Annotated in this window: 108 protein-coding genes, 2 tRNA genes, 1 other RNA gene and 2 pseudogenes (2 of these 113 cut by a window edge); 71 read left to right on the top strand and 42 right to left on the bottom strand. The window is 66.2% G+C overall.

Annotation, left to right across the window (positions count from 1 at the left end; translation table 11 throughout):
• Positions 1-99: the final stretch of a hypothetical protein gene (locus tag CQW49_RS06415; RefSeq protein ID WP_003614510.1), read on the top strand. Its footprint begins 444 nt before the window's first position; the window shows 99 of its 543 coding nt (coding positions 445-543); the start codon falls outside the window, past its left edge; the stop codon is at positions 97-99.
• Between the two features lie 24 nt (positions 100-123).
• Here CQW49_RS06415 and CQW49_RS06410 read toward each other — a convergent pair whose 3' ends face one another.
• Positions 124-546, bottom strand: a complete 423-nt coding sequence (locus tag CQW49_RS06410; RefSeq protein ID WP_003614511.1) for a CHRD domain-containing protein — start codon at positions 544-546, stop codon at positions 124-126.
• Between the two features lie 142 nt (positions 547-688).
• On the opposite strand from CQW49_RS06410, the gene CQW49_RS06405 reads away from it, so the two are divergent.
• A complete protein-coding gene (locus CQW49_RS06405; RefSeq protein ID WP_003614512.1) occupies positions 689-1,021 on the top strand; it encodes a rhodanese-like domain-containing protein in 333 nt (110 codons plus the stop codon).
• Positions 1,022-1,058: 37 nt separating this feature from the next.
• Positions 1,059-1,784, top strand: coding sequence for a response regulator transcription factor (locus tag CQW49_RS06400; protein ID WP_003614513.1), 726 nt, complete (start codon positions 1,059-1,061; stop codon positions 1,782-1,784).
• 7 nt (positions 1,785-1,791) lie between these two features.
• Here CQW49_RS06400 and CQW49_RS06395 read toward each other — a convergent pair whose 3' ends face one another.
• A complete protein-coding gene (locus CQW49_RS06395) occupies positions 1,792-2,058 on the bottom strand; it encodes a hypothetical protein (protein WP_244441333.1) in 267 nt (88 codons plus the stop codon).
• Positions 2,059-2,237: 179 nt separating this feature from the next.
• Here CQW49_RS06395 and CQW49_RS06390 point away from each other — a divergent pair, with 179 nt between their 5' ends.
• Positions 2,238-2,672 (top strand): Rieske (2Fe-2S) protein, encoded by a 435-nt coding sequence (locus tag CQW49_RS06390; protein WP_003614515.1) that lies wholly within the window; start codon positions 2,238-2,240, stop codon positions 2,670-2,672.
• 262 nt (positions 2,673-2,934) lie between these two features.
• Positions 2,935-3,816: a hypothetical protein gene (locus tag CQW49_RS06385; protein WP_003614516.1), complete on the top strand. Its 882-nt coding sequence runs from the start codon at positions 2,935-2,937 to the stop codon at positions 3,814-3,816.
• Positions 3,817-3,861: 45 nt separating this feature from the next.
• On the opposite strand, the gene CQW49_RS06380 is transcribed toward CQW49_RS06385, so the two are convergent.
• From CQW49_RS06380 to CQW49_RS06370, 3 genes are all read right to left on the bottom strand, one after another.
• Complete coding sequence (locus tag CQW49_RS06380; protein WP_003614518.1) at positions 3,862-4,320, bottom strand: hypothetical protein; 459 nt, start codon at positions 4,318-4,320, stop codon at positions 3,862-3,864.
• 411 nt (positions 4,321-4,731) lie between these two features.
• On the bottom strand, positions 4,732-6,006 hold the full coding sequence (gene glyA / locus CQW49_RS06375) for a serine hydroxymethyltransferase (RefSeq protein ID WP_003614520.1): 1,275 nt from the start codon (positions 6,004-6,006) through the stop codon (positions 4,732-4,734).
• Between the two features lie 283 nt (positions 6,007-6,289).
• Positions 6,290-6,595, bottom strand: coding sequence for a hypothetical protein (locus CQW49_RS06370; RefSeq protein ID WP_003614522.1), 306 nt, complete (start codon positions 6,593-6,595; stop codon positions 6,290-6,292).
• Between the two features lie 309 nt (positions 6,596-6,904).
• On the opposite strand from CQW49_RS06370, the gene CQW49_RS06365 reads away from it, so the two are divergent.
• The 9 genes from CQW49_RS06365 (at position 6,905) to ykgO (ending at position 17,956) form a co-directional block, all read left to right on the top strand.
• Complete coding sequence (locus CQW49_RS06365; RefSeq protein ID WP_003614524.1) at positions 6,905-7,438, top strand: SixA phosphatase family protein; 534 nt, start codon at positions 6,905-6,907, stop codon at positions 7,436-7,438.
• Positions 7,439-7,690: 252 nt separating this feature from the next.
• Positions 7,691-8,881, top strand: a complete 1,191-nt coding sequence (locus tag CQW49_RS06360; protein WP_003614525.1) for a sulfotransferase — start codon at positions 7,691-7,693, stop codon at positions 8,879-8,881.
• A 286-nt stretch (positions 8,882-9,167) separates the two neighbouring features.
• Positions 9,168-10,673: a YcjX family GTP-binding protein gene (locus tag CQW49_RS06355; protein WP_024749939.1), complete on the top strand. Its 1,506-nt coding sequence runs from the start codon at positions 9,168-9,170 to the stop codon at positions 10,671-10,673.
• A 137-nt stretch (positions 10,674-10,810) separates the two neighbouring features.
• Positions 10,811-11,230 carry a rubrerythrin family protein gene (locus CQW49_RS06350; protein ID WP_003614530.1) on the top strand — a complete coding sequence of 140 codons (420 nt, stop codon included), beginning with the start codon at positions 10,811-10,813 and terminating at the stop codon, positions 11,228-11,230.
• A gap of 173 nt (positions 11,231-11,403) precedes the next feature.
• Positions 11,404-12,744, top strand: a complete 1,341-nt coding sequence (locus tag CQW49_RS06345; RefSeq protein WP_003614533.1) for a heterodisulfide reductase-related iron-sulfur binding cluster — start codon at positions 11,404-11,406, stop codon at positions 12,742-12,744.
• 109 nt (positions 12,745-12,853) lie between these two features.
• Positions 12,854-13,444, top strand: coding sequence for a DUF3501 family protein (locus CQW49_RS06340; RefSeq protein ID WP_003614535.1), 591 nt, complete (start codon positions 12,854-12,856; stop codon positions 13,442-13,444).
• A gap of 188 nt (positions 13,445-13,632) precedes the next feature.
• On the top strand, positions 13,633-14,808 hold the full coding sequence (locus tag CQW49_RS06335; RefSeq protein WP_024749364.1) for an IS4 family transposase: 1,176 nt from the start codon (positions 13,633-13,635) through the stop codon (positions 14,806-14,808).
• Between the two features lie 695 nt (positions 14,809-15,503).
• Positions 15,504-17,690 (top strand): TonB-dependent receptor, encoded by a 2,187-nt coding sequence (locus CQW49_RS06330; RefSeq protein ID WP_003614128.1) that lies wholly within the window; start codon positions 15,504-15,506, stop codon positions 17,688-17,690.
• A 140-nt stretch (positions 17,691-17,830) separates the two neighbouring features.
• Positions 17,831-17,956 (top strand): type B 50S ribosomal protein L36, encoded by a 126-nt coding sequence (gene ykgO / locus CQW49_RS06325; protein ID WP_003614129.1) that lies wholly within the window; start codon positions 17,831-17,833, stop codon positions 17,954-17,956.
• A 34-nt stretch (positions 17,957-17,990) separates the two neighbouring features.
• Here the strand turns inward: ykgO and CQW49_RS06320 are convergent, their stop codons facing one another.
• On the bottom strand, positions 17,991-18,923 hold the full coding sequence (locus CQW49_RS06320; protein ID WP_003614130.1) for a histone deacetylase family protein: 933 nt from the start codon (positions 18,921-18,923) through the stop codon (positions 17,991-17,993).
• Between the two features lie 234 nt (positions 18,924-19,157).
• Here CQW49_RS06320 and CQW49_RS06315 point away from each other — a divergent pair, with 234 nt between their 5' ends.
• Complete coding sequence (locus CQW49_RS06315) at positions 19,158-19,769, top strand: L,D-transpeptidase (RefSeq protein WP_024749940.1); 612 nt, start codon at positions 19,158-19,160, stop codon at positions 19,767-19,769.
• A gap of 364 nt (positions 19,770-20,133) precedes the next feature.
• Here the strand turns inward: CQW49_RS06315 and CQW49_RS06310 are convergent, their stop codons facing one another.
• Positions 20,134-20,526 carry an AprI/Inh family metalloprotease inhibitor gene (locus CQW49_RS06310; RefSeq protein WP_003614133.1) on the bottom strand — a complete coding sequence of 131 codons (393 nt, stop codon included), beginning with the start codon at positions 20,524-20,526 and terminating at the stop codon, positions 20,134-20,136.
• A gap of 89 nt (positions 20,527-20,615) precedes the next feature.
• Complete coding sequence (locus CQW49_RS06305) at positions 20,616-22,409, bottom strand: methyl-accepting chemotaxis protein (protein WP_003614134.1); 1,794 nt, start codon at positions 22,407-22,409, stop codon at positions 20,616-20,618.
• A 214-nt stretch (positions 22,410-22,623) separates the two neighbouring features.
• Here CQW49_RS06305 and hemN point away from each other — a divergent pair, with 214 nt between their 5' ends.
• From hemN to CQW49_RS06290, 3 genes are all read left to right on the top strand, one after another.
• Positions 22,624-23,970 (top strand): oxygen-independent coproporphyrinogen III oxidase, encoded by a 1,347-nt coding sequence (hemN, locus tag CQW49_RS06300; protein WP_003614135.1) that lies wholly within the window; start codon positions 22,624-22,626, stop codon positions 23,968-23,970.
• 330 nt (positions 23,971-24,300) lie between these two features.
• Positions 24,301-25,089 carry a nucleotide-binding protein gene (locus CQW49_RS06295; RefSeq protein WP_003614136.1) on the top strand — a complete coding sequence of 263 codons (789 nt, stop codon included), beginning with the start codon at positions 24,301-24,303 and terminating at the stop codon, positions 25,087-25,089.
• Positions 25,090-25,116: 27 nt separating this feature from the next.
• Positions 25,117-25,605, top strand: a complete 489-nt coding sequence (locus CQW49_RS06290) for a bactofilin family protein (protein WP_003614137.1) — start codon at positions 25,117-25,119, stop codon at positions 25,603-25,605.
• 154 nt (positions 25,606-25,759) lie between these two features.
• On the opposite strand, the gene CQW49_RS06285 is transcribed toward CQW49_RS06290, so the two are convergent.
• The 3 genes from CQW49_RS06285 to CQW49_RS06275 all read right to left on the bottom strand — a co-directional run bounded on the left by CQW49_RS06285 (position 25,760) and on the right by CQW49_RS06275 (position 29,358).
• Positions 25,760-27,262, bottom strand: a complete 1,503-nt coding sequence (locus CQW49_RS06285) for an acetate--CoA ligase (RefSeq protein WP_003614138.1) — start codon at positions 27,260-27,262, stop codon at positions 25,760-25,762.
• A gap of 63 nt (positions 27,263-27,325) precedes the next feature.
• Complete coding sequence (locus CQW49_RS06280; protein WP_003614139.1) at positions 27,326-28,732, bottom strand: sensor histidine kinase; 1,407 nt, start codon at positions 28,730-28,732, stop codon at positions 27,326-27,328.
• Positions 28,729-29,358 carry a response regulator transcription factor gene (locus CQW49_RS06275; RefSeq protein WP_003614141.1) on the bottom strand — a complete coding sequence of 210 codons (630 nt, stop codon included), beginning with the start codon at positions 29,356-29,358 and terminating at the stop codon, positions 28,729-28,731. Before CQW49_RS06275 ends, CQW49_RS06280 begins: the two co-directional genes overlap by 4 nt.
• Before the next feature lie 363 nt (positions 29,359-29,721).
• Here CQW49_RS06275 and CQW49_RS06270 point away from each other — a divergent pair, with 363 nt between their 5' ends.
• The 8 genes from CQW49_RS06270 (at position 29,722) to CQW49_RS06235 (ending at position 37,831) form a co-directional block, all read left to right on the top strand.
• Entirely contained in the window at positions 29,722-30,147 is a 426-nt protein-coding gene (locus tag CQW49_RS06270; RefSeq protein WP_024749941.1) for a hypothetical protein, read from the top strand.
• Between the two features lie 71 nt (positions 30,148-30,218).
• A complete protein-coding gene (locus CQW49_RS06265) occupies positions 30,219-32,438 on the top strand; it encodes a TonB-dependent siderophore receptor (protein ID WP_003614142.1) in 2,220 nt (739 codons plus the stop codon).
• Positions 32,439-32,440: 2 nt separating this feature from the next.
• Positions 32,441-33,718 (top strand): PepSY-associated TM helix domain-containing protein, encoded by a 1,278-nt coding sequence (locus tag CQW49_RS06260; RefSeq protein ID WP_003614143.1) that lies wholly within the window; start codon positions 32,441-32,443, stop codon positions 33,716-33,718.
• 199 nt (positions 33,719-33,917) lie between these two features.
• Positions 33,918-35,015 carry a dTDP-glucose 4,6-dehydratase gene (rfbB, locus tag CQW49_RS06255; protein ID WP_003614144.1) on the top strand — a complete coding sequence of 366 codons (1,098 nt, stop codon included), beginning with the start codon at positions 33,918-33,920 and terminating at the stop codon, positions 35,013-35,015.
• A 4-nt stretch (positions 35,016-35,019) separates the two neighbouring features.
• Positions 35,020-35,574, top strand: a complete 555-nt coding sequence (rfbC, locus tag CQW49_RS06250) for a dTDP-4-dehydrorhamnose 3,5-epimerase (RefSeq protein ID WP_003614145.1) — start codon at positions 35,020-35,022, stop codon at positions 35,572-35,574.
• A complete protein-coding gene (gene rfbD / locus CQW49_RS06245) occupies positions 35,574-36,476 on the top strand; it encodes a dTDP-4-dehydrorhamnose reductase (RefSeq protein WP_003614146.1) in 903 nt (300 codons plus the stop codon). The genes rfbC and rfbD overlap by 1 nt, the downstream gene beginning before the upstream one ends.
• Position 36,477: 1 nt before the next feature.
• Complete coding sequence (gene rfbA / locus CQW49_RS06240; RefSeq protein ID WP_003614147.1) at positions 36,478-37,362, top strand: glucose-1-phosphate thymidylyltransferase RfbA; 885 nt, start codon at positions 36,478-36,480, stop codon at positions 37,360-37,362.
• Positions 37,363-37,369: 7 nt separating this feature from the next.
• Entirely contained in the window at positions 37,370-37,831 is a 462-nt protein-coding gene (locus CQW49_RS06235) for a DUF3617 domain-containing protein (protein ID WP_003614148.1), read from the top strand.
• 65 nt (positions 37,832-37,896) lie between these two features.
• On the opposite strand, the gene CQW49_RS06230 is transcribed toward CQW49_RS06235, so the two are convergent.
• Together CQW49_RS06230 and CQW49_RS06225 are read right to left on the bottom strand one after the other, a co-directional pair.
• Entirely contained in the window at positions 37,897-38,865 is a 969-nt protein-coding gene (locus tag CQW49_RS06230) for an extracellular catalytic domain type 1 short-chain-length polyhydroxyalkanoate depolymerase (protein ID WP_338065211.1), read from the bottom strand.
• A 383-nt stretch (positions 38,866-39,248) separates the two neighbouring features.
• Positions 39,249-39,668: a hypothetical protein gene (locus CQW49_RS06225; protein WP_003614151.1), complete on the bottom strand. Its 420-nt coding sequence runs from the start codon at positions 39,666-39,668 to the stop codon at positions 39,249-39,251.
• Between the two features lie 405 nt (positions 39,669-40,073).
• On the opposite strand from CQW49_RS06225, the gene argS reads away from it, so the two are divergent.
• The 8 genes from argS to CQW49_RS06185 all read left to right on the top strand — a co-directional run bounded on the left by argS (position 40,074) and on the right by CQW49_RS06185 (position 49,563).
• The gene (argS, locus tag CQW49_RS06220) at positions 40,074-41,852 is read left to right on the top strand and encodes an arginine--tRNA ligase (RefSeq protein ID WP_003614152.1); all 1,779 of its coding nucleotides are present in this window, start codon (positions 40,074-40,076) and stop codon (positions 41,850-41,852) included.
• Positions 41,853-41,934: 82 nt separating this feature from the next.
• Positions 41,935-43,248, top strand: coding sequence for an SPOR domain-containing protein (locus tag CQW49_RS06215; RefSeq protein ID WP_024749943.1), 1,314 nt, complete (start codon positions 41,935-41,937; stop codon positions 43,246-43,248).
• Positions 43,249-43,254: 6 nt separating this feature from the next.
• Complete coding sequence (nagZ, locus tag CQW49_RS06210) at positions 43,255-44,262, top strand: beta-N-acetylhexosaminidase (protein WP_003615718.1); 1,008 nt, start codon at positions 43,255-43,257, stop codon at positions 44,260-44,262.
• A gap of 42 nt (positions 44,263-44,304) precedes the next feature.
• Positions 44,305-45,135 (top strand): segregation and condensation protein A, encoded by an 831-nt coding sequence (locus CQW49_RS06205; protein WP_003615720.1) that lies wholly within the window; start codon positions 44,305-44,307, stop codon positions 45,133-45,135.
• An 8-nt stretch (positions 45,136-45,143) separates the two neighbouring features.
• The gene (scpB, locus tag CQW49_RS06200; RefSeq protein ID WP_003615722.1) at positions 45,144-45,866 is read left to right on the top strand and encodes an SMC-Scp complex subunit ScpB; all 723 of its coding nucleotides are present in this window, start codon (positions 45,144-45,146) and stop codon (positions 45,864-45,866) included.
• Positions 45,867-46,075: 209 nt separating this feature from the next.
• Positions 46,076-48,616 carry a carboxypeptidase-like regulatory domain-containing protein gene (locus CQW49_RS06195; protein WP_003615723.1) on the top strand — a complete coding sequence of 847 codons (2,541 nt, stop codon included), beginning with the start codon at positions 46,076-46,078 and terminating at the stop codon, positions 48,614-48,616.
• Positions 48,617-48,801: 185 nt separating this feature from the next.
• Positions 48,802-48,957, top strand: a non-coding RNA gene (gene ssrS, locus CQW49_RS06190) — 6S RNA.
• A gap of 27 nt (positions 48,958-48,984) precedes the next feature.
• Positions 48,985-49,563 carry a 5-formyltetrahydrofolate cyclo-ligase gene (locus CQW49_RS06185; protein ID WP_003615725.1) on the top strand — a complete coding sequence of 193 codons (579 nt, stop codon included), beginning with the start codon at positions 48,985-48,987 and terminating at the stop codon, positions 49,561-49,563.
• Positions 49,564-49,613: 50 nt separating this feature from the next.
• Here CQW49_RS06185 and CQW49_RS24410 read toward each other — a convergent pair whose 3' ends face one another.
• Positions 49,614-50,468 (bottom strand): hypothetical protein, encoded by an 855-nt coding sequence (locus CQW49_RS24410; protein WP_051418767.1) that lies wholly within the window; start codon positions 50,466-50,468, stop codon positions 49,614-49,616.
• Positions 50,469-50,984: 516 nt separating this feature from the next.
• Between CQW49_RS24410 and CQW49_RS06170 the strand changes: the two genes are divergently transcribed.
• Complete coding sequence (locus CQW49_RS06170) at positions 50,985-51,800, top strand: MipA/OmpV family protein (RefSeq protein WP_003613390.1); 816 nt, start codon at positions 50,985-50,987, stop codon at positions 51,798-51,800.
• A 15-nt stretch (positions 51,801-51,815) separates the two neighbouring features.
• On the opposite strand, the pseudogene CQW49_RS06165 reads toward CQW49_RS06170, so the two are convergent.
• A pseudogene (locus CQW49_RS06165) lies at positions 51,816-53,503 on the bottom strand (lysine--tRNA ligase).
• A 199-nt stretch (positions 53,504-53,702) separates the two neighbouring features.
• On the opposite strand from CQW49_RS06165, the gene CQW49_RS06160 reads away from it, so the two are divergent.
• The 3 genes from CQW49_RS06160 to CQW49_RS06150 all read left to right on the top strand — a co-directional run bounded on the left by CQW49_RS06160 (position 53,703) and on the right by CQW49_RS06150 (position 55,649).
• Positions 53,703-53,927: an MbtH family protein gene (locus CQW49_RS06160; protein WP_003613392.1), complete on the top strand. Its 225-nt coding sequence runs from the start codon at positions 53,703-53,705 to the stop codon at positions 53,925-53,927.
• A 61-nt stretch (positions 53,928-53,988) separates the two neighbouring features.
• On the top strand, positions 53,989-54,891 hold the full coding sequence (locus tag CQW49_RS06155) for a cupin-like domain-containing protein (protein ID WP_040566540.1): 903 nt from the start codon (positions 53,989-53,991) through the stop codon (positions 54,889-54,891).
• Between the two features lie 233 nt (positions 54,892-55,124).
• The gene (locus tag CQW49_RS06150) at positions 55,125-55,649 is read left to right on the top strand and encodes a CAP domain-containing protein (RefSeq protein WP_003613394.1); all 525 of its coding nucleotides are present in this window, start codon (positions 55,125-55,127) and stop codon (positions 55,647-55,649) included.
• Positions 55,650-55,659: 10 nt separating this feature from the next.
• Here CQW49_RS06150 and CQW49_RS25055 read toward each other — a convergent pair whose 3' ends face one another.
• Entirely contained in the window at positions 55,660-55,824 is a 165-nt protein-coding gene (locus CQW49_RS25055) for a hypothetical protein (RefSeq protein WP_003613395.1), read from the bottom strand.
• A gap of 133 nt (positions 55,825-55,957) precedes the next feature.
• On the opposite strand from CQW49_RS25055, the gene CQW49_RS06145 reads away from it, so the two are divergent.
• The gene (locus CQW49_RS06145) at positions 55,958-57,013 is read left to right on the top strand and encodes a DUF2336 domain-containing protein (RefSeq protein ID WP_003613396.1); all 1,056 of its coding nucleotides are present in this window, start codon (positions 55,958-55,960) and stop codon (positions 57,011-57,013) included.
• 103 nt (positions 57,014-57,116) lie between these two features.
• On the opposite strand, the gene CQW49_RS06140 is transcribed toward CQW49_RS06145, so the two are convergent.
• From CQW49_RS06140 to CQW49_RS06130, 3 genes are read right to left on the bottom strand one after another with little or no spacing between them, the layout of a single operon-like run.
• A complete protein-coding gene (locus CQW49_RS06140; RefSeq protein WP_003613397.1) occupies positions 57,117-57,467 on the bottom strand; it encodes a DUF1491 family protein in 351 nt (116 codons plus the stop codon).
• Positions 57,468-58,163, bottom strand: coding sequence for a peptidoglycan-binding domain-containing protein (locus CQW49_RS06135; RefSeq protein ID WP_024749946.1), 696 nt, complete (start codon positions 58,161-58,163; stop codon positions 57,468-57,470).
• Entirely contained in the window at positions 58,156-59,949 is a 1,794-nt protein-coding gene (locus CQW49_RS06130; protein WP_003613401.1) for a sensor histidine kinase, read from the bottom strand. The genes CQW49_RS06135 and CQW49_RS06130 overlap by 8 nt, the downstream gene beginning before the upstream one ends.
• A 224-nt stretch (positions 59,950-60,173) precedes the next feature.
• On the opposite strand from CQW49_RS06130, the gene CQW49_RS06125 reads away from it, so the two are divergent.
• Both CQW49_RS06125 and CQW49_RS06120 read left to right on the top strand, forming a co-directional pair.
• Entirely contained in the window at positions 60,174-60,479 is a 306-nt protein-coding gene (locus CQW49_RS06125; protein WP_003613403.1) for a hypothetical protein, read from the top strand.
• A gap of 116 nt (positions 60,480-60,595) precedes the next feature.
• A complete protein-coding gene (locus tag CQW49_RS06120; protein ID WP_003613405.1) occupies positions 60,596-61,015 on the top strand; it encodes a SufE family protein in 420 nt (139 codons plus the stop codon).
• Positions 61,016-61,226: 211 nt separating this feature from the next.
• Here the strand turns inward: CQW49_RS06120 and CQW49_RS06115 are convergent, their stop codons facing one another.
• Positions 61,227-62,681, bottom strand: coding sequence for an NAD-dependent succinate-semialdehyde dehydrogenase (locus CQW49_RS06115; protein ID WP_003613406.1), 1,455 nt, complete (start codon positions 62,679-62,681; stop codon positions 61,227-61,229).
• Positions 62,682-63,016: 335 nt separating this feature from the next.
• Here CQW49_RS06115 and CQW49_RS06110 point away from each other — a divergent pair, with 335 nt between their 5' ends.
• The 10 genes from CQW49_RS06110 (at position 63,017) to CQW49_RS06065 (ending at position 72,852) form a co-directional block, all read left to right on the top strand.
• Complete coding sequence (locus CQW49_RS06110; RefSeq protein WP_099831865.1) at positions 63,017-64,879, top strand: extracellular solute-binding protein; 1,863 nt, start codon at positions 63,017-63,019, stop codon at positions 64,877-64,879.
• Between the two features lie 3 nt (positions 64,880-64,882).
• Positions 64,883-65,986: a microcin C ABC transporter permease YejB gene (locus tag CQW49_RS06105; protein ID WP_003613408.1), complete on the top strand. Its 1,104-nt coding sequence runs from the start codon at positions 64,883-64,885 to the stop codon at positions 65,984-65,986.
• Between the two features lie 3 nt (positions 65,987-65,989).
• On the top strand, positions 65,990-67,168 hold the full coding sequence (locus CQW49_RS06100; RefSeq protein ID WP_003613409.1) for an ABC transporter permease: 1,179 nt from the start codon (positions 65,990-65,992) through the stop codon (positions 67,166-67,168).
• 134 nt (positions 67,169-67,302) lie between these two features.
• Complete coding sequence (locus CQW49_RS06095; protein ID WP_003613410.1) at positions 67,303-67,761, top strand: cupin domain-containing protein; 459 nt, start codon at positions 67,303-67,305, stop codon at positions 67,759-67,761.
• A gap of 88 nt (positions 67,762-67,849) precedes the next feature.
• Entirely contained in the window at positions 67,850-68,080 is a 231-nt protein-coding gene (locus CQW49_RS06090) for a hypothetical protein (RefSeq protein ID WP_003613411.1), read from the top strand.
• Between the two features lie 126 nt (positions 68,081-68,206).
• Complete coding sequence (locus CQW49_RS26290) at positions 68,207-68,545, top strand: type II toxin-antitoxin system VapC family toxin (RefSeq protein WP_003613412.1); 339 nt, start codon at positions 68,207-68,209, stop codon at positions 68,543-68,545.
• A 95-nt stretch (positions 68,546-68,640) separates the two neighbouring features.
• Positions 68,641-68,874, top strand: a complete 234-nt coding sequence (locus CQW49_RS06080) for a hypothetical protein (protein WP_003613414.1) — start codon at positions 68,641-68,643, stop codon at positions 68,872-68,874.
• 25 nt (positions 68,875-68,899) lie between these two features.
• Positions 68,900-70,531 carry an ABC transporter ATP-binding protein gene (locus CQW49_RS06075; protein ID WP_024749949.1) on the top strand — a complete coding sequence of 544 codons (1,632 nt, stop codon included), beginning with the start codon at positions 68,900-68,902 and terminating at the stop codon, positions 70,529-70,531.
• 81 nt (positions 70,532-70,612) lie between these two features.
• Complete coding sequence (locus CQW49_RS06070; protein WP_003613418.1) at positions 70,613-72,010, top strand: leucyl aminopeptidase family protein; 1,398 nt, start codon at positions 70,613-70,615, stop codon at positions 72,008-72,010.
• Positions 72,007-72,852 carry a C40 family peptidase gene (locus CQW49_RS06065; RefSeq protein WP_003613419.1) on the top strand — a complete coding sequence of 282 codons (846 nt, stop codon included), beginning with the start codon at positions 72,007-72,009 and terminating at the stop codon, positions 72,850-72,852. The genes CQW49_RS06070 and CQW49_RS06065 overlap by 4 nt, the downstream gene beginning before the upstream one ends.
• Before the next feature lie 139 nt (positions 72,853-72,991).
• Here the strand turns inward: CQW49_RS06065 and CQW49_RS06060 are convergent, their stop codons facing one another.
• Positions 72,992-73,681, bottom strand: coding sequence for a DUF4336 domain-containing protein (locus CQW49_RS06060; RefSeq protein WP_003613421.1), 690 nt, complete (start codon positions 73,679-73,681; stop codon positions 72,992-72,994).
• A 79-nt stretch (positions 73,682-73,760) separates the two neighbouring features.
• A complete protein-coding gene (locus CQW49_RS06055) occupies positions 73,761-74,330 on the bottom strand; it encodes a YciE/YciF ferroxidase family protein (RefSeq protein WP_003613423.1) in 570 nt (189 codons plus the stop codon).
• Between the two features lie 173 nt (positions 74,331-74,503).
• Here CQW49_RS06055 and CQW49_RS25050 point away from each other — a divergent pair, with 173 nt between their 5' ends.
• Complete coding sequence (locus CQW49_RS25050) at positions 74,504-74,800, top strand: hypothetical protein (RefSeq protein WP_003613425.1); 297 nt, start codon at positions 74,504-74,506, stop codon at positions 74,798-74,800.
• 10 nt (positions 74,801-74,810) lie between these two features.
• Here CQW49_RS25050 and CQW49_RS06045 read toward each other — a convergent pair whose 3' ends face one another.
• Entirely contained in the window at positions 74,811-75,668 is an 858-nt protein-coding gene (locus tag CQW49_RS06045; RefSeq protein WP_003613426.1) for a manganese catalase family protein, read from the bottom strand.
• A gap of 473 nt (positions 75,669-76,141) precedes the next feature.
• Here CQW49_RS06045 and CQW49_RS06040 point away from each other — a divergent pair, with 473 nt between their 5' ends.
• Complete coding sequence (locus CQW49_RS06040) at positions 76,142-76,867, top strand: hypothetical protein (RefSeq protein ID WP_155931307.1); 726 nt, start codon at positions 76,142-76,144, stop codon at positions 76,865-76,867.
• A 98-nt stretch (positions 76,868-76,965) separates the two neighbouring features.
• On the opposite strand, the gene CQW49_RS06035 is transcribed toward CQW49_RS06040, so the two are convergent.
• Positions 76,966-78,819 carry a M3 family oligoendopeptidase gene (locus CQW49_RS06035; protein WP_003613428.1) on the bottom strand — a complete coding sequence of 618 codons (1,854 nt, stop codon included), beginning with the start codon at positions 78,817-78,819 and terminating at the stop codon, positions 76,966-76,968.
• A 289-nt stretch (positions 78,820-79,108) separates the two neighbouring features.
• Between CQW49_RS06035 and CQW49_RS06030 the strand changes: the two genes are divergently transcribed.
• The 4 genes from CQW49_RS06030 (at position 79,109) to CQW49_RS06015 (ending at position 82,068) form a co-directional block, all read left to right on the top strand.
• Positions 79,109-80,593, top strand: a complete 1,485-nt coding sequence (locus CQW49_RS06030; protein ID WP_003613429.1) for a sigma-54-dependent transcriptional regulator — start codon at positions 79,109-79,111, stop codon at positions 80,591-80,593.
• A 116-nt stretch (positions 80,594-80,709) separates the two neighbouring features.
• Entirely contained in the window at positions 80,710-81,189 is a 480-nt protein-coding gene (locus CQW49_RS06025; protein WP_003613430.1) for a glutathione peroxidase, read from the top strand.
• A gap of 79 nt (positions 81,190-81,268) precedes the next feature.
• Positions 81,269-81,760 carry a glutathione peroxidase gene (locus tag CQW49_RS06020; protein WP_003613431.1) on the top strand — a complete coding sequence of 164 codons (492 nt, stop codon included), beginning with the start codon at positions 81,269-81,271 and terminating at the stop codon, positions 81,758-81,760.
• Entirely contained in the window at positions 81,757-82,068 is a 312-nt protein-coding gene (locus CQW49_RS06015; RefSeq protein ID WP_003613432.1) for a hypothetical protein, read from the top strand. Before CQW49_RS06020 ends, CQW49_RS06015 begins: the two co-directional genes overlap by 4 nt.
• 164 nt (positions 82,069-82,232) lie before the next feature.
• On the opposite strand, the gene CQW49_RS06010 is transcribed toward CQW49_RS06015, so the two are convergent.
• Positions 82,233-83,666 carry a homospermidine synthase gene (locus CQW49_RS06010; protein ID WP_003613434.1) on the bottom strand — a complete coding sequence of 478 codons (1,434 nt, stop codon included), beginning with the start codon at positions 83,664-83,666 and terminating at the stop codon, positions 82,233-82,235.
• A gap of 115 nt (positions 83,667-83,781) precedes the next feature.
• Here CQW49_RS06010 and CQW49_RS26035 point away from each other — a divergent pair, with 115 nt between their 5' ends.
• A complete protein-coding gene (locus tag CQW49_RS26035; RefSeq protein ID WP_003613435.1) occupies positions 83,782-84,372 on the top strand; it encodes a methylated-DNA--[protein]-cysteine S-methyltransferase in 591 nt (196 codons plus the stop codon).
• Here CQW49_RS26035 and CQW49_RS06000 read toward each other — a convergent pair.
• Together CQW49_RS06000 and CQW49_RS05995 are read right to left on the bottom strand one after the other, a co-directional pair.
• Positions 84,369-84,956, bottom strand: a complete 588-nt coding sequence (locus CQW49_RS06000; RefSeq protein WP_003613436.1) for a DedA family protein — start codon at positions 84,954-84,956, stop codon at positions 84,369-84,371. The genes CQW49_RS26035 and CQW49_RS06000 overlap by 4 nt on opposite strands.
• Positions 84,957-85,092: 136 nt before the next feature.
• Positions 85,093-85,473 carry a hypothetical protein gene (locus tag CQW49_RS05995; RefSeq protein ID WP_003613437.1) on the bottom strand — a complete coding sequence of 127 codons (381 nt, stop codon included), beginning with the start codon at positions 85,471-85,473 and terminating at the stop codon, positions 85,093-85,095.
• Between the two features lie 380 nt (positions 85,474-85,853).
• On the opposite strand from CQW49_RS05995, the gene CQW49_RS05990 reads away from it, so the two are divergent.
• Positions 85,854-86,150 (top strand): hypothetical protein, encoded by a 297-nt coding sequence (locus CQW49_RS05990; RefSeq protein WP_003613438.1) that lies wholly within the window; start codon positions 85,854-85,856, stop codon positions 86,148-86,150.
• Positions 86,151-86,189: 39 nt separating this feature from the next.
• Here CQW49_RS05990 and CQW49_RS05985 read toward each other — a convergent pair whose 3' ends face one another.
• Positions 86,190-87,866, bottom strand: a complete 1,677-nt coding sequence (locus CQW49_RS05985) for an electron transfer flavoprotein-ubiquinone oxidoreductase (RefSeq protein WP_003613439.1) — start codon at positions 87,864-87,866, stop codon at positions 86,190-86,192.
• Between the two features lie 386 nt (positions 87,867-88,252).
• Between CQW49_RS05985 and CQW49_RS05980 the strand changes: the two genes are divergently transcribed.
• Genes CQW49_RS05980 through CQW49_RS05970 form a run of 3 tightly spaced genes read left to right on the top strand, consistent with a single transcriptional unit; the run spans position 88,253 to position 91,322 of the window.
• Positions 88,253-89,251: an HlyD family secretion protein gene (locus tag CQW49_RS05980; protein ID WP_003614585.1), complete on the top strand. Its 999-nt coding sequence runs from the start codon at positions 88,253-88,255 to the stop codon at positions 89,249-89,251.
• Entirely contained in the window at positions 89,248-90,174 is a 927-nt protein-coding gene (locus tag CQW49_RS05975) for an ABC transporter ATP-binding protein (RefSeq protein WP_003614587.1), read from the top strand. Before CQW49_RS05980 ends, CQW49_RS05975 begins: the two co-directional genes overlap by 4 nt.
• Positions 90,171-91,322 (top strand): ABC transporter permease, encoded by a 1,152-nt coding sequence (locus CQW49_RS05970; protein WP_003614589.1) that lies wholly within the window; start codon positions 90,171-90,173, stop codon positions 91,320-91,322. Before CQW49_RS05975 ends, CQW49_RS05970 begins: the two co-directional genes overlap by 4 nt.
• 26 nt (positions 91,323-91,348) lie before the next feature.
• On the opposite strand, the gene CQW49_RS05965 is transcribed toward CQW49_RS05970, so the two are convergent.
• The gene (locus CQW49_RS05965) at positions 91,349-91,684 is read right to left on the bottom strand and encodes a con-10 family general stress protein (protein WP_003614591.1); all 336 of its coding nucleotides are present in this window, start codon (positions 91,682-91,684) and stop codon (positions 91,349-91,351) included.
• 202 nt (positions 91,685-91,886) lie between these two features.
• Here CQW49_RS05965 and CQW49_RS05960 point away from each other — a divergent pair.
• Positions 91,887-91,971: transfer RNA gene (locus CQW49_RS05960), tRNA-Leu, on the top strand.
• A 141-nt stretch (positions 91,972-92,112) separates the two neighbouring features.
• On the opposite strand, the gene CQW49_RS05955 is transcribed toward CQW49_RS05960, so the two are convergent.
• The 4 genes and pseudogenes from CQW49_RS05955 to CQW49_RS25455 form a co-directional block, all read right to left on the bottom strand.
• Entirely contained in the window at positions 92,113-93,723 is a 1,611-nt protein-coding gene (locus tag CQW49_RS05955) for a hybrid sensor histidine kinase/response regulator (protein ID WP_003614593.1), read from the bottom strand.
• Positions 93,720-94,547, bottom strand: a complete 828-nt coding sequence (locus CQW49_RS05950; RefSeq protein WP_003614600.1) for a CheR family methyltransferase — start codon at positions 94,545-94,547, stop codon at positions 93,720-93,722. The genes CQW49_RS05955 and CQW49_RS05950 overlap by 4 nt, the downstream gene beginning before the upstream one ends.
• Positions 94,547-95,701, bottom strand: a complete 1,155-nt coding sequence (locus tag CQW49_RS25460) for a response regulator (RefSeq protein ID WP_244593400.1) — start codon at positions 95,699-95,701, stop codon at positions 94,547-94,549. Before CQW49_RS25460 ends, CQW49_RS05950 begins: the two co-directional genes overlap by 1 nt.
• A 194-nt stretch (positions 95,702-95,895) precedes the next feature.
• A pseudogene (locus CQW49_RS25455) lies at positions 95,896-97,965 on the bottom strand (protoglobin domain-containing protein); the annotation flags it as partial.
• A gap of 397 nt (positions 97,966-98,362) precedes the next feature.
• Between CQW49_RS25455 and CQW49_RS05940 the strand changes: the two are divergent.
• The gene (locus CQW49_RS05940; protein WP_003614603.1) at positions 98,363-99,175 is read left to right on the top strand and encodes an amino acid kinase family protein; all 813 of its coding nucleotides are present in this window, start codon (positions 98,363-98,365) and stop codon (positions 99,173-99,175) included.
• A gap of 6 nt (positions 99,176-99,181) precedes the next feature.
• The gene (locus CQW49_RS05935) at positions 99,182-100,012 is read left to right on the top strand and encodes an amino acid kinase family protein (RefSeq protein ID WP_003614604.1); all 831 of its coding nucleotides are present in this window, start codon (positions 99,182-99,184) and stop codon (positions 100,010-100,012) included.
• Between the two features lie 149 nt (positions 100,013-100,161).
• On the opposite strand, the gene CQW49_RS05930 is transcribed toward CQW49_RS05935, so the two are convergent.
• Entirely contained in the window at positions 100,162-100,383 is a 222-nt protein-coding gene (locus CQW49_RS05930; protein ID WP_003614605.1) for a hypothetical protein, read from the bottom strand.
• Between the two features lie 170 nt (positions 100,384-100,553).
• Between CQW49_RS05930 and CQW49_RS05925 the strand changes: the two genes are divergently transcribed.
• The 5 genes from CQW49_RS05925 to CQW49_RS05905 all read left to right on the top strand — a co-directional run bounded on the left by CQW49_RS05925 (position 100,554) and on the right by CQW49_RS05905 (position 104,035).
• A complete protein-coding gene (locus CQW49_RS05925) occupies positions 100,554-100,973 on the top strand; it encodes a GFA family protein (protein ID WP_003614606.1) in 420 nt (139 codons plus the stop codon).
• A gap of 158 nt (positions 100,974-101,131) precedes the next feature.
• Positions 101,132-101,842: a L,D-transpeptidase gene (locus CQW49_RS05920; protein WP_003614609.1), complete on the top strand. Its 711-nt coding sequence runs from the start codon at positions 101,132-101,134 to the stop codon at positions 101,840-101,842.
• Positions 101,843-102,248: 406 nt separating this feature from the next.
• On the top strand, positions 102,249-102,800 hold the full coding sequence (locus CQW49_RS05915) for a NifU family protein (RefSeq protein WP_003614610.1): 552 nt from the start codon (positions 102,249-102,251) through the stop codon (positions 102,798-102,800).
• A 44-nt stretch (positions 102,801-102,844) separates the two neighbouring features.
• Positions 102,845-103,534 carry a tRNA (adenosine(37)-N6)-threonylcarbamoyltransferase complex dimerization subunit type 1 TsaB gene (gene tsaB, locus CQW49_RS05910; RefSeq protein WP_003614611.1) on the top strand — a complete coding sequence of 230 codons (690 nt, stop codon included), beginning with the start codon at positions 102,845-102,847 and terminating at the stop codon, positions 103,532-103,534.
• Positions 103,535-103,543: 9 nt separating this feature from the next.
• Positions 103,544-104,035 (top strand): GNAT family N-acetyltransferase, encoded by a 492-nt coding sequence (locus tag CQW49_RS05905; protein WP_003614612.1) that lies wholly within the window; start codon positions 103,544-103,546, stop codon positions 104,033-104,035.
• Between the two features lie 18 nt (positions 104,036-104,053).
• On the opposite strand, the gene CQW49_RS05900 is transcribed toward CQW49_RS05905, so the two are convergent.
• The 5 genes from CQW49_RS05900 to CQW49_RS05880 form a co-directional block, all read right to left on the bottom strand.
• The gene (locus CQW49_RS05900; RefSeq protein ID WP_003614613.1) at positions 104,054-106,525 is read right to left on the bottom strand and encodes a TonB-dependent siderophore receptor; all 2,472 of its coding nucleotides are present in this window, start codon (positions 106,523-106,525) and stop codon (positions 104,054-104,056) included.
• Between the two features lie 108 nt (positions 106,526-106,633).
• Positions 106,634-107,620, bottom strand: a complete 987-nt coding sequence (locus CQW49_RS05895; protein WP_003614614.1) for a FecR family protein — start codon at positions 107,618-107,620, stop codon at positions 106,634-106,636.
• A gap of 150 nt (positions 107,621-107,770) precedes the next feature.
• Positions 107,771-108,289 carry an RNA polymerase sigma factor gene (locus CQW49_RS05890; protein WP_003614615.1) on the bottom strand — a complete coding sequence of 173 codons (519 nt, stop codon included), beginning with the start codon at positions 108,287-108,289 and terminating at the stop codon, positions 107,771-107,773.
• A 144-nt stretch (positions 108,290-108,433) separates the two neighbouring features.
• Entirely contained in the window at positions 108,434-109,405 is a 972-nt protein-coding gene (locus CQW49_RS05885; RefSeq protein ID WP_003614616.1) for an L-threonylcarbamoyladenylate synthase, read from the bottom strand.
• The gene (locus tag CQW49_RS05880) at positions 109,402-110,151 is read right to left on the bottom strand and encodes a proteasome-type protease (RefSeq protein ID WP_003614617.1); all 750 of its coding nucleotides are present in this window, start codon (positions 110,149-110,151) and stop codon (positions 109,402-109,404) included. Before CQW49_RS05880 ends, CQW49_RS05885 begins: the two co-directional genes overlap by 4 nt.
• Positions 110,152-110,325: 174 nt before the next feature.
• On the opposite strand from CQW49_RS05880, the gene CQW49_RS05875 reads away from it, so the two are divergent.
• Positions 110,326-110,401 (top strand) — tRNA-Ile (locus CQW49_RS05875).
• Between the two features lie 73 nt (positions 110,402-110,474).
• Here CQW49_RS05875 and CQW49_RS05870 read toward each other — a convergent pair.
• The 3 genes from CQW49_RS05870 to tnpC all read right to left on the bottom strand — a co-directional run.
• Entirely contained in the window at positions 110,475-110,753 is a 279-nt protein-coding gene (locus CQW49_RS05870) for a tyrosine-type recombinase/integrase (RefSeq protein WP_024749952.1), read from the bottom strand.
• A 126-nt stretch (positions 110,754-110,879) separates the two neighbouring features.
• Positions 110,880-111,113 (bottom strand): hypothetical protein, encoded by a 234-nt coding sequence (locus tag CQW49_RS05865; protein ID WP_003616132.1) that lies wholly within the window; start codon positions 111,111-111,113, stop codon positions 110,880-110,882.
• 2 nt (positions 111,114-111,115) lie between these two features.
• Positions 111,116-111,188 carry the end of an IS66 family transposase gene (tnpC, locus tag CQW49_RS05860; protein ID WP_003616133.1) on the bottom strand. 1,538 nt of this gene lie beyond the right edge of the window, so only the last 73 of its 1,611 coding nucleotides appear in the window; its start codon lies off the right edge, out of view; it ends in the stop codon at positions 111,116-111,118.

Here is a 111,188-nt window from a genome sequence, read left to right as displayed (position 1 = left end):
ACGGCCGCGCCGAAGACCGCCGAACGCAAGGAGCCGCCCCCGCGTCTCGCGCCGGAGCGGCCCAGATCCCTCGGCCGGGCCGGCAAGGACGGCGCCTGAGCCGCCTCTCGCCGACGCGCGACATCATCGCACGCGCATCAATTGTCCGCGCAGCGCGCCGTCGGGATGCTTGTCCGTGTGCAGGTTGAAATACCATCGCCCGTTCTCGAGCTGCTCGACCTGCTTCGCATCGAGCGTGGCCTCGCCCTCGAATTTGCCGTTCGCGGCGTCGACCGGCAGCACCGGGGCGGCGTTCTGGCCGGGCCCGGCGGGGCCGTGGAAATGGGCCGCGGTCTCCTCGCTGCGGAGGCCCTGGTAGTGGCCCTTCCAGGTGATCTTCTTGGTGTCGGGATCGAGCTTGACCTCGATCTCGCCCGACGCTTTGCTCCCGCTCGGCGGATTGACGGCGCCGCCGGTGAGGTCGCCCCTCAACATGACGGTTTTGGCCATGGCCGGAGCGGCCGAGAGGACGAGCGCGAGGGCTGCCGCCGAGCATATGCTCGCCATTGATGCGTTCCTGGACATTCCACCGGCTCCTGTGTCACATGGTGGGAACTGCGCCCCCGAGGCGCTGCCACCTAACGCGCCCGCGCCCCGCATCAAGCCGGCATCGCTCGGCGGCGGGAGCGCCCATTTCAGGACCCCGACCATGGCCGACCCGTTCACCGACATCAGCCTCGACGATTTGAAGACCGGCCTCGCCGACGGCTCGATCATTCTCATCGATGTGCGCGAGGCCGATGAATACGCCTCCGGCCATATCGAAGGCGCGCTGTTCAATCCGCTCTCCCGCTTCGACCCGACGCAGATTCCGCGGCCTGCGGAGAACCAGACGATCGTCGTCTATTGCCGCTCCGGCAAGCGCTCGGTGAATGCGATGGAGCAGGCGCGCCTGCTCGGCCGGCGCGACGTCCGCACGCATTTCGGCGGCGGCATTCTCGGTTGGCAGAAGGCGGGCGAGCCGGTCGTGCCCGGCATGTGACGCGGGCGCCGCGATCTCGCCGAATGGGGACGCCGGAATGGCCGAGCAGCACAAGGCCGAGGCCCCGCCGCTCGCCAACGCGCCGCGGGTCCTCATCGTCGACGACGAGCCGCAGCTGCTGCGCGTGCTGAAGCCGGCGCTCGCCGCCGGCGGCTATCGGACGATCGAAGCGGCGAGCGGGCGCGAAGCCTTGAGGGCGATCGCCGCCCTTTCGCCCGACGCGGTGTTGCTCGACCTCGGCCTCCCCGATATGGACGGCAAGGAGGTGCTGGCGCAGGCGCGGGCCTTCTCCCAGGTTCCGATTCTCATCGTCTCTGCGCGCGACCGCGAGCAGGAGAAGATCGAGGCGCTCGACGCCGGCGCCGACGACTATGTCGAAAAGCCGTTCTCCATCGGCGAGCTGCTCGCGCGGCTGCGCGCGGCGCTGCGCCATGGCGCGCGCGACGCCGGTCCCGCCGCCGCCGAGGTCGAGAGCCTCGGCCTGCGCATCGATCTCGCCAATCGCGCCGTGACCCGCGACGGCGCGCCGGTCAAGCTCACCCCGAAGGAATACGACCTCCTCGCGACGCTCGCCCGCCATCCGGGCAAGCTGCTGACGCATAAGCAGATCCTCACCGCCGTCTGGGGGCCGGCGCATGGCGGCGACACGCAATATCTGCGCGTCTTCATCGGCCAGTTGCGGGCCAAGATCGAGGAGGATCCCTCCGCGCCGCGCCTCATCGTCACCGATCCCGGCGTCGGCTATCGTTTCGTCAAAGCGTAAAGGCGTCTCAGCCCGCCTTGCGGCAGACCCAGCGGGTGACATGCCCGCGCACGCCATAGCCTTCGTCGATCTCCACCTCGACCGCGCGGCAGACATCCTTGGCCGGCGCCGCGCGCAGCGTCGCCACCGCCGGGGCGGGCTCGGCCAAGGCCGGCGTCGCGACGCGGGCGATGAGCGCCTTGCCCGCTGCAAGACCAGCCACCATTGCGAGCAGCGCCAGCGAGATGCGCACAGCCGAGCCGGTCTGAACAGGCCGGGACGCGAATTCGGTCATTGCAAAGCTCATGATGTTCCCCCGGTCCCGCGCGGGCCTGGCCCGTCGTCATTTCGTCTCTGACCAGAGTTCTACGGATCGGGCGGGCCGGCCGCTGTGCGCCGGCGCACAGCGCGCGCGGCGCCGAGATTGCTTGCACCTAGGCAGTCTTTGGAACGGCTGTAAGCAGAGGAAGCGAGATGGAGGTCAGCGAAATCTTCGCCGTTTGCCACGTCAATGACGTCGCCAAGCGCAGGGCGGTCGGCTATGTGCTCGCCCGCATCAATGAGGAAGGGAAGACAGTCCCCTTTCCGATCATCATCGTACGTCATCAGGGCAAATATTACGCCTATGTGAATCGCTGCCCGCATCAGAATAGCCGGCTCGACTTCGAGCCGAAATCCTTCTTCGATCCCACGCAGCGATTCCTGCTCTGTGGCAAGCATGGCGCGCAGTTCGACATTCCGACCGGCGTCTGCAACGACGGCCCCTGCGTCGGCGCGGAGCTCGAGAAGGTCGCGCTGGTGATAGATCAAGAGGAGGTGTGCATCGCCGGCGTGCAGATCGCCGAGGAAGACGGCCTCGATCGCGAGGAGAAGGATCTCTATCCGGAGGTGGTGATCACTTCCGATTGAGCCCCCAGCACGCCTGATCGTCGCAGGTTCGGGGAGACCCGAGCCTGCGACTTCATGCGGCCGCAGCCGTTGCCGCCGCGTTCATGTTGCCAGCAATGTATAATCCAGAAATGTTTCGGTATTATTGGATATGCTATAGATAAATACGACGGCGATTGTAATCGAACGGTGTATCCGCCTGCCGAGGATCTGCATTTGTAAGGTTTGCATAAGGATACTATACGAAATTCCTGCGTCGTCCCCCTCGGGAAGGATACGCAGAATGACAATATCTAGCCTCAACTCCGCGAGCGCGCTAACCTCGCTCTATCAGCAGCAAAAAACCGACAAGGATGTCGAAAAAGCCATCGCCGATTCGGCGGCCCAGGCCGCTCAGACGGCCGGCGCAGCCGGCGCCACGCAGCCGGCGGGGCCTCCGCCCGATGCGGCGGGCATGGCCTCCTTTCGCAATTCCGCCTCCGATGGGCTGGCGGGCGTCCTGGCGCAGCTCGATTCTTCCTCGACGTCGAGCAGTCAAACGACGGACAGCAGCGATTCGTCCTTCGCTTCGACGGTCGCGACATTGCTGAAATCGGTCCAGTCCGGCGATACGGAAGCGGCGTCCGCCGCGGCGACGAGCTTGAAGACGCAATTGCAGGATCTGACCAGCGCGAGCGACTCCGACACGGCCGGGCAATCCGGCTTCCTGACCGATCTTCAGTCGCTCGTCTCGTCCGTGCAATCCGGCGACATGACCGGCGCTCAGACGACAGCGACCGAAATCGAGAGCCGGTTGAGCGCACCGCCGCCGCCGCCCACTGATGGCGGTTCCGGCTCGTCGAGCGGAACATCCGATTCGTCGTCCACGGAATCGTCTTTCGTCTCCGACCTCGCGACGCTTCTCGAGGCCGCTCAGTCGGGCGACTCTTCCGCCGCGAAGACGGCTGCGACGAGCCTCGACGGCGAACTCTCGACGCTTCTGGGAACGTCCACGGACGCGGAGACCAGCGACGCCTCGTCCTCGTCCTCATCGTCTTCTTCGACGATCATCGACGATCTGAAAGCGCTGATCGCGCAAGCTCAGAACGGAGACGCCAGCGCTACGCAAACGAGCGCCGACACGCTGCTGAAGGATTTGATGGGGCAGGGCTCTCGGCCCGCCTGAGGCCGTCGATCCGGCGGCGTCGTCGACGCCGCCGGACCAGCGCGATCAGCCGCGCACCGAAACCTTGCGGAACGGATTGTCGTGATTGGTCTGGAACACGTGACCGAATTCCGTCTTCGCCCATTCGACCGTCTCGGCCGGGCCGAATGTGACCGAGGTCACTGTGACAGGGAAGTCCTTGGTCGCCGAAACGCTGGCGAGCTTGATCTCCGTCGCGCCCGGGCCGGCCGAAAGATCGGCCACCGGCGTGCCGTCCGCCTTCGACAGGCGCGCCCAGCCGGGCGTGCCGATCGCCGTCGCGATCACCGTCGCTTCGGCGAACGACGGCGCGTCGCCGTTGAAGGCCGGAGAAGCGAAAGTGAAAGTCGCGAGCGCCTCGCTGCGGGTAATCACGTGATCCGGCCCCACCGGACGACCGGTCGAATACAGGACCAGTTTGCCGCCGTCGAGCGCCGCCTTGATATCGTCGAGCGTCGCCGACGCGAAAGCCTCCGCCAATCTCATATCGCCTACTCCTCCTTTGCTAGGCATGCCGGCTTTGCGACAAAAGCGACATGCGGAAAGGACTTTTGAACAAGCGATCGCAATTGTCGTGCCGAAAATCTCATGTTTAGGCGCGATGCGGGCGGGATAAAAAGCGAGCCTCGGGCGCGCGCGCTCTGGGCGCCGGATTCGGAAGGCAGGCCACCGCAGGACGAGTGGCGTGATTCAGCCGATTCGACAGGGCTGAAAGAGCGAGCCTGAAGGCTCGCGGTCCAAGCGCGGCCCCTGGACCGCGAGCCTTCAGGCTCGCTCTCGAGGCCCGTCAGTTTCGAACGGCAGCGTTCGATCGATCAGAATTCGCTCAAACGAAAGAATTCTAGAAAGCGCTCTGGCGCCCCTCCCTCGATCGAGAGGGAGGGGCGTCGGCGCCAATCAATAGATCGGGAATTTCGCCGTCAGCGCGTGGACCTTCTCCTTCACCGCGGCTTCCGTCGCGGCGTTGTCCGCCTCGCCCTTGGCGGCGAGCCCGTCCAGCACCTCGACGATATAGCCGCCAACCGTCTTGAACTCCGCCGTGCCGAAGCCGCGCGAGGTGGCGGCCGGCGAGCCGAGGCGAATGCCGGAGGTGACGAAGGGCTTCTCCGGATCGAAGGGAATGCCGTTCTTGTTGCAGGTGATATGGGCGCGGCCGAGCGCCGCTTCCGCCGCCTTGCCGGTCAGCTTCTTCGGACGCAGATCGACCAGCATCAGATGATTGTCGGTGCCGCCGGAGACGATGGCGAGGCCGGCGTCGACCAGCGTCTGCGCCAGCGTCTGGGCGTTGTCCTTCACCTGTTGCTGATAGGCCTTGAACTCCGGCTTCAGCGCCTCGCCGAAGGCGGCGGCCTTGCCGGCGATCACATGCATCAACGGGCCGCCCTGCAGGCCGGGGAACACCGCCGAATTGATCTTCTTGGCGATCTCTTCGTCATTGGTGAGCACCATGCCGCCGCGCGGGCCGCGCAGCGTCTTATGTGTCGTGGTGGTGACGATATGCGCATGCGGGAACGGCGAGGGGTGCAGGCCGGCGGCCACGAGGCCGGCGAAATGCGCCATGTCGACCATGAAATAAGCGCCGACGCTGTCGGCGATCTTGCGGAAGGCCTCGAAGTCCCAGATGCGCGAATAGCCCGAGCCGCCGGCGATGATCAGCTTCGGCTTGTGCTCGGCGGCGAGCGCCGCGACCTGTTCCATGTCGATGCGCTGGTCGTCCTTGCGCACCGTATAGGGGACCGGCTTGAACCATTTGCCGGAGAGGTTGACCGGCGAGCCATGCGTCAAATGGCCGCCCGCAGCGAGGTCGAGGCCGAGAAACGTGTCGCCCGGCGTCGCCAGAGCGAGGAACACCGACTGATTGGCCTGGCTGCCGGAATTCGGCTGCACATTGGCGAAGCCGCAGCCGAACAGCTGCTTGGCGCGCTCGATCGCCAGATTCTCGGCGATGTCGACGAACTGGCAGCCGCCATAATAGCGCTTGCCCGGATAGCCTTCGGCGTATTTGTTGGTCAGAACCGAGCCCTGCGCCTCGAGCACCGCCTTGGAGACGATGTTCTCGGAGGCGATCAGCTCGATCTCGTCGCGCTGCCGGCCGAGCTCGAGACCGATGGCCTTGGCGAGCTCGGGATCGGATTCGGCGAGCGGAGTAGAGAAAAAGCTGGTCTGGCTCATGTTTACCTCTGATGGCGAGCAAAGCGCCGGCGCTCCCGCGTCCCCGACGGGAAAGCCGATCGATCACATTCGGCATGGCGGTTTCGGGGGCGATAAGGCGCGCGCCCGGCCCATGCGGGACGAAACGAAATGTGAAGCCTGCCGCTTATCACGCCGAGCCCGGGGTGAAAAGAGCGGTCTTCGCGCTCGCTCTTCAGCTCTTATCGAATCGGGATGACGCGAGCCGCCGGCCACGGGCGGCTTCGGCTTCGGCGGCGCGCGCGTCGCCGAAGCCGTCCGAGGATCAATGCGCCGCCTTGTCGCTGCGGGTCGGGAGCACTTCGCGAAGGGCCTCGACCTCGACCCAGGCGAAGGCGCCGTTCGGGTCGGCGACGTCGATGCTGTTCTCGATGATCAGCTTGTCGCACAGCATCTGGCAGATGGCGGAGATCGGCGCGCTGGTGTCGTTTTCTTCCGTCATGCGATCGATGGAGATCTCGCCCTCTTCCTCGCCATCGACGAGATGCATGATGAACACTTCCTCGTGGCCATCGATGCCGTGCGCGTTCACTCTGAAAGTCTCGCCACGGTATTTGAATTCGCGGATCATGCGTGCCTTCCCTCTGCTTCCTGCCCTTAGGTTCCGTTTACGGCCCTGTCGCGTCGCTCGAGCGCCCATCGGTCCGTCGGCGCTCGCTCTCGCAATCGGCGAAGGTCCTATAGCGCAACCGCGACGCTTCGAAAACCTGCAGAAACGACCTTCCTCCGCCCTGCCGCCCCGTGGCGCGGATATGGGCGCGCCGAGACGCGAAAGTTTCGCTATGATCGGGGCCGAGACCGATCGAATTTTTAAAAAAGCTCGGCGGCGGCCGGCCGCGCCGCTTGTGAGCGAAGCTCCCGGGAGACGGATGATTTGACGATGCGACGCCTCATTCTCCTGCGCCACGCCAAGGCCGACGCCCATTCGGCGGGCGGCGACCGCCAGCGGCCGCTGACCAAGCGCGGGGAGGAGGACGCCCGCCGCGTCGGACGTTATCTCGCGGAGGAAGGCCTCGTGCCCGATTTCGCCGTCTCCTCCGACGCGCGCCGCGCCAAGCGCACGCTCGATCTCGCCCTCGCCGCCTTTCCGCGCGAGGTGGGGCGCAAGCTCGACGACGCGATCTATCTCGCCGATCCCGACCGTCTGCTCGACGTGCTGCGCGAGACGCCGCCCGAGACCGCGACGCTGCTCGCCATCGGCCACAACCCGGGCTTCGCCGATCTCGCCTGCGCCCTCGCCACCGACGGCGCGCCCGGCGATTTGTCGCGCCTGCGCTCGAAATATCCGACGGCGGCCTTCGCGGTGCTGGATTTTTCCGGCGACGACTGGACCGAGGTCGGCAACGCCGGCGCGCGTCTCGAGCGCTTCGTCACGCCCGCGGATTTGCGGGGCGGCGGCGACGAGCCGGATTGAGCGGCAAAGCCGCGCGAGGCTCTTGTTTTGCGCGTCGCTAGAGCGCTGAGCGAGCCTTAAGGCTCGCTGTTTCAGCCCGGTCGGATCTGAATCACGCTCGTGGGCGCTCTGCCTCGACAAGCCGGCCTCGGAGCGGCTTCGAGCAACGCCGATTCGGCTCATTGCACTTTAAGAGTGTAATCTTGACCATAGACACGTGAAAATCTATTGTTTGAAAGTGCGGTGGTTCATTTTCGAGGAGGCCCGGTTCTCATGATCGATCCGTCCAGCGGCGCGGCGCCGGTTTTCATCCTGTCATGTGAAAGATCAGGATCGACATTGCTGCGTATGATCATCGACACGCATTCGCAGATCGCCTGCCCGGCGCAAGCCTATCTCGGCCCAACCTGCCGAAGTCTGATCGACACGATCCGTTTTTCGGTCGGACAGCGTTTCGATGGTTCGGAAAGAGACCGTGATACGCAAATCCTGCAGGAGGTGCGCGCGATCGTCGATGGATTGATGCAACGCTACGCCGCGATGCGAGGCAAGCGCCTGTGGTGCGAGAAAACGACGCTGAATGTCGATTTCCTCGATATTCTGTCGAAAGTCTTCCCCGATGCGAGATATTTGTGTCTCTACCGCAATTGCATGGATGTCGTTCAGTCTTGTCTGAAGTTCAGCTCGCTCGGCTTCATGCCCGAGCTCGCTTCCTATGTCGCCGCCCAGCCGGACAATCTCGTGGCCGCCATGGCAGAGAGCTGGCTGGACAAGAATACGAAAATCCTGGATTTCGAAAGCGCGCATCCAGATCGATGCTTTCGTGTCGTCTATGAGGAAATGACCCGCGACCCCCGCGCCACACTGCCGCATATCTTCGCTTTTCTCGGCCTAGCTTGGGAGCCGAGCATAGTGGACAAGGTCTTTACCTCCGATCACGATCGTGGCGACGGCGACGTCAAAGTTCACTTCTCGGAGAAGATCAATCAGGACTCCGTCGGAAGAGGCCGCGCTATTCCGCTCGCCTCCGTCCCCGAGGCCTTGCGATCGCGCATCGACGGCTTGAGTGAAAAACTGGGCCAGGACACGCTCGCGCGCTTCTATGGCGGAGGAGAGCCGGGCGAGGCGGCGACGAAGGCCAGACCCGTCGACTTTCATGCGCTCGTTCGCGCGCGTCTGCCGATGAGCGATTCGGAACGGCGCGCCGGCCTGCGAGGCGTTTGTCGATTCGTCGTGGAAGGGGAGGGCGGCGACGCTTGGATCCTCGATCTGTCCGGACCGGAGGTCCTCGTGCGCGAGGACGCGGGCGACTCCGCCGATTGCACCATCGCCGTCACGCATCCGGCGTTTTGCGAATTGGTCGACGGGACGGCCACGGTCGGAGAGGTCTATGAACGTGGAGCGGTCAGCATTCAGGGCTCCACGCATCTGGCGCTGCAAGTGGGATTGTTGATGTTCGGTTGAGGACTGCGGGCGCGCGGTCGGTGTCGCCGTGCGCGCCACGTTCCGCAGGCTTTGTTCGACGTGAATCATGGCCGGCGACGGAGTTTCGCCGATGTGCGGAGCTCGGCGACGAAGCGCAAGCAGGTCCCGCTCTTCGTCGAATTGATCGACGCTTCGACGAGCCCGTTGTAAGGATTTGCGCGGTCTGACCGATCGCGTGATCCCGAGCCGCGACCGCGTCGCCCTACCCAAAACCGCGCCCGCAGGCTACATGAGGCGTCCCGCTCCTCTCAGCCCGAAACCGCCCGTGTCGCAGCTCTCCGACCTCCTCTTCGAGACCAGCGTCGCCGCCTCCAGCCTGAAGGATTATCTTTCGGGCGCGCGGCTGCGGCTCGGCGTCACCGGCCTGTCGCGCTCGGGCAAAACGGTGTTCATCACCGCGCTCGTGCATCAGCTCACCCGCGCCGTCGCCGCCAAGACGGCCGGGCCGGGACGCAAGTCGCTGCTGCCGGTGTTCCGCGTCGCCGCCGAGAACCGGCTCGTCTCCGCCCATCTCGATCCGCAGCCCGACGACGCCGTTCCCCGCTTCGCTTATGAGGAGCATCTCTCCGCGCTCACCGGCGCCGACCGCCACTGGCCGCAATCGACGCGGCGCATCTCCGAGCTGCGCGTCACGCTGCAATATGACCGCAAGGCCGCCGGCCTGATGTCGAGCCTGCGGCCGGGCCCGGCGCGGCTCGACATCGACATCGTCGATTATCCGGGCGAATGGCTGCTCGATCTGCCGCTGCTCGGCAAGACTTACGCGCAATGGTCGCGCGAGACGCTGGAGGCGGCTTCCGCCGCCGCCCGCGCCACCATCGCCGCCGATTGGCGCGGCGCCACCGCGCTGACCGATCCGCTCGGCAATGCGAATGAGGAGACGGCGCGCCGTCTCGCCGCGCTGTTCACCAATTATCTGCGCGCGGCCAAGACCGACCGCTACGCCCTCTCCACTTTGCCGCCCGGGCGCTTCCTGATGCCCGGCGATCTCGAGGGCTCGCCGGCGCTGACCTTCGCGCCGCTGCCCGTGCAGGAGGAGAGCGCGCCGCCCGCGGGCAGCCTCGCGGCGATGATGGAGCGGCGATACGAGGCCTATCGGACGCATGTGGTCCGCCCCTTCTTCCGCGACCATTTCGCTCGGCTCGACCGGCAGATCGTGCTCGTCGACGCGCTCGCCGCGCTGAACTCCGGACCGGCCGCGGTGCGCGACCTCGAGACCGCGCTCGCCGATGTGCTGACCGCCTTCCGCACCGGCCGCTCCAGCCTCGTGTCGACGATCTTCCGCCCCAAGATCGACCGCATTCTGTTCGCCGCCACCAAGGCCGATCATCTGCATCACACCAGCCACGACCGGCTCGAGGGCGTGCTGCGCCATCTCACCTCGCGCGCCATAGAGCGGGCCGAGGGCGTCGGCGCGACCATAGACGTCATCGCGCTCGCCGCGGTGCGCGCGACGCGCGAGGCCATCGTCAAGCATGATGGCGAATCGCTCGCCGCCATCGTCGGCACGCCGATCGAGGGCGAGCGCATCGGCGACGACGTCTTCGACGGCGTGGCGGAAGGCGCGATCTTCCCCGGCGAGCTGCCCGCCGATCCGCGCAATGTGTTCCGCGGCGACGCGCTCGCTCTGCCGGAGGACGACGCCGATTTCCGCTTCCTGAAGTTCCGCCCCCCGGTCGCCGCGCTCGGCCGCGACATGGAACCCATGCCGTTGCCGCACATAAGGCTCGACCGGGCGATGGAGTTCCTGTTCGGCGACCGCCTCGGCTGAGGCGTGGCCCTGTTTCAAATCATTCCAATTCTCGCTTGGCATTCTCGAATTTCAAATTATTCTAAACAAGGGCGCTGCGGCCGGCCCAGCGGCGCCGGCGCGGACGCCCCAATGCGATTCATCCAGGGAGATGAGTTATGGCTACGCTCAAGGGCACCAAGACCGAGCAGAATTTGAAGGACGCCTTCGCCGGCGAGAGCCAGGCGAATCGTCGCTATCTGTATTTCGCCCAAAAGGCGGATGTCGAAGGCCACAACGACGTTGCGGTCGTGTTCCGCTCCACGGCGGAAGGCGAGACCGGCCATGCGCATGGCCATCTCGAATTTCTCGAGGTCGTCGGCGATCCGGCCACCGGCCTGCCGATCGGCAAGACCGAGGATAATCTGAAGGCCGCCGTCGCCGGCGAGACGCACGAATATACGGATATGTATCCGGGCTTCGCGCGCTCGGCCCGCGAGGAGGGTTTCGAGGAGATCGCCGATTGGTTCGAGACGCTGGCCAAGGCCGAGCGCAGCCACGCCGGCCGTTTCCAGAAGGCTCTCGACGAGCTGAAATAAGACGCGACGCTCCGGCGGCCGCAAAGGCCGCCGGACTCTCCGCCGTCAGAACCGCCTTGCGCGCAAGAGCGAGCCTGAAGGCTCGCGGTCCGAGCCCGCCCCTGGACCGCGAGCCTTCAGGCTCGCTCCACCGCAGGCTTCGAAGCGAGAACATCCGACAAGGCAGGAGCGACATGAGGGAAGGCGGTCTCGAGGCGCCCTTCAGGCGTCCGCTGGATTGGGAAAATCCGGATTTCACCGACGAGGCGATGCTCGACGCCGAGATGCGCCGCGTGCTCGACATCTGCCACGGCTGCCGGCGCTGCTTCAATCTGTGCGATTCCTTCCCGCGCTTGTTCGATCTCGTCGACGAGTCGCCCAAGGGCGAGCTCGAGACCGTCGCCAGCAAGGATTTCAAGCAAATCGTCGACGCCTGCACGCTCTGCGACATGTGCTTCCTGACGAAGTGTCCCTATGTGCCGCCGCATGAGTTCGATCTCGACTTTCCGCATCTGATGCTGCGCTATCGCGCCGTCGAGGCGAAGAAGAACGGCGTCGCGCGCGCCGATCGTGAACTGGCCGAGACGGATCGCAATGGCGCGCTCGCGACGAAGCTCGCGCCCCTCGCCAATTGGACGACCGATCGCGCCCATAAAACCGCGCGCAATGTGCTGGAGAAGGTCGCCGGCCTGCATCACGAGGCCGTGCTGCCGAAATATTCGGGAAAGACGCTCGAGGCGCTGGCGAAAGAGACGCCGGTCGAGGTGAATCGCGCGGCGCCGGGCTTCGGCCGCAAGGCGGTGATCTACGCCACCTGCTTCGGCGAATATAACAACCCCGCCGTCGGCCTCGCCGCGCGCGCGGTGCTGGCGAAGAACGGCGTCGAGACGAAGATCGTGCATCCGCATTGCTGCGGCATGCCGCTCTTGGAGCAGGGGCTGATCGGCGAGGTCGCGGCCTCGGCGAAAAAAGTCGCCGCCGCCTTCGAGCCCTTCATCGACGAGGGCTATGACGTGATCGCGCTGGTTCCCTCTTGCGCCTTGATGCTGAAATTCGAATGGCCGCTGATCGTCACCGACGACGCGAAGGTGAAGAAGCTCGCGCAATCGACCTTCGATCTCAGCGAATATGTGGTGGGCGTCGCCCGCAAGGAGGGGATGGCCGAAGGGCTCGCGCCGATCGAGGGCGGCGTCGCCTTCCATGTCTCCTGCCATTCGCGCGCGCAGAACATCGGCCAGAAGGGCGCCGAGCTGCTGCGTCTCGTGCCGCAGGCCGATGTGCAGGTGATCGAGCGCTGCTCCGGCCATGGCGGCGCCTGGGGCTATAAGACGCAGAATTTCACGACGGCGCTGAAGGTCGGCAAGCCGGTTGCGCGTTCGGCGGCGGGCGCGGGCAAACGCTATCTCGTCTCCGAATGTCCGCTGTCGGGCCCGCATATCGAGCAGGGCGTGGAGCGGCTCGGCGGCGAGGAGCCAAAGCCCGAGCTGCTGACGCATCCGATCGAGCTGCTCGCCCGCGCCTATGGGCTCGTGTAAGCTCGCGGCGCATTAGCCGTCATTGCGAGCGAAGCGAAGCAATCCAGAGCCGCAGGGCGAGTCCTTTGTCGCTTCGCCCACGCGACGTCGAAGAAGGGGAGCGATCGACATGGCGCCAAAGCACGACATCTCCGTCGCCGATCTGCTGCCGCCCGAAGACTATGCGAAGATTCGTGTGGAGAGCCGCAAGCGCATCGCCGCGCGAAAGCGCAACCGCCGCGTCGAGGTCGGGCCGTTCGTCACCTTTCACTTCGAGGATTTCGAGACGATCTGGCTGCAGATTCAGGAGATGATTCATATAGAGAAGGGCGGGCTCGAGCAGGCGCCGAGCGAGATCGCCGCCTATAATCCGCTCATTCCGAAGGGCCGCGAGCTGGTGGCGACCTTCATGATCGAGATCGACGAGCCGCAGCGCCGCAAGCGCGTGCTCGCGACGCTCGGCGCGATCGAGGAGACCGCCTTCATCGAGGTGAACGGCGAGCGCATCTTCGGCGCCGCCGAGACCGATCAGGACCGCACCAGCGCCGAGGGCAAGGCGAGCGCGGTTCAATTCGTGCATTTCCCCTTCACCGACGCGCAGGCCGCGGCCTTCCGCGAGCCCGGCGCGCGCGCGCTGATCGGCTTCACCCACGCGAATTACGGGCATATCGCCGTGATGCCCGAAGCGGTGCGCGCGGAATTGGCGCAGGATTTCGCCTGACGGAGCGTGCGGCTCCTTCGAGCGCCGCGACGCTCGGCTAATCCCCGAATCGTGACGCGCGACTCCTTCTCCCGCAGGGCGCACGGCTGTCCGGGGAATGAGTCGATAAGTCGCGGGCGCATGCCTGGTACTTCCGAAGGTTTCGGGGTATTTTCCGGTTGTCGAGACTGGAAAATAAAGAACCAGACATGCGCTTCCAGAATAGCGTTTTTGTCGACTTGCTCAAGCCGATCGATCGTCGCGCGTTCGGCCAAATCGTCGCGCGCCACAAGGGCGACGCCTACGACAAATCCTTCAAGAGCTGGGATCATCTCGTCGTCCTGATCGCCGCTCAGCTCGGCGGCGAAACGAGCCTGCGCAGCCTCGAGGCCGCCTTCAACGCCAACAGCGGCTCCCATTATCACCTCGGCGTCCGCAGGATCGCCCGCTCCACCCTCGCCGAAGCCAACGCACGCCGGCCCGTCGGCGTCTTCGCCGATCTGTTCGCGCGCCTCTCCTGCGAACTCGACCGCAGAACCCGGCGCGACGGCGCAGAACTCCTGCGCCTCATCGATTCGACGCCTATCCCGTTGAGCAAATTCCACGACTTCGCCCGCTCGAACGGCCGCATCCACGGCATGAAGATGCACGTCGTCTACGATCCCGGGGTCGACCGCCCCTTCTGCGTCGAGGTCACGCCCGCCAATGTCAACGATGTCGAGATCGGCAAGAAGACGCCGATCGAGGCCGGCGCGACCTATGTCTTCGACAAGGGCTATTATGATTTCAAATGGTGGAGGGACATTCACGAGGCCCGAGCCTTGTTCGTCACGCGCCCCAAGAGCAACACCCGCCTCGCCGACCTCGCGGATCGGGAGATGCCGCAGACGCGCGGCGAAGGCTACACCGTGCTCAGGGATTGCGAGGTCGAGCTCGCCAGCAAGGGCGACTCGAAACTGCCCATGCCGCTGCGTCGCCTTCATATTCAACGCGATGCGCTGAAGGACGGCAAGCCGCAGCTGATCGTCGTGATCACCAACGACATGACGCGTTCGGCGGTCGAGATCGCCGCGCTCTACAAGGCGCGCTGGGCCATAGAGCTGCTGTTCCGCTGGATCAAGCAGCATCTCAACATCCGCAAGTTTCTCGGCGAAAACGAGAACGCCGTGCGGCTGCAGCTGATCGCGGCGATGATCGCTTTCGTGCTGCTGCGCATCGCCGCCCACCGCCACGATATCGAACTCGCGCATCTGCGGTTCTCGGAGCTCGCCGGCAGGTTTCTGTTCGAGCGGCGACCGATCGACAGACTCGAACGGCCGCCGCCCAAATATCAGGCCGCGCGGCGGCGCATATCGCCGAGGCAGCTGGAGCTCGCCTATGCCTGATTTTCCCCGGACAGCCGTGCGCAGGGCGGGAGAAGGTGGCCTCGCGAAGCGAGGTCGGTTGAGGGAGCCTCAGAATGCGCGCCGACGAGGGGGCCGCCGAGGACTCGCGCAGCGCCGAAGGACCCTCATCCGACCCGGCTCCGCCGGGCCACCTTCTCCCACAAGTGGGAGAAGGGCGCGCTCCGCTTGACAAGTGCGGATTTAATTCCTATTCTCTCCCTCGCTTCCGCCGCATGGGACGCCTCCGATGGGTCGGAGGCGTCGGCGGGGCGCGGTTCGCGGGGACGGGAGGCGACCCTCTCTCGAAACCTCGCGACGCCACGTCGCCGGCGCTGGTCTTCCTTCGTGCGGAAGCCTTTGAAAAAAGGCGCGGACCGGGCCGAATATCCGAGGGTGGCGCGGGGACCTACGACCCGAAAGGGGGAGGCTCCCTGGCCCCGGAGGCGGCGAACAGCAGAAAAGGCGACCGTGGTCCGGAACGCTACCGGCTCCGACGCTCTATTCTTTACTCGCGGCCGAAAACGGCGCCGCGGCGTTCCGGACCTCCCATCCCCCGCGCCGGAAACGGCGGCGGCGACGATCATGCACGTCCGCGCCGCGGCGTCCTCCATCCATGCGCTCGAGGTCGCGTTGACAAGCCGTGTCGCCGGCGCCTAGATATGGTTATGTTATAACATATGTCGGTTGGGGGCACGATGACGAGACATTCCTTCCGCAGCAGGCTGCTGGGCTGCTGCGCAGCGGCGCTGCCGCTCGCGGCCGAGAGCGCGCTCGCGCAAGAGACGCTTCCCGAGATCGAGATCGCCGCGGCCAGCCCGATCGCGCGGCGCGCGCCGGCGCAGAAAAACAAGGACGCCGGGCCGGGCGTGCTGAAAATCGTCACCGATCAATTCGCGACGACGACAGTGGTCGGGATCGACGAGATCCGCCGCTCTCCGGGCGCGACGCTCGGCGACGTGCTGAACGGAAAGCCCGGAATTTCCAGCTCCAGCTTCGCGCCAGGCGCCAATCGGCCCATCCTGCGCGGTCTCGATAATTATCGCGTGCGCGTGCAGGAGAACGGGATCGGCGCCAGCGGCGTATCCGAGCTCGGCGAGGACCATGGCGTGCCGCTCGATCCGCTGGCGATCGGCCGTGTGGAAGTGGTGCGCGGCCCGGCCACTCTGCGCTGGGGCTCGCAGGCGATCGGCGGCGTCATCGACGCCAGCAACGACCGCATCCCCACGGCGCTCCCCTGCCGCGAGGGCCAGACCTCGCTGCTCGCGCCCTGCATGCGGGCGGAGACGCGCAGCGCCGTCTCGACCGTCGACGCCGGTCTCGAGCAGGCGGCGCTCGTCGATGTGGGGCAGGGCAATTTCGCCTTTCACGCCGATGCGCATGGACGGCGCACGAGCAATTACGCCATTCCCGCCTATCCCTATCTCTCGCCGCCCGAGACCGGCGCGCCCGGCGTCGGTGGGCGCCAGCCCAATTCCTGGCTGCGCTCGAGCGGCTGGTCGGCCGGCGGCTCCTATATTTTCGATCGCGGATTCTTCGGCGTCGCGGTGACGCGATTCGAGAGCGTCTATCGCATTCCCGGGGTGGAGGCCTCCGACACGCGCACGCGCATAGACATGCGCCAGACCAAGGTCACGGGCCGGGGCGAATATCGGCCGCTGTCCTCTTTCGTCGATGCGATCCGGCTCTATGCCGGCGTCACCGATTACCAGCATCACGAGCTCGGCGACGAGGGCGGCTTCGACGGCATTCAGCAGACCTTCGCCAATCAGGAGCAGGAGGGGCGGATCGAGGCGCAGCTCAAGCCCTTCGAGCTGGGCTTCGGGCGCCTCGTGAACGCCGTCGGCGTTCAAGGGTCGCATCAGCGGCTCATCGCGCCCGGCGTCGACGGCGCGCTGTTCGATCCGACCGAGTCGCGCAGCATCGCCTTTTATTCCTTCAACGAGCTCGCTCTCTCGACGGCGACGCGCCTGCAGCTCGCCGGCCGCATCGAGCAGGTGGAGACGAGCGGCAAGACGCCGAATCTCTTCGTCGACCCCTCGCTCTCCATAGGCTATCAGCGCAATTTCGCGCCCAAGAGCCTGTCGTTCGGTCTGCTGCACGACCTCCCTTTTGCGCTGACCGCGAGCCTCACCGCGAGCCATGTCGAGCGCGCGCCGCGCGGGCCGGAGCTGTTCTCGCATGGCGTGCATGACGCGACCGGCACCTTCGACATCGGCAATCCGAATCTTTCGATCGAATCGGCGCAGACGGTGGAGGCCGGGCTGCGGCGGGCCGAGGGGCCTCTGCGTTTCGAAGCGACCGTCTTCTACACGCATTTCAATGGCTTCATCTATCGGCGCCTGACCGGCGAGAGCTGCGACGGCGATATCGAGAGCTGCACGCCTTCGGGGGCGGGCGGCGACGTCCATCAGGCCGTCTATTCGCAGCGCGACGCGAATTTCGTCGGCGGCGAGTTCCAGAGTCAATGGGATGCCGCGGCGCTGATGGGGGGCGTCTTCGGCGTCGAGAATCAGCTCGACGTCGTGCGCGCGACTTTCACGGATGGAACCAATGTGCCGCGCATCCCGCCGGTGCGCGTCGGCGGCGGAATATTCTGGCGCGACTCCAGCTGGCTCGCGCGCATAAATGTGCTGCACGCCTTCGCGCAGAATCACGTCGCGCCGATCGCCGAGACGCCGACGAAGGATTATAATCGCCTGCGCGCGGAGATCAGCTATCGGGCGGAGCTGCCCGCGAGCGGCTTTCCGGCGCGCGAAATTCGCGTCGGCGTGATCGGCGACAATCTGCTGAACGCCGATATTCGCAACAGCGTGTCCTATAAGAAGGACGAGGTCCCGATGGCGGGCGCCAATGCGCGTCTGTTCGTGGATTTCGTGTTCTGAACCAAGAGCAAATCCGCTGTGGCCGAGCTCGCGCGAGGCGACGGCGGACTTGATCGACGACTGGAAATGAGGCATAGGCTTCGGCCACGAGGAGCTGGGCGTTCATCCCGGCCTTGAAACATTCTGCCGGGAACAGACCGATGAAAGTCCGTAATTCGCTCAAGTCGCTGCGCGCTCGTCACCGCGGCAATCAGATCGTGCGCCGCAAAGGCCGCGTCTATGTCATCAACAAGCAGCAGAAGCGCTACAAGGCCCGCCAGGGCTGAGGGCCTCGCCAAGGCCGAGAGGGCGAAAGGGGGCTCACGCCCCCATCAGCGCCAGCACATGGGCCGCCGCCGAGCGGCCCAGCGCTTCGAGATCATAGCCGCCTTCGAGCAGAGAGACGACACGCCCGCCGGCGCTACGGTCCGCGAGGTCCATGAGCCGCTTCGTCGCCTCGGCATAGTCCTGCTCCGTGAAGCGCAGCCCGCCCAGCGGATCGTCGCGATGCGCGTCGAAGCCCGCCGAGATCAGCAGCAGGTCGGGCGAGAAATTTTTCACGCGCGGCAGGATGCGCGTCTTCAGCGCCTCCAGGAAATCATCGCCGGTCGAGCCCGCCCATAGCGGCGCATTGACGATATTGTCATGCTCTCCCGTCTCGCTCATCGCGCCGGTCCCCGGATAATAGGGAGCCTGATGCGTCGAGCAGAACAGCACTCGCGAATCCGACCAGAAAATATCCTGCGTGCCATTGCCGTGGTGGACGTCGAAATCGACGATCGCCACCCGCTCCGCCGCATGAGCGGCCAGCGCATGGCGCGCCGCCGCCGCGACATTGTTGAAGAAGCAGAAGCCCATGGGCGTCGATGGTCCGGCGTGATGGCCGGGCGGGCGCACGCCGACGAAGGCGGTGTCGGCCGTCCCGCGCATCACCTCGTCGACCGCGGCGACGGCGCCGCCGACGGCGTGGAGCGCCGCGTCGAGCGTCTGCGGGCACATGATCGTGTCGACGTCGAGCGCGACCAGCCCCTCATGCGGCGCGGCGGCCTCGATCCTGCGGATATAGCTCTCCGGATGGACCCGTAGCAGCGCCTCGCGCGTCGCCGCAGGGGCCGTGACGCGCGCCAGCGTCTGGAAGCGCTCTTGCTCGAGGCTCCGCTCGATCGCGCGCAGCCGGTCCGGCTGTTCGGGATGGCCGGCGCCCATCTGATGCGCGAGGCCGCTCTCATGTGTGACGAATAGGGTTCTCACCACGCCGCGCCGTCGTCTCGAAATCAGGGAGTGACAGCGCCTATAGCACGATCCGGCGACACAACGGCGAAGCCTCTCGGGAAAATTTCTCGAGTGGCGTCCCCGAGTGATTCTCCCTGGTGTCTCCCGCGCGCAACACCGCCGTGGATTCTCGCAATCCGAATATTTCTGCGGAGTAAGTTTATGGTAAGCAAACTCCTAATAGGATTGCTCGGGCGTTGGAAAGAGGGCGCGTTCATGAATGCGAGGCTGGTCGTCGTAGCGGTAGGGGTTGGTTTGTCTGTCGCCGGCTGCAACGTCGCCGGCTCGCGTTTGCCGGACCCGCATCTCAGCGGGAGGGACGCGCAATATATGGCTCTGGTGCCGACGGCGGACGTCGGCGCGGCCTATGAGCGCTATCTCGTCGATTTCAAAACGAGCGAGCCGCCGGGATCGATCGTCGTCGACACCAAGAATAAGTTCCTGTATTTCGTCGAGGGCGGCGGCAAGGCGATCCGCTATGGCGTCGCCACCGGTCAGGAGGCCTATGGCTGGACCGGCCGCGCCACCATCGGCGGCATGCAGGAGTGGCCGCGCTGGATTCCGCCCAAGGACATGCTTGAGCGCTGGCCGCATCTGCAGCCGACGGCCGACGCCGGCGGCCTGCCCGGCGGCCCGGACAATCCGCTCGGCTCGCGCGCGCTCTATCTCCATGAGGGCGGCAAGGACACGCTCTATCGCATCCACGGCACCAATGAGCCGGACAAGATCGGCCAGAGCGTTTCGTCCGGCTGCATCCGCATGCGCGACATCGACGCGATCGACCTCTACAATCGGGTCAAGCTCGGCGCCAATGTGGTGGTGATCTGAGGCGGTACGGCGAAACAGCTGCTTCATTCGCCGACTCTCGACGCGCATCCCTTCTCCCACTTGTGGGAGAAGGTCGCCCTCGCTTTTGCGAGGGTCGGAAGAGGGCGCCTCCGGCTCGCCCGATTCATGCATCGCTTCGCTTTTGAATTCGAAGCAATTTATCCGGGAAGGCACTTCGCCGCGTCGGCTAAGTCCTCCGTCGCCGATCGGCGCGTCGCCAATAGATCGGCGCGTCGTCAGGGCGAGGAGCCAAACCACGAAAGCGATAAAGGGGCCGCCCCGCGGCTCTCGCTTGCTTCGTTCCGCTCGCAATGACACAGCAGGCCCGGCTCGCGTGGGCTCGCATCGAGAGCGGCTGGCCCTCTCACAGGCGTTTCAACGCGAGCGCCTTGCCCTCCTTGGCGTCGCGGCGCCAGACGCCGTCCGCCTGCTGCTCGAAATGCGCCTGATGACCCTTGCGGGCCGTCAGCGCGAGGCGGCCGCGCTCCAGCGACCAACCGACCGGATCGAAGATGACGACGCCCTGATCGCGGCAGGCCGGCGCGAGCTGAGCGCGGAACTCGCCCGCCCCGCGGGCGCGCTCATAGAGCGTCAGCATGCAGCCGGTGTCCTTGTCGTCGGCGCGCAATATCGCATAGCGGCCGGCGACCGCCCCCGAACGCCCGGCGCCGGCGGCGAAGGCGGGCGCGGAGGAAAAGCCCGCGACCGCGAGCCATAGGCCTGCGGCGAGAACGGCCGCTTCCGAAAATTTCGACATGGCTCACTCCGAGATATCGTCCGGTAGAATCATTGAGAGAGATATTGCCCTGTCGCCGTGCGTCGACCAAGCGCGCCGGTTCCCCGCGTTCAGAAATCCTGCCAGGAGTCGGCCGCCTCGGCCTCGACCTTTCGCGCCGCGGAGCGGCCGCGGCCGCCCATCGCCTTCAAGGCCGGCTGCGGCGCCCGCGGCGTCGGCGCGGAGCGGGACGGCGCCGTCGCCTCCTGTCGTCCGCTCACGCGGAACATGAGGACGGTCTCGGCCAGCCCCTCGGCCTCCTTGCGCAGGCTGTGGCTGGCGGCGGTCGTCTCCTCCACCATCGCCGCATTCTTCTGCGTATCCTGGTCCATCTGGCTCACGGCGACATTGACCTGCTGCAGGGACGAGGACTGCTCGGTCGCCGCATTGGAAATGGCGATGATGACGTCATTGATCTCATTGACCCGCGCGACGATCTGCTCGAGCGTCTCGCCCGCCCGCGTCACGAGGCCGACGCCGGCGACGACCTCCGTCGTGGATCTCGAGATCAAATGCTTGATCTCTTTCGCCGCCTCGGCGGAGCGCTGGGCCAGCGCGCGCACCTCGGAGGCGACGACCGCGAATCCGCGCCCCGCTTCGCCGGCGCGCGCCGCCTCGACGCCGGCGTTCAGCGCCAGCAGATTGGTCTGAAAGGCGATCTCGTCGATTGTTCCAGTGATCTGCTCGATATTCGAGGAGGATTTCTCGATGCGGTTCATCGCCGCGACGGCGTTGCGGACCACTTCGCCGCTGTTCTGGGCGTCGGCCTTGGCGCGAGCCGCCACATCCTGGGCCTGCCTGCTGCCGTCGGCTGTCTTCCTCACCGTGTGGGTGATCTCGGAAACGGCGGCGGAGGTCTCCTCGAGGCTCGCCGCCTGCTGCTCGCTGCGGCGGGCGAGATCGTCGGAGGCGATGGCGATCTCTTGCGCCGCGGAGCGAATGACCTCCGCGCCGGTCACGACCACGCCGATCGCCGACTCGAGGCGCTCGACCGCCGAATTGAAGTCGGTGCGCAGCTTGTCGAGCTCGGGGATGAAGGGCTGGTCCAGGCGTTGGACGAGATTGCCGGCCGCGAGCTGTCCCAGCCCGTCGCCGATTTCCTTCACCGCACGCACGCGCTGCGTGATGTCGATCGCGAATTTGACGACCTTGATGACGCGCCCGCTCGGATCGAAGATCGGATTATAGGAGGCCTGGAGCCAGATCTCCTTGTCGCCCTTGCCGACGCGCCGAAATTCGCGCGCCAGGCATTCGCCGCGATTGAGCGCATTCCAGAACTCGCGGTAATCGGCGGACTCGGCATAGGACGGATCGACGAACATGCGGTGGCGTCGGCCGACGACCTCGTCGAGGCGATAGCCGACCACCTGCAGGAAATTCTCATTGGCGGTGAGAATCACGCCATCGGTGGTGAATTCGATGACGCCTTGGACGCGCGAGATGGCGTCGAGCTTGCCGCTGTTCTCGGCGGATCGCAGCTTGTCCGCCGTCACATCGCTCGCGACCTTGACGACCTTGATCACCTTGCCGCGGCTGTTGGTGACGGGATTGTAGGAGGCCTGAAGCCAGACCTCCTTCCCACCCTTGCCGATCCGCTTGTATTCGCGCGCGTCGAATTCGCCGCGGCCGAGCTTGGTCCAGAACGTCTCATATTCGGCGCTGCGCGCGTGATCGGGCTCGATGAACATGCGATGGTGGCGACCGACGATCTCCGCCGGCTCATAGCCGAGAAGCTCGCAGAAGTTCCGGTTCGCCGAGAGCACATTGCCGAGCGGATCGAACTCGATGATGGCGAGCGAGCGATCGAGAGCCGCGAGGATCGCATCGCCGTTCGAGCCGCTGGTCAGCTTGTCGAGGAGTCCCATCTCGGCGCTTCCTTGTACCATGGATTTTCTACTAGCCTAATCATGGGCTTGACAGGTTAATGAAATGCTGTGGCCGCAAGCCTGCGCGCGGCTCTGCGACATGAAGGGGCGGAGAGGCGCCGCGATTGGTCGCGCTGAAGGCGGGTTTTGCGCCGCGGCGCGCGACAGTCTAAATAGACGGATACGATCGACCGCGTCCCCAGGAGCCGGCGGAATGTCCAGCGCCTCTCTCGCCCTCGCCGAACGTTCGGCGCCGCGTTACACGAGCTATCCGACCGCGCCGCATTTCTCGGGCGAGGTCGGGCCGGAGACGGCCGCGCGCTGGCTCGCCGAGCTCTCGCCGCAGGCCAATCTCTCGCTCTATCTGCACGTTCCCTTCTGCCCCGCGATCTGCACTTATTGCGGCTGCCACACCAAGGCGTTGCGGCAGGACGCGCCGCTCACCTCCTACAAGGAGACGCTGCTGCGCGAGATCGAGCTTCTCGCCGCCACGACGCCCGCGCGCCGCGTGCGCTCGATCCATTGGGGCGGCGGCACGCCGAGCATGTTGGGGCCGTCGCGCTTGCGCGAGGTGGCGCGCGTCCTCGGCGAGCATTTCCGAATGGACGACGCGCTCGAGCATGCGATCGAGCTCGACCCGCGGCTCGTCGATCCCGCTCTCGCGGAAGCTCTGGCCGAAGCGGGGGTGAACCGTGTCTCGCTCGGCGTGCAGGATTTCAATCCGCATGTGCAGAAGGCGGCTGGTCGCGAGCAGCCCTATGAGGTCGTCGAGCGCTGCGTCGCCATTCTGCGCGCCGCCGGGCTCACGGCGATCAATTTCGATCTGATGTACGGCCTGCCGGAGCAGAGCGTCGAGGATGTGATCCGCACGGCGAAGCTCGCCGTCGCGCTCGCGCCGAGCCGTTTCGCCGTGTTCGGCTACGCCCATGTGCCCTGGTTCGCCGTGCATCAGCGTCTCATCGACGAGGCCGCGCTCGCCGGCGCCAATGAGCGTCTCGCCCAGGCCGAGGCGGTGCGCGAGACGCTGGAGGCGGCCGGCTATGAGGCGATCGGCCTCGACCATTTCGCGCGGCCCGACGACGCCATGGCCGTCGCGGCGCGGAGCGGGACGCTCCACCGCAACTTCCAGGGCTACACCACCGACGCCGCCGACGCGCTGCTCGGTCTCGGCGTCTCGTCCATCGCCAAGCTGCCGCAGGGCTATCTCGGCAATATCGGCGACACCGGCAATTGGCGCCGCGCGGTCGAGGCGGAGCGACTGCCGGTCTCGCGCGGCCTCGCCTTCTCGGGAGAGGATCGCGCGCGCGGCGCCGTCATCGAGCGGCTGATGTGCGACTTCTCGGTCGATTTCGGCCGCGTCGCCGCCGCGCATGGATTTGCCGAGGACGCTTTCGACGACGCCGTTCCGCGTCTCGAAACGCTGCTCGATGAAGGGCTGGCGGAACTCTCCGGCCGCCGTCTTGCGGTCACGCGGCGCGGTCGGCCTTTCGCGCGGCTCGCGGCTTCGGCCTTCGACTCCTATCTCGAGGCGCGCGCGGCGCGCCACTCGGTGGCGGTCTAGCAATCTTTCATTTGAGCGACTTCCGATCGATCGACCGTTTCCGTTCCATCGGAAATCGCTCTAATCGAATATTGCCGGGTCGCGCGCGGCGGAGCGATACGGGGACGCGTGGCGCGACTGTTTCTGAATCATTGCCCCTGGAAGTTGTCCCCTTCTTACTGGGCCGTTCCGATGAATCCGCGTTGACAAGCGGGCGTCGGATTCCAATTGTCTCATTATGAGCTACGTAATAACGCGTAGTCGATTCGAGCCGGCAAACATTGCGCGCCGCGAACCAAATGTTGGCGCTTATCAGAACCATGCGCGCAAATAATTAGAGGACAAAAGCAAATGCTCGCATCGCCGCTTGTTCTCGTCGGAGCCGACAAGGGGGGAGTCGGCAAAACGACGGTGACGAGGCTTCTCGTCGATTTTCTCGAGATGTCGGGCCTCGATGTGCGTCCCTTCGACACGCAGGCGCCGACGGGGACTTTGCTCCGCTTCTATCCCGATATCACGAAGGTCATGGACATTCGCGACATTCGCGATCAGGCGCGGCTCATCGAAAGTCTCGCCTCTCACCAAGCGGTCACGATCGTCGACCTCAAGGCGGGCCAACTCGTCCACACCTTGCGCTTCATGGAAGATGTGGGCCTGCTCGACGCCGCGGCCCGCGGCGAGGCGCGCATTCTCGTCCTGCATCTCATCGGCGCCTCGCTCGCCTCGCTCGCCGAGCTCGAGGCGGTCGCGCCCTTCAAGGACAAATGCGAATATCGAATCGTCAAGAACCTCGTCAACGGATCGAGCTTCTTCGACGATAACGCCGACGTCTCCGAACATTATCTGCGCCGCGGCGACGCGGGATCGGAAATCGTCGTGCCGCGGCTCGATCCGCTCGCCTATGAGGCGGTGGAACTGACCGGTCTTCCCTTCTCGTCCTTCGTGTTCGACGAGCCGGCCCGCGTCGCGGAGGCGCGTCCGCGCTCCTTCGTGCTGCGCGGCTATGTGCGCACCTGGCTCGAGCGGTCCTGGGCCGGTTTCGAGACGGCCGGCCTGCGCGGCTTTCTGGCCCCGCAAGGCGATAAGCACGAACTCGACAAACAAGAACTCGATAAAAAAGAACTCTTGGCCGCCGGCTGACGGCTCTGAAAAGAGGAGGGCGTTGCAATGAAAGATTTTCGTCCGGAAGAAAAGAACGTCGTCTACATCGGCGAGGGTGTGTCGGTCACTGGCTCGGTCAAGGCGCAGGACACGGTGGTCGTCGACGGAATGGTCGACGGAGAGATCACCTGCAGCCAGCTGATCGTCGGCGCGTCGGGCGTCGTCACCGGGGTCATCTCGGTCTCGGACGCCGACATCTATGGCCGGATCGGCACCGATATCTCGATCAAGCAGCTGCTGGTCGTCCGCTCGACCGGACGGGTCGAGGGCAAATGGATTTACGGCGAGATCGAGGTCGAGAAGGGCGGCGTGCTGTTCGGCACAGCCGAATCCACCGAGATCCGCTCCGAGCGCAAGCTGCCCAAGGACGAGAAGCCGTCGTCCTCGTTCAAGACCTTCGACAAGCCCGCTCTCGTCGCCTCGAACGACGAGGAGGCCGCGAGCGCCGCTCCTGGGGCGCCCGCTCGGTCGCTGCGCGACCGTCGCAAGCTCTAGCGCGCTTTCCGATCGAACGGAATCGTTCGATCGATCGACGAGACCGTCATTGCAAGCGGAGCGAAGCAATCCAGAGCGGCGAGGCGGTCCCTTTGTGGCTTCGTCGCTTCGCGCCCCGCAATGACGCTGCTCCGATCATGACGCAGAAGAGGCGTCAGGGCAGCGCCGCGCGCAACAGCTTGCCATTGCGGTTGCGCGGCAGCGCCTCGAGAAAGACGACGACGCGCGGGCGCTTATAGGCCGCGAGATGCTGCGCGCAATGAGCGAGGATCGCCTCCTCGCTCAGCGTTTCACCGTCGCGCGCGACCACATAGGCCTTGATGATCGTCTGATCGTCGCGGCCCGGCCGTTCGGCGACGGCGGCCTCGGCGACGAGCGGATGCGCTGCGAGGCATTTCTCCACCTCGGCCGGCGAGACGCGATAGCCCAGCGCGTTCATCACCTCGTCGGCGCGGCCGTGGTGCCAGACATAGCTTTCGGCGTCGATCTCGACGAGATCGCCGGAGACGAACCAATCGCCGCGGAAGGACAGGCGCTCCTCGTCGGGCCGGTTCCAATAGCGCAGCATCAGCCCCGGCTCGCCGCGCCGCACGGCGAGCACGCCGGTCTCGCCGACGCCGAGCGGCTCGGTTCCTCCGTCGCGCGGCAGCACGGCGACGCGGCGCCCCGGCTGCGGCCGCCCCGGCGAGCCCGGACGCACGGGCGTCGTCGGGCCGCTGGAGACGAAGGTCGAGATCTCGCTCATGCCGAAGGCTTCGTAGAGCTCGGTTCCGACGCGGGCGCGCCACTCCTCGAGCAGGCTCGGCGACAGCGCGGCGCCAGCGGTGAGCCCGTGCCGCAGGCTGCGGAGATCATGCGAGGCGAGCGCCGCATATTTGAGGATCTGCCGATAGACGCCGGGCACGGCGGCGAAGATCGTCGCGCGATGGCGCTCGATGAGGCGCGGCCAGGCGGAAGGGTCGGGGCGGCCGTTGTAGAGCAAAGCGGTCGCGCCATTGGCCAGCGGATCGACGACGCCGACGCCGAGCGTGTAGGTCCAGTTCATCGCGCCGGCGTGCAGCACGACGTCGGACGGGCCGAGGCCCTGCCAATGGGCGTACATGGGGCGTCGACCCCAGGCGGCGCGATGGGCGTGCAGCACGCCCTTGGGCCGGCTGGTCGTGCCGGAGGTGTAGACGAGATAGGCCGGATCGTCCGCGCCCGTGTCGGCATAGTCGATCGGGTCGTGGGCCAATAGGCGCGTGAGATCGTCGCCGCGCAGCACCGCGAAAGCGCCGACATGGGCCTCGCCTTCGAACTCGCGGCCGAGGACGAGCGCGCCGGCGCCGCAATCGGCGAGCAGAAAGCCGGCTTCCTCCTCGGTCAGCTGCGCCGAGGCGAGCAGCGCGACATAGCCGGCGGCGATCGCCGCAAAATAGGAGAGGACGGCGCCTGCCTCATTGCCCATGCGGATCATCACGCGCGCGCCGGGCGGAAGGCCGAGCCCGCGCAGGCCGGCGGCGAGCGCGCGCACGTCGCGGTCGAGCGCGCCATAGGTCCAGCTCGTCTCGCCGGCGTCGCCGACGATGGTGACGGCGATGCGGTCCGGATGGGCGCGCGCCTGCTCGGCGAGGCAATAGCGGGCGAGGTTGAAGCGGGCGGGAGCGGGCTCGGTCATGCGTCGGCGCGATAGCACGAATTCGCGCGCGCGTCGCTGCGCCGCGACGCGGCGAGCGAGCGGTCAGGCCGAAGTGGCGACGGAGCGCGCGCCGGCGGGCGGCCCGCGATCCTCGCGAGCGTCCGGCTCGGGGAAGGCGATCCGGAAGGTCGCGCCGCCGCCCGGCGTGTCCTCGATGGAGATGCGCCCGCCATGGCGGGACACGAGGTCCCTGGTGATGGACAGGCCGAGGCCCGCGCCCGGAGTGCTCTCATCCTTGCGCCAGAACGGCTCGAAAATATTGGTCCGATCCTCCTCGCTCACCCCGGCTCCGTGGTCGATGACGGCCATCGTGGCGTTCGGTCCGACCTGCACGATCACCACGCCGCCTTCAGGCTCGGCGCGCAGCGCATTGTCGACGAGATTGGCGATGATGCATTCGATCGCCTGCCGATTGCCGCGCAGCGCGACGCTCGTCACAGCCGCGTCGAGCTCGATGCGCCGTCCGGCCTTGTGCGCGAGCGGCGCGCAATCGCCGACGATCGCCCGGGCCGTCTTGACGAGATCGACCGTCTGATCCCCCGGCGCCTGGCCCTCGGTCAGCCGCGCCGAGGCGAGGATCTGATCGACGATGATGCGCATGCGCGCGACATCGCGTTTGAGCTGCGTCTTATAGCCGGGGCCCGCAGGATCTTCGATATGCGCATCCAGCACGGCGAGCGGCGTCCGCAGCTCATGCGCGGCGCTCGCCGTGTAGCGGCGCATGCGCGCGGCGCTGGCGTCGAGCCGTGCGAGCGCGGCGTTGATCGAACCTATCAAGGGCTTGATCTCGCTCGGAGCGCCTTCCGAAGGAAGGTCCTGTCCGAGCGTGTCGAGGTCGATCTTCTCGGCCGCCGCCACCGCCGCGCGCACCGGCGCGAAAGCGCGATGCACGACGAGCCATGCGACCAGCCCCGAGACGACGAGGAGAGGCACGAGCCTGACGCCCAGCGATTCGACATCATTGACGAGTCGATAGATCGGGTCGGTCCACGCGAAAGAATAGCCGCTGAGCGCGATGAACAAAGGACCGTGAGGCGTCCGCCATCGCCATAGGCTTCCTCGAGTGCCGGGCGGATCCTCGGGCAGCTTGAACTCCATTCCCCAAGCTTCCACGCTGGAGATGGCCTGGAGACCGGCGGTCAACTCTGCGGAGGAGCCGGGGAGGGGCGCCTGGTTCAGCGATTGGAACACGGCGAAACGCAGCCCGGGCGTGCGCAGCTGCTCTGCGCGCAGACGCTCGGTCGGCTCGATGAAGAGAGAATTGTCGGGCGCGCGCGCGATCGATTGAATGACATCGTCGCGAGCGCGTTGGGACGCGAAAAGATCGTCCATGTTGTAGCCGAACGCGCCCTGGCCCAGACTCGGGCCGAACACGATCATGATAGCCCATTCGAAGAGGATGACGAGGAGCTGCACGAGCATCAGATGAACGAGCAGACGCGCTGTCATCGCTCGGCCGCGCTCGTCTCGGATGCGAAATATCCGACGCCGCGAACCATCACTATGTCCACGCCGGCGTCATATTCCGTGAGCCGTGCGCGCAGGCGCGAGACGAGATTGGTGAGGGCGTTGGGCTGAACCTCGTCGTCGAAGCCCCAGATTTCCGAGAGGAGCGCGTCGCGCTCCACGACGCGGCCGCCTCGGCGCACCAGCGCCTCGAGAAGCGCCAGCTCGCGCCGATGAAAGGTCGCCGCCCGGCCGTGGATCGAGACCGACCGCGTCGCCGGGTCGAACGCCAGCGCGCCGATCGCGACCGGCGGCGTCGCGCTCACGCCGCCGCGGCGCAAGGTCGCGCGCACCCGCGCCATCAGCTCGTCGAGGTCGAAAGGCTTCACCAGATAGTCGTCGCCGCCCGCGTCGAGACCGCCGATTCTCTGGTCGATATCGTCGAGCGCGCTCAGGATCAGCACGCGGCTCTCCGGCTGCGCCTGACGCAGCTTCGGGATGACCTGCAGGCCGTCGCCGTCCGGCAGCCTGCGATCCAGAACGGCGAGGTCATATCGGGCGGAGCTGACGGCGAACAGTGCGTCGCGAACGGTCCCCACGCGGTCGACCACGAAGCCGGACCACGTCAATCGTCTCTTGACGTTGCGCGCTTGGTCGTCCTGATCTCGACGAGAAGTATTCTCATGGGCGCCGCTTCCCTGTTGTTTGGACGATCCTAGCGCAATTTCCGATCGGGTTGGATCGGAAACTGCGCTAGGCTTTTTAGTTTGAAGCGAACTCTGATCGATCGAACGATTCCGTTCGATCGGAAAGCGCTCCGGCGCCTTCGGGGACTATCGGCGAGCGACCGTCTCCTGTTGTATTTCAGCCACAGCGGCGGCGAATTTTCGGCTGCGCCCGCCATGATGCACTCATGAGAGTTTCGTCTGCATATTAGGACGGGGGACGAGGGGAATTCGCTCGATCGTTCGATAGACGCGGCACTGCTATTCATGCGCTCCACACGAAGCATCTGGACGAGACCATCGCGGGCGGCGGGTTCGCGCATCGTCGCCGTTCTGCTGGCGCTGCAAGTCTCGCTCTTCGCGGGCTTGCAGTTTTGGCGTGCGCCGGACGCCCTCGGCCGGGGAAGCGCATCCTATTTTTCTTCATTGACGTCATGCGGCGATGAAGTCGCCGACGATAGCAGCGTCGATGGTCGCGTAGACCAGGCTCCGGACAAGAAATCGAGCTGCTGTGATTTCGGCGCGTTATGCGCAATGGGGCGCGTCTCGCTCGCTTTATTATCGCTCGGCGACGCTATCATCGGTTTTCAAAACTACTATTATTTCGTATATGACGAAAAGCATATTTTCGATCAGGCATTCCCGATCTGGATCGGCTCGAGCTCTCCGCGCGGACCGCCTGCCTACTCCTGACGACGTCTTGGCCGAACGGCCACAATTCGATCCCGTCGGGTCGGCCCCAGGGGCCGCATCAGGAGATAGACATGACCAGTGACGCTTTTTTGCGCGGCGTTTCCGCCTGCGCTGTGACATTCGCTCTGATCTGGCCCGCGCGCGGCCAGGAGGCGCTCCCCACCATCGATGTCGCCGGGCAGGCGTCCCAGGGCGGTGCGTCCAATGGCGACGCCAAGGGCGGCAAGTCCGAGAAATCGGGCGGACGCGAGACGGGCTATAGTCAGACCGGCCCGGTCTCCTCCTCCAAGACCAATATTCCGATCCTGCAGCTTCCCTATGCCGTGCAGGTCGTGCCGCGCCAGACGATGGACGACCGCCAGGCCGTGAGCCTCCGCGACGCGCTCGCGGCCAATGTCAGCAGCGTTTCCGGAGCGGCGGGCTATTATGACACGCTCATCGTGCGAGGGTTCAACGTCGGCGACGCTGTGTATCGCAACGGCTTGCGACAGCAGGAAACGTCGGGCATCGAGACGACGAATCTCCAATCGATCGAGGTGCTGAAAGGCCCGGCCGCGATGCTGTTCGGACGCGTGCAGCCGGGCGGAATGATCAATTTCGTGCCCAAGCGCCCGCAGGCGACGCCCTATGTCTCGGTGCAGGAGCAGGCGGGGCTCTTCGGCCAGACCCGCACCTCGATCGACCTCACCGGGCCGCTCAGCGAGGACAAGGCGCTGCTCTATCGGTTGAATGTGTCCTATCTCGACAAGCGCTCGTTCCAACCTTACGTCGGGCAGAGCAATCTGCTGATCGCTCCGACGATCAGCTGGCGGCCGACCGAGCAGTTCACCCTGAACCTCGACGGGGAATATCATCGGCTCTACTTCACCGATGCGTCACCCATTCCCGCCGTCGGCTTCGGGCCGGCGAAGATTCCGATCAGCTCCTATCTGCTCGCTCCGGCTTTTGCACAGAAGTATCCCAGCTTCCAGGAGCGTGAGCTGTTCGCCTATGACTGGACCTATGAATTCATGAAGGATTGGAGCGTGACCAATCGCTTCAGCTACACGAATGTCGATTACAAGCAGCGCGGGCCGGGGCTCGGATTCCTGGACGAGGCCACGGGCATGCTACACCGTTACATGTGGGACGTGCCGGCGTCCGGGTCGGAGCCCGTTTTCTACCGGCGATCGATCTCGACCAATGTCGATCTGAAGGGCAAGGCCCAGACCGGGCCGCTGACCCATGATCTGCTCGCTGGTTTCGACTATTACAACTCTGATCTACAGGCGGATGGACATTGCTGCAAACCTCTTACAGTATTGGTAAATATCTATAAACCCGTCTACGAATATTTCGACCCGGACGGCTTTCCTGACAACTATCGTTTGCGCAGGAAGAGCAAATGGACAGGTCTATATCTGCAGGATCAGCTCTCCTTCTTCGATGATCGCGTTCATTTGTTGATCGGAGGCCGGCACGATTGGGCGGAGTATAGTCAGGGCGCGAGCTTCACCGGTGAGTCCGACTTCATCACCGACAAGAAGCGCGTCGTCAGCTACACCAGCGCGAACAGCCCCCGCCTCGGGCTGTCGCTTCAGCCTTTTCCATGGATGTCGGTCTATGGGAACTACACGCGCTCCTATGGCGAGAGCAATGGCGTCAGCGCGCAGAGCACGCCGCTGCCGTCGCAGGTCGGCGTGCAGTTCGAAGGCGGCGTCAAGACGGAGTTGCTCGACGGTCAGCTGACGGCGACCTTCGCCTATTACGACATCGAGAAGAAGAATATGACGCGCCCCATTCCGGGGACGCAATTCGTGCGGCCGATCGGCGCCGCGCGCAGCAATGGCGTCGAATTCGATCTGAAAGGCCGCATCGACGAGAATTGGAGCGTGATCGCCAATTTCAGCCATCTCGATGCGCGCATCACCAAGGATGAGGACGCCGCTGGAACCGGCGGCAACACCGGGCGGCGCCTCGCCAGCGTTCCGCATAATATGGCCAATCTCTGGATGAAATACGAAGCCTCGGACGAGTGGAAGGGCCTCGCGCTCGGCAGCGGCGTCTCCTACAATGATAAGCAGTTCGGCGACGACGCCAACACTTTCGAGCTGCCGGCCTATGCGAAAGTCGATCTGATGGCGTCGTACAAGTTCGCGGCCGCCGCGCTTCCCTTCGCGCCGGATCTCACCTTCCAGATCAATGTCACCAATCTGCTCGGCACGACCTTCTACGAAGGCGCGGCCGATCGCGTCTCCATCACTCCCGGCGCGCCGCGCGCCTTCCTCGCGTCGCTCAGAGCGGAGTTCTGAGCATGAACGAAGACGGCGTCACACGGCAGGCCTCGATCGCCGCCCCTCGCATCGCTTCGATGCGAGACGGCGGCGCATGGAGGGTGGAGATCGGCCGCAAGCTCTGGCTCTCTCTCCATCGCTATGTGGGGCTGGTCGCGGGCGCCGTCTTCGTCATCATCGGGCTATCCGGGAGCATTCTCGCATTCCGCGCCGAGATCGACGAATGGCTGAACCAAGAATTGAAAACCGTGTCCCTCCCGGCGGAGGGACGCGGCTCCTACAGACCGCTCGACGAGATCATCGCGCGCAGCAAGGCCGCGGCGCCGGAGAACGGAACCGCGGTGTTCATGCATTTCCCCAAGAGCGCAACCGGCTATTTCGACGTCATCTATTCCGCGACAGCAGCGCCGGGCGAAAGCGGCGAGCGCCACGCCGACAGGATTTATCAAGTGTTCGTCAATCCCTATGACGCCGCGGTCATCGGACAGAGGCTGATCGTCGATCCGGAGAATCGCTTTTCGGAGCCGTTCACCAATATCATCACGCATCTTCATTACACCTTGCTGCAAGGCGAGATCGGCGAGACGGTGGTCGGCTTCGTCGGATTGTTCCTGTTCGTCTCGGTCGCGAGCGGCGTCTATCTCTGGTGGCCGCGCAATGGGAAATGGCGTCAGGCCTTCACCATCAAGCGCGGCGCCAGCGGGGAGCGCCTCGTCCTCGATCTCCACAAGGCGACCGGCGTCTATGTCGCCGTCGTCGTGCTGGTGATGGCGTTTTCAGGCGTCTACATTATCTTCATGCCGCAGGTGAGCGCGCTGGTCGGCCTGTTCTCATCGGTGTCCGCGCATAGGATCCCGGATGATATGAGGTCAGAGCCGGCGGCAGGTCGCGCGCCCATCGGCGCCGAGGCGGCGGTCGCGATCGTCGACCGCCTGTTTCCGACCGGTCAGCTGATGAGCCTCGGTCTTCCGCATGACCCCACCGGCGTCTATGTCGTCGGCAAGCGCGCCGACGACGAGGTCGGCCGCAGCGAGCCCGCCCGGCGCGTCGCCGTGGATCAATTCAGCGGGCGCATTTTGAAGATCCAGGATCCGCACGACTACACGGCCGGCGAGCGCTTCCTCGAATGGCAATATCCCTTGCATACGGGAGAAGCCTTCGGCGACCTCGGCCGCGCCTTCATCTGCGTCTTCGGTCTCGTTCCGGCGCTTCTCTATACGACCGGCGTCGCCCGCTGGCTGCAGAAGCGGCGCATGAGACGCGCGAATCGGATCGGCGCGACGGCCGCCGGTCCTTGATTACGTGGTCGTGGCCGTTGACAGTGCTGGAGAACTCGCCTAGCTTCATCTGAGCGAAGCGAGGAGTGAAAGCCTGCGTTCTCATAGTCGAGGCCTCATCTTTAAATTTCCTCCCTCGTTTTCGAACGGTTCTAGACCGTTTTAAACTGCGTGCGACGCAGGATTCCGAATTCGAGGCCTTGGATGTGGAAGGATTGAGATGCGAGTGCTCGTCACCGGCGGCGCAGGGTTCATTGGATCGGCCGTTTGCCGGCGCATCATCGAGGCGACGCCTCATCATCTCCTCGTGTTCGACAAGCTCACTTATGCGGGCAATCTCGATTCGCTCGCGCCTGTCGCCAATGACCCGCGCTATTCCTTCCGCAGGGCCGACATCTGTGATCGCGGGGCGGTCGCTGCGGCGATGCAGGAGTTTCAGCCCGACATTGTGATGCATCTCGCCGCCGAGAGCCATGTCGATCGCTCGATCGACGGTCCCGCGGCCTTCATCCACACCAATGTCGTCGGCACTTTCACAATGCTCGACGCGGCGCTCGAATATTGGCGCGGGCTCGATTCCGAGCGCGCCGCCGCCTTCCGCTTCCTGCATATCTCGACCGACGAAGTGTTCGGCGCGCTCGGCGCCACCGGGCTGTTCCGCGAGGACACGCCCTATTCGCCGAACTCGCCCTATTCGGCGTCCAAGGCCGGCTCCGACCATCTGGCGCGCGCATGGCGCGAGACCTATGGCCTGCCGACCATCGTCACCAATTGCTCGAACAATTACGGACCCTATCACTTCCCCGAGAAGCTGATCCCCTTGATGATCCTCAATGCGCTCGACGGCCGGCCGCTGCCGGTCTACGGCCGCGGCGAGAATGTGCGCGATTGGCTCTACGTCGACGATCACGCCGCAGCGCTGCTGCTCGTCGCGACGCGCGGCGCCGTCGGCGAGACCTACAACATCGGCGGCCGCTCGGAGATGCGCAACATCGACGTCGTCACGACGATCTGCGATATTCTCGATGAAATCCACCCGCGCGCCGCCGGGCCTTATCGGCAGCTCATCAGCTATGTGACCGATCGCCCGGGCCATGATCTGCGTTATGCGATCGACTGCTCGAAGATCGAGCGCGAGCTCGGCTGGCGGGCCTCGGAGACTTTCGAGACCGGCATTCGCAAGACCGTCCGCTGGTATCTCGACAATGAGGACTGGTGGCAGGCGATCCGCTCCGGCAAATATCGCGGCGAGCGGCTCGGCCAGTTCACGGCGCCGAGCGAACGGCCGTCGACCATGGCCGTCGCGGCCGGAGAGTGAAGGAATGATCGTCGAAGACACGGCGCTGGCGGGCGTCAAGATCGTCACGCCCAAGAAATTCGGGGATGAGCGCGGCTTCTTCTCCGAGACGCATAATCAGAACAAATGGGACGCGCACGGTCTGCATTATCGCTTCGTGCAGGACAATCATTCGCTCTCGCGCGAGGTCGGCGTGATCCGCGGCCTGCATTTCCAGACCGCGCCTTTCGCGCAGGACAAGCTGGTGCGCGTGGTGCGCGGACGCATTCTCGATGTCGCCGTCGACATTCGCCGCTCCTCGCCGACCTTCGGGCGCCATGTCGCCGTGGAGCTCTCCGCCGAGAATTGGCGACAGCTGCTGGTGCCGATCGGCTTCGCGCACGCCTTCTGCACCTTGGAGCCGGATACGGAAGTCTTCTACAAGGTGACGAATTTCTATTCCGGCGCCAATGATCGCGGGCTCGCCTTCGACGATCCCGATCTCGGCATAGACTGGCCGGTCGCGCTGGAGCGCGCCGTGCTGTCGGACAAGGACCGCCGCTGGCCGCGCCTGCGCGATCTCGCGGATGCGTTCGACTGATGGCCATTCGCATCGCCGTCACCGGAGCGCAGGGCCAGGTCGTCACCTCTCTGCTGGAGCGCGCCTCCAGCACGGCGGAGATCGTGGCGCTCGGCCGTCCCAAGCTCGATCTCATGGACCGCGACAGCGTGCTCTCCGCGCTGCGCGACTCGCGCTGCGACGCCATCGTCGGCGCCGCGGCCTATACGGCGGTCGACAAATCCGAGCAGGAGCCGGAGATCGCCATGCGCGTCAATGGCGCGGGGGCGGGCTTCGTCGCCGAGGCGGCGGCCGAGCTCGGCGTGCCGCTCGTTCATATTTCCACCGATTATGTGTTCGACGGAACGGCGGCGCGTCCCTATCGCGAGGATGATCCGACCGCTCCGCTCGGCGTCTATGGCGCGTCGAAGCTAGAAGGCGAGACGCGCGTCCTCGCCGCCTGTCCGGGCGCGACGATCCTGCGCACCGCCTGGGTCTACAGCCCCTTCGGCGCCAATTTCGTGCGCACCATGCTGCGGCTCGGCGAGACGCGCGAGGAGGTCGGCGTCGTCGCCGATCAGCTCGGCAATCCGACCAGCGCGCTCGACATCGCCGACGCGACGCTCGCCGTCGTGACGCGGCTCGCGCAGGACGCCGATCCGGCGCTGCGCGGCGTGTTCCATATGACCGGCTCCGGCGAAGCGAGCTGGGCGGATGTCGCCGAGGCGATCTTCGCGCGCGCCGCCGAGCATGGCCGCGCGCCGGTGCGCGTGCGCCGCATCACCACGGCCGATTATCCGACGCCGGCGAAGCGTCCGGCGAATTCCCGTCTCGACAATAGCAAGCTGGCGCGGCTCCATGGCGTCGCGCTTCCCGATTGGCGCGCCTCGCTCGCCGCCTGCGTCGACCGTCTGCTGGCGGCGGCGCCTCCCCGAGGAGCCTGACATGCGCGGAATCATTCTCGCCGGCGGAAGCGGCACGCGTCTCCATCCGGTGACGCTCGCCACCTCCAAGCAATTGCTGCCGGTCTATGACAAGCCGATGATCTATTATCCGCTGAGCACATTGATGCTCGCGGGCGTGCGCGAGATCATGCTGATCACCACGCCGGACGACATGCCGGCGTTCCAGCGTCTGCTCGGCACGGGCGAGCAATGGGGCGTCTCGCTGACCTATGCCGTGCAGCCGAGCCCGGACGGGCTGGCGCAGGCCTATATCATCGGCGCGAGCTTCGTCGAGGGTCAGCCGTCGGTGCTCGTGCTCGGCGACAATATCTTCTACGGCCATGGCCTCATCCATTCGCTGACGGAGGCGAAGGGCGACGGCAAGGGCGCGACGGTGTTCGCTTATCATGTGAGCGATCCCGAGCGTTACGGCGTCGTCGATTTCGACGCGCAGGGCCGCGCCTTGTCGCTCGAGGAGAAGCCGAAGGCGCCCAAGTCCAATTGGGCGGTGACGGGCCTTTATTTCTACGACGAGCGCGCGCCGCGCTTTGCGGCGGAGCTGAAGCCCTCGCCGCGCGGCGAGCTGGAGATCACCGATCTCAACAATGTCTATCTCTCGCTCGGCGATCTGAATGTGCAGCGTCTCGGCCGCGGCTTCGCCTGGCTCGACACGGGCACGCCGGCCTCGTTGCTGGAGGCGGCCGAATATGTGCGCGCCATCGAGCTGCGCCAGGGCCAGCGCGTCGCCTGCCTCGAAGAGATCGCCTTCCATCAGGGCTGGATCGACGCGGAGGAGCTTCGCGCCGCGGCGCAGAGGCTCGCCAAGAGCCTCTATGGCGCCTATCTGCTGCAGGTGTTGAACGAGCATCGACAATCGGCAGGCTGAAAGCGGCATGGACAGGTTTCGAGATCGGCTGCGCCGCCTCGCGCTCGCCGTCGCGACGTTCTCGCTTATCGGCGCCGGCGCGAGCGCGCAGACGCCCGACCTGCCGCAGCGCCGGCCGGGCCTCTGGCGCATTTCCACTGTATCGCCCGAGGTCGGCCTCGCGACTCATGACGTCTGCATCGAGGCCGGCGACAGCCTCATCGGCGCGACCGACGCGACATGCGAGCCGCCGACCATCGAGCCGGCGCAGGATCAATGGATCGTCACTCTGTCGTGCCCTCGTGCGGGCGGGCGCGATGTGACGAGCCTGTTGTTCACCGGCGATTTCTCGAGCTGGTATCGGGCCCAGGCCAAGACGACCTTCACCCGCGCCGATGGAACCGCGGCGCCAGGCTCGGGCTTCACCATCGACGCCAAATACCTCGGCCCCGATTGCCCGAAAGACGCGTCGCCACAGGACTCGCGATAAGCGAGCGCGTCCCCTGGACCGCGCGCCTTCAGGCTCGCATCTGCGGCCATGATCCGCGCTCTCGCTCAGCTCGAAATCCCGCAACGCGCCGATTGCGGACCTTCCCGCAAAATCAACTCGTCCGCGGCGGCGCGGCGGGGCTCGTCGAGAAGAACCGCAGCATTTCGCGTGAGGCGTCGGGCCCCTGCCGATCCGTGTATGAACCTTCGGGGTCGCCTCCGGACCAGGCGTGTCCCAAGCCGTCGATGGACCAGCATTCGATGTGGGGAACGCCGCTCGCGTCCGCGATCACGGGTGCGCGTGTAGGCGCGGCCTCCCGCAGAGCCGTCATGCTGCGTCTCCTGCGGGTCGCGGAGACCGACGCGAGCTTCCGCAAGGATCATCTCGGCGTTGGAACAATGCACCTTCTGGTCGGCGGCGCCGTGAAAGACGATGGTGCGAACGCCGCCAGTCGCCGTTTTGCGATGACCGTTCCTTCGCGCCGGCGTTGCTCGACCCGCGTCGCCGCGCATGGCGGCATATGCGGAAATCAAGTCGGTGGCGACCCCATAGGCGAGACCGGAATGAATGCCCGTTGCGGCGTAGAGATCGGGATAGGTGGCGCCCATGACCGCGGCCATCGCGCCGCCTGCCGAAAGGCCCGCCACATAGACCCGCTCGGCGTCGATATCGAACTGCGCGATCACGGCGCGGGTGATGCCGGCGATGATGCTCGGCTCCCCCGCATCGCGCATCTGATCCGCGAGATTGAACCAGTTCCAGCATGCCGATTGATTGGCCTTCATCGTTTGTCTCGGATAGACGACGATGAAGCCATGTTCTTCCGCGAGGCGGTTCATGCCTGTTCCCACCGCGAAGTCGTCGGGGTCTTGAGCGCAGCCGTGGAGCATGACGATCAAGGGACGCTTCCGGCCATCGGCGCGGCTCGGGACATAGACCTTATAGTCCCGCGAGCCGGCCGCGCAGGCGAAGCTTCGCGTGAGATAGGCCGCCCCATCCGGCACAGGCGCCGTCGGCGATCTACGCGCTTTCACGAACGGCGCCGAGTCGAGGCCGAAGCGCGGAAGATCGGCCTGACGCAACAGTTTCAGGACCTCTCCCAGCGGCCTTCTCACGCGGGGGGTGGGACGTCGTTCCGCTGCGGCGTCGCTCGAGCGAGGGCCGGCGATTCTGGCGTCTTGCCGGGGCGTTTCGAACGCTCTCGAAAGCTCGCCGGTTCGCAGCACCGACGCTCGACCCGTTTCGGGCGATTGTCCGCCCGGTGAAACCGCCTGATCTCGTCCCGATAGAGCGCGCTGGATCACCCGCGTCGCCTCGACGACATTTTGCTCACGCGTGAGCTGCATGGCTCGACGGATGGCGGCGCGAAAGACCGTTTTCATGTTTGCATCCTCCTGGAAAAGCAGCGCCCGGTCGATCACGCGATGCGATCTGAGAGCGCCGCCTTGACGGCTTTGCTGGCCTGAAGAGCGCCGAGGACAGTGATCGACTCGATGGTCGCGAGCGCGAGCTCAGGCGTGACGTCTTCCGCGATTGTCGCGAGCCCGATGACCTGGATGCGCAGCCTGCCGCCCGCAGCCTTCACGGCTTCGAGATCTTCGCGGCTGTAGCGCCGCAAGCCGAGCTCGAGCGTGTGCCGCACGATGGATTGCTTGACGGCGTCCGCGTGCGTGGCGATCTGGTTTCGGATCGCCGTCCGGATAAAATCGGAGCGGTTGGAGTAGAAGCCCTCTTGCACCAGCAAATCGATATGGCCGAGGTCGACGAATCCGACGTTGATCGTGATTTTCTCGGTTTCGCCCGCCTTGTCGCGCAGTCGGTGTATCTCTCCCGCCATAGCCGCCCTCGTATCATCCAGATGGATGGTATGTGGATGGAGATGGCTCGATTGCAAGAGGCGCGAATCGCCCTCGAGCGTGTTCTCGACAGCAGCTTGCGGCTCAGCCGAAAGTCGAACGGACCCACTGCGCTCTCGCAGGGCAATCGGGCGAAGGATAAGATCCCCAACCCTCGTCCTGAGGAGCCGCCGCACGCGGCGTCTCGAAGGGCAGTCGTGGGGCGAAATCTTAAGGTTTCTCCCCGTTGCCGTCCTTCGAGACGCCCGCTTCGCGGGCTCCTCAGGACGAGGGTCAGGGATATAGTCGTTCACCCGATTGCCCTGTACCTTCTCGCCCTCGAAGGTGCTTTCTGCGCGCGTGTCTGCTAAACCGCGCGGCTCGAAGCCCTTCGGCCGGGACCCGAAATGAACATTTTCTCCGACTTCCACGCGATCATCGCCGCCATTCTCGAACGCATCAAAGCTTCCGGCCGTCTGCCGGAGACGCTCGACGCCTCGCGCTTCGTCGTGGAGCCGCCCAAGGACGCCGCTCACGGCGATCTCGCGACCAATGTCGCCATGGTCTTCGCCAAGGAGGCCAAGCCGCACTTCCCCAATCCGCGCCAGCTCGCGGTCGAGATCGCCGCCGCGCTCGTGAACGAGCCGAATGTCGCGGAGGCCGAGGTCGCCGGACCGGGCTTCATCAATATCCGCCTGAAGCCCTCGGTCTATGCCGATGTGCTGCGCTCCGTGCTCGCCGAGGGCGACGCCTACGGCCGCCCGCACGGACGCGGCGCGCTCGCAGGTCGCATCAATGTCGAATATGTCTCGGCCAATCCGACCGGGCCGATGCATGTCGGCCACGGCCGCGGCGCCGTCTTCGGCGACGCGCTCGCCAATCTGCTGGCCTTCGCCGGCGCCGATGTGACGCGCGAATATTACATCAATGACGCCGGCGCGCAGGTCGACGTGCTCGCGCGCTCGGCTTTTCTGCGCTATCGCGAAGCGCTCGGCGAGACGATCGAGATACCCGAGGGTCTCTATCCCGGCGACTATCTGAAGGTCGCAGGCGAAGCCATCGCGAAAGCGCATGGCCGCGCTCTTCTCGACAAGCCCGAAGCCGAATGGCTGGAGCCGGTCAAGCGCGCCGCCATCGACGCGATGATGGAGATGATCCGCGACGATCTCGCCGCGCTCGACATTCGCCACGAGGTCTTCTTCTCCGAGCGCACGCTGCATGCGAAAGTCAACGGCGTCTCGCAGATCGACAAGGAGATCGACGAGCTGCGCGCGCGCGGCCTCGTCTATGACGGACGTTTGCCGCCGCCCAAGGGGCAATTGCCCGATGATTGGGAGGACCGCGAGCAGACCTTGTTCCGCTCCACCGATTTCGGCGACGACATCGACCGGCCGCTGAAGAAATCGGATGGCGCGAACACTTATTTCGCCGCCGATATCGCCTATCACAAATCCAAGATCGACCGCGGTTTCACGACGCTGGTCGACGTCTGGGGCGCCGATCACGGCGGCTATGTGAAGCGCATGGCCGCCGCCGTCGCCGCGCTCTCGGCCGGCAAGGTCGAGCTCGATGTGAAGCTGTGCCAGCTCGTCAAGCTGATGCGCAATGGCGAGCCGGTGAAAATGTCGAAGCGCTCCGGCGATTTCGTCACGCTGCGCGAGGTGGTCGACGAAGTGGGCGTCGACGCCGTGCGCTTCATGATGCTCTATCGCAAGAATGACGCGCCGCTGGAGTTCGATCTCGCCAAGGTGATCGAGCAGTCGAAGGACAATCCGGTCTTCTATGTCCAATACGCTCATGCGCGCGCTAAATCGGCCGTGCGTCAGGCGCTCGCCGCTTTCCCCGATCTCGACGTCTCCCCGGCGGCGCTGGCCAGCGTGCCGCTCGAGCTCTTGACCGACGAGGGCGAGATCGCTCTCGCCAAGGCGATCGCGCATTTTCCCCGCCTCGTCGAGCAGGCGGCGGCGGCGCATGAGCCGCATCGCGTCGCCTTTTATCTCCACGACCTCGCGAGCGTCTTCCACGCCCATTGGAACAAAGGCAAAGATCGGCCACAATTACGCTTTGTTAATGCAGATGATAGAAATTCGACCTGCGCGCGGATCGCATTGGTCGCTTCACTGACTTGCGTCCTGGCGTCGGGTTCGCGACTGCTCGGCGTGAGCGCTCCCGACGAGATGCGGTAGTCCGCGCGGTCTGGCCGCGGCGACCTCTGCGGCCGGCGCGTCGGCGCGCGGGTTCGTCGAGTTGTGAGCGGGAAGGTGCAGCATGCGCGAGGCGACGGCCCGAGGGCCTTCCATCGACATCAGCGAGTTCGAACGGCGCCTGCGCGGCTCCGAGCCCAAGGAACAGAAGCCGGCCGGCGATCCGCTGGCCGAGCTGGCGCGGCTGCTGCACGGCGGGGCCGAGGCGGAGCCCGACCCTTATGGGCGCATGTTCGCCGCCGAGCCCGGCCGCCGCGCCGAGCAGCCGCCGGCCGCGCCGCAGGCTCCGGTGTTCGCGCCCGGCGATCTGCGCGGCACGCTCCCGCCGGAGCCCGAGGCCGAATCCTACTATCATGCCGAGGAGCCGCTGGCGGCCCATGGCGAGTGGGGACGGGAAGAGGCGCAGGATTATCTCGATTATGGCGATGATCCCGACGAGATGGTCGAGGAGGAGCCGCAGCGGCCGAAGGGCTTCTTCGCCGGATTGCGCGAACGGCTGAAGCCCTGGCATGCGGTCGCCGGCGTCGCGACGCTGGGCGCGGTCAGCGTCGGCCTCGTGTTCGGACATCGCAGCGGCGTCGTCGCGCCGCAGGAGATCGCCACCATTCGCGCGCCGGAGGGCCCCGCCAAGGTGCAGCCGCATGTGGTCGCCGAGGCCGCGGCGCCCAAGCCCGGCGCTACGATTCTCGATCGCAGCCAGAGCGCGCCGGTGCGGCAGGTCGTGTCCAATCAGGAACAGCCGATCGATCCGGCGGCGGCCATGCGGGTCGTGCGCCTCGGCGACGGCCCGGTCGACGCGCCGCATGAGCCGGCGGGCTCGCCCTTCGGGGCCGAGCCCAAGCGAGTGAAGACCGTCTCGGTGCGGCCGGACGGCACCGTCATCGAGCGCGACGCGCCGGCGCCGGCCATCGCCCGGCCCGCGCCCGCCGCCCGGCAAGCTCTCCCCGGCGCCGCCAAGCCGGCGCAGGTCCCCGACGCCGGCGCCGCAACGCCGAAAAGCCCGGTGAAGCCGGCGACGACGCCGCACGCCGCCGCGCCCGCCAAGCCGAAAGTGGAAAAGCCGGTCGCGCCGCAGACCGCAGCCGTGGCCGAGCCCGCAGCGCCGGCGCCCGCCCCAGCCGCACCGGGCGCCGCCGGCGGCTTCGCCGTGCAATTCGGCGCCGCGGGGTCCGAGGCGGAGGCGCGCAAGATGATCCAGGACGTCAGCGCCAAATTCGGCGCGCAGCTCGGCGGACGCCGGCCCGGCTACCAATTCGCCAAGGTGGGCGATAAATCCGTTTATCGGGTGCGGGCCGCCGGCATGAGCCGCGAGGCGGCGGTCGGCGTCTGCCAGAAGGTCAAGGCCTCGGGCGGCAATTGCTTCGTCGCCGGCAATTGAGGTGATATGACGCGCGCTTTCATCAGCGGCTGCGCCGGGACCAGCCTCTCGGCGGAGGAAAAAGCCTTTCTGCGCGAGGCGCGGCCCTGGGGCGCGATCCTGTTCCGGCGCAATGTCGAATCGCGCGAGCAGCTGCGGGCGCTGACCGTCGAGATTCGCGAGCAGCTCGGCGCCGAGGCGCCGATCCTCGTCGATCAGGAGGGCGGGCGCGTGCAGCGGCTGGCGCCGCCGCATTGGCGCGCCTATCCTTCCGCCGCCGCTTTCGCCCGGATCGGCCTCGACGCCGCGGCGACGGCGCGTCTCGTTCGCCTCGGCGCGCGGCTCATCGCCCATGACCTCCACGAGGTCGGCGTCGATGTCGACTGCCTGCCGGTGCTCGACACGCCCTGCGACGGCGCCCATGACGTCATCGGCGACCGCGCCTACTGCCGCGATCCCGCCGAAATCGCGCGGCTCGGCCGGGCGGCGGCCGAGGGCCTCCTCGCCGGCGGCGTTCTGCCGGTCATCAAGCATGTTCCAGGACATGGCCGCGCCCGCGCCGATAGCCACAAGGAGCTGCCGGTGGTCGAAGCCTCGCGCGCCGAGCTCGAGGAGAGGGATTTTCAGCCCTTTCGCGCCGACGCCGATCTGCCGCTCGCGATGACCGCCCATGTCGTCTACACCGCGATCGATCCCGAGCGTCCAGGCACGCTCTCGCCGGTGGTGATCGGCGACATCATCCGCGGGCTGATCGGCTTTAACGGCCTGCTGATGACCGACGATCTCTCGATGAAGGCGCTCACGGGGAGCTTCCGCGACCGCGCCGAAGCGGCGATCCGCGCCGGCTGCGACATGGTTCTCCATTGCAATGGCGCGCTGGATGAAGCGCGCGCCGTCGCCGAGGGGGCAGGCGATCTCGACGGCCGCGCGCTGGAGCGAGCCCGGGCGGCGCTCGCCCGCCGTGTGGCTCCCGAGGATTTCGATCCTGTGGACGGCGCCCGCGAATTGGACGCGGCGCTTGCGGCGACCGCCTGATCGGACCAATCTCGCGCTGCTTTGAAGAGGGCGTGAAGCGAGATGGCGCAGGAATTGGCATTCGAGACGGCGGGCGCGGAGGATCGCGCCGCGACCGATCCCGCCTTCCTCGTCGATGTCGATGGCTTCGAGGGACCGCTCGACCTGCTGCTGGAGCTGGCGCGACGGCAGAAGGTCGATCTCGCCCGCATTTCGATTCTCGCTCTCGCCGAGCAATATCTCGGCTTCATCGAGGCGGCGCGCCGCGTGCGGCTGGAGCTCGCCGCCGATTATCTGGTGATGGCGGCCTGGCTCGCTTATCTCAAATCTCGCCTGCTGCTGCCCGAGGCGCCGAAATCCGGGGACGAGCCCTCCGCCGCCGATCTCGCCGCGGCGCTCGCCAATCGGCTTCGCCGGCTGGAGGCGATCCGCGCCGCCTCCGACAAATTGCAGGACCGCGCCCGTCTCGGCCGCGACATGTTCCTGCGCGGCGGACCGGAGGGGATCGAGACCACCACCGCGTCGAATTATCAGGCGAGCCTCTACGATCTCCTCACCGCTTATGCGCGCCAGCGCCAGAAGCAGGCGAAATCCAAGGTCACGCTGCGCCAGCGCACGGTCTGGTCGCTGGCCGAGGCGCGCGAGGCGCTGGAGCGATTCGCCGGCATCGCCACACAATGGACCGCGCTCGATGATTATCTCCTGCGCTATTGCGTCGATGTGCAGACGGCGCGCACGGTCCGCGCCTCGTCCTTCTCGGCCTCGCTCGAGATGGTGCGGGAGGGGCGATTCGAGATCCGGCAGGACCGCCCCTTCGCTCCGTTGTGGCTGAGACGCCGGGACGAGGCGCGTCCGGTTCCGACGGAGCTGGAGCAGGGCGGCCCGCGAGGCTGAGGAGAGCAATGGCGCAGGCGCTGAGACCGATCGAGCTGTTCGACGAGGCGACGCACGCGGAGGCGCTGCGCGAGGCGACGCGCATCGCCGAGGCGCTGCTGTTCGCCGCGAGCGAGCCGCTCGACGAATCGGAGATCGCGCGCCGCCTGCCGGCCGGAGCCGATGTGCAGGCGGCGCTGCAGCGGCTGCGCGAGGACTACGCGCAGCGCGGCGTGCAGCTGACGCGGGCCGGACGCAAATGGTTCTTCCGCACGGCCGCCGATCTCAGCTGGGTGCTGGCGCGCGCGCAGGTGGAGCAGAAGAAGCTGTCGCGCGCCGCGCTGGAGACGCTCGCCATCGTCGCTTATCACCAGCCGGTGACGCGCGCCGAGATCGAGGATGTGCGCGGCGTCGCCGTCGCCAAGGGCACGCTGGACGTGCTGCTCGACACCGGCTGGGTGCGCCTGCGCGGCCGCCGCCGCGCCCCCGGCCGTCCGCTCACTTATGGAACGACCGACGCGTTCCTGATGCATTTCGGCCTCGAGCAGATCGGCGATCTGCCGGGGCTCGACGAGCTGAAGGGCGCCGGCCTGTTCGACGGCGCTCTGCCCAAGGGGTTCGGCGTGCCGCAGCCCTCCGACGACGCCGCGCTGAAAGAGGACGAGGAGCCTCTGGAGGCGGAGGCGGCCGAGGCGTTGGAGATGGAGTTTCTCGACGCGCCGGAGCAGCCGGACGCGCTCGAGGAGGAGTGATCCGGCGCGCTCGGCCGAAGACAGATTCCCGCCGCAACCAGAGCAGTCGCGTCGCGACGCGCGCCTCGGATCGCGAATGCCGATGATCGAGCGTTTTGCGCCGATCCCGCGGCTCCGCTGGCGTTGCGCCTCGAGCGCGGGCATTGCCGATCCGGCTTCAGCCTGATAGAAACGAGCGCTTTTCGTTCGAGCATTTCTCGGAGGTTCGAATGTCGATATCAGGCTTCCTCTCCCAAGTCGCAGGGGAGCGCCCCGCCTCCGATGGGCGACTATTATCCGTCGTTTCCTCGATCCGTTTGCTCACATTGTCGATTTCGCTGCTGGCCTCGGCCGGCGCCGCCGAGGCGAGCATCGTCGTGCGGACCGCTTTCGAAGCTTCCACCATCCCCGCCGGGGCCGGCGTCCAAGTCTATGTCGATGGGGAGAAGATCGGGGCCACCGCCGCCGACGGGCGGTTCGTCATCGGCTCTCTGCCGGTCGGAACGCATCTCATCGGGGCGATCGCCCCCGGCCTCGCCGGCGGCGCCGTCGAGATCGTGGTGAAGAATCCGACGCAGGACAGAGGCGTGGACGTGGTGCTGACCGGGGAAGGTCTCGGCAGCGTCGTTCTTGCGGCGCTGAAGTCCGAAAATATTCCGGTTGTGCCTCTGACGACGACGGACTTTTCGGCGTCCCTCGTCGATCCTGCGACCGGCAAGGCGCGGCCGATCACGAAAATCACCTCGGTCACGGTCGAGCGCACCGTTTCGGGCGAAATTCTGGATTTCACGGCCGGTTTCGAGATCGTGAACGGAACGAAGCTGCGCTTCGTCGCCCCCGCCGGCGTCAATCTGACGCAATATCTGGACGCTGACGCTCGGCATGTGCTGAAAGTGGAGGCGCTGAACGCCGATGGCGCGCTGCTGCGCGCGACGCAGAATCTCTGGATCGGCCGATCGCGAATTTCCGGCAGCTTGCTTCCCCCCGGGTCCAACTCCGGCGTCCCGCTGGGCAATGTGCTCGTCACGCTCGATTTCCTCGGGACCGGGGCGTCAGTCACGACGCGGACGGATCCGAACGGCCGATTCACCTTCAACGCGGTTCCCGCCCTCAATGTCGCTTTCTCCGCGCAATCGCCGTCGAATTCGACGCTCTATAGCGGCCGCGGCGTCGCTTTCATCGATCGCAATGTCGAGGCGCGGCTGAGGCTGCTCGGTCCGTCGGAATATAAGGCCGGAGGAGCGCCGCTCACGATCATCCCGATCGCGTCGCCCGGCGTGCCGAGCGCGAGCGCGGCGGATGTCGCGGAGCGCGCGACGCGCCTCGCGGCGGAGAAGGCGTCGGGCGCTCGCGCCACGCCTGTGGCGATTCCGGCCGCGGGCGGCGGGGTGTCGATCTCGGCGACCTCCGCGCAGCAGGACGCGCGCGTCGTCAGCGTGGCGAGCCTCGATGTTCCCAAGGGCACGGCGAGCGTCACCCTCACTTATTCGGTCACGTCGCGCGAATATCCAGTCTATGTCCTCGGGCAGAGCAAATACAACGACAATTGGGACCTCTCGGTGATCTCGGGGCAGGGCAAGCCGCTGTTCCAAATCGCACGCAACGTCAACTCCCAGGTGAGCCTCGATCCCTTGTGGCGCTGCGACAGCTCGACGGGGCTCGTGTCGACGAAGCTCGATGTTTCGGCCCTCACCCGCACTGGAAGGGCGACGCTCATTCTGACCGGCTCCGCCATGAATGTCGGAGACAGCATCCTGCCGACCACCGTGCAGGCGACGCTCGGAGCGTCGTCCGATGTTCTGCAGGCCACGATCGCGGACATCTATGAGGAGATCCCGGGAACCAAGGACTATTTCAGCATTCCTCAAAAAGGCCGGAAGAACAGCTATCGCAAGGGCTTCGACTTCAAGATCGAGCCGCCCTACGATCTCTCTAGCGCGCGCATCGAATCCGTGAAGGCGCAGATCGGCTTCGGGACGGCCGTAGCGACCGGCGCCAAGATTTTCCAGGGGAAGGCGACCGCCATCGGGACCGACATGTTCCGCGTGCCCGTGACCTTCGGAGGCGACAATCCGCTCGCGTCGCCGATCGTCGGCGCGCCGCCGCCCGCGCACAATATGTGCTATTATTTCACCATCAATGCGAAAGTAGGCGGCTCGACCAAGACGCTGCAGATCGTTTCGCCGCTCGTTCATGCGCTCTGGACCTTGCCGTCAGACGTCCCGCGCTACGGTCCGCGCGCGATGGGCGGAGACGGCTGGGTCTCGAAAGGCGGATATGAGTGGCTGAAGACGAACGTCGCCCTGCTGTCGCGCGTCGACGATATTTCCGGCGAGCATGGGCGCAGCCTCGGCGGCTCCGGCCATGAGGATGGCGTGGCGATCGACATCGCTCATTTCGCGCCGATCGACGCGTCGAGCGGGCTGAAGAACTATCTCGCTCTGACGGCCCTGGCCCAGCGCGTCAGGGACGGCGACGCCGCGGCGGCCGCTCGCCTCGTCGCATGGGCCAATGCGGAGAGAGCCGGGCTTTCCGGGCTCGCCTCGCTCTCGGGCGTCGCCGAAGTTCGCACCGTTTTCGGCGCGGCCACGACCGGACTTCAATCGGGGTGGTTGTGGGGCCTGCTGCGATATGGCGTCATCATCAGCAGTGGCGGGATCGTTTATGTGGACGGCGGAATTGCGCTGAACGACAAGATCCGGCCCGCCGCCGGCAATGACCTGCGTCATCACATCGTGCTCAATCGCAAGCAATTGGCCAACACGCCGTGAGCCAGACGCGAGCGCTTTCCGATTGAACGGAATCGTTCGATCGAAGAGAATTCGCTCAAACGAAAGAACGCTAGAGCGCTATCCGATCCGATTGGATCGGATAGCGCTCTAGCCGCCGCGCTCGAAAGATTGTTTTACGGCCCCGGCCTCTGGCGTTTGCGGTCGCAGGGGACTAGATTAGCCACGCGGCGCTGCGGGGTGCGTGTCGGACTTTAATTCCCCGGGGCCTTATCGATCTCCAAGGGAGCTGTCCCTGGCCTTGCCCGTGGGCTCGGTCACTACGGCGCCCACCTACGTTGTAGGTTCCCGGGATCGATGTCCCACGGCTCACGCGGCCCGCGCTCTTCATTACCGGACCAATGCGCCTCATGACTGTTGACGTGAAAGCCGATTTGCGCCGACATGCGCTCGCTCGTCGCGACCTCGTCACCCATGTTGAAGCTCATGAGGCGGCGCTCGCTGTCGCCTCGCGAGCGCTGGCCTTGTCGCGCGAGCTGGCGCGGCGCGCGGAAGATGTCGTCTCCGTCTATTGGCCGATCCGCAGCGAGCTCAACACCCGTCCGTTGCTCGAGGCGCTGGCCGACGCCAAGATCGCGACGGTTCTTCCGGTGATGACGGCGGTGAAGCAGCCGCTGGTCTTCCGCGCCTTCACGCCGGGCGACGCGCTGGTCAAAGGCCCGTTCGGCCTGTCGGAGCCCTCCGACGACAAGCCGGCGCTGGAGCCGGACATCGTCTTCTCGCCGCTCGCCGCCTTCGATCGCAATGGCTGCCGACTCGGCTATGGCGGTGGGATTTATGATGCGACGCTCGCCGAGCTGCGCGCCAAGAAGCGCGTCGTCGCGATCGGGATCGCCTATGCCTGCCAGGAGGCGGAGGCCGTCCCGACCGAGCCGCACGATCAGCGGCTCGACTTTCTGCTCACCGAGCAGGAGCTGATCGCCTTTTGAGAAGGCGACGGCGCGCCCGAATCACGCGATTCCGACAGACAGGCGGAAGCTCAGCCGCGTCGCAGATAGCGACGGCGGATGAAGGCCGTCAGACTTTCCTTGTCGAGCTGCTGCAGCCGCTCGTGCAGCCGGTTGGCGTGCGCCAGCACATTTTCGGCCCAGGCCCGGATCTCGGCGGATTCAGCGCCGGAGCGGTCGCGCAGCTCGGTGAGGCCGGCGATGTGCTCGCGAGCGGCGGCGAGCTCATGCGCGACAGCCTCCGCGGCGGCCGAGATGCGCGCGAAATCGGCCGTCAGTCGATTCCGCTCTTCCATGAGCACCCGTATATGCTCCTGCGCTTGCGCGCCGTCGGCATTCGGCTTGCGCGCCGCTTCGAGCTCGCTCTGCGCCGCGGCGGCGGCCGAGAGGGCCTTCGCCTTCTCCTCGGTCAGCGACGCGATTTGCGCGCGCGCGGCGGTCAATTCCTTCTTCGCCGTGTCGGCCGCCGCCTGCGCTTGCGCGGCGATCTTGTCCTTTTCCGCTCTCAGCGCAGCAACTTTGGCGGCGAGATCGCTCTCGGCGGCGGGCTTCGGCGGCGTGGCGGGATCGGCGGCCGCCGGCGCAGCCGGCTTCGGCGCCGGCGCGGCGGGGGGCTTGGCCGGCGCAGCTGGCTTGGGCGCCGCCGCAGTCGGTTCGGCGTTCGCCGCGGGGGCAGGTTTGGCGGCTGGCGCCGCGGGTTTCGGCGCAGGAGCCGCAGGGGCGGACGTCGCCGCATTCGGCGAGGCGTCCGGCTTGGCGGCGGGCGCTGGGGCGGCAGGTTTGGGCGCGGCCGCATTCGGCGCTGGCTTGGCGGCGGGCGCCGGCGCGGCAGGTTTGGGCGCGGCAGGAGCGGGCGCCGCGGCATTCGGCGCCGCGTCCGGCTTCACGGCGGGCGCTGCCGCCGCGGGCTTGGGGGCGGCAGGGGTGGGCGCGGCCGCATTCGGCGCAGGCGCCGATTTGGCGGCGGGCGCGGGAGCGGCGGGTTTGGGCGCCGCGGCGGCAGGCGTTGGCGCAGCTGCTTTCGGCGCGGCGGCCGGGGCAGGCGCAGGTTTGGCCGGCGCGGGCGCGGGATTCGGCGCCGCAGGACTCGGGCTGGCGGGCGCCGGATTCGATGGCCTGGCGTCGCGCATATCTGCGGCGGCATACGCCGGCGGCGTCGAGAGGGACTGGCCCGAAACTTGTTGATCGTCGGCTTGCGGCATAGCGGGACCTTAGCGTCCGCGGCGGGGGCCGTCAACGCGGCGGCCGTTTTCGCGCAGGCTCCTTCAGGACGAAGGTCGGGGATCTTGTCCTCAGCCCGATTGTCTCGTGTTTTCGCGCCCGACCCGGCGGCACTTGGCGCCATGGGCGAACCACTGATAAAATGTGAAAACTCGATTACGCCGGCTGAAGGAGGGTCGCTCTTGCCGCTCACGCGCTCGCACGCCATCGGCGCCGTCTTCGGCCTCTCGCTTCTTTCCGCCGCCGCGCGCGCGGGCGATGCGCCGATCGCCGCGGTTCCGGACGGCTGGATCGTGACCGTGCGCGCCACCGGCGCGCTGACGCCGAGCTACCCCGGTTCGGCTCGGCTGCGGCCCTATCCATTCCCTGCGATCGACATTCGCCGGATCGGCGAGCCGGAACTGTTCTCGACGCCGGACGAGGGCTTCGGCTTCGCGCTCATCGACACCAAGGGACTGCGCGTCGGGCCGGTCGCCAATTTCGTCTTCAAGCGCGGGCAGCGCGACGGGCTGACCGGCGTCCACACGGTCTCGCTCACACATGAGATCGGCGGCTTCATCGAATATCGCGCCGGCGAGCATTTTCGCGCGCGCGCGGAGCTGCGGCAGGGGATCGACGGCCATGAGGGCTTCGTCGCCGCGCTCGGCGCCGATGTTTTCGGCGGCGACGGCCGCGCCACCGTCTCGCTCGGGCCGCGTCTCAGCCTCGGCGACAATCGCTACGCCAACGCCTATTTCTCGGTGACGCCGGCCGAAGCGACGCTCAACGGCCGTCTCGCGCCCTATGAGGCGACCGGCGGCTTCACCTCGGCGGGCGGGCTCGCCACCTTCCGTTATGATTTCACCAAGAATATGAACGCGACGCTCTATGGCGGGCTGCAGCGGCTCACCGGCAGCGTCGGCTCGAGCCCGATTCCGAACGAGGTCGGCTCGCGCAATCAATTCACCGCCGGCCTCTCGATCGCGCGATCCTTCGAGATCCGCGGCTTCACCTGGTGAGGGCGGCGCCCGCGCTCACGGCGCGAGCGGATTCGCCAGCTCTCCCGCCAGCGCTTTGGCGATGAGGCCGCGCGTCTCCTCGACGCCGAACAGAGCGACGAAGGAGCCGAAGCGCGGCCCGCGGCTCTCGCCGAGCAGAATCTCATAGAGCATGTTGAAGAAATCATTCGACACGCCCGGCCGCTCCGCCGTCGCGCCCTTGGCCTCGAGGTTCTGATAGCGTGGCACGGCGCGCGCGACGTCATAGAGCGCGGTCTGAATCTCCTCGGCGCTCGCGCCCTTCGGCAGGGCGGCCAAAGTCTCCGAGATGTTCGTCAGCACCGCGCGCTCGACGTCGTCGGCGGCGCGATAGCGCTTGGCCGGCCGCACGAAATCGCGAAAATAGGCGACCGCATAGCCGACGAGCCTGTCGAGTCGTGGATGATTCTGCGGCGACACATTCGGCGCATAGCGGCGCAGAAAGCCCCACAGAACCGCCGGGTCTTCGGCATTGGCGACGGTCGCGAGATTGAGCAGCATGGAGAAGGAGATTGCCGTCCCCTTGGCGTCGCCCTCATGGGCGAGCGTCTCCGGCTCGGGCGGCGCGCCGAAATGCAGATGCCAGACCGGATTGCCGAGCCGCTCCTTCCAGGCCTGCCGCTGATAGGCCTCGAGGAAGGAGAGATAGTCGTCGACATTGCGCGGGATCACGTCGAAATAGAGCTTCTTGGCCGCTGTCGGCTTTTGAAACATGAATTGGGCGAGGCTCTCGGGGCTGGCGTAGGTCAGCCATTCCTCGATGGTGAGGCCATTGCCCTTGGACTTCGAGATTTTCTGGCCCTTCTCGTCGAGGAAGAGCTCATAATTGAAGCCCTCGGGCGGCCTGCCGCCGAGCGCGCGCACGATGGCCGAGGACAGCTTCACCGAATCGATGAGATCCTTGCCGGCCATCTCGTAATCGACCGAGAGCGCATACCAGCGCATCGCCCAGTCGGGCTTCCATTGCAGCTTGCAATGGCCGCCGGTCACGGGCGTTACGAAGGCTTCGCCCGTCTCGGGGTCGCGCCAGGAGATGGTCCCAGCCGCCGCATCGAGCGAATCGAGCGGAACCTGCATCACGATCCCCGTCGTCGGATGGATCGGCAGGAAGGGCGAATAGGTCGCCGCGCGCTCCTCGCGGAACGTCGGCAGCATGATCTTCATCACCTCGTCGTAGCGCGCCAGCATATGCAGCAGCGCCGCGTCGAAGCGGCCGGTGGTGTAGTATTGCGTCGACGAGGCGAATTCGTAAGTAAAGCCGAAGGCGTCGAGAAAGGCGCGCAGCCGCGCATTATTATGCGCGCCGAAGCTGTCATGCGTGCCGAACGGGTCCGGCACCTTGGTGAGCGGCTTACCGAGATGGGCCGCGACGAGCTCCTTATTGGGAATATTGTCGGGAACCTTGCGCAGCCCGTCCATATCGTCGGAGAAGGCGAGGAGGCGCGTCGCGATTTTGCCTTCGGTCAGCACCTCGAAGGCGTGACGCACCATGGAGGTGCGCGCCACCTCGCCGAAAGTGCCGATATGCGGCAGGCCCGAGGGCCATAGCCCGTCTCGAACAGCACGCTGCTCTGCCCGGTCTCGGCTACGCGTTTGACCAGCTTGCGCGCCTCCTCGAACGGCCAGGCCGGCGAGACGCGGGCGGCTTCGACGAGATCGGCGGGCAGAGAGTCGGGGCGGGGCATGGCGTCGCTTTGCTGCGGTTGCGAAGAAGGCGCGCACACTATGGGCGCGGGCTGCGCGCGTCAACGCGCGGCCACGGCCGCCGCATCTCCAAAAATCTCCGTTCGGTTCTGGCGCGATCTTCGGGGCAGGCGCGTCTCAACGGAGCAGAACGCCGAGACCGACGAGGCGATCTGTCGAACGGAGCGAGAGGAGCGTCGAATGGCCTGGGACGAAGAGGACGACACGATCTACACGGTCGTCGTCAATCATGAAGAGCAATATTCTATCTGGCCCGAGTATAAAGAGCTTCCGGCCGGCTGGCGCGCCGTCGGCAAGACCGGCCCGAAGGCCGAATGCCTCGCCTATATCAAAGAAATCTGGACCGACATGCGGCCGTTGAGCTTGCGGCGGCGGATGGACGGCGAGGCCGTCGCCAATTCCTGACCGATGCGCTGCGCTTCGGCGGCGCGGGCGACCGCGCGGCCGCTCGCGGCCAGATGCGGAGATGCGCAAGGTGAGCGGTTTCGATTATGTGGTCGAGGAGCGCGACGCGCTCTCGGCCGAGGAATTCACGCGCCGCCATGTGGCGCAGCGCCGCCCGGTTCTGCTGCGCGGCGCCTTGTCGAAATGCGGCGCGCTCGCAGGCTGGTCGCTCGCGGGGCTGCGCGAGCGGGCGGGCGCGACAGAAGTCACGCTGAAGGACTGGAGCGCGTCGGGCATTCGGGTGACGCGCTCGCGCCTCGACGCCTATATCGACGGTCTCGACGCCTATGAGCGCGCCATTCGCGCCGGCGGCGAGGCTGCGGCGCCGTCCTATCTCCACGATATTCCGCTGACCAGCGTGCTGCCCGGCGCCGCGCGCGATCTCGCGCCGTTTCCGCAGGCGTTCTTCCCCGGCTGGTATGGCGCGCAATGGACCTTGTTCGCGCAAATGTTCCTCGGGCCGTCGACGAGCCTGACGCCGCTGCATTTCGACTGTCTGCTCACGCATAATCTCTTCTTCCAGGTGTGGGGGCGCAAGCGCTTCATCCTCGTTCCGCATGAGGAGCTGGCCAAATGCTACCCGCGCGATTGGCGCTGGTGCCGCGTCGACGCCGAGCGGCCGGATTTCGAGAGATTCCCGCTGTTTCGAGAAGCGCGGCGCGCCGAGATCGTGGTCGAGGCGGGCGATCTTCTCTACATGCCGCCAGGCGTGCTGCATCATGTGCGCAGCCTCGAATGCTCGCTCTCCTTCAATGTCGACTGGCATACGCGGGGCAGCGTCGCGCGCGGCGTCGCGGCGGCGGCGCGCGGCATGCCGGCGAAGAATGTCTATTATAATCTGCTCATCGCGCTCGGCCTCTGGGGCGGCGTCCCCATGCGCCATGTGCTGCCTTATTATAAATCCTATCTCAGCTATATTTCCTGAGCGGCCGCCGCCGCCGCGTCACGAGACGTCGCGACGATCGAGGCGGCGTCGCTGCGAGGAGCGCAGCAGCGAAAATCCATGGGACTCGAGAGCGAGCCTTCAGGCTCGCTCTTTGGACACATCGATTTCGGGGACACAGACCACACGAGAGCGCCCGAAAAGGATGGCTTTCTCGCAGGCGGCCTTATACTGCTCTGCGCAGAGCCTCTCGAGCAGCGGTCGCGGCGATACTCATGTCTCCTTCTTTTCGTCCTCTCGTCCTTCGTTGTCTCACGGCGGCGGCGCTGCTGTCGCTTTGCGCCTGCGGCGATCGCGAGAGCGTCGGGCCGGAGCCGGGGCAGCCGAGCTTCTATCGTTCGCTCGCCGCGCCCGGCGCTCGGGTCGACGCGCAGGCGGCGCGCGATATGATCTCGCTCTATCGCAGCAACAACGGTCTCTCGGCGCTCGATGTCGACGCCACCTTGCAGCAGGCGGCGCAGGCGCAGGCGGACGCCATGGCCGCCGCCAATTCGCTCGCCCATGACGTGCGCGGCACGCTGGACGAGCGGCTCACGGCGCGCGGCATGAGGAGCGCGCGCGCGGCGGAGAATGTCTCGGCCGGCTATCATACGCTCGCCGAGGCGTTTTCGGGCTGGCGCCAGTCGCCGCCGCATAATCGCAATCTGTTGATGAAGGGCGCGACCCGCATGGGGATCGGCGCCGCTTTTGCGCCGGGGACGAAATACAAGGTCTATTGGGCGCTGATCCTCGCCGATTGACCCCGCCCGGTCACGCGCGCTTCCGCTTGCCGCGCCCGCGCGGCGAGCGCTTCGTCGCCGTCTCCTCGCGCACGTAGCGAACGCCGAGGAAGAAGAGAATCTGCGCTCCGCCGGGAGCCGGCGGCAGGCTCGCCGCTGCTCTCGGCTTCGGCCGCAAGGCTATGATCTCGCCCATGCCGTCGCCCCCCGCGACTATGCGCTATCGCCGCGTGTCGCTGAGGCCAGCAGAAACGCCGAGAGTTAATGTCGCGTCAACGCAAGCGTCCTAAAACCGTCACATCGGGACTCTTCTTGCGGCGCCATTGTCGATGTTTCACGGCGAGAGTGAACGATTTTCGGCGGCGGCGCTGCTCGGAGCGATCGTCGGCCGCTTTGTCGCGCATCCTCGGCAGTCTCCGAGCGATCTGGACCAGTTCGAGAAGCTCGCCTGCGGTCTGATCGAGCTTCTCGACGCCGAGGCGGTCGCCGATTGCGCGGCCGATCTCTGCGCCTATCCCGAAACGCCGCCGGGCGTTTTCACCGCTCTGCTCGAGAAGGGCGGACGCGCGGCGCGCATGGTCCTCGAGCGCGCGCCATCCCTGCACGCCGGGCTCCTCCGCGTCACCGCCGAGCATGGTCCGGCCGAGCTCGCAGCGGCCATTGCGCGGCGTGAGACTCTGGATTGCAGAATGATCGTCGTCCTGGCCTCGCGCGGCGAGAGCGAGGTGCTCTGCGCGCTCGCCGCCAATCGGCGCATCCATCTCGACCAGGCGGCGCGGCGCGCGCTGGCGCAGAGGGGACGGGACGATCTGCGGCTCGCCCGCATCCTGCTCGACCGGGATGATCTGTCGCTCGACGTCGAGCCCTTGTTCCTCGCCGCGGACGCGCGCGAGCGTTGCGCGATTCTCCTCGCGGCGACCTCGAGGGCGCTGTCCTGCGGCGGGCCGGAGCCGGTCAGCCGGCCGGCGCCGCAAATCCTCGCGCGCATCCGGCAATGCGCGCGGGCGCGCGATCCGGACGCGCTGGCCGGGGCTTTGGCCGAGGGGCTCGACTGTCGCAAGGCGCGCACGCGCGCGATGCTCGCCGACCCCGGCGGCGAGGCGTTGGCCCTGGCGTTGCTCACGCTCGGCGTCGATGAAGAGCTGGCGATCCGCATTTTCCTCGGCGCGGAGCGCGCGGCGCCCGATGTCGAGCGCGTGCGCGCGCTCATCGCGCTGATGCGCTCGATCCCGCTGCGGGCGGCGCAGTGGCTCGTTGCGGCGATCACCGGCGCGGCGCGGCCGGATCGCGTCGTCACGCCCGCCTGTCAGCGTGTTTCGGTCTCGGAGGTCGGCCCGGCGCGGCGCAAGAAGGGCCGGCGGCGCGGCGCCGAGGTCGGCTCGTAGCGGCCTCGCGTCTATCAATCTGGAGCGCTGAAGAGCGAGCCTGAAGGCTCGCGGTCCAAGAGTGGCCCCTGGACCGCGAGCCTTCAGGCTCGCTTCTCTCGACCTATTTCTCTATCGGCGCGAGATCGACGAAGGGCCGGCCCTCGCGGTCCTCGATCTCGACGAGCCAGAGATCGGAGTCGAAGGCGATCTCCTTCCTCACCCGCTCCTCGGCTTCGAAGGGCGCGATCCATTCGTCGCGGTGGAGACGCGTGAACAGGCGATCGACGCCCTCGGGGAGGTCCTCGCTCTGCGGCGCCGGCGCGAGCAGAGCGGCGCGTCCGTCGAGACGATCGATCTTCACGAACACCGCGCCGGCCTCGGCGGCGCCGCGCCGGCGCAACATTGCGCTGGCCCCGGCGACCTCCGCGCGGCGGATCAGAGCGGCGACGAATATGTCCGAGCGCAGCCGCATTCAGTTGGCGCGCACGGGCGGCGTCGGATGCGCGGCATGCGCCGTCGCGGCGGGACCGGTCGTCGTGGCGGGGGCGGGAGTCGTCGTCGTGGCGGCGGCCTTGGCGCGCAAACGGTGCAGAACGGCGGGATCGAGCTCGCCCTTGGCCTGCAAGCCGTTGGCGTGCTCGAATTTTTCGAGCGCCCGCCGGGTCGCCGCGCCCATCACGCCGTCGGGCTGAACGGAATAGCCCAATTTGGCCAGCGCCTGCTGCGCGGCCTTGATGGTCTTCTCGTTCTCGGCGGATTTCGGCGCGCCGATCAGGGCGCCGATCGCGTCGCCGCGGCGCTTCTCCGCCGGGCGCGCCGGCTCGGTCTTCATGGCGACGGGCCTTTGCGCCGGCGCTTCCGGGGCCGGCTCCTCGATCAGCGCGCGCGGCGGCGGGGCGGGGGGCGCCACGAGATGCGCGTGCTTGGGCTCGGGCGCCGTCGCCTTCTGGAACAGTGGCGCCGGATGGCGTCCGTCCTGCAGATAGAGCGCGTTGAGCGGCACGCCGATGGCGACCAGAGCGGCGAAGCCCAGGAACATGATGGCGCGGCGACGGCCGCCGAAGAGGCGCGTCGCGGCGGTCTTCTTGCCCGCGTGGCCGGCGCGGCGCTTCTGCTCGCGGTCGTCGAGCAGCATGTCATGATTGGCGGCGGCGAGAGCTTCACGCAATTTTCTTCACCATGTCGTCGCGGATGTCGAGGTCGTCGCGGATGTCGAGGATCGCGCCGCGGCGCGCGGTCGTCTCGATCCGGGCGAGGGCGGGCGAGCGGTTCTGATGCGGCCGGCAGTCGAGCGGCAGGCGCACGGTGACGCAGGTGCCGCGCTGCGGGGCGCTCTCGACGGCGATGGCGCCGCCATGCAGCCCGACGAGGCCGCGCACCACCGAGAGGCCGAGGCCGGTGCCCTCATAGGCGCGGTCATAGGCGGCGCTGGCCTGGAAGAAGGGATCGCCGAGCCGGCCGAGATCGGCGGCGGCGATGCCGATGCCGCTGTCGCTGACCGCGATGGCGAGGCGATTGCCGTCCGGATAGAGCCGCACCGCCACGCGTCCGTCGGCGGGGGTGAACTTCACCGCATTGGACAGAAGATTGATGAGGATCTGCTTGCAGGCGCGCTTGTCGCCGACGATCTCCGGCAGGCCGTCGGCATAATCGCAGGCGAGCGCGATGCGGGCCTGCTCGGCCTTCAGCTGCATCATCTTCACGCATTGGTCGGCGAGCTCTTGCGCGGAGAAGGGCTCTGGCACGATCTGCATCGAGCCCGATTCGATCTTCGACATGTCGAGGATCGAATTGACGACGGCGAGCAGATGCTGACCCGAATTGTGGATGATCTCCGCATATTCGCGTCGCTTGGAGGGATCGGCGGGTGAGAGCTGCTCGCTCGCCAGCATGTCCGAGAAGCCGATGATGGCGTTGAGCGGCGTGCGCAGCTCATGGCTCACATTGGCGAGGAAGCGGGTCTTGCCGGCGCTGGCCAGCGCGCTCTCGCGGCGCGCCTCGGCGAGCATGTCCTCGGCGCGGCGCGCCGCCGTCACATCGGCGAGAAAGCAGATCACGCCCGCCCCGTCGCCGGCCGGACGGCTGCGCGCCTCGAAGCTGTTGAACACCGGCTCGGCATATTCGCCGGCGCCCGGTGCGGAGCCGATGCGCAGCCGCAGCTCGGCGCAGGCCGGCGCGTTGGTGGCGATCGTGTCGGAAACGAGCTTCAGAAAGGCCGGCCGGTCGGCGACATGGACGCGATGAAACAAGCCGCGGCCCATCAGATCGGCGGTCTCGAGCCCGTAGATGCGGTGCCGATCGCCGACGAGCCGGGAAACGGCGCCGCCTTCGTCGAAGCCGATGATCAATTCGCCGGCCGCCTCGCCGAGCAGAGCGAGTTCCGCCGCGCGGCGATCGGTCTCGCCCGCATCGAGACGGGCGAGGCGGATCGCGCCGGCGGCGAGCGCGGTGGCGTAGGCGACCAGCGGGGCCGCGAGCGCAAGGGCGAGGGCGCCGCCCGCAGCGAGGGTCAGCAGGCCGGCGCCGGCGGCGACAGCGCCGAGCAGCGCCATGTCCAGAGCCAGAGCCGCCTCGACGAGGGCCATGGCGATGAACGGCGCGAGCGCGGCGGCCGAAGCGCCGCCGACGGCCGCGCAGGCGCCGGCGAAGATCAGCCAGCCGGCGGCGGATGCGGCCTGCGCGAGGCGCAGATCGTCGAAGCGCAGCAGCGCGACCACCGACAGCAGGGGAAGCTGAGCGAGGGCGAACAGCAGGCTCTCGCCCAAGCTCGGCGCGCCGGCGATCACCACCCAGAGAGGGGCGGCGAGCAGCACCGCGGCGGCGAGCGCGAGGCGCGGCGCCAGAAAGGCGACGCGGCGCGCGCGCTCCGCTCGGGAGAGCGCTCGTCTCGATTGCGCCAGCCGCTCGATCCAATCTCGCGCCACTGGCGGCCAAGTTACAGAAAGCTTACGCAAATTGGCGCTCCTGTTCGCCGCCAATCTGGCAAATCCGTCTTAAGTGACTGCTAAACCGATCGCAGGAACGACGCGTTTGCGGCGCAGGGCGACGAGAATGCGCCTTATGGTTTGCGACTTCTTGCCGAAAGCGGCGGCGGCGCGCGTTTACGCGGCGGTAGCAATTGGGGCCGATTGTGGGCGCGTGGCGGCGAGCGGCCGCCTGGAGCATAAGGACAGCCGCCGTGCTCACCCTGTTGAAATGCGTGATTTTTCTCGGGATCGTCCTGATCGCGATCGCCGCGCGCGAGGGCGGACGCGACGAGCGGCCGGCGCGCCTCGCCGCCGCGCGGCCTTCGACCCGGGCCGGCGCGCCCGCGGAAACTACCGTCATGATCGGCGCAGCGCGCGCGGCCTTGTCGGATGTCGCGGATCAGGCCGTCGGCCGCGCAGCGGAGGCGGCGCGGGAGCACTGCCTCGCGCATCCGCTCGATTGCTTGCGCGCCGCCGAGAAGCTGCAGTCGATCAAGGCCGAGTCCGGGCGGCGCTGAGCGGCCGGCGCCGGGCTTGCATCCAGAGGAAGCGATTGCGCGGAAACGGACAGTCGCCATATTAGACTGAGCGTTACGCGCGCATCCTAGGGGCGAGTGAACATCGGGCGACGGACATGGCCATAGACGAGATCATCGGCAATTTCGAAATGCTCGACGAGTGGGAGGATCGCTACCGCTATCTCATCGAGCTCGGCCGAACGCTGGAGCCTCTGCCCAAGGAGGCCTACACGGAAGAGAACAAGGTGCGCGGCTGCGCCAGCCAGGTGTGGCTGGAGAGCAAGCTGAGCAAGGAGGGGCCCGGCGCGCCGGTCCTGTCCTTCCGCGGCGACAGCGACGCGCATATCGTGCGCGGCCTCGTCGCGCTGATCTTGGCGCTCTATTCGGGCCGTCCGGCCGACGAGATCATGAGCCTCGACGCGATGCCGCTGTTCACCGACCTCGGCCTCGCCCAGCATTTGACGCCCCAGCGCAGCAATGGCGTGCGCTCCATGGTCGAGCGCATCAAGAACGAGGCGCACGCCGCTCTGGCGTGAGCGATCACGAGAAGCCGCAAGGATTGGGGCGGCGTCATTGCGAGGAGCGAAGCGACGAAGCAATCCAGGGGCCGCCCCACGGCTCTAGATTGCTTCGCTCCGCTCGCAATGACGGCCCCGGCTTCCGTCGGTTTACTTCATGATGCCTGCTTTTGACGCGAAGGCCGCCTTCCCCACGAGTGGGAGAAGGGCACGGCCCTTTCGCTTTTGATCACACATTTCCCAGGCACACATATTTGATCTCGAGATAATCCTCGATCCCGTATTTGGAGCCTTCGCGCCCCATGCCCGACTGCTTCACGCCTCCGAAAGGCGCCGCCTCGCTCGACATCAGCGATTCGTTCACCCCCACCATGCCGAACTCCAGCGCCTCCGCCACGCGGAAGGCCCGGGCGATGTCGCGGCAGTAGAAATAGGCGGCGAGGCCGTATTGCGTGGAATTGGCGAGGCGGATCGCCTCCGCCTCGTCCTCGAACGGAATGATCGCCGCGACGGGGCCGAAAATCTCCTCCCGGAAAATCTCCATCTCCGGCGAGACGTCCGCCAGCACGGTCGGCGCATAGAAGGTCCCGCCGAGCGCATGACGCGCGCCGCCGGTCAGCACTTTCGCGCCACGGGCGCGCGCGTCGGCGACGAGGCGCTCGACCTTGGCGGCGGCGGCCTCCTCGATCAGCGGGCCGATGACGACGCCGGGCTCGACGCCGCGGCCGACCTTCAGCGCCGCGACGGCGGCGGCGAGCTTTTGCGCGAAGGGGCCGGCGACGCCGCGCTCGACCAGAAAGCGATTGGCGCAGACGCAGGTCTGGCCGCTGTTGCGATATTTGGTCGCCAGCGCGCCCTTCACCGCAAGGTCGAGATCGGCGTCGCCGAACACGATGAAGGGCGCGTTGCCGCCGAGCTCCATCGAGCATTTCTGCACATTCTCCGCCGCCTGCCGCAGCAGGATCTTTCCCACCTCGGTGGAGCCGGTGAAGGTGATCTTGCGCACGAGGGCGTTGCCGGTGAGCTCGGCGCCGACCGGCGCGGGATCATTGGTCGTCACCACATTGAACACGCCGTCGGGCACGCCGGCGCGCTGCGCCATCTCGGCGAGGGCGATGGCCGAGAGCGGCGTCAGCTCGGCCGGCTTCACCACCATCGTGCAGCCGGCCGCGATCGCCGCGCCGGCCTTGCGGCAGATCATCGCAGAGGGAAAATTCCAGGGCGTGATCGCCGCGGTGACGCCGATCGCCTGCTTCATCACCAGAATGCGCTTGTCGCGCGACTGCTGCGGGATGATGTCGCCATAGACGCGGCGGCCCTCTTCGGCGAACCAGTCGAGATAGGCCGCGCCATAGGCGATCTCGCCGCGCGCCTCGGCCAGCGGCTTGCCCTGCTCGGCGGTGATGATCTGCGCGAGCCGCTCCTGCTCGGCGAGCATCGCCTCATGCCAGCGGCGCATGATCTGCGCCCGCTCCTTGGCGAGACGGCCGCGCCAGCCGGGCAGCGCGCGCGCCGCCGCCTCTATGGCCCGGCGCGTCTCGGCCGCGCCCATGTCCGGGACCTCGGCGATGACCGCGTCGGTCGCCGGATCGCGCACGGCAAAGGTCGCGCCGCTGTCGGCGGCGACAAAGGCGCCGTCGATGAAAGCCTGCTGGCGAAAGGGACGGGGCTCTCTGGCGGTCATTTCGGCGCTCCGGACGCTACGAAGGGGCTTTCGAATACGGCGCCTTCGCCTCTCGACACAACATCCGCATCCGGCAAATCCGAAGGGACCGCCGGGCGCAGCGCTCGCGCTGCCCGAAATCCGGCGCTTTCCGGCCTTATGCGGCGCTCGCGCGCGCTGGCTTGGAACCATGGCGCGGCCTTGCGCGTCATCGGCGTGACGATGCGCAATCTAATATGGCTTCGCCGTCGAAAACCGACATAATCGCGGGGATTCGCGGCGCCGTCCGAGCTTGCGCCCGCCCCCGACGCCACCAGCGAGATCCGAACTTGGCCGATTTCCGCAGCTTTCTTCCGATGACGCGCCGCGGCGCGCTCTCCGCTCTCTCGAGCCTCGCCGGCCTCGCCGCGCCGGGCTGGATGATCCGCCCGGCGCCCGCTCGAGCCGACGCCGGAGAGACAGAGAGCTATGGCTTGTCGATCTTCGGCGAGCTCGCGGAAAAGGAGGACTTCCCCCATTTCGCCTATGTGAATCCGAACGCCCCCAAGGGCGGCGTGCTGGTGATGGAGCCGCCGCCGCCCGAGAAGAGCAGCTATGATTCGCTGAACCCTTACATTCTGCGCGGCAATCCGGCGGCGGGCGTCGGCCTCATCTACGATACGTTGATGACCTCGAGCCTCGACGAGCGCGACGCGCTCTATGGCCTCGTCGCCAAGAAGGTGCGCATCTCCGCCGACAAGCTCACCTACACATTTCTCCTGCGCAAGGAGGCGCGCTTCCACGACGGAACGCCGCTCACCGCGCATGACGTCGCCTTCTCGCTCGAGCTCTTGAAGACGCAGGGCCATCCGATGATCTCGCAAATGCTGCGCGATCTCGTCGGCGCGCAAGCGGTCGCCGACGACGTGCTGGTGGTGACGCTCGCGCCCGGCCGCGCCCGCGAGCTGCCGATCATCGTCGCCAGCCAGCCGATCTTCTCCAAGGCCTATTACACACAGCACAGATTCGACGAGACGACGCTGGAGCCGCCGCTCGGCTCCTCGGCCTATAAGATCGGCCCGCTCGATCCCGGCCGTTTCATCTCGTTCCAGCGCGTGCCGGACTATTGGGCCAAGGACCTTCCGGTCAATGTCGGCCAGGCCAATTTCGAGGCGATCCGCTTCGATTATTACGGCGACCGCAATGTCGCCTTCGAGGCGTTCAAGGCCGGCTCCTTCACCGTGCATGAGGAGTTCACCTCGGCGATCTGGGCGAAGGGCTACGATTTCCCCGCCTTCCGCGACGGACGCGTGAAGCGCGAGGAGATTCCCGATTACAACATCTCCGGCACGCAGGGTTGGTTCTTCAACACGCGCCGCAGCGTGTTCAAAGACCCGCGCGTGCGCGAGGCGCTCGGCTACGCCTTCGATTTCGAATGGACCAACCGCAATCTGATGTATGACTCTTATAAACGCACCAGCTCCTATTTCGAGAATTCCGATCTCGAGGCGGTGGGCGCGCCGACGCCGGCGGAGCTGGCGTTGCTCGAGCCCTTCCGCGACCGCGTGCCTGCGGAAGTGTTCGGCGAGCCGTTTCAGCCGCCGGTGTCGGACGGCTCGGGCCAGGATCGCGCGCTGCTGCGCAAGGCGGTCGATCTTCTCACCGCCGCCGGCTGCACGCGCAAGAACGGCGTGCTCTATTTGCCGGACGGCAAGCCGCTCGAATTCGAGTTCCTGTATAATTCGAGCATGTTCGAGCGGCACACCCAGCCCTTCATCAAGAATCTGAAGCTCATCGGAGTCAACGCCCGCATTCGCGTCGTCGATGCGGCGCAATACAAGGCGCGCCTCGACGATTTCGACTATGACGTGATCATGGAGCGCGTGCGCATCGCCTATTCGCCGGGCGAGGAGTTGCGCATCATGTTCAGCTCCGAGGCGGCGCGGACGAAGGGCTCGCAGAATGTGACCGGCGTCGCCGATCCGGTTGTCGACGCGCTGATCGAGAAGGCGCTCGTCGCCAATTCGCGCGAGGAGCTCGCCGCCATCTGCCGCGCGCTCGACCGCGTGCAGATCGCCGGCCGCTATTGGATTCCGCATTATTACAAGCCGACCCATTGGATCGCCCATTGGGACGTGTTCGGCCGTCCTGGCCGCTATCCGCGTTTCGACACCGGCATCGCCGCCACATGGTGGTGGGACGACGAGAAGGCGCGCAAGATCAATTACGCGGGGCGCTGACGCATGGCCGCTTATATCGCCCGACGCTTGCTGCTGATGATCCCGACGATTCTCGGCATCATGCTGATCTCCTTCGTCGTGGTGCAATTCGCGCCCGGCGGCCCGGTGGAGCGCGTGATCGCGCAGCTGCAGGGCTATGACATGGGCGCGACCTCGCGCTTCTCCGGCGGCGCAGGCGATGTCGGTCGCGCCGGCGGAGCGCAGATCGGCGCCGACGCCGGCTCCAAATATCGCGGCGCGCAGGGGCTCGATCCCAAATTCATCGCCGAGCTGGAAAAGCAGTTCGGCTTCGACAAGCCGGCCTGGGAACGCTTTCTGCTGATGGTGAAGAATTACGCCGTCTTCGATTTCGGCCGCAGCTATTTCCGCGACGAGAGCGTGCTGAAGCTGATCGGCGAGAAGCTGCCGGTCTCCATGTCGCTCGGCCTGTGGATGACGCTGATCTCCTATTCTGTGTCGATTCCGCTCGGCATCGCCAAGGCGGTGCGCGACGGCGAGCGCTTCGACTCCTGGACCTCCAATCTCATCATCATCGGCTACGCCATTCCGAGCTTCCTCTTCGCCATGCTGCTGATCGTTCTGTTCTCCGGCGGCTCTTTCTGGCAGATCTTCCCTCTGCGCGGTCTCACTTCCGATAATTTCGCCGAGCTCTCGTTCGTCGGAAAGATCGGCGATTATCTCTGGCACATCTTCCTGCCGGTCTTAGCGATGACGCTCGGCGCCTTCGCGACGCAGACGTTCTTGACCAAGAACTCCTTCCTCGACGAAATCCGGAAGCAATATGTGCAGACCGCGCGCATGAAGGGCTTGACCGAAAATCGCGTGCTCTATGGCCATGTGTTCCGCAACGCCATGCTCATCGTCATCGCCGGCTTTCCGGGCGCTTTCGTTCACGCCTTCTTGACCGGCTCGGTGCTGATCGAGACGATCTTCTCGCTCGACGGGCTCGGCTATCTCTCCTATGAGTCGATCGTCAATCGCGATTATCCGGTCGTCTTCGCCAATCTCTATATTTTCGCGCTGCTCGGGCTCGTGGTGAATCTCCTCTCCGACCTCACCTACACATGGATCGATCCTCGCATCGATTTCGAGACGCGCGAGGTGTGACGCATGAACGAGACCCGCGCTTTCTCTTTCGATCCGAAGCAGCGTCTCGCGCCGGCCATTCCCGGCGAAGGATGGCTGCGGCTGCGTCCGATCGACCGCCGCCGGCTCGCCAACTTCAAGGCCAATCGCCGCGGCTTCCTGTCCTTCTTCCTATTCATGACGCTGTTCGTCATGTCGCTGCTCGCGAATGTCATCGCCAATGACAAGCCGATCCTCGCTTATTACAAAGGCGAGCTGCTGTTCCCCATTTTGAAAGATTATCCCGAGGAGAAATTCGGCGGCTTTCTCGCGCGCACCGATTATCGCGATCCGGTGATCGAGAAGGAGATCGAGGCCAATGGCTGGATGGTCTGGCCGCCGATCCGCTATTCCTACAACACGCATAATCTCGATCTGCCGACGCCGGCGCCGTCGCCGCCCACCTGGGCTTTGAGCAAGGCGCAATGCGAGGCGGCGGCGGCCAAGAAGCTCGGGCCGGAAAATGTCCATTTCGGCTGCTCGGCGATCGAATGGAACTGGCTCGGCACCGATGATCAGGGCCGCGACGTCGTCGCGCGGCTGATCTATGGCTTCCGCATCTCCGTGCTGTTCGGCCTCATATTGGCGGGCGTCTCTTCCGTCATCGGCGTCGCCGCGGGCGCGGTGCAGGGATTTTTCGGCGGCCGCGTCGATCTCGTGTTCCAGCGCTTCATCGAAGTGTGGTCGTCGCTGCCGCAGCTCTATCTTCTCATCATCATCTCTTCGTTCCTGGTGCCGGGCTTTTTCGTTCTGCTCGGCATATTGCTGATGTTCTCCTGGGTCTCGCTCGTGCATGTGGTGCGCGCGGAATTTTTGCGCGCGCGCAATTTCGAATATGTGAACGCCGCGCGCGCGCTCGGCCTCTCCAATTTCCGCATCATCACGCGGCATCTCCTGCCCAATGCGACGGTCGCGACCTTGACCTTCCTGCCCTTCGTGCTCAACTCCTCGATCACGACGCTGACCTCGCTGGACTTCTTGGGGTTTGGCCTGCCGCCGGGCTCGCCGTCGCTCGGCGAGCTGCTGTTGCAGGGCAAATCCAATCTCCAGGCGCCCTGGCTCGGCCTCACCGGCTTCGCGGTAATCGCGCTGATGCTCTCGCTTCTGGTGTTCATCGGCGAGGCCGTGCGCGACGCTTTCGACCCGCGGAAGACGTTTCGGTGAAGGTCTCGCGCAGAGAATCAGAGACCCGGCGGCAAACGCCTTTTCTCATTCCATGGCCGCCGATCTTTCGCTAGAGTTGGAGCTGGATCTCGCACGGCGGCGCGGTCCCCAAATCCGCCGATCGGAGCTTCCCTATGATCAGACATCTCGCCGCTGCATTGATCGCGCTCACGAGCTCCGCCTTCGCGGAATCTATGCGCGGAGCCGAGGAGCTCGAGCCGCGCGATATCGTGTTCAAGGACGATCCGGCCTTTCCGAGAGGCGGGCAGACCGCGGTCGTTTATGGCGATCCGTCCAAGCCCGGACTGTTCATCATCCGCGCCAAGTTCCCGCCGAACTATCTCGTCCCGCCGCATACGCATCCGGTGTTCGAGTCGGTGACCGTCTTGAGCGGCTCCATGGGGAGCGGAATGGGCGTGACGGTCGACAAGGCGAAAGGCAAGATTCTCGGAGCCGGCTCCCTGCTTCTTCTCCCGGCGAACGATCCGCATTATGTCTGGTCGGGCGACGAGGAAACGATCATTCAGGTCGCGGCGGTCGGTCCTTTCGACCTCGTCTACACCGATCCGAAGGACGATCCGCGGAAGAGATAGACGAGCGGAGCGAGTTTGATGTCGTCGAGTCCTCTCGCTCGGGCTCATAAGAAAATCCCCACGCAACGCTTTTGAATGGAGTCGAGCCATGAACAAGATCGTCCGACCCCATTATCCGGCGGAAAACCTTCCCGAGGACTTGCGACGTGAGTTCGCTGGCGCACGGGACGTCACGATCACGATCGAAACAGAGCAGGATGACCAGCGGGATCGCCTCGCGCTGCTCGAGGCGTTGTTCGCGGCGAGACGACCGCCTTTCCGCACCATAGAGGAAATTAATGAAGACCTTCGGCGAGACCGCGACGATTGGGACAGGTAGCGCCCCGTGAGTCCACGCATCTATCTCGACGCGAATGTTTTTCATTTATTTCATCGAGGGCCACTCGTCCGTCGCCGATCCGTTGCGGGAGCTGTTCATGATGCTCGCTTGGAGTCCTCTCGCCGCATGGACGAGCGAGCCGACCCTCGCCGAGACCTCGCTCCTCCGCGCCGAGCCGATGCGCTTCCTCTGGCCGAGAAGCAGCCGAAATATCTCGACCTCCTCATTCACAGCAATATCGTCCAGCTCGTGCCCGTGGATCGCGACATTCTCGTTCGAACCGCCGAATTGCGCGAAGTCACGAGGCATAGGCTCGCCGACGCGATCCATGTCGCTTCGGCGGCGAGATCGGAATGCGCCTATTTCGTGTCGGGAGACGCTGACGCCAAACGCCTCCCTGATGGAATGACCTGGATTGCTCCCGACATCGAGGGTGTGCGAATGATTGTGGATGCCCTCGCATGACACTACGCCGACGTTTTCGCCGGGGCATTGACGCCTCGACGTGAGAAAGACGTTGCGGTGAGGCCGTGATATGGTCCTTGTGACTGGAGCCGTCCATGAAGATCGTCCGCGAACATTATCCCACCTCGCGCCTGCCCGAGGATCTGCGCGAAGAGATCGGAGACAATGCAATGGTCACAGTGACGATCGTGGTCGAGCCCGTGGAAGGGCGGAAGAGCGATTGGTTCTCGCGTCACGCGCACATCCAGCGTGACCATTTCAAATCGACCGAAGAGGTCAATGAATATGTCCGGTCTCTGCGCGACGAGTGGAGTCACCGCGAGAGATGACGACCCACTCCATCTGCGCCTTCGCATGACCCATTCCCCCCTCCTCGACGTCCGCGACCTCTCCATCGCCTTCGCGCAAGGCGGCAAGGAGACGCTCGCGGTCGACAAAGTCTCCTTCTCGCTGGAACGCGGGCGCACGCTGGCGCTCGTCGGCGAATCGGGCTCCGGCAAATCGATCACCGCGCTCTCCATCGTGCGGCTGCTGCCGCCCGCGGCGATCCATCCTTGCGGCGCGATCGATTTTTCCGGCAGGGACATTCTAAAGCTCTCGGACGCCGAGCTGCGCGCCATTCGCGGCGGCAAGATCACCATGGTGTTTCAGGAGCCGATGACCTCGCTCAATCCGTTGCATTCGATCGAGCGGCAGATCGGCGAGATCCTCGAGCTTCACGGCGCGCGCGGCGCGGAGAAGATTCGCGCCCGCGTCGTCGAGCTTTTGGAGGAGGTCGGCATTCCCGATCCGACCGAGCGGCTCGGCGCCTTTCCGCATCAATTGTCTGGCGGCCAGCGCCAGCGCGTGATGATCGCCATGGCGCTCGCCAATCGTCCCGATCTCTTGATCGCCGACGAGCCGACCACGGCGCTCGACGTCACCGTGCAGGCGCAGATTCTCGCTCTGCTCGAGCGCGTGCAGAAGACCTATGGCATGGCCATGCTGTTCATCACCCACGACCTCGGTCTGGTGCGGCGCTTCGCCGACGAGGTCTGCGTGATGCAGCATGGGCGCATCGTCGAGAAGGGCGATGTCGAGACGGTGTTCTCGGCGCCGGAGCATCCCTACACCAAGGCGCTGCTCGCCGCCGAGCCCAAGGGCGCGCCGCCCGAGGAGGATGTGAACGCGCCGGTGCTGGTCGCCGCCGACGACCTCAAGGTCTGGTTCCCGATCAAGCGCGGCTTCATGCGTCGCACGGTCGGCCATATCAAAGCCGTCGACGGCGTCACGCTCGCGGTGCGGCGCGGCTCGACCGTCGGCGTCGTCGGCGAATCGGGATCGGGCAAGACGACGCTCGGCCTCGCTCTGCTGCGGCTCATCAGATCGGATGGCCCGATCCTCTATCTCGGCGAGCGCATAGACGCGAAGACCGTCGCCGAGATGCGCCCGCTGCGCCGCGACATGCAGATCGTCTTCCAGGACCCTTATGGCTCGCTGTCGCCGCGCATGTCGATCGCCGAGATCGTCGCCGAGGGCCTCGGCGTGCAGATGAAGGGGCTCTCGCTCGATGCGACGCGCGAGATCGTCGCGCAGGCGCTCGCCGAGACCGGGCTCGATCCGGCGATGATGGATCGCTATCCGCACGAATTCTCCGGCGGCCAGCGTCAGCGCATCGCCATTGCGCGCGCCATCGTGCTGAAGCCGAAATTCATCGTGCTCGACGAGCCGACATCGGCGCTCGACATGTCGGTGCAGGCGCAGATCGTCGATCTCTTGCGCGATCTTCAGGTGAAGCACCAGCTCGCTTATCTCTTCATCAGCCATGATCTCAAGGTGGTGAAGTCGCTCGCCGCCCATCTCATCGTGATGCGCCACGGCAAAGTGGTGGAGGAGGGGCCGGCGGTCGACGTGTTCGCGGCGCCCAAGAGCGACTACACGCGAGCGTTGTTCGCGGCCGCTTTCCGCATCGAGACCGATAATCACAAGGCCGACCCGGCCGCGTGAGCGGGGCGGCAAGCTCCTTGCCTTATCGGCCGGAGCGGCCGAAGAATGGCGACGGGCCGCCGCCCGAGGAGAGACGATGTCATGAGCCGGCTGCAAGACTGGACCGACGAAGCCACGCCGATCGATTTCATCGACAAGGAGAGCTGGCCGATCCACGCCGAGATGCTGCCCCCGCCGATCGCCGCCTTCGCAAAAGCCTGCGGCTTCGACGGCAAGGCCGGCGCGCATCTCCTCGCGCCCGGGCCGGACGGGGCGCCGGCGCTGGTCCTCTTCGGCGTCGAGGCGCCGAGCGCGCGTCATCGCGATCCCTTCCTGCCCGGCAAGCTGGCGAGCCTGCTGCCGGCGGGGCTCTATCGTCTTCGCGACGGCGTCGACGACCCGCAAGCGGCCGCGCTCGCCTTTCTGCTCTCGGCCTATTCCTTCACTCGCTATCGCGAGCGCAAGAGCGAGCCGCCGCGCCTCTGCGCGCCGAAAGAGGCGGATCGCGCCCGCATCGAGCGCATCGCCGCGGCGATCTACCTCGGCCGCGATCTCGTCAACACGCCCGCCAACGACCTTTGCCCCGCGGCGCTCACCGAAGCGGCGCTGCAGCTCGCGGCGAGGCATGGAGCGCAGGCGCGCGTCATCGTCGGCGACGCTCTGCTCGCCGAGAATTTCCCGCTGATCCACGCCGTCGGCCGCGCCGCCGCCGAGCCGCCGCGACTCGTGGACATTACTTTCGGTCCCGAGACTGCGCGCAAGGTGACGCTGGTCGGCAAGGGCGTGTGCTTCGACAGCGGCGGCCTCGACATCAAGCCGGGCAGCGCCATGCTGCTGATGAAGAAGGACATGGGCGGCGCCGCGACGGCGCTCGCTCTCGCCGATATGCTGATGGGCGCGAGGACGCCGCTGCGGCTGCGCGTGCTGCTGCCGATCGTCGAGAATGCGATCTCGGCGAACGCCATGCGCCCGGGCGACATTTATCCGAGCCGTAAGGGCCTCTCGGTCGAGATCGGCAACACCGACGCCGAGGGACGGCTCGTCCTCGCCGACGCGCTGGCGCTGGCGAGCGAGGAGGCGCCCGATCTCTTGATCGACTTCGCGACTCTGACGGGCGCCGCGCGCGTGGCGCTCGGGCCCGATCTGCCGGCGCTCTACACGGGCGACGACGCGCTGGCGCAGGAGATCGAGGCGCATGGCCGCAAGCTCGGCGATCCGGTCTGGCGCCTGCCGCTGTGGGAGCCATATGAATCCCTGCTCGACGGCAAGGCGTCCGATCTCGTCAATGTGTCGAGCGGGCCGCATGCCGGCTCGATCACCGCAGCCTTGTTCCTGCGGCGCTTCGTTGCGGCGCCGGAGCGCTGGGCGCATTTCGATCTCTTCGCCTGGAACGCCTCGGCCAAGCCCGGCCGGCCGGAGGGCGCCGAGATTCAAACGGCGCGGCTGCTTTTCGATCTCATCGAGGAGCGCGCTGCACGCTGGAGCGCGAAGAAGAATTGAGCGACATATTCGACAAGCGCCTGACGCCGGCGCGCCCCGATCTCGCGGCGAGCCATCTTCAGGGGCGCGTGCAGGCGGCGCGCTTCGTCGAAGGGCGGCGCATGCAGGTGAAGGAGGGCGTCGCCGATGTGAAGAAGGAGCCGCGCCCCGATGCGCGACTCGACACGCAGGCGCTCTATGGCGAGATCGTCACGGTCTATGACGAGGAGGAGGGCTGGGCCTGGGCGCAGCTCGAGCGCGACTCCTATGTCGGCTGGCTGCCCGCCAATCTGCTCTGGAGCCGCATCGAACGCCCGACTCATCGTGTGCGCGTTCCCCGCACCTTCGTGTTTCCGCGGCCGGATATAAAGGACCCGCCGCTGCTCGCTCTGCCGCTCGGCGCAGGGATCGAGATCGTCAGCGAGCGCGATCGCTTTCTCGTCGCCGCGGACGGCGGCTTCATCTATTCCACGCATCTCGCGCCGCGCGAACAGCGCTTCGCCGATTTCGTCGCCTTCGCCGAAATGCTGATCGGCGCGCCCTATCTCTGGGGCGGCAAATCCTGGCTCGGGATCGACTGCTCCGGCCTCGTGCAGACCTCGCTCGCCTTCGCCGGGATCGAGGCGCCGCGCGACACAGATCTGCAGGAGAAGGCGCTGGGCGAAGCGTTGCCCGAAGGCGCGCCGCTGCAGCGCGGCGACCTGATCTTCTGGAAGGGGCATGTGGGCGTGATGCGCGATGCGGAGACGTTGCTGCACGCCAATGCGCATTACATGCAGGTCGCGAGCGAGCCCTTCGCGCCGGCGCGCGCGCGCATTCTGGCGAGCGGCGCGCCGGTGACGAGCGTGAAGCGATTGGGGTGAGGGCTATTGGTGTGATTCAGCCCATTTGACAGGGTTGGAAAGAGCGAGCCTGAAGGCTCGCGGTCCAAGCGCGGCCCTGGACCGCGAGCCTTCAGGCTCGCTCTTTCTCGAGGCCTATCAATTTCGATGAAGCAGGCCATTATGGCCCTGTGAGCCAGCGGAACGCGCGCAACAAGAAGGCTCGTCCGTCTTTTTCGATCGGCTCGCCATGGGCCATCAATAGTTTTTCTGTCGGCCAAGCGAGAATGTGCTCGAGAGAATGGCGCGCGGCGCGGCGGTCGATCATGGCGACGCGGAATTTGCGCGGGACCGATGGCTCGGGGCCGGTCATGAGATCGAGCCGCGCGACGATGGCGCGCCAGCCTGCGAAGGCGTCGGGCGGAAAATGCTGGATCAAATCTGTGAAGAGCGTGGCGCCGCTCCTGCGATGAAAGAACACGATTTCGGTCGTGATGAGATTTCCCGTCACCGCGACATGCTCGATTTCGTCCGCCCATGCGGGCGAGCTGTTCGGGAGATCGGCGTGGAATTGGATATCGCTGCGCTTCTCGCGCAGTCCCGGCGGCGCATAGAGCGCGGCGTCGGGGTAGGCGCGTCGCCAATCGTCGAGAAACAAATGGTGCAGCGCATTGGGGGCGATCACGTGACGCGTCGCGCCGAGGGCGTCGACTTCTCTGCGCAGCTCGCCCGACAGCGCGATCGGCGACCAGATGAAGAGATCGCCATTGGATAATCTGATGACCGCCATTCGCGTCGGATAATGAAATCCGGCGACCTTCACTGTCGGTCCATTCGCAATCCAAATGTCTTCGCCAAAATGCTCGAGCATCGACATCTCCCGAGGGAGCGAAGGCTCGCTCCCTCGGGGCTGAGAATTAGCACATTTCGAGACGCTGATCGAGGCGGCCTCAATGCTTCTTGGCGGAGCCGCGCGTCGTTTCGCTCTTGCCCTTCGGCTTTTTCGTCGCTTTGTCCTGCTGTCCTTCTTCGCTCTTCATGGCGGCGGGGTTGATCGCGCCTTCGGCCAGCTCCGACATTTCCTCGTCCCAGCGATGGCCCTCGTCGAGCGCATGCTGCATCGCCTTCGCCAGTTCCTCCTCTCGCAGCTCGCCGGCGATCGCCTTCACCGTGCCCCAGGCCGCGATGCAATAATGCTCGAGCTTCTGCGCGCCGGCGATGATCACGGCGTCTTTCATCTCCTGAGAAGAAACCTCTTCGGCCGTCTCCTCGCATTCCTCGATCAGGCCGCGCGCCGCCTTGTTTTCCACGCGGCCTTTGCCGTCGAGCTTTTGCAGCGACTTGCGAATGTCGCGCATCACCTGCTCGCCGGCCTTCAAACGACGTTCGAGCAGATTGCTGAGATCGTCGTCCTCGATTTCCTCCAGCTGCGCCTGAATGGCCTTCGCCGCCAGCGTTTCCGCATCCTGAATGCTCTGGAGCTCATGTACCAGGAGCTGCTGTGTCGTTTCGATCGGCATGGATATCTCCTCTCCTTTTGCCGTCCGCTCGAAAGAGCGACCTCGCCACAATGGTCGAGCGGAACGACAGTTCCCGCTTTCGTCGCATTAAATGGCCGCGCCGCGCGCCGCGATCTTGCCGCATCGCCGCGAGCCTCCAATTCTGAGGTCGAGCGAGCGAGCAGGAGACGTCCATGGACGACAAGGATCGACCTCCCACCAGCGATCGGCTACGTATCGACATCGATCACGGCCTCGCCGCAGATAAGGTTGCGGCGCCCGATCCCACTGCGGCGCCGCTCGGCACGGATGACGAAGCGGGAGGCGCGCCGCCGACGGCCGAGCAGCGCGCTCTCGCCGCCGCTCATGAGAATCGCGCGCGCTACATGCAGCAGAGCGATACGCGTCTCCTCGCGGGCCGCACGCTCGCCGTCGTGCTGTTCGCCGTCGTCGCGATCGCCAGCCTGCTGCTGCTGATCGCGACGCGCTGAGCGTGGGCGATCAATGGCGCTTTGCGGGAGTCGCCTGTTCGTCGACGCGCGACTCGAGGCGCTGCATGAAGGTGCTGAGATCGCGCGCCTCCTCCTCCGTCAGCTTCACAGTGGCCGAGCCGGCGCCGCCGTCGAGCGGGATTTGCCCGACGACATCGTCGAGGCGCTTCCATTCGCCGCCCGAATTCCAGGGACCGTCGCTGTCTCCGTTTCCCTGCGAGGCGTTGACATAGAGATCGGCGAATTGACGCTTGCCCGCGAGCTTGCCGGGCGGGAAATTCTGCTCGATCGAGTAGAGCGCCTTCTCGAAGGATTTTTGATGCGCGATCTCGCGCGTCATGAGGAAGGACAGCGTGTCCTTGACGCCGGGATCCTCGGTGACGTTGATGAGGCGCTCATAGATGATCTTGGCGCGTGACTCCGCGGCGATGTTCGAGCGCAGATCGCAAGCGGGATCGCCGATCGTGTCGATATAGGCCGCGGTCCATGGCGCGCCCGACGAATTGGTGAGCGCCGGTCCGCCGCCATAGAGCAGCGCCTGCGTATGGCTGTCGCCGCCCTGCGTCAGCGAGCGATAGAGATCGGCCTCCGAGAGGCTCGCTTCGGCGAGCTCGCCTTTCACGCCGCGATTGAGCATGGCGACGATGCTGCCGATGATCTCGAGATGCGAGAGCTCCTCGGTCGCTATGTCCAAGAGCATGTCCTTGCGGCCCGGGTCCTCTTCCGCGAGGGCCTGGGTGAAATAGCGCATCGCCGCCGCCAATTCGCCCTGCGGTCCGCCGAACTGCTCCAGCATCAGGCTCGCGAGCACCGGATTCGCCTCCGATACGCGGACCGTATATTGCAGCTTCTTATTGTGCATGAACATGACGCGTCTCCTGTCGCGATCCCACGCGCCGAAGCGACCGCCCGGCCTTGTCGGCGTTCGCATTGAGAGCCCAGATAACCATAAATGTCGGGGCTGGTTCCAAGCGCCGGCAAAATATCTCGAAGACGAGCCTTGCCTCAGCAATCGCTTTTCGGACCGTCGTTTCAACGGATTCGGGCCGGCGGCTCTGGCGCACCCGCGGCTCTCGGGCGTTGGCTTGACAGGCTGATTTTATACTAAGATACAGGTTGCGAGCGTAGTCGCCATCGTATGGTGGCGTCAGCCATGATCTCGCGCCATGTCGAAAGTGGGTAGATGCGAACATGATGATGATGTTTTTTGGCGACTCTCACTCGCGACAGTTTCAATCCGACAATCCAGGAACCTGGGCGCATGTTTCATTTTCCGGCGCGACTATGAAAGGACTGCGGCGCGACAAGTCCAAAGTCGGGCATAGCCGCGCGATCCGAACGATGTCGATGATTCCGGTGCAGAAGACCGTTTTCATCATGCTCGGACAGGTCGATATGGATGTGACTTTCTATCGTGACGTCGCGACGCGCGGCGCGTTCGACGAGACGGAGTTCTTCACCGAAAGGGCGATGATCTATCGCGCCTTCGCCGACGGCCTGCTGATGATGGCCGAGCCCTTCATCACTCATGTCTGCATTCTCGGCCCGCAGGTCACGACGCTGGACGACGACGTGTTCGGCTCCGCCACGGCGGCGCTGGCGCGCGTGCCGGAGGAGGATTTCAAACGCGAGGTCTATAAGATCGATTGCAGCCATGTCGAAAGATGCCGGCGCGCGAAGAGGTTCAACGACATCGTCGCCGATTGGTTCAGCAATGAGGAGAAAGTGTCGTTTCATCGCATCGACAACGACATGGTGGATGAAAATTATTTAATTCGCAAAGAGTTCATTCGGCCGAGAAAAACAGATCATCATGCGCGCAACGATATGACCCTGCCGCTCTGGCAAGACCGGCTGCAAGATTTCGTGCCGCGATACAAGCATATCGTCGCGAGACGGCACGCTCACAAGCTGGCGTTGGCGGCCAAGGCGAGCGCTCCGGCGCCGGCGGTCGAGGCGCTGGCGCTCGTCGGCGAGCCGGCCGCTGCGGTCCCGGCGAATGAGGCGGCGCCGCGGGATGAGAACGCTGTGCAAGCTTGGCTGAAGCGCTGGGGTCGCCAAGCTTAGTCGAATGGATTGGTTCGTCGAAATCGATGGAGGTCGCGAGCAAGAGCGAGCCTTCAGGCTCGCTCTTTAAAGGCTGTCGGACCGCGAGAGCGGCCGGCTCACCCCGGCTCCATCGCCTCCAGCTCGGCGATCAACCCCTCGATCATCTCGAGGCCGATGCCCCAGAAGGCGGGATCGCGCGCATCGAGGCCGAAGGGCGCCAGAAGCTCGCCATAGGGCTTGGCGCCGCCCGCCTCGAGCAGCGCGAAATAGCGCTCGGCGAAGCCCGTCTCGGCCTTCTGATAGACGCCATAGAGCGAATTCACGAGGCAATCGCCGAAGGCGTAGGCGTAGACATAGAAGGGCGAATGCACGAAGTGCGGGATATAGGCCCAGAAGGACTCGTATCCGTCGCTGAGCCGGATCGACGGCCCGAGGCTGTCGGCCTGCACGCTCATCCATAATTCGCACAGCTTCTCGGCGGTCAGCTCGCCCTCCTTGCGGGCGATGTGGACCTTGCGCTCGAAGCTGTAGAAGGCGATCTGCCGAACCACCGTGTTCAGCATGTCCTCCACCTTGGCGGCGAGCAGCGCGCGCTTCTTCTCCGGATCGCTGGTTCCGGCGAGCAGGGCGCGGAATGTCAGCATCTCGCCGAACACCGAGGCGGTCTCGGCCAGCGTCAGCGGCGTCGGCGCCATCAGCGCGCCCTGCGCGCCGGCGAGCACCTGATGCACGCCATGGCCGAGCTCATGCGCCAGCGTCATCACATCGCGCGTCTTGCCCTGGAAATTGACCAGCACATAAGGATGCACGGAGGGCACGGTCGGATGGGCGAAGGCGCCCGGCGCCTTGCCGGGCCGCACCGGCGCGTCGATCCAATTGCGCTCGAAGAAGCGCGAGGCGATCTCCGCCATGCGCGGCGCGAAGCGCGAATAGGCCGAGAGCACGATGTCGCGCGCCTCGTCCCATGCATAGACATGGCTCGGAACCTGCGGCAGCGGCGCGTTGCGGTCCCAATAGTCGAGCGCCTCCTTGCCGAACCATTTGGCCTTCAGCTTGTAATAGCGATGCGAGAGCTTCGGATGCGCGGCGACGACGCTCGCGACCAGCGCCTCCACCACCTCGGGCTCGACGCGATTGGAGAGATGGCGCGCGTCGGCGACGTCGTGAAAGCCGCGCCAGCGGTCGGAAATCTCTTTGTCTTTCGCCAGTGTGTTGGTCACCAGCGCGAAGGTGCGCAGATTGGCCTTCAGCGTCGCGCCCACTGCGAGCGCCGCCTCGCGCCGAATATCTTCGCTCGTGTCCTGCATCAGATTGAGCGCGGGCTCGAGCGTCAGCTCCTTGCCGCCGACTTGGAAGCGCAATGAGGCGATGGTCTCGTCGAACAGGCGGTTCCAGGCCGCGCGGCCGGTCATCGACTTCTCGTGGAAGAGACGCTCAAGCTCGTCGGAGAGCTCATAGGGCTTCTCCTTGCGAATGTCCTCGAGCCAGGGACGCCAGCGCGACAGCGGCGCTTTTTCCGCGGCCGCGTCGAGCAGGGCGTCGTCGAGACGATTGAGCTCGAGCTGGAAGAACAGCAGCTGCGTCGAAATGTCCGTGATCTTGCCCTGCATATCGCCATAAAATTTGGCGCGCGCGGGGTCGCTGGTGTCGCCGCTGTAGACGAGGCCGGCATAGGACATGATGCGGCCGAGAAGCTCCTGTAGCGCCTCATAGCGGGCGACCGCCTCGCCGAGCGTCTCATTCGCCGCAGCGCCTTCGGCGAGCGCTTGCAAGCGGCCGCGATAGTCGGCGGCGAAGCTCGCCGCGTCGCGCTCGGCCGTCGCGAGATCGGCTGTGAGCGCGGGACTGTCCATCGCCGGATAGAGATCGGCGAGGTTCCATTCGGGAAGTCCGCCGCCGCCGGGGGCGGGAGCGTGCGCCTCGGCGGCGTCCCGGACGATATCGGCGGCGAAGGCTGAGCTTTGCGACATGGCGCGAACCTAAGGAGTTGAGTATGGGAAGGGTTTATCCGAATATCGGGTCCGAACGGAGAAAATTGCAAGCCCGGCCGGATGCGTTCGGCCTCCCGCATCGTCGGCGAGGCGCTGCGGGCGTCGCGGCTTTTTCGAGCCTGTGCGAGCCGCGGCGATGATGTTAACGACGCCTTTACCCTGATCCAAGAGCATGGGCCGAAAGCTGCGTCGGCTCGCGTCTCCAGGCGGGCGGACGCCGCAGCCGCGTCTCGCGCCTGCCGAAGGCGATAAAAATTCAAGAGGGTCAATGTCTTCCACGATACTCATCGCCGATGACGATCCCGTTCAGCGCAGGCTTCTCGAGGCCGCGGTGCGGCGGTTCGGCTATGACGCCGAGACGGCGGAGGGCGGCGAGCAGGCGCTGGCGCGGCTGACGCGGACGGGCGCGCCGCCCGTCGATCTCCTGATTCTCGATCTGGTCATGCCCGATCTCGACGGCATGGGCGTGCTGACGCGCATGCGCGACCTCAAGATCGCCATTCCCGTCATCGTGCAGACCGCCAATGGCTCGATCGAGACGGTGATCTCGGCGATGCGCGCCGGCGCCAATGATTTCGTGGTGAAGCCGGTCGGCGCCGAGCGTCTGCAGATCTCGATCAAGAACGCGCTCTGCGCCGACGCTCTCGCCGGCGAATTGCGCCGCATCAACCGTCGCACCCAAGGCTCCCTGACCTTCAAGGACCTCGTCTCGCGCAGCGAGGAGATGACACGCGTCATCCGCCTCGGCGACCGCGCCGCCCGCTCGGGCATTCCGGTGCTGATCGAGGGCGAATCGGGCGTCGGCAAGGAGATCGTCGCCCGCGCCATTCAGGGCGGCTCCGACCGGCGCGGCAAGCCGTTCGTCACCGTGAACTGCGGCGCGCTGCCGGCTAATCTCGTCGAATCCATCCTGTTCGGCCACGAGAAGGGCGCCTTCACCGGCGCGACCGAGAAGCACGCCGGCAAGTTCCTCGAGGCCAATGGCGGCACGCTGTTCCTCGACGAGATCGGCGAATTGCCGCTCGAGACGCAGGTGAAGCTGCTGCGGGCGCTGCAGGAGGGGGAGATCGACCCCGTCGGCGCCAAGCGTCCGGTGCGCGTCGACATCCGCCTCATCTCGGCGACCAATCAGAATCTGATCGAATTGGTCAAGCGCGGCCAGTTTCGCGAGGATCTCTTCTACCGCCTCAACGTCTTCCCGATCACCATTCCGCCGCTGCGCGCGCGCCGCGACGATATCGGCGATCTCGCCCGGCGTTTCGCCACGCGCTTTGCCGCGGAGGAGGGCAAGAAGCTGCGCGGCGTCACCCATGAGACGATCAGCCTGCTGTCCAGCTATGACTGGCCCGGCAATGTGCGCCAGCTCGAGAACGCCGTGTTCCGCGCCGTGGTGCTGGCCGACGGCGACGAGCTGACGGTCAACGAGTTCCCGCAGATCGCGGCTCATGTGGAAGGCTTCTCGGTGCGCCTGCCGCCGCTGCCGGCGCCGGCGCCCGCCGCCTCCGCGCCCGAGCGCGAGATCGTGCGCGTCGAGATTCGCGATCCCAATGTGATGTCGCTGCTCGGTCAGCACGGCGAGATGCGGCGGCTCGAGGACATCGAGGCCGAGGTGATCAAATTCGCGCTCGTCCATTATCGCGGGCAGATGTCGGAGATCGCGCGGCGGCTCGGCATCGGCCGCTCCACCCTCTACCGCAAGATGAAGGAATATGGCCTCGGCGACGCTGAGGATCAGAGCGTCGACGCGGCGTAAAATGATGCAATTTTAGGCGGGTTGCAGCTTGCCCGGCGCCGCCCTCGTCGCCATTCTGGGGCCAGCCGCGGGCGCAGAGGGGCGCTTCGCGAAACTGTCCGAAAGGTCCTGAGGCAATGGCCGAACTTTTTGATATCCCGGTGAAGACCATCGATGGCGAGACCAAGACTCTCGCCGAATACGCCGGCAAGGTGATCCTTATCGTCAATGTCGCGAGCCGCTGCGGATTCACCCTGCAATATACGGGTCTCGAGGCGGTCTGGAACGAGAACAAGGACAAGGGCTTCGTCATCCTCGGCTTCCCGTGCAACCAGTTCAGCAATCAGGAGCCGGGCACGGATGAGGAGATCAAGACCTTCTGCTCCACCCGCTTCGTCGTCACTTTCCCGCTGTTCAGCAAGATCGAGGTGAATGGCGAAAACGCCCATCCGCTCTATCGTCTGTTGAAGGAGAAGGATCCTGCTTCGTCGGACGACGTGAAATGGAATTTCACCAAATTCCTCATCGACCGCAGCGGCAATGTGGTGAAGCGCTTCGAGGCGACCAACACGCCGCGTTCGATGGAGCCCGATATTCACGCGCTGCTCTCGGCGTGACCGCTGCGGACGGCGCAGAGTCGACGTGCGGCGAGGCTCAGCCTCGCCGCCGCGATCTTTTTTCAAGAGGCGCGCCGTCATGACGTCGGTTTATGATTTCGAGGCTCGGGCGATCGATGGAGCGACGCGCTCGCTCGCCGAATACGCCGGCAAGGTCCTGCTGATCGTCAATGTCGCCGGCAAATGCGGCTTCACGCCGCAATATGCCGGGCTCGAGGCGCTGTGGCGCGCGCTTCGCGAAAAGGGGCTGGTCGTGCTCGGCTTCCCCTGCAATCAATTCGCCGGCCAGGAGCCGGCGGCCGAGGCCGAGATCGCGCAGTTCTGCTCGGCGACCTATAACGTGACCTTTCCGCTGTTCGCCAAGATCGAGGTCAATGGCGCGGCCGCGCATCCGCTCTTTCGCTTTCTGAAGAAGACCGCGCCCGGCCTCCTGGGCTCCGCGGCGATCAAATGGAACTTCACCAAATTTCTCGTCGATCGCGCAGGGACGCCGGTTCGGCGCTATGCGCCCTTCGCGACGCCGGCTTCGCTCACTGCCGACATAGAGGCGGCATTGGCGGCGCGCGCATGAGCGGCCCCTCCTCGAGCGACCCTTGCGTCGAGATCGCGCGCCGTGGCGACGGCGGCGCCCGGGCGGTCGCCTTCGATGTCGTCGTGCGCGAGGCGAAAAGCGAGACGCACCATCGCGTGACCATCTCGCGCGAGCTGGCGCAAAAGCTCGGCGGCGGCGTGTTCGACGCGGAGCAATGCCTCGACGCCGCCTTTCGCTTCCTGCTCGACCGTGAGCCGAAGGAGCAGATCCTCGGCCGTTTCGACGTCAGCGTGATCTCGCTGTATTTTCCCGAGTTCGAGCGCGAGCTGCCGAAATATTTGGGATGAGCGCGCGACGGATGGCGCCGTCCCGCGAGAAGTGGCGGTCCGCTTCATCGAATTCGATGGGTCTCGAGAGCGAGCCTTCAGGCTCGCTCTTTTAGCCCCGACGAATCGGCTGAATCACGCCATCTGCCTCCCCCGCCTCGCGTCGCAAAGCGGGGGAGAGGAAATCACCGCACCAGAATATTCTTGAACTGCCAGGGATCCTCGAGGTCGAGGTCCTCGGCGAAGAGGCCGGGGCGACCCTCGAGCGGCGTCCAATCGGTGTAGAAGCCTTCGACCGGGCCGAGATAGGGGGTCTGCACCTCGAGGCAGCGGCGGAAATCGACCTCGTCCGCCTCGACGATGCCGGCGGTCGGATTCTCGAGCGCCCACACCATGCCGGCGAGCGCCGCCGAGCTCACCTGCAGGCCGGTGGCGTTCTGATAGGGCGCGAGCTCGCGCGTCTCCTCGATCGAGAGGCGCGAGCCATACCAATAGGCGTTCTTGGCGTGGCCGTAGAGCAGCACGCCCAATTCGTCGATGCCGTCGACGATCTCGTTCTCGTCGAGAATCGTCCAGCTCGACTGCATCTTGCCGGCGGCGCCGAACATCTCGTGCAGCGACAGCACCGCGTCATTGGCCGGATGATAGGCGTAATGGCAGGTCGGCCGATACACGACCGCGCCCGAAGGGTCGCGCACGGTCAGAAAATCGGCGATCGAGATCGACTCGTTGTGGGTGACGAGGAAGCCATATTGCGGGCCCGGCGTCGGCGTCCAGGAGCGCACGCGCGTGTTGGCGCCCGGCGACTTCAGATAGATCGCGGCGCCGCAGCCGGCGGAATGCGCGCCGGCGATCTCCGGCAGCCATTTCTCATGCGTTCCCCAGCCGAGCTCGGCCGGCTGCTGGCCCTCGGAGACGAAGCCCTCCACCGACCAGGTGTTCACGAAGACGTCGAGGGGCTTGGGCTCCTTGGCGCGCTGCGTGTCGCGCTCGGCGATATGGATGCCCTTGACGCCGAGCTTGGCCGCGAGATGGCCCCAATCGGCGCGGGTCTTCGGCTCCTCGACCTGAAGGCCGACATCGGCGGCGATGTTGAGCAGCGCCTGCTTCACGAACCAGGACACCATGCCCGGATTGGCGCCGCAGCAGGAGACGGCGGTCGGCCCGCCCGGATTGCGGCGGCGCTCTTCCAGCACGGTCTCGCGCAGCGCATAATTGGTGCGCGCCTCGGTCCCGAGCTTCGAATCGAAATAAAAGCCGGTCCAGGGCTCGACCACCGTGTCGACATAGAGGCAGTTCAGCTCGCGGGCGAGCTTCATAATGTCGAGCGAGGAGGTGTCGACCGAGAGATTGACGACGAAGCCCTGGCCCTCGCCCTTGGTGAGCAGAGGCGTGAGCACCTCGCGATAATTGTCCCGGGTGAGGGCGGCCTGCTGGAAGGCGATGCCGCGAATATCCAGCATCTCCCGGTGCGTATCGACAGGGTCTATGACGGTGAAGCGGCTCTTGTCATAGTCGAAATGGCGCTCGATGAGCGGCAAGATGCCCCGTCCGATGGAGCCGAAGCCGATCAGCACGATCGGGCCGGTGATCTTGGCGTGGACGGGCCATTCTGTCATTTCGTCACTCTCCGGGTTCTCGAGAATTTGTGCGCTGCGTTACAGCAAGAGCGGCAGACATAATCAAGCCCGGAAAGTCGCGTGAATGAGTAGATGACAGGCAGAGGAGCCAGACATGACCATCGTCTTGGACCAGAGCGAGATCATCGCCGACCGGCGCGCGGCCATCGCCGCTCCGGCGGCGTCGCTCGAATTGGGCTTTGGCTTTCATCCCTCGCCCTTCGGCGAGGCGCTGCTGATCGCCGGGGAGCATGGGCTCGTCGGCCTCGGCTTCGTCGACGGCGAGCGGGAGACGGCGTTGGACGACTTCCACCGGCGCTGGACGAAGGCGCGTTTCGTCGCCGACGATGCTGCGACGGCGCCGCTCGCGCGGCGCGTTTTCGATCCGGCCGGATGGCGGACCGATCGGCCGCCGCTCGCGCCCATGGGCTCGCCCTTCGACCTCGCCGTGTGGCGGCTTCTACTCGACATCGCGCCCGGCGCCACCGCGACCTATGGCGAGATCGCACGCCGTCTCGGTCGTCCGAGCGCGGCGCGCGCCGTCGGCGGCGCGGTCGGGCGCAATCCGATCGCCTTCGTCGTGCCCTGCCATCGGGTGGTCGGCGCCGGGGGCGCGCTCACCGGCTATCATTGGGGGCTCGCGCGCAAGCGAGCGATGCTGGCCTTCGAGCGCGCGCCCGGTGGAGAAGAGCGAGCCCGGCGCTAACCTCGCCGCTCGGGCCGGGCGAAATGCGCCTCGGCCTCTTTCATCAGCCGCTCCTCGTTGATCTTCCAATAGCGCCACAGCGCCACGACGCCGATGACGGCGCCGGCGAGGCCGATCCAGCCGATGGGCCCGGCGATGCGGTTGATGGCGACGCCGAACACATATCCGCCGAGGCCGAACAGCAGCGACCAGCAAATGCCGCCGGCGGCGTTGTAGAACAGGAATTTTAGGGGATCGAAGTGGTTGGCGCCGGCCAGCACGGCGGCGAGGATGCGCAGCAGAGCGACGAAGCGGCCGAAGAAGACGATCGCGCCGCCCCAGCGCATGAAGAGATATTGGCCGAGCCGCAATTGCGGCGGACCGACGCCGACATGGCCGCCATAGCGCATCAGCAGATTGACGCCGAACTCGCGGCCGATCCAGAAGCCGATGTTGTCGCCGATGATCGCTCCGGCGGCGGCCGCCAATATGATGAGGTCGATGCGCACATTGCCGGAGTGGCCGGCGTAGATCGCGGCGCCGACCAGCATGGTCTCGCCGGGCAGGGGGACGCCGGCGCTCTCCAGCGCCACGACGACGAACACGGCCCAATAGCCGTAGGTCGTCAGGATCGCGACAATTTGCGCTTCGTCGATCAGCTCGAGCCATCCTCTGCAGTGGCGCGAGCGCCAGCATCGCGCGCGAGCCTGTCTCGTGCAAGTCGAGGCGGAAGACGTCGCGTCAGAAAGCCGAGACCCGCGCCTGCCCGAGACGCGCGATCGCCTCGCAGGAGAGTCCGCCGCGCCGAAACACGGGCGTGCTTTCCTCTCCCTGCTCCGAGAACAGCGCGCCGTCCTCGAGCGCGGCCTCGACCACATGCCGAAGACCGTGCAGAATCGGCTGGTCGCAGCCCGAGACCTCACGCGCGAGCTCGGCTCTCGTCCGATCATCGGCGCGCAGAGCGAAATCGCGCATGATCACCGCCACGAACCGGCCCTCGCTGACGCCATTCTCCCGCGCCGCGGCGCGCACCCTCTCCGCGAAGGCGCCGCCGATGCAGAAGGTCGCGGCCTGAGCGACCTTGTCGTTCGAACACGAGTGGATCAGATCGGTGACGAGCATGGCCTTCTCTCCGAATCCCGAACGAACCAGCGGCCATCGAACATGCCGGGGCATGAAAGAAATCCCGCAATCTGCGGCGGTTGGCGGGTCAGCTGCCGTGCTTACGCAAGAGCTGGACCATCTCGCCCGCAGCCTTTAGCTGGACTAGACGCCGCTAAAGGCGCGAACGTGGCGATAAGCCGCCGGAAAAACGCCTTCCTTCACCCCCGGGCTTCAGTCCCGGACGGAGGTTAAACGCATCAGCAAAAAAAAGGTTGCCGGCGATGAACCAAACTTCGGCGACGCTGTTATCTGAACGTCGCTTCGCGGCGTATCATCGGAGGGTCGGCGCGCGGCTCCGGCCGCGACGTCCCGAACGCAAGGTCGGAGAGGATGCATTCATGGAAAGACGCGCATTCTTGAAATTCATGATCGCCGGCGCAGGCGCGGCGGCTGTCGCCGCTTCGTCGGACGCGCTGGCGCTGACCACGCTGCCGGCGCCGGCGCCGTCCGCGGCGCCCGACCCGGATGTCGCCGTGGCGACTCCGGCCGACCTCGAGCAGGCGAAGATCGAAAAAGCTCAATGGGGCTATCGACGCCGTTATTGGGGGCGTCCCTATTGGGGTCCGCGTCCCTATTGGCGTCGTCGCTATTTCTGGGGTCCGCGCCGCTGGCGCCGCCGCCGTTACTATTACTGATCGCGACAGGGCGGCGGGGCGGGGCCCCGCCGCGGCGCGTCACATATTCGGATAATTGGGTCCGCCGCCGCCCTCCGGCGGGACCCAGGTGATGTTCTGCGCCGGGTCCTTGATGTCGCAGGTCTTGCAGTGCACGCAATTCTGCGCGTTGATGACGAAGCGCGGATCGCTCTTCGTCGCCTCCTCGGCATAGACGACCTCATAGACGCCCGCCGGACAATAGAGCCGCGCCGGCTCGCCATAGATCGGCAGGTTCGTCTCGATCGGAATCGAAGGGTCGGCGAGCTTCAGATGGACCGGCTGGTCCTCCTCATGATTGGTGTTGGAGACGAACACCGAGGAAAGCTTGTCGAAGGCGGCCTTGCTCGCGAGCTTCGGATAGGAGAGCGGCGAAACCTCCTTCAGCGGCTTCAGGCTCGCATGGTCCGGCTTGCCGTGCTTCAGCGTGCCGAACAGCGAGGCGCCGAAGAGCTCGTTGGTCCACATGTCGAAGCCGAACAAAGGCGCGCCGACATAGGTGCCGAATTTCGACCACAGCGGCTTGACGTTGCGGACCGGCTTCAGATCGCGGCCGATATCCGAGCCGCGCCACGCCTCCTCATAAGCATCGACGACGTCATGGGCGCGGCCCGTCTCGATCGCCTGCGCCACATGCTCGGCGGCGAGCATTCCCGACAGCACGGCGTTGTGCGAGCCCTTTATGCGCGGGACATTCATGAAGCCGGCGGCGCAGCCGATGAGCGCGCCGCCCGGGAAGACGAGCTTGGGCACGCTCTGCCAGCCGCCCTCGGTCAGCGCCCGCGCGCCATAAGAGATCCGCGTTCCCCCTTCCAGCGTCGGCGCGATCATGGGATGCGTCTTGAAGCGCTGGAACTCGTCGAAGGGAGAGAGCGTCGGATTCGAATAGTTCAAATGCACGACGAAGCCGATCGACACATAATCTTCCTCGAAATGATAGAGGAAGGAGCCGCCGCCCGTGTCCGAGGCGAGCGGCCAGCCGAAGGAGTGCTGCACAAGGCCGGGACGGTGCTTGGCCTTGTCGATCCGCCACAGCTCCTTGAGGCCGATGCCGAATTTCTGCGGCTCGCGCCCGTCGGAGAGGCCGAATTTGCCGATGAGCTGCTTGGCCAGCGAGCCGCGCGCGCCCTCGGCGATCAGCGTGTATTTGCCCCTCAGCTCCATGCCGCGGGTGAAGCTGTCCTTCGGATGACCGTCGCGGCCGACGCCCATATCGCCCGTCGCGACGCCCAGCACCTCGCCATTGTCGCCATAAAGCAGCTCCGCGCCGGCGAAGCCCGGATAGATCTCGACGCCGAGGCCTTCCGCGCGGGCGGCGAGCCAGCGCACCACATTGCCCAGCGAGCCGACGAAATTGCCGTGATTGCTCATGAGCTTGGGCATCAGCGCGTTGGGGATGCGAAAGCCGCTCTTTTCGCCGAGCAGATAGAACTGATCGTCGTGGACCTGCGTCTTCAACGGCCGCTCGGGGTCCTCGCGCCAATCCGGCAGCAGCCGGTCTAGGCCGATCGGATCGATCACCGCGCCGGAGAGAATATGCGCGCCGGGCTCCGAGCCCTTCTCGATGACGACGACGGAGAGGTCCGGCGCGATCTGCTTCAGCCTTATGGCGGCGGCGAGGCCGGCCGGGCCGGCGCCGACCACCACGACGTCGTAATCCATGGCTTCGCGCGGGGGGAGTTCTTCAGTTTCGGCCATCGTCTTTCCCTGGAGCGAAATTTCGAACGAGAGCGATTTCACGTTTTGGCGAAAGAGAAAACCCCTTCCGCGACGATTCGACGCCCGATTTTTGGCCTCTGCGCCCGCCCGGCCGGGCGTTGACCATGCTGTGGCCGGGACTTAAGGGATCCGGCATGGAGAGCGAGCCTCTCGACGTTCTCACCTTCTCCCGCGAGGCGGCAGAAGGCGGCCCTCGCGTCAGCGAGGGTCGGATGAGGGCTTTCGGGCCGGTGCGCTGCGTGTTCGGGTGAGTTTGGAGTAATGGGGCTGGAGCGGACGGACCCTCATCCGACCCCGCTTCGCGGGGCCGCCTTCTCCCGCGCGCGGCAGAAGGCCGCGCCCTTCTTGCTCGAATGGCGCAGCACATGAACCGCTGGCTCCCGTCCCTCGCGCTGCTCGTTCTCGCTGCGGCGGCCATTTGGGGCTTTCGCTCCCATGACGCCGAACAGCGCGCTGGCTTCCTCGGCTATGTCGAGGGCGACCTCCTCTATATCGGCCCGGTCGAGGGCGAGCGCATCGCGGCGCTGCATATCGAGGCCGGCCGCGCCGTCGCGGCGGGCGATCCGCTGTTCACGATGGCGACGCCCGTTCTCGACCAGCAGCGGGCGGAGGCCGAAGCGCGCCTCGTGGAGATGCGCGCGCAGCTCGACAACCGGCGCGCGGCCATGAACCGGCCGCAGCAGGTCGCCGTTCTGCAGGCCGCGGTCGAACGCGCCCGCGCCGGGCTCGATCTCTCCGCGGCCGAATATGAGCGCAAGCGCATTCTCTTCTCGCATGGCCACGCGCCCAAGGCGGCGCTCGACCAGGCCGCCATGGCGCAGGGCCGCGACAAGGCCGCGCTCGTCGAGGCCGAGCGGCAGGTGGACGCCGCCCGCATGCCGAGCCGCAATCAGGAGATCGACGCCGCCGAGGCGGCTATCGGCATGGCGCGCGCCCAGATCGATCAGATCGCGACGCGCATCGCCCGCCAGACAGTGGCCGCGCCGGCCGCCGGCGTGGTGCAGGACGTCTTCTTCCGCGTCGGCGAGATGGCGAACGCCGGCCAGCCCATCCTGTCGCTGCTGCCGCCCGCAAATCGCAAGATTCGCTTCTACGCGCCGCAGTCGCGACTCGCGCGCGTAAAGCTCGGGGGCAGGGTGGAGATTTCCTGCGACGGCTGCGAGGCCGGCCTCTTCGGCCGCATCTCCTTCATTTCCGCGCGGGAGGAATTCACGCCGCCGGTGATCTTCAGCGACGAGGAGCGGGCCAAGCTCGTCTTCAAGATCGAGGCGAGGCTCGAGGGCGCGGCGCTGGATCTGCCGCTCGGCCTGCCGATCACGGCGCGGCTCTCGGGGGGTGGTGTGCCAGAGGATGCGGCGCCGTGAGCGCGCCGAACATCGCCATAGTGGCCGAGGGGCTGACCAAGAGCTTCAATGGCCGCAAGGTCGTCGACAATCTCTCGATGCGAGTCGAGCGCGGCCGCATCCACGGCTTTCTCGGGCCCAATGGCAGCGGCAAGACGACGACGATCCGCATGATCTGCGGCCTGCTGACGCCGGACTCTGGACACGGCTCCTGCCTCGGCTACGACATCCGCACGCAGCAGAATGCGATCAAGCGCAAGGTCGGCTATATGACGCAGCGCTTCTCGCTCTATGCCGATCTCTCGATCCGCGAGAATTTGGAGTTCGTCGCCCGCATCTACGGCCTCGACGCCCCGGCCGCCGCCGCGGATGCGGCGATCTCGCGCTGCGGTCTCTCGGGCCGCGCCGAGCAGCTCGCCGGCGAGCTCTCCGGCGGCTGGAAGCAGCGCCTCGCGCTCGCCGCCTGCATATTGCCCGCCCCCGAGCTGCTGCTGCTCGACGAGCCCACCGCCGGCGTCGACCCCAAGGCGCGCCGCGATTTCTGGGACGAGATCCACCGGCTCGCCGGCGAGGGGCTGACGGTGCTGGTCTCCACCCATTACATGGACGAGGCCGAGCGCTGCCATGAGATCGCCTATATCGCCGATGGGCGTCTGCTGGCGCAGGGAACGACGGCCGAGATCATCGCCCGCTCGGGCTTGTCGACTTATGTCGTCACCGGCGAGGGGCTCGGCGCCTTGGCGGCGCGGCTCCGCGCGACGGAGGGCGTCGACATGGTGGCGCCTTTCGGCATGGCGCTGCATGTCGCCGGCCGCGATGCGGAGCGCCTCGCCGAGATCGCGCGCGGCTGCGCGGGCGGGGCGCAGAGCTGGGTTCGCGACGAGCCGTCGCTCGAGGATGTGTTCATCGATCTGATGACGCATGTCGAGAAGGGGCGGCGATGAGATTCGCGTCGTCCGACCTGCGCGCGGCGCTCGTGCGCATCCATGCGATGTTCGTCAAGGAACTGATTCAGCTGCGGCGCGATCGCGTGACGCTGGCGATGATCGTCGGCATTCCCTTCATCCAGCTGCTGCTGTTCGGCTACGCCATCAACGCCGACCCCAAGCATCTGCCGACGGCGCTGCTGGCGCAGGACGACGGGCCGCTCGCCCGCTCGTTCGTCGCCGCTCTGCGCGCCACCGATTACTTCGACATCGTCGCCGCGGCGAGGGATGAAGCCGACGCCGATCGGCTGATCCTCTCCAACAAGGTGCAGTTCGTCGTCGACATCCCGCCGGATTTCGGCCGCCGCCTCGTTCGCGGCGAGCATCCGCCTCTGCTCGTCATCGCCGACGCCACCGATCCGACCGCCACCTCCGGCGCCGTCGCCGCCGTCAATGGCGCGGCGGCGAGCGCGCTCTCGCGCGAGCTGACGGGGCCGCTCGCGCATCTGGCGCAGGGGCCGCCGCCTTATGAATTACGCGTGCATCGCCGCTACAACCCCGCCGGCGAGACGCGGCGCAACATCGTGCCCGGGCTCATCGGCACGATCCTCACCATGACGATGCTGATCTATACGGCGCTGTCGGTGACGCGCGAGATCGAGCGCGGCACCATGGAGGCGCTGCTCGCCATGCCGGTGCGCCCGACCGAAATCATGCTGGGCAAGATCGCGCCTTATGTCGTCGTCGGCGGCGTGCAGATGGCGATCATCCTTCTCGTCGCCACGCTGCTCTTTCATGTGCCGATCGTCGGCTCGCTGCTGCTGCTCGGTCCGCTGACGCTGCTGTTCATCACCGCCAATCTCTCGGTCGGCTACACATTCTCGACGATCGCCGTCAATCAGCTGCAGGCGATCCAGATGACCTTCTTTTTCTTTCTGCCGAACATGCTGCTGTCGGGCTTCCTGTTCCCGTTCCGCGGCATGCCGCTGTGGGCGCAATATGTCGGCGAGGCGCTGCCGCTCACCCATTATCTGCGAATCGTGCGCTCGATCATGCTGAAGGGATCGGGCTTCTTCGACCTCACCGCCGACACGCTCGCGCTCGGCCTGTTCACGCTGGCGGCGATGGGCCTCGCCATTCTGCGCTTCCGCCAGACGCTCGACTGACGTTGTTTCGAGACATCCGCGAGGCGTCAGCTGTCCGCGCTCTTGCGGCCCGGTTTGGAGGGGCTCTCGCTCCCCGCCGTCTTGGCGTGCGGACCACTCGACTTCTTGCCGCCTTCGCGTCCCGCCTCGGCGGCGAGATTGCGGTCCTTCGAGAAGCTGCGCTCCTGAGCCGGAACGCTCTGCCCGCCCTTGCGTCCGGCCTGCGCGGCGAGATCATGATCTTTCGAGAAGCTGCGCTTCTCTGCGGGAACGCTTTCGCCGCCTTTGCGGGCGATCTCGCGCTGCTTGGCTTCGTCCATGGCGGCGAAGCCGCGCTTGGCCGCCTCGCGCCCGGTCGGCTCCCGAGCCTGACCTTTCTGCATGGTCCTTCTCCCGATCGCCCCGCTTCTCCCACAACCCGCGCCCGGCGCGAAAGGTTCCCACGCCCGCATGTTCGAAGCCCAGAAAAAACAGCTGTATTTCCCGTGCGTTGCGCCGTGAGGCGGCGGCCGCGCGGCAAAGGTTGCGGAAAGGGCGGCGGGAGCTGTTGACAAGGCGAGGCCGAGGCCCGTATGAGAGCGGCGGGCCCAGGTGGCGGAATTGGTAGACGCGCTGGTTTCAGGTACCAGTGGTGAAAGCCGTGGAGGTTCGAGTCCTCTCTTGGGCACCATTCGAGTTCTTCGCCGATATGGCGAGAGCTCGACACGGGCGACCGGTCGGCGCCTCGCGCATGTCTTGCTCTCGAGCACGTCTCCCCCGCGCGCCCAAATCTCGCGCCTCCCTTCTCGACGAATATGTTCAACGCCAGCGCTCAATCGGGCGTGGCGCGGGACAGCAGATCGTAGATCGTCCGCGTCAATTGCTCGATCTCCACCGGCTTGCCGAGACGCACGCTGTTCGCGAGCGCGGTGCGGTGCGCCGGGACCAGCGATCCGCCTCCGGTCAGGATGATCGCCGGCGCGTCGCGATTGAGCAGCTCGCGCAGCCGCATCACGACCTGTGATCCGGTTGCGCTCTTGCGCAGGAAAAAATCGCTCACGATGAGATCCGGCGCGACGCGCTCGTCGACGATGCGCGCGGCGGCCCCATCGCCATCGGCCGCCGCCACGACGGTGAAGCCCTCGAGCATGAGGGCGAGCTCGAGCGATTCGCGAACGCCCACGTCGTCGTCGATGAGCAGGATCACCCGCCGCGTTTCCGTGATCGGCGAGGGCCCCGCGGCCGCGCTTGCCTGCGGGCTCCGTCCAGACGCGAGCGGGGCTGGCAGCGGCGCGTCGTCCGCGTGGCGCCGTGGAAGCGAGATACGAATCGCGGTTCCCGTCTCGTCGGTCGATTCGACGTCGATCGCGCCGCCATGGGCTTCGACGATCTGCTTGCAGATGAACAGGCCGAGACCGAGGCCGCGCGTGCGGTCGCCGCTGCGAAACGGCTCGAACAGCACGTCGCGCAGTTGCTTGGGCAGGCCGCAGCCGCCGTTATGCACCTCGAATTTCACCCAGGCCGGCGCGCGGCCGTCGACCCGCACATGCACATGGCCGCCCGGCGGCCCATGCTCGACGGCGTTGCCGACGAGATTGGACACGAGCTGCAAGAGCCTGTCGGCGTCCCAGACGCCGCGCGTGTCGCCGCTATATTCGACACGCAAGAGACGCCGATGCGCCGAGAATTCATCGACGATCTGCTCGACGACGAGGCTCAGCTCGGTGGGCGCCCGGCGAATGGTCAGCCCGGCGCCGGCCCGCATCTGCGTGACGTCGAGGATTTGCGCGATCATGCGCGCCATACGGTCGCCGCTCTGGCGGATCGATTCCAGCGTCTTGCGCGCCTCCTCGTCCTGTGTGAGCCGCATCGTGCGCTCGGTCGCCGTCTTGATCCCCTGAAGCGGATTGCGCAGATCATGGCCGAGAATGGCGACGAACATCTCGCGCATCCGTTCCGCCTGCAGCAGCTGTTGCCGCTGCCGCTCGAGACGCACGAACACATCCACCTTGCTGCGCAGGATCTGCTCGTCGATCGGCTTCCACAGATAATCGACCGCGCCGACCTCATAGCCTTTGAACATTCGCGACGTCTCGCGCGAGCCGGCGGTGACGAAGACGATCGGCACGTCGCGGGTCTTCTCGACGCCGCGCATCAGCGTCGCGAGCTCGAAGCCGTCCATCTCCGGCATCTGCACGTCGATGATGGCGACCGCGACATGATGGGCGAGAAGAATGTCGAGCGCGGCGCGGCCCGAGAGCGCGGTCGCGATCACGAAGTCGTCGCATCTCAGCATCGCTTCCAGCGCCAGGAGATTATCCGCGGAATCATCGACGATGAGAACGACGGGGCGCTCGCCCGCGGCGTTCTCGTCGGCGTCGTCGATCAGCGGCGGTGGGCGGAGCGATCGATCCGATGGCGTGTTCTCGACGGCCTTCATCATCTCACCCGATAAATCTGCTCATGACTCGAAACGAGCTCCAGGAAGCCGGCATGATGTGAGAACGCCAGCGTCTCGCCGTGGCCCAATCCCAAAAAGCCGCGCGCGCACAGCGAATCGCGAAACAGCGCGACGCAGCGATTCTGCAGCTCCCGATCGAAATAGATCAATACGTTTCGACACGAGATCAGCTGCGCCTCCGTGAAGGAGGCGTCGGTCGCGAGGCTGTGGTCGCAAAAGCAGATGCGGCTGCGCAGCAAAGGCGCGACAGCCGCGCGCGCGCCGGAAACAATGAAATAGTCCGATATGCTCGCGCGGCCGCCCGAGGCGCGATAGCTCGCCTCGAAAGGGCCCATGCGCCACGCCTCATAGGAGCCGGCGCGCGCGACCTCGAGACTCTCGGCGTCTATGTCGGTCGCATAGACGAGCGAGCGTCCGAGCAATCCTTCCTCGTGAAGGAGGATGGCGATCGAATAGGCCTCTTCGCCGGTCCCGCAACCGGCGATCCAAATCCGCAGCGACGGATAGGTGGCGAGGTGCGGCGCGACGATTTCGCGAAGAAACCGAAAATAGCTCGGGTCGCGGAAGAGATCGCTGACTTGAATCGTCAAATGGCGAAGCGACTCGGCGAATGCGCTCTTGTCGTGAACCACGCGGTCGAGCAGCTCGGTGATGGTCGCGCAGCCGAGCGCCGAGCGCGCGCGCGAGACGCCGCGACGCAGCGACGAGCGCGCATAGCCGCGAAAGTCGTATTGGTGGACGCGATAGATGGCTTCGAGCAGAAGATCGAGCTCGATCTCCGAGGTTTGTTGCGATCGAGAGCCCATTACTTCGGCATCCATACGCGCATCGACGAGAGCAGCTTCTCGACGTCGATCGGCTTGGCCACATAATCATTGGCGCCGGCCTCGAGGCAATTCTCGCGGTCGTCCGACATCGCCTTGGCGGTCAGAGCGATGATCGGCACGAAGGCGAATTCCTTGCGTGCGCGAATTTGGCGGATGGCCTCCAATCCGTCCATCTCCGGCATCATGATGTCCATCAGGATGAAGTCGATCGACGCTTCGCGGTCGAGACATTCGAGCGCTTCTCTGCCGGTGCGCGCGATCAGCGCCTTGGCGCCTTCTCGCTCCAGCATCGCCGTCAGCGAGAAGATATTGCGGACGTCGTCCTCGACCAGCAGGATGCGGCGGCCGTCGAGCGCCGACTCGCGGCTGCGCGCCAGCTCGAGCATATGCTGCTGCTCCGGCGAGAGCTTCGACTCCGCCTGATGCAGAAACAGCGTCACCTCCTCGATCAACCGTTCGGGCGAGCGCGCGCCCTTGATGATGATCGATCGCGACAGGCGCCGGAGCTCCTGCTCCTCGTCGATGGTCAGCGAGCGCGCGGTGTAGACGATCACCGGCGGCAGGCTGTGGCGCTCGTTGCGGCTGAGCTCGCCGAGCAGCTCGAAGCCGCTGACCCCCGGCAGCATCAGATCGAGAACGACGCAGTCGAATCTCTGATCGCGAAGCTTCTCGAGCGCTCCTTCCGCCGTCTCGACCGCGACGATGTCGGTTCCTTCCGTGGCGAGGAGATCGATCAGCGCGTCGCGCTGCATGCCTTCGTCCTCGACGATCAAGATCGACCCGCGTTCGCGCGAGAGCCGCTCCTCGAGGAGGCGGAACGCGCAGACGAGATGCTCGCGCTTGGCCGGCTTCAGAATATAGCCGACCGCTCCCATCTCCAGCGCCACTTGCTGATAATCATGCACGGAGACGATATGGATCGGCGCATGGCGCATCGCCGGATCGCGCTTCAGCAGCTCGAGCACGGTGAGGCCCGAGCGATCGGGAAGGCCGATGTCGAGCACGACGGCTTCCGGCCGGAACGCGCTCGCCAGCCGCAACGCCTCGTCGGCCGTGCCCGCGACGATGCATTTGAAGCCGAGCTCGCGCGCGAGGTCGCGCAGAATTTGCGCGAATAGCGGATCATCTTCCACGATGAGGACGAATCTGCGCGGGTCGTCGATCGACGTGCGATCGTCCTCGATCGCCGGCGCAAAAGCTTCGACCGATGCAGGCGGAGGCGGCGCGGCGGCGGGGCGGGGGCTCTCGCCGCCGGAACGGCGTTCGCGCGAAGCGGGAGCAGCAAAGTGAAGGCGCTGCCTTCGCCGGGGGCGCTGCGCAGCCGCAGCTCGCCGCCGAGCAGCGCGGCGAATTCGCGCGAGATCGACAGGCCGAGTCCCGTGCCGCCGAATTTTCGATTGGTCGAGCCGTTGGCCTGTCGAAACGCCTGGAAGATGACCTCGTGCTGATCGGCGGCGATGCCGATGCCGGTGTCCTGCACCGTGAAGGCGAGACGCCTTTCGTCGTGCGGCTCGACGGTGAGCCGCACCCGTCCCGCTTCGGTGAACTTCACCGCATTGGAGAGGAGATTGGATAGGATTTGATGAAGGCGTTGTCCGTCCGCCTCGATGGTCTCGGGACAGCGCGGGTCGACGATGATGCGCAGCTCGAGCTTGCGCTCGGTCGCGAGCGGCTCGAAGCGGCGCTCCAGCGCGTTCGCCAGCGGGATGATCGGGATCGGCTCCAGCTCGAGATCGATCTTGCCGGCCTCGATCTTTGAGAGATCGAGAATGTCGTCGATGAGCGCGAGCAGATCATTGCCGGCGGAGGTGATGCTCTGCGCATATTTCACCTGCTCGGCCGTCAGGTTCTTGCTCTTGTTGTCGGCGAGCAGCTTGGCGAGGATCAGCGCGCTGTTCAGCGGCGTGCGCAGCTCATGCGACATATTGGCGAGAAATTCGGATTTATAGCGGCTCGCGCGCTCGAGCTCCGTCGCCTTCTGCCGCAACGCCACTTCCGTGGCGAGCAGGCTCTCGCGCTGCAGCTCCAGCGCATGGGTGCGCTCCTCCAGCGTCTCGTTCACCTGACGCAGCTCTTCCTGCTGCGCCGTCAGCTCCTCGCCCTGCGCGCGTGATTCTTCGAGCAGCTCCTCGATCTTGGCGCGCGATTGCGCGGCCTCGATCGCCTGCGCGACGCTCGCGGCGACGATGTCGACGAGCTCGAGCTGGCGCGGCGTGAAGCGCGCGAAGGCGCCGAGCTCGATCGCGCCGCGCACGACGCCGTCGTGGATCAGCGGAAAAATCACGAGCTGGCGCGGAAGCGCGGCGCCGGCGCCCCATTGGATGCGGATGCTGTCCTCGGGGATATCGGTCACGATGATGCGCCGCGCCTCCAGCGCGGCCTGGCCGACGAGCCCCTGGCCGAGCTCGATCGTCGCGGGCGCATCGGCGCCCGCCGCATAGGAGCCGGCGAGGCGAAGCGTCGAGCCGCCCGACTCTAGCACATATTGCACGCCCACTTGCGCGTCGAGCGAACGGCAGAGCAGGGAGAGCACGCGCTGCGACAATTCGCGAAGGCTCGGATTGCCGCTCATCGCCCGGCCGAGCGCGGTCTGCGTCTCGGCGATCCACACTTGCCTCTCGTTGCGCGCCGCCGCGTCGCGGAGCGCGCGCGTCATCGCCTGCAGCGAGACGCCGAGACGATCCTTCTCGCTTCGCGGCGCCGGATCGGCGGAATAGTCGCCCTTGGCGATCAGCTCCATCTCGCGCGCGATGTTGCGCAGGCTGCGCACCATGTCGTTCAGCGTCGCGCCGAGTAAATCGTCGGTTCCGGAGGGCGCGATGCGATGATCGAGATCGCCTTCGGTGACCGCCTGCATCACGCCGGCGATCTCGTGCAGGCGCGCGCGATGCGATTCGAGGCTCTGCGCCGTGCGCGCGCCATAAGTGTCGACGACGACCGCAGAGTCGAAGGAAATGAGCCTGCGGATCGAGAGCGCTGCCGACGGGCGGGCGGAGAGGCGCGCGTCGGCGTCGATCGCGCGCAGCATCCAGGCGGAGACGAACTCCATCGCCAGAAGATAGATCAGCAGGCCGAGCTCGATGCGCGCATGCACCTGCCCGATCAGGCGTCGCCGCTCGACATAGGCTTCGTCGACCGTCGCGCCGAGAAAATCCCGCCAGTAATCGTGCTGCTGGCGCTTCAGCCGCGCCAGCAGCTGCGGATCGGAGAGAAAGCGCTCGAATTCGGGAAAGGTCTCGAGCCAGACGTAGAAATCGTCGATCAGCTCGGGAATCCGCGCGATCAAGACCTCGCCGACGAAACGGACGTCCTCGAAGGTCGCCTCGTCCAGGCCGTGCGACGTTCGGAGCGCGGCGTGATCGATGAGGAAATTGGCCTGGGTTCCGTCGCTCGACATTTGCTCCATGCCCGCTCGCGTCTCGCCCGGACCCGACCGCAGCGGGATCGCGGAGCCGGCGCTCGAAATCGATCGTCGAGTGGTGTCGTGATCGTGGGCTTCGCCAAAAGTCGCGGAGAAAGCCGTAGGTGTCGATGCCGCCGAATGGTCAATTTTGTATTTATGGAGGCGGCTCGCGTCAATGGCGGAGCTATGGGCGACGGCCGTCGAGGCCGAGGCGCGCCTCGACCAACGATGCGTTTCGCGTCGTTTTTTCCACGGTGGCCGAAAGCTCGCGGTTTTCTCCTGTCGCGCTGCGGCAAGCGCATTAATTTCGCATATTGCGCGGTCGTCGCCTGCGAGAGTATCGACGGAGCCGCAGATTTCTTGCTGAACCGAAGCGATGAAAGGCGCGTCCATGGCCAATACGACGGCGGAGCTCGAAGCGCTCCTGATGCAGCGGTCTCTGACCGACCCCGGACTGCTGGCGGCGGCGGAGGCGTCGGCGGATTATCGCATCCTGCCCGACGCGACGGTGATCAAGATCGGCGGACAGAGCGTCATCGACCGCGGCCGCGCGGCGCTCTATCCGCTGGTGGACGAGATCGTCGCCGCACGCAAGACGCATAAGATGCTGATCGGCACGGGCGCCGGCACGCGCGCGCGCCATCTCTATTCGATCGCGGCGGGGCTCGGACTGCCGGCCGGCGTGCTGTCGCAGCTCGGCTCCTCGGTCGCCGATCAGAATGCGGTCATGCTCGGCCAGCTGCTCGCCAAATATGGAATCTCCGCGGTCGAGGCCGCCGGGCTCTCGGCGGTTCCGCTCTATCTCGCCGAGGTCAACGCCGTCGTCTTCAGCGGCATGCCGCCCTATCATCTCTGGGTCCGACCGGCGGCCGAGGGCGTCATTCCGCCCTATCGCACCGACGCCGGCTGCTTCCTCATGGCCGAGCAGTTCGGCTGCAAGGCGATGATCTTCGTCAAGGACGAGAAGGGGCTCTTCACCGCCAATCCCAAGACGTCGAAGAGCGCGAAATTCATCCCGAAGATCTCGGTCGAGGAGATGAAGGCCAAGGGCCTGCATGACTCCATTCTCGAGTTCCCGCTGCTCGATCTGTTGAATACCGCCCGCCATATCCGTGAGGTGCAGGTCGTCAACGGCCTCGTTCCCGGCAATCTGACCCGCGCGCTCGCCGGCGAGCATGTCGGGACCATCATCACCGCGAGCTAGAAGATCATGACCGACACCGACAGCATCAAGCACGTCGCCTCGCCGCTCGCGCGCCAGACCCTGCTCGACGGCGATCTCACCCGCCCGGTCGCCGGGCGGCGCCCGATCCGCCTTCTGCCATGGCTGCAGGTGGTGAAGATCGGCGGCCGCTCCATCATGGATCGCGGCGCCGAGGCGATTCTCCCCATCGTCGACGAGATCCGCAAGCTTCTGCCCGAGCATCGTCTGCTGATTCTGACAGGCGCGGGCATTCGCGCCCGCCACCTCTATGGCGTCGGCCTCGATCTCGGCCTGCCGGTCGGCTCGCTCGCGCCGCTCGCCGCGAACGAGGCGGGCCAGAACGGCCATATGCTCGCCTCGCTGCTGGCGCCGGAGGGCGTCTCCTATGTGGAGCATCCGACCATCGCCAAGCAGCTCGCGATTCATCTGACCGCGGCGCGGGCGGTGGTGGGCAGCGCCTTTCCGCCCTATCACCACTACGAGTTCCCGATCTCGCGCATCCCGTCGCATCGCGCCGACACTGGCGCCTTCCTGCTCGCCGACGCCTATGGCGCGGCCGGGCTGACGATCGTGGAAGATGTGGACGGGGTCTATACGGCCGATCCCAAGGGGGCGGACGGGAAAAAGGCGAAGCTCATCGCCGAGACCACTGCTGCCGAGCTCGCGAAGCAAAAGGCCCCGCTGCCCTTCGACCGCGCGCTGCTCGAGGTGATGGCGACCGCGCGCCATATCGAGCGCGTGCAGGTGGTGAACGGCCTCGTCCCCGGCCGCCTCACCGCGGCGCTGCGCGGCGAGCATGTGGGAACGATCATCCACACGAGCGCGAAAGCGGAGTAGGGGGCGCGCGACGAGACCCCTATTGTGAGGAGCGAAGCGACGAAGCGATCGCGGGGCCGCCCCGCGACGCTGGATTGCTTCGCTCCGCTCGCAACGACGGTCCCGGCTTGCGCTGGCTCATGCGTCGAGAATCGGTCGAGGCTCGGCTCCTACACCGGCTTCATATTGCACAATAGGAATTTGACGATTTCCGATTTGTGCGTGGCCAAGGCCGCGTGATCCTCGTCGGAAAGCTCGGCGGTGCGCGAGGCGCGGACGAAGGCGTCGCAATAGAGCCCCAGCACAACGCCCTTGCTCGCGAGATTTTCCATGAACGTCTCGACATCGAACGCCGCGACGGCCGTTTTGCTTCTGGCTCGAATGGCCCTCATCCTATGCTCCTGCCCAATATGTCCGACCCGAAAAACGCACTGCCAATATCGACGTTCTACCCGAGTCCGTAGCCGCCGGAAAGCGTGAAAACATCGGCGCTTTCCGCAGCATGGCGACGCCCGAGCCGTGATAGGGATCATTTTTCGCGCGGTAGAGGGAGACGTCGCTCATGACTCGAGTCTTTTCGGGAAGCTGTCACTGCGGCTCGCTCGGCGTCCGCCTGCGCACGACGCTGGCGCCGAGCGAGTTCGTTCCCCGCCGCGATTCCTGCGGGTTCTGCCTGCGCCACGCCGCCCGCGTGATATCCGATCCGAAGGGATGGCTGGAGATCGCTGCGCCGCGCGAGGCGACGCCCTATCGGTTCGGAATGGGAATCACCGATTTCCATCTCTGCCCGCGCTGCGGCTGCTTCGTCGCGGCGAGCTGGATCGATGGCGATCATCTCTTCGGCGTCGTCAACGTCAATGCGCTCGACGAGCGCGACGCTTTTTCGGCGGCGCCGGTGATCACGGATTTCGACGCCGAGACGCGTGCGGAGCGCGAGGGGCGGCGTCGGCGCGGATGGACGCCGGGGCGGCTGGCGCGGTAGCGGGCCGGTCCTCGATCGTGGCTCGGCTCACCCGTAAGGACAAACGCTTAATCGAACTCGACACGACAAACGACATTCTTTAATCTTCCCGAAAGCAAGTGATGGGATGCCGAGAGACATTTCTCCACGGCATACCGCGTATGGGAAGCTTCAAAGTCATGATCATGGACGATGGGAATGCCGACGTCGGCAAAAGAAGCGAGCGGGCTCTGCTTGAGTTCGGGTCGGCGAGTCTCGACCGCCGGTCGTTTCTGTTCGGCTCTACCGTCGGTCTCGGCGCGCTGGGGCTCGCCGGTTGCGTGGACACCGACGGCATGCGCCGCGCCGAGGCGGCAAAGCTCTACGCGCCGGTCCCGAGCGAGAAATTCCCGATACCGGCTGTCGATGTCAGCAAGATGGACCCGAAGTATTTTCGCCAGACGGTGCGCTACGACTCCAAAGAAGCGCCCGGCACGATCGTCATCGATCCCGGCAAATATCATCTCTACCGCATCGAAGGCGACGGTGTGGCCACGCGCTACGGCGCCAATGTCGGCCGCTCCGGCTTCCTGTGGAGCGGCGAGGTCTATGTCGGGCGCAAGGCCGAATGGCCCATTTGGACGCCGCCCAAGGAGATGATCGCGCGCCAGCCGGAGGCGCGCCAATATGCCGGCGGCATGCCGGGAGGTCTGGACAATCCGCTCGGCGCCCGCGCGCTCTATCTCTATAAGAACGGCGTCTACACGGTCTACACGATCTACAGCACCAGCGACCCCGAGACGATCGGCGCCGGCATCACCAGCGGCTGCACCGGCCTCCTCAGCCAGGACATGATCGACCTCTATGCGCGAACGCCGATCAAGACGAAGGTGATCATGCTGCCCGCCTAGCTCTCCTGCGTCACTTACCGATATCGTGATGTAACCCAATGTAAACGGGGCCGTCATTGCGCGCGAAGCGAAGCAATCCAGAGCCGCGCGGCCGCTCTGGATTGCTTCATCGCTTCGCTCCTCGCAATGACGCCGCCCCAATCGTTGCGGCTTCTCGTGACGCGGTAGAACGAGGCAAGCCGCCGGCCGCACGAGGGGACGGGGAGTGGGGGGATTAAAGCCTTCGCTCCACGGCCGCCCTTCGAGACGCCGCCTAAGCGGCTCCTCTGGACGAGGGTCGGGGATCTTATCCTTCACTCGATCCCTCCCATTCTCTCCCTCCTTGCTGCAGCGCTCCCTATTTCATGTTAGACAGAGCGCCTTATCGCCACGCCGGCCTTGAACCGGACGCTGCGGAGCAGACCTCATGTTCATCCAGACCGAGTCCACCCCCAACCCTTCCACGCTGAAGTTCCTGCCCGGACGGCCCGTGCTCGCCGCGGGCGCGCGCGAGTTTCGCGATGCGCAGGCCGCCGCCGCCTCGCCGCTCGCCGGCGCGCTGCTCGCCATCAACGGCGTCGAGGCGGTGATGTTCGGTCCCGATTTCGTCTCCGTCACCAAGGCGGACGCCGAATGGGCGCATCTGAAGCCCGCCGTGCTCGGCACCATCATGGAGCATTTCACCTCCGGCGCGCCCATTGTCCTCGATGAGGGCGAGGCCGCTCCGGCCGAGTTCTTCGATCCCGCCGATGCGGAGCTCGTCGCGACGCTGAAGGAGCTGCTCGTCACCCGCGTGACCCCGGCGGTGGCGCGGGACGGCGGCGACATCGCCTTTCGCGGCTTTCGCGACGGAATCGTCTATCTCGCCATGAAAGGCTCCTGCTCGGGCTGCCCGTCCTCCTCGGCGACCTTGAAGAACGGCGTCGAGAATCTGTTGCGCCATTATGTGCCGCAGGTGCGAAGCGTCGAGCAGGTGTGAGACCCGCGTTGATCGGCGCGCGAAAAACGGCATAATCGGCGCCGATGAAACTCCTCGCCATCGACACGGCGCTGCCCGCCGTCTCCGCCTGCGTGATCGATTCCGATGTCGCTGCGCCACTCTCCTGCGAGTCGGCGGCGATGGAGCGTGGCCATGCGGAGGCGCTGCTGCCGCTGCTCGAGCGCGTCGTCGCGGCGGGCGGCGGCTTCGCCTCGATCGACCGCGTCGCCGTCACCGTCGGCCCCGGCTCCTTCACCGGCATCCGCATCGGCCTCGCCGCCGGCCAGGCCATTGCGCTGGCGCTGCGCGTTCCCGTCGTCGGCGTGTCGACGCTGGCGGCGCTGGCGGCGCCGCATATTCTCGAGCCTTTCGACGGCGTGGTGGCGGCGGCCGTCGACGCGCGCCATGGCCATGTCTATGTGACCGCCTATGGCCCTGACGGGCGCACGCTGCTGACGCCGCGCCGCGTCGGCGCGCATGAGGCGCTGCGGGCGCTCGGCGACGGTCCGCTGAAGCTCGTCGGCTCCGGCGCGCCGCTGCTCGCCGCCGAGGCGCGCGCCTCCGGCGTCGTCGCCGAGATCGCCGATGCGCGCGCCGCGCCGGACATCGCCCTCGTCGCCCGCCTCGGCCTCGCCGCCAATCCCGACACGGCCCCGGCGCGTCCGCTCTATCTGAAGGCGCCCGACGCCAAGCCCCAGGGCCGCGGCGCCGCCGACGCCTCCATCGGCGCCTGAGCACGTCGGATGTATCTGTTGTCGAACCTCTTTCCCAAGCCGCGCTTCGCCATCCGCCCGATCGGCGCGGAGCACGCCGCCGATTGCGCGCGCCTCCATGCCGCCTCCTTCGCCTTTCCCTGGTCGAAGATCGATTTCGAGACCATGCTGACCGAGTCGAATGTGCTCGCCGACGGGGCCTTCAACGACAAGCTGCTGAAGGACGAGGTCGGCGGCATGGCGCTCTCGCGGCTGCTGCCGCCGGACGCCGAGATTTTGACCTTCGCCGTCGATCCGAAGCGTCGCGGCGCGGGGCTCGGCCGCGAGCTGCTCGCCGCTCATCTCACCAATCTCGAGCGCGGCGGCGCGCGCCTCGTCTTCCTCGAGGTCGGCGAGGACAACGCCGCGGCGCTGAAGCTCTATGAGCGCCTCGGCTTTCAGACGATCGGTCGGCGCGAGAATTATTATAAGCATCCCTCCGGCGAGCGGTTGGCGGCGCTGACCATGCGCTGCGAGCTGTGACGGCGCGCGCTCTTCGCCTCACCAGTCGTATTTCAACGTCGCCAGGAACTGACGGCGATTTCCGTACAGCACGGTGTTGTCGTAGAATCCCGCTGAATAGTATTTCCTGTCGGCCAGATTGCTGACGTTGAGCGCAAGGCTCGCGCCGCCGAGATCGGGATGCAGCGCGCCGAGGTCGAAGCGCACAGCGGCGTCCACCAGCGCATAATCGGGGATGGTCTCGGTGTTGCCGGAGTTCTCGGAGGTTCCGACATAGCGGACGCCGAGCCCGAGGCCGAGGCCTTCCAGCGCGCCCGATTTGAAGCGATAGTCGCCCCAGGCCGAGGCCGTCTGGCGCGGCACGCCCTTCGGGCGCAAGCCGACCGAACTGGTCGCCGAGCCGACCGCGGGATTGTCCTTGGTGATCTCGGCGCCGATGAGCGCCCAAGACGCGATCAGGCTGAGCTCTTCGGTCAGCTCCGCCTTGCCTTCGAGTTCGACGCCACGCGAACGGATCTCGCCCTGCTGCACCGTGAAGCCGCTGTAGAGCGGGTCATTGGTCGAGACATGCTGCTGCGTGATCTCATAGAGCGATGCGGACAGGAAGCCGTTCCAGCCGTCGGGCTGATATTTGACGCCGACCTCATATTGGATTCCGGTGGTCGGCTCGAAGGCGCCGCCGCCGCGCTCGGGCGCATAGACGCCCGTGACGGGCTGAAACGATGTCGCATAGCTGGCGTAGGGCGCGACGCCATTGTCGAACACATAGCCCAATCCGGCGCGGCCGGTGAACGCCTGATCGCGCGTCGTCTGCGTGCTGCCCGCGAGATTGTCGATCTCCGTGCCGACGACCCAATCGTGACGACCGCCGAGAGTGAGAATCCATTTGTCGTAACGCAGCTGATCCTGCACATAGACGCCGAGCTGCCCGACATTGCTGCGCCCGTCCACCCAAGGGTCGGCATAGACGAAATTCGTCGTCGGATAGACCGGACTCAGCACGTCGATGGTGAGCGTCGTCAGCGAGTTCCGCCGTGACTCCTTGCCCGTGTAATAGGCGTAGTCGAGGCCGGCGAGCAGAGTATGCGACACCGGGCCGGTGGCCGCTCTGCCCTGAATATTGGTGTCGATGAGATATGTGTTGGTGCTCTTGGGCCGGTCCTGCAGTCCGACCGGATAATAGTGTCCGTCGACCAGCTCCACCGGCCAAGCGGCGCTGTAGGCATAGCGAAAATCGACCTTCGAATGCATGTAGCGTGCGTTCTGGCGAAGGCTCCAATCCGCATTCAGCTCGTGGTCGAGCCGGTATCCGATCGATATGTTCTCGACATTCCAATTCGACTGGCCCGGAACGCCGAGATAGACGTTCGTGCCGATGATGCCGAGCGCGCTGCGGGGAATGCTCTGCTCCGCCGCGCTCATCTTCAGCTTGAAATAGCTGGCGAGCAGCGTGATCTCGGTCTTCTCCGCCGGCCTCAGGGTCACCGACGGGGCGAGGTAGAGGCGGTCGTCCGGCGCATGATCGATCTGCGTGCCGGCGTTTCGGAACAGGCCGGTGAAGCGGTACAGCGCATCGCCGCTCGAATCGACCGGCCCGCCGAAATCGACGGCGATCTGACGGCGGCCGTAGCTGCCGGTCTGCAGCGCGATTTCATGCAGCGGAGCCGCGGTCGGCCGCTTGGTGGTCAAATTGACGAGTCCGCCGGGGGACGTCTGGCCGTAGAGAACCGACGACGGCCCCTTGACCACATCGACGCGCTCCAATCCGAACGGCTCGAAATTCGTGTCGTAATTGTTGAAGCCCGCGCGCAAGCCGTCGCGGTAGACGCCGAACAGTCCGACGTCACGGAAGCCGCGCAACGAATAATCAGGCGCGCCCGGACCGCCGGGATAATCGACGACGGCGATGCCGGGCGTGTAGGCGACCGCCGCGGCGAAGTCCTGCACGGCGCGCTGGTCGAGCTCCTTGCGGGTCACGACGGAAATCGTCTGCGGCGTCTCGATGAGCGGCGTGTCGACCTTGGCGCCGGCGACGCTGCGGGTGGCGACATAGGCGCGGCCGGCGCCTTCCGCGCCGACGTCGATGACGTCCAGAGGCACGGCGTCGCCGAGCGCCGCCGGCGGGATCGCGGCGCTGCGCCCGGTCAGCGTCGCGGTCGTCGAGCCGGTGAAGCGCACGCCGAGCCCCGTGCCGGCGAGCAGCGAGCGGAGCGCCTGCGCCGGCGGCATGGCGCCGGACACGGGCGTGGACGTCAAGCCGTCGGCGATGCGCGAGGGGTAGCCGACCTGCCAGCCGGTCGCCCGGATGAAGGCGTCGATCGCCGCCGGCAAAGGCTGCGCCGGGATGGCGAAGGAGACCATGCGGTTCTGCGTCGGCGCCGAGCCCTGCGCGCGCGCCGTCGTCGCGACGAGGGCCCCGGCGCAGAGGATCGTCGTCGTCAGGAGCAGGGCCGTCGGGCGCCGGACGCCCGCCGACTGTTTCTCCGCTTTCGTCCTGGAACTCACGATCATCTTGACGCTCCCGTCTTCTCGAGCGGGCCGCGACGATCGCCCCCTGCGATCACGCGCCCTGCTCGTGAAGACCGCGAAGGCGTCGCGATCTCACAAAAATTTACGCGCTCAGCGTAGAATGATGACGCCGCCGGGGAGCGTGGTCATCGTCGCGCCGGCGGCCTCGGCGAGCGATTCGACGATGAGGGCCGGTCGATCCAGCCGATAATTTCCCGAAACGGCGATTTGCTCGAGGCCGCGACGCAAGACGAAGATCCGTCCCGGATAATAGCGGCGGATATCGTCGAGCACTCTTGCGAGCGGCTGGTCGTGGAAGCTGATCCGACCCTCGAGCCAGGCCAGCGACCGCGCCGTGTCGACGTGCGTCACCGGCGACACGGCCCCGTCCGTCACCGCGACGGTTTCGCCGGGCGCGAGCACGGCATGGTCGCGCGGCTGCGCGCGCCGCGCCACATCCACGGAGCCCCGGCCGAGCACGACGTCGTCTTCCTCCGCATCGAGCTTGACCGAGAAAGCGGTGCCCTTCACCACGACCTGTCCGAAGCGTCCAACCACCTCGAACGAGCGGCCGCGATCGGGCAGCACGTCGAAATAGGCCTCGCCGCGCAGCAGGCTGACCCGCCGCCGCCCCTCGGCGAAATCCAGCGCGACGGCGGTTCCGGTGTTGAGGGTCATCGATGAGCCGTCGGGAAGCGCGATCCGCTTCTGCTCGCCGGCGACGGTGAGATGATCGGCGCGCAGCCGCAGCAGGAGTTCCGGGACCTGCGCCAGAGCGAGTATCGCCAGGACCGCCGCCGTCGTCGCCTTCCGGGCCCGGGCGCGCCGCCGTGAGGCTCGCCGAGGCGCGACGAAGCCGGTCGCCGCCGCGACATTGCGGGCGGCGAGAAGCAGTTCCGGCGCGCCCCAGGCCGCGACGACTTTCGAGAAAGCTTCGCCGCGGCGTGGATCGCCCTCCAGCCAGTCACGAAACGCCCGCGCCGTCCGCGCATCTCCTGGCGCGGCCTGCAACCGGACGAACCAGTCCAGCGCCTCGGCCATCGAGGGATCGTCGATCGTCTCCGCAGCGCTCGGCTCGGGACCAGGATTTTGCGTCATTCGGCTCGCCGGCGTCTCGCTCGAGGGAAGGGCGGGGAGAAGCGATGCCCCATCAATTCCTATGACGTCGCACGGGGACCATTCTCACAAAAATTCCCGTCGCGCGGAAGCCGAGTGGTGGCGTGGATGTCGCCGCGGCGCCGGCCACGTTCAGTCGCGTTCCAGCCGCGCCATGACGCTCATGCAATGCGCCATCGCCATTCGCACGTCGTTATAGACGGTGTTCGCGGACACCCCGAGATGCTCGGCGATGAGCGGATAGGTCCAGCCCTCGATGCGGCTCAGCAGCAGCGCCGTGCGGGCGCGCGCGGGCAGGCGCAGCAGCGCTTCCTCGAACAGCCGAAGCTGCTGCTGATCGATGAGCGTCTTCTCCGGGGATGGCGCGTCGCAGGGCACGCAGAGCACGGCCTGCGGATCGGCGACCGGACATTCGACGCCGGCGCGTTTGCGGAGCCGCAGCGCGTGATCGAAGGCGATATGGCGCGCGGTCTGGAACAGATAGGCCTTGGGATTGTCGACGGCGGCGCGCGGCGCGCTCGATAGCAGGCGAAGAAAGGTCTCCTGCGTGGCGTCGGCGGCGTCCGCCCAGTTTCGGAGGCGTTGCAGGAAAAAGCGATGAAGCCGCCTCTCCTCCGAACGCTGCAGATCACGCACCAACACCCCGAGCATTTCGGGATCTCCTGACAGCCCCGGGGCGCTTCGCCTCGTTGGCGAGCTCGCCTGCCCCGCCATCTCGTCGACCGGAGGCGTTCGCCTCGGGCAAAGCTTAGCGTGGCGGAAAAACCGATACAATTTGATTAGTTTGAATAGTTTCTAAGCTTTCGTGCGGGGCGCGGCGGCGCGGCGCAGACGGTCGGCGATCGCCTCGCCGAGGCCATGGGCGGGAATGGGCGCCACGGCGATGTGATCGGCGCCGCGGGCGTCGAGCTCGCGCAAATGGCCGAAGAGATTGGCCGCCGCCTCCTCGAGATCGCCCTTCGGCGAGAGATCGACAATCATCGCGGCCGCATCGGCGCGCGCGCGGAGCGCGCCCGCGAAATCGAGCCCGGCCTCGCCCTCGCGCAGCGCGCTCGCGTCGAGCCGCAGGCGCGCTCGGGGCGCATAATGCGAGGCGGTCATGCCCGGCGCGACCACCGCGGCGGCGGCGCCGGTCGTTTCGAGCGGCCGGCCCAGCAAGGCTTCCAGCGTTTCGCGCGCGAGAGCGCCCGGCCGCAGCAGGCGCGGCGTCTCGCCGACGAAGGAGAGAATCGTGGATTCGACCCCGCGCTCGGCGCGGCCGCCGTCGAGCACGAGATCGACGGCGCCGTCCAAATCCTCGATGACATGGGCGGCCGTCACCGGGCTCACATGGCCGGAGCGATTGGCGGAGGGCGCCGCGATCGGCCGGCCGGCGGCGCGAATGAGCGCGAGAGCGACCGGCGCCTCCGGAACCCGCAAGGCGACGCTGGCGAGGCCGGCGCAGGCGAGATCGCAGACCGAGCCCGCAGCCACGCGCGGCGCGACGAGGGTGAGCGGGCCGGGCCACAGCGTCTCTGCGAGGCGGATCGCCGCTTTCGGCAGCGCCGCCTCGGCGAGCGCGGCGTCGAGATCGGCGACATGGGCGATGAGCGGATTGAAGCTCGGCCGACCCTTGGCGCGGTAGATGCGCGCGACGGCCGCCGGCGAGGTCGCGTCGGCGCCGAGCCCATAGACGGTTTCGGTCGGAAAGGCGACGAGGCCGCCGTCACGCAGCAGGCGCGCCGCCCGCTCGATCGCGGCGGCGTCGGCCGGCGCGAGCGCGGTCATCCGGCGCGGCCGTCATAGGGCGGCGTCGGGATCGCCATGTGAGCGGCCCGCAGCGCGCGCGACCAGCTGTCGCGCAGATCCCGAAAATAAGCATCGCCGCCGTCGACGCGCGTCGATATGTCGGCGCGCAGCGCATCGCGGCGCAGAAGCGCGATATCGATCGGCAGGCCGACCGAGAGATTGGAGCGGATCGTCGAATCCATCGAGATGAGTCCGATCTTCAGCGCGTCCAGCACATCTGTGTCATAGCCGACCGCCCGGTCGAGGATCGGCTTGCCATATTTGTGCTCGCCGATCTGCAGATAGGGCGTGTCCTGCGTGCATTCGATGAAATTGCCGGCGGTGTAGATCATGAAGAGCCGCAGCGCGCCGCCGGCGATCTGGCCGCCGAACAGCAGCGACACGTCGAAGCTGACGCCCGCCGCCTCGCCGCTCTCGCCGGCGATGGCGTGCGAGCGGCGCACGGCGCGGCCGACGAGCTGCGCGGCCTGCAGCATGCCGGGCGCCTTCATCAGCGTCTCGACCTCATGGGTGTCGGGATTTTCCAGCCCTTCCACGAGGAGATTGACCGCGCCCTGCGAGACCGAGAGATTGCCGGCGGTGGCGAGCATCATCACCCGCTCGCCGGGCCGCTCGAAAATGTGCAGCTTGCGAAAGGTGGAGATATTGTCGAGCCCGGCGTTGGTGCGCGTGTCGGCGATCATCACGAGGCCGTCGCGAACGAGAATTCCGCAACAATAGGTCATCGCCGCTCCGGAACTGCGCGCCGGAACCGCCCGGCATGACGCGTCAATCTAGCGCATAGCCGCGGCGCGCGCCGCTGGCAATCGCGCCGAGGAATAGATTTCGCGCCGGCGCGGTTGCAGAGACGATGGTTTTCGCTATAGGAGCAGGACTCCCCGGAGCGCCGGACGGCGGCGGGGCCGGTAGCTCAATGGTTAGAGCCGGCCGCTCATAACGGTCTGGTTGCAGGTTCGAGTCCTGCCCGGCCCACCAGGAAATTCAAGGGAGCAGGGGAGGCTGTCGCAGCGTTCGTTACGACGGGCCACCGTTTGGACCACCGAAACGCTCAACGTCGCCCGATCGCCAGCGCCGCTTCATCCTGATAGTCGGGCGCGAGATGGCCGTAGTGATTGATGATCATCTGCTCGCTCGTCCCGAGGAAGTCGGCGACCTTGCGGGTCGGCAGTCCTTTCGCGACGAGCCATGACGCAGCCGAATGGCGCAGCGTGTAGGCGGTCACGCCTGATTCCAGCTCGGCGAGCTGCACGGCGCGCGCCAGGGCGACCTTGACGCTCGCGACGGGAGCGCCGTTGAACGTCACCACATGGCCTCGCTGTTGGTCCATTCGACGCCAACGCGCAAGATGTGCAGCGAGGCGCGGCGCCAGCTTCACGCTCGGCTGCCTCTTATTGGTCTCGACCTTACCGTCGGCGTGCCGTAAGCATTCGCCGTGGGCCGCAGGACCGTCGCGTCAGCGCTCTCGAGGCAACTTCATCTCTTTGTGGATTTTGATGAGTTCGACGAGGTTTTCGATGCCGAAGTCGGTGAATGCCAGGATCTCGAGGTCGCCGAGGCCATAGACCCAGATCACGCCATCCTCGGGCTCCATTTCATTGGCGACGTCATGGAGGAAGTCGACGCTTTCGCTGAGCTGCGCAGCGATACGATCGATGGTCGTGACGTGAGAGACCTTGTTGACGTGCATGGTCAGGCCGCCAGCGCCGGCGCAGCTTTATCCTTCTGGCGCCAGTTCCACGGCAGCAATTCATCGAGCCGATGC

The sequence above is a fragment of the Methylosinus trichosporium OB3b genome, assembly GCF_002752655.1.
GTDB lineage: Bacteria > Pseudomonadota > Alphaproteobacteria > Rhizobiales > Beijerinckiaceae > Methylosinus > Methylosinus trichosporium.
Note: the sequence above shows the minus strand (reverse complement) of the source record. Positions and strands in the feature narration are given on the sequence as shown.

Bases quoted from the DNA above. Each gene is read 5' to 3' on its own strand.
- rfbB (WP_003614144.1), top strand. From the start codon at position 33,918: ATGCGAGTGCTCGTCACCGGCGGCGCAGGGTTCATTGGATCGGCCGTT.
- rfbD (WP_003614146.1), top strand. From the start codon at position 35,574: ATGGCCATTCGCATCGCCGTCACCGGAGCGCAGGGCCAGGTCGTCACC.
- CQW49_RS06285 (WP_003614138.1), bottom strand. From the start codon at position 27,262: ATGACCGAGCCCGCTCCCGCCCGCTTCAACCTCGCCCGCTATTGCCTC.
- CQW49_RS05880 (WP_003614617.1), bottom strand. From the start codon at position 110,151: ATGACCTATTGTTGCGGAATTCTCGTTCGCGACGGCCTCGTGATGATC.
- CQW49_RS05940 (WP_003614603.1), top strand. From the start codon at position 98,363: ATGGCCAATACGACGGCGGAGCTCGAAGCGCTCCTGATGCAGCGGTCT.
- glyA (WP_003614520.1), bottom strand. From the start codon at position 6,006: ATGAGCCAGACCAGCTTTTTCTCTACTCCGCTCGCCGAATCCGATCCC.
- CQW49_RS06140 (WP_003613397.1), bottom strand. From the start codon at position 57,467: ATGCGGCTGCGCTCGGACATATTCGTCGCCGCTCTGATCCGCCGCGCG.
- CQW49_RS06160 (WP_003613392.1), top strand. From the start codon at position 53,703: ATGGCCTGGGACGAAGAGGACGACACGATCTACACGGTCGTCGTCAAT.
- argS (WP_003614152.1), top strand. From the start codon at position 40,074: ATGAACATTTTCTCCGACTTCCACGCGATCATCGCCGCCATTCTCGAA.
- CQW49_RS06205 (WP_003615720.1), top strand. From the start codon at position 44,305: ATGGCGCAGGAATTGGCATTCGAGACGGCGGGCGCGGAGGATCGCGCC.
- CQW49_RS05870 (WP_024749952.1), bottom strand. From the start codon at position 110,753: ATGGACCAACAGCGAGGCCATGTGGTGACGTTCAACGGCGCTCCCGTC.
- CQW49_RS06350 (WP_003614530.1), top strand. From the start codon at position 10,811: ATGGCTACGCTCAAGGGCACCAAGACCGAGCAGAATTTGAAGGACGCC.
- CQW49_RS06150 (WP_003613394.1), top strand. From the start codon at position 55,125: ATGTCTCCTTCTTTTCGTCCTCTCGTCCTTCGTTGTCTCACGGCGGCG.
- rfbC (WP_003614145.1), top strand. From the start codon at position 35,020: ATGATCGTCGAAGACACGGCGCTGGCGGGCGTCAAGATCGTCACGCCC.
- CQW49_RS06145 (WP_003613396.1), top strand. From the start codon at position 55,958: ATGTTTCACGGCGAGAGTGAACGATTTTCGGCGGCGGCGCTGCTCGGA.
- CQW49_RS05900 (WP_003614613.1), bottom strand. From the start codon at position 106,525: ATGATCGTGAGTTCCAGGACGAAAGCGGAGAAACAGTCGGCGGGCGTC.
- CQW49_RS06095 (WP_003613410.1), top strand. From the start codon at position 67,303: ATGATCAGACATCTCGCCGCTGCATTGATCGCGCTCACGAGCTCCGCC.
- CQW49_RS05895 (WP_003614614.1), bottom strand. From the start codon at position 107,620: ATGACGCAAAATCCTGGTCCCGAGCCGAGCGCTGCGGAGACGATCGAC.
- CQW49_RS25050 (WP_003613425.1), top strand. From the start codon at position 74,504: ATGGACGACAAGGATCGACCTCCCACCAGCGATCGGCTACGTATCGAC.
- CQW49_RS06405 (WP_003614512.1), top strand. From the start codon at position 689: ATGGCCGACCCGTTCACCGACATCAGCCTCGACGATTTGAAGACCGGC.
- CQW49_RS06155 (WP_040566540.1), top strand. From the start codon at position 53,989: ATGCGCAAGGTGAGCGGTTTCGATTATGTGGTCGAGGAGCGCGACGCG.
- CQW49_RS06290 (WP_003614137.1), top strand. From the start codon at position 25,117: ATGAAAGATTTTCGTCCGGAAGAAAAGAACGTCGTCTACATCGGCGAG.
- CQW49_RS06330 (WP_003614128.1), top strand. From the start codon at position 15,504: ATGACGAGACATTCCTTCCGCAGCAGGCTGCTGGGCTGCTGCGCAGCG.
- CQW49_RS06395 (WP_244441333.1), bottom strand. From the start codon at position 2,058: ATGACCGAATTCGCGTCCCGGCCTGTTCAGACCGGCTCGGCTGTGCGC.
- CQW49_RS06340 (WP_003614535.1), top strand. From the start codon at position 12,854: ATGGCGCCAAAGCACGACATCTCCGTCGCCGATCTGCTGCCGCCCGAA.
- CQW49_RS06400 (WP_003614513.1), top strand. From the start codon at position 1,059: ATGGCCGAGCAGCACAAGGCCGAGGCCCCGCCGCTCGCCAACGCGCCG.
- CQW49_RS06365 (WP_003614524.1), top strand. From the start codon at position 6,905: ATGCGACGCCTCATTCTCCTGCGCCACGCCAAGGCCGACGCCCATTCG.
- CQW49_RS06060 (WP_003613421.1), bottom strand. From the start codon at position 73,681: ATGCTCGAGCATTTTGGCGAAGACATTTGGATTGCGAATGGACCGACA.
- CQW49_RS05965 (WP_003614591.1), bottom strand. From the start codon at position 91,684: ATGCAGAAAGGTCAGGCTCGGGAGCCGACCGGGCGCGAGGCGGCCAAG.
- CQW49_RS26035 (WP_003613435.1), top strand. From the start codon at position 83,782: ATGACCATCGTCTTGGACCAGAGCGAGATCATCGCCGACCGGCGCGCG.
- CQW49_RS06040 (WP_155931307.1), top strand. From the start codon at position 76,142: ATGTCGATGATTCCGGTGCAGAAGACCGTTTTCATCATGCTCGGACAG.
- CQW49_RS06310 (WP_003614133.1), bottom strand. From the start codon at position 20,526: ATGTCGAAATTTTCGGAAGCGGCCGTTCTCGCCGCAGGCCTATGGCTC.
- CQW49_RS06035 (WP_003613428.1), bottom strand. From the start codon at position 78,819: ATGTCGCAAAGCTCAGCCTTCGCCGCCGATATCGTCCGGGACGCCGCC.
- CQW49_RS06025 (WP_003613430.1), top strand. From the start codon at position 80,710: ATGGCCGAACTTTTTGATATCCCGGTGAAGACCATCGATGGCGAGACC.
- CQW49_RS06360 (WP_003614525.1), top strand. From the start codon at position 7,691: ATGATCGATCCGTCCAGCGGCGCGGCGCCGGTTTTCATCCTGTCATGT.
- CQW49_RS06345 (WP_003614533.1), top strand. From the start codon at position 11,404: ATGAGGGAAGGCGGTCTCGAGGCGCCCTTCAGGCGTCCGCTGGATTGG.
- CQW49_RS06055 (WP_003613423.1), bottom strand. From the start codon at position 74,330: ATGCCGATCGAAACGACACAGCAGCTCCTGGTACATGAGCTCCAGAGC.
- CQW49_RS06390 (WP_003614515.1), top strand. From the start codon at position 2,238: ATGGAGGTCAGCGAAATCTTCGCCGTTTGCCACGTCAATGACGTCGCC.
- CQW49_RS05930 (WP_003614605.1), bottom strand. From the start codon at position 100,383: ATGAGGGCCATTCGAGCCAGAAGCAAAACGGCCGTCGCGGCGTTCGAT.
- CQW49_RS06075 (WP_024749949.1), top strand. From the start codon at position 68,900: ATGACCCATTCCCCCCTCCTCGACGTCCGCGACCTCTCCATCGCCTTC.
- CQW49_RS06260 (WP_003614143.1), top strand. From the start codon at position 32,441: ATGAACGAAGACGGCGTCACACGGCAGGCCTCGATCGCCGCCCCTCGC.
- CQW49_RS06280 (WP_003614139.1), bottom strand. From the start codon at position 28,732: ATGACAGCGCGTCTGCTCGTTCATCTGATGCTCGTGCAGCTCCTCGTC.
- CQW49_RS05865 (WP_003616132.1), bottom strand. From the start codon at position 111,113: ATGCACGTCAACAAGGTCTCTCACGTCACGACCATCGATCGTATCGCT.
- CQW49_RS06235 (WP_003614148.1), top strand. From the start codon at position 37,370: ATGGACAGGTTTCGAGATCGGCTGCGCCGCCTCGCGCTCGCCGTCGCG.
- CQW49_RS06370 (WP_003614522.1), bottom strand. From the start codon at position 6,595: ATGATCCGCGAATTCAAATACCGTGGCGAGACTTTCAGAGTGAACGCG.
- CQW49_RS06270 (WP_024749941.1), top strand. From the start codon at position 29,722: ATGCGCTCCACACGAAGCATCTGGACGAGACCATCGCGGGCGGCGGGT.
- CQW49_RS06110 (WP_099831865.1), top strand. From the start codon at position 63,017: ATGACGCGCCGCGGCGCGCTCTCCGCTCTCTCGAGCCTCGCCGGCCTC.
- CQW49_RS25055 (WP_003613395.1), bottom strand. From the start codon at position 55,824: ATGGGCGAGATCATAGCCTTGCGGCCGAAGCCGAGAGCAGCGGCGAGC.
- CQW49_RS05935 (WP_003614604.1), top strand. From the start codon at position 99,182: ATGACCGACACCGACAGCATCAAGCACGTCGCCTCGCCGCTCGCGCGC.
- CQW49_RS05905 (WP_003614612.1), top strand. From the start codon at position 103,544: ATGTATCTGTTGTCGAACCTCTTTCCCAAGCCGCGCTTCGCCATCCGC.
- CQW49_RS06265 (WP_003614142.1), top strand. From the start codon at position 30,219: ATGACCAGTGACGCTTTTTTGCGCGGCGTTTCCGCCTGCGCTGTGACA.
- rfbA (WP_003614147.1), top strand. From the start codon at position 36,478: ATGCGCGGAATCATTCTCGCCGGCGGAAGCGGCACGCGTCTCCATCCG.
- CQW49_RS05990 (WP_003613438.1), top strand. From the start codon at position 85,854: ATGGAAAGACGCGCATTCTTGAAATTCATGATCGCCGGCGCAGGCGCG.
- CQW49_RS05890 (WP_003614615.1), bottom strand. From the start codon at position 108,289: ATGCTCGGGGTGTTGGTGCGTGATCTGCAGCGTTCGGAGGAGAGGCGG.
- CQW49_RS05985 (WP_003613439.1), bottom strand. From the start codon at position 87,866: ATGGCCGAAACTGAAGAACTCCCCCCGCGCGAAGCCATGGATTACGAC.
- CQW49_RS05925 (WP_003614606.1), top strand. From the start codon at position 100,554: ATGACTCGAGTCTTTTCGGGAAGCTGTCACTGCGGCTCGCTCGGCGTC.
- CQW49_RS06225 (WP_003614151.1), bottom strand. From the start codon at position 39,668: ATGGCGGGAGAGATACACCGACTGCGCGACAAGGCGGGCGAAACCGAG.
- CQW49_RS06010 (WP_003613434.1), bottom strand. From the start codon at position 83,666: ATGACAGAATGGCCCGTCCACGCCAAGATCACCGGCCCGATCGTGCTG.
- CQW49_RS06215 (WP_024749943.1), top strand. From the start codon at position 41,935: ATGCGCGAGGCGACGGCCCGAGGGCCTTCCATCGACATCAGCGAGTTC.
- CQW49_RS06105 (WP_003613408.1), top strand. From the start codon at position 64,883: ATGGCCGCTTATATCGCCCGACGCTTGCTGCTGATGATCCCGACGATT.
- CQW49_RS06030 (WP_003613429.1), top strand. From the start codon at position 79,109: ATGTCTTCCACGATACTCATCGCCGATGACGATCCCGTTCAGCGCAGG.
- CQW49_RS06335 (WP_024749364.1), top strand. From the start codon at position 13,633: ATGCGCTTCCAGAATAGCGTTTTTGTCGACTTGCTCAAGCCGATCGAT.
- CQW49_RS06100 (WP_003613409.1), top strand. From the start codon at position 65,990: ATGAACGAGACCCGCGCTTTCTCTTTCGATCCGAAGCAGCGTCTCGCG.
- CQW49_RS06195 (WP_003615723.1), top strand. From the start codon at position 46,076: ATGTCGATATCAGGCTTCCTCTCCCAAGTCGCAGGGGAGCGCCCCGCC.
- CQW49_RS05970 (WP_003614589.1), top strand. From the start codon at position 90,171: ATGAGATTCGCGTCGTCCGACCTGCGCGCGGCGCTCGTGCGCATCCAT.
- CQW49_RS06015 (WP_003613432.1), top strand. From the start codon at position 81,757: ATGAGCGGCCCCTCCTCGAGCGACCCTTGCGTCGAGATCGCGCGCCGT.
- nagZ (WP_003615718.1), top strand. From the start codon at position 43,255: ATGACGCGCGCTTTCATCAGCGGCTGCGCCGGGACCAGCCTCTCGGCG.
- tsaB (WP_003614611.1), top strand. From the start codon at position 102,845: ATGAAACTCCTCGCCATCGACACGGCGCTGCCCGCCGTCTCCGCCTGC.
- CQW49_RS05915 (WP_003614610.1), top strand. From the start codon at position 102,249: ATGTTCATCCAGACCGAGTCCACCCCCAACCCTTCCACGCTGAAGTTC.
- CQW49_RS06380 (WP_003614518.1), bottom strand. From the start codon at position 4,320: ATGAGATTGGCGGAGGCTTTCGCGTCGGCGACGCTCGACGATATCAAG.
- CQW49_RS05955 (WP_003614593.1), bottom strand. From the start codon at position 93,723: ATGATGAAGGCCGTCGAGAACACGCCATCGGATCGATCGCTCCGCCCA.
- CQW49_RS05950 (WP_003614600.1), bottom strand. From the start codon at position 94,547: ATGGGCTCTCGATCGCAACAAACCTCGGAGATCGAGCTCGATCTTCTG.
- CQW49_RS05995 (WP_003613437.1), bottom strand. From the start codon at position 85,473: ATGCTCGTCACCGATCTGATCCACTCGTGTTCGAACGACAAGGTCGCT.
- CQW49_RS05885 (WP_003614616.1), bottom strand. From the start codon at position 109,405: ATGACCGCGCTCGCGCCGGCCGACGCCGCCGCGATCGAGCGGGCGGCG.
- CQW49_RS06385 (WP_003614516.1), top strand. From the start codon at position 2,935: ATGACAATATCTAGCCTCAACTCCGCGAGCGCGCTAACCTCGCTCTAT.
- CQW49_RS06185 (WP_003615725.1), top strand. From the start codon at position 48,985: ATGACTGTTGACGTGAAAGCCGATTTGCGCCGACATGCGCTCGCTCGT.
- CQW49_RS06305 (WP_003614134.1), bottom strand. From the start codon at position 22,409: ATGGGACTCCTCGACAAGCTGACCAGCGGCTCGAACGGCGATGCGATC.
- CQW49_RS26290 (WP_003613412.1), top strand. From the start codon at position 68,207: ATGGACGAGCGAGCCGACCCTCGCCGAGACCTCGCTCCTCCGCGCCGA.
- CQW49_RS06020 (WP_003613431.1), top strand. From the start codon at position 81,269: ATGACGTCGGTTTATGATTTCGAGGCTCGGGCGATCGATGGAGCGACG.
- CQW49_RS06045 (WP_003613426.1), bottom strand. From the start codon at position 75,668: ATGTTCATGCACAATAAGAAGCTGCAATATACGGTCCGCGTATCGGAG.
- CQW49_RS05920 (WP_003614609.1), top strand. From the start codon at position 101,132: ATGATCATGGACGATGGGAATGCCGACGTCGGCAAAAGAAGCGAGCGG.
- CQW49_RS06120 (WP_003613405.1), top strand. From the start codon at position 60,596: ATGGCCATAGACGAGATCATCGGCAATTTCGAAATGCTCGACGAGTGG.
- CQW49_RS06315 (WP_024749940.1), top strand. From the start codon at position 19,158: ATGAATGCGAGGCTGGTCGTCGTAGCGGTAGGGGTTGGTTTGTCTGTC.
- CQW49_RS06090 (WP_003613411.1), top strand. From the start codon at position 67,850: ATGAACAAGATCGTCCGACCCCATTATCCGGCGGAAAACCTTCCCGAG.
- CQW49_RS06410 (WP_003614511.1), bottom strand. From the start codon at position 546: ATGGCGAGCATATGCTCGGCGGCAGCCCTCGCGCTCGTCCTCTCGGCC.
- CQW49_RS06070 (WP_003613418.1), top strand. From the start codon at position 70,613: ATGAGCCGGCTGCAAGACTGGACCGACGAAGCCACGCCGATCGATTTC.
- hemN (WP_003614135.1), top strand. From the start codon at position 22,624: ATGTCCAGCGCCTCTCTCGCCCTCGCCGAACGTTCGGCGCCGCGTTAC.
- CQW49_RS05980 (WP_003614585.1), top strand. From the start codon at position 88,253: ATGAACCGCTGGCTCCCGTCCCTCGCGCTGCTCGTTCTCGCTGCGGCG.
- CQW49_RS06115 (WP_003613406.1), bottom strand. From the start codon at position 62,681: ATGACCGCCAGAGAGCCCCGTCCCTTTCGCCAGCAGGCTTTCATCGAC.
- CQW49_RS06080 (WP_003613414.1), top strand. From the start codon at position 68,641: ATGAAGATCGTCCGCGAACATTATCCCACCTCGCGCCTGCCCGAGGAT.
- scpB (WP_003615722.1), top strand. From the start codon at position 45,144: ATGGCGCAGGCGCTGAGACCGATCGAGCTGTTCGACGAGGCGACGCAC.
- ykgO (WP_003614129.1), top strand. From the start codon at position 17,831: ATGAAAGTCCGTAATTCGCTCAAGTCGCTGCGCGCTCGTCACCGCGGC.
- CQW49_RS06295 (WP_003614136.1), top strand. From the start codon at position 24,301: ATGCTCGCATCGCCGCTTGTTCTCGTCGGAGCCGACAAGGGGGGAGTC.